Below are 113,517 nucleotides of genomic sequence, written 5' to 3' on the forward strand. Positions count from 1 at the left end.
CCTCGTAGAAGAAGTCGAAGACGTCGTCGTTCATCGCGACGGCCTTCTTGATGAAGTCCAGGCAGCGCAGCAGCCGGCTCAGGTAGTCGGTGAGCAGGGTCGGGGTCGCGACCGTGCCCACGCCGCCGGGGTAGATCGTGGAGGGGTGCACATGGCGGCCCTCCATCAGGCAGATCATCTCGCGCCCGATGCGGCTCATCTGCAGCGCCTCGCGGTACGTCTCGCCCGTGAACGGGTTGTACGAGCGCATGATGTCGGCGATCGTGCGGTAGCCGTGCGTGTCCACCCCGGGCGCCGCGGTGGACTCGGCGCGCGACATCAGCGAGGGGTTGGTCTCCTTGACCATCTGCTCGCAGAAGTCCACGAACACCAGGTTGTCCTGGAAGATGATGTGGTCGAAGATGTACTCGGCCGCCTCGCCGAGGTTGACGATCCACTCCGCCAGCGGCGGCGGCTTGACGCCGTAGGCCATCTGCTGCGCGTAGCACGAGCAGACCGCGTGGTTGTCGCCGCAGATGCCGCAGATGCGGCTCGTGATGAAATGGGCGTCGCGCGGGTCCTTGCCCTTCATGAACACGCTGTAGCCGCGGAACAGCGACGACGTGGCCTTGCAGCTGACCACGTCGCGGTTGTCGAAGTCGATCTTCGTGTAGATGCCGAGGTTGCCGACGATCCTGGTGATCGGATCCCAGGCCATGTCGACGACCTTGCCTGCCTCGGGCGTCACCCGTTCGCGCGTCGCCATCGCGGCCTCCTCTCTAGTTGCCCCAGCGCGGCTGGTAGCCGGTCGTGAGCTCTTCCCCGTCGTGGCGCCACTTGGGCTCCTTGTTGACCGTCCGGTTGGTCATCGACCGCAGCCGGCGGACGACCGCACCGTAGGAGCCGACCAGCGTCGACGACACGCCGCCGCCGGGCGGCGCGTCCATGAACGGCATGAACTTGTCGGGGAAGCCGGGCATCGTGCAGCCGATGCAGATGCCGCCGACGTTCGGGCAGCCGCCGATGCCGGCCATCCACCCGCGCTTGGGCACGTTGCAGTTGACCACCGGGCCCCAGCAGCCGACCTTCACGAGGCACTTGGGCGAGTTGTAGTCCTCCGCGAAGTCCCCCTGCTCGTAGTAGCCCGCGCGATCGCAGCCCTCGTGCACCGTCTTGCCGAACAGCCACTGGGGCCGCAGCTGCTCGTCGAGCGGGATCACCGGCGCAAGCCCGGCCGCCTGGTAGAGCAGCCACACGAGCGTCTCCATGAAGTTCTCCGGCTGGACCGGGCAGCCGGGGACGTTGACGATCGGCAGGTCGCCGGCGGAGCGGAAGTCCCAGCCGAGGTAGTCGGCGAGGCCCATGCAGCCGGTCGGGTTGCCGGCCATCGCGTGGATGCCGCCGTAGGTCGCGCAGGTGCCGATCGCGACGACGCCCCACGCCTTCGGGGCGAGCTGGTCGATCCACCAGTTGAGCGTCAGCGGCTCGCCGGTCGCCTCGTCGTTGCCGAACGACGTCCAGTAGCCGTCGCCGTTGATCCTCTCGTTCGGGATCGAGCCCTCGATCACGAGCACGAACGGCGCGTCGAGCTCGCCGCGCGCGGCGGCGCGGAACGGCGTCAGGAACTCCTCGCCGCCGAGCGTCGGGGAGAGCACCTTGTTGTGCAGGTGGACCTTCGGGATGCCGGGGATCGCGCCGAGCAGCACGTCCTCGATGCCCGGCTGGCCGGCGGCCGTGACAGAGACCGAGTCGCCGTCGCAGCTCATGCCCTCCGAGATCCAGAGGATGTGGACCTCTTCGACGGCGGGGGACTTCGGCTCAGTCGCCACGGCTCATCACTCCCATCTCTTCCAGCTCGAGGGAATCGACCAGCAGCTCCTCGCCCCTGAGGAGCTCGAGGTCTAGGCCTCCACAGCGCGCGCACGCCAGCGGGAACCCGTCCAGCTCGCTCTCGGCCCCGCAGCCGCGGCAGCGGCCGGCCGCGCGGACGTCCTCCAGCTCGAGCTCGGCGCCTTCGGCGGCCGTGCCCTGCGCCACCAGCTCGAACGCGAACGCCAGCGACTCGGGCACCACCTGCCGCAGGTGCCCGACCTTCAGCTCGACCTTGACCACGCGCCGGCCCGCCGCGTGCGCGCAGGCGATGCGCACGATCGAGTCGGCGATCGAGAGCTCGTGCATCAGCAGATCCGTGGGAGCGGGTCGCCGACGAGCTGATCCATCACGCGCTTGCCGCCGAAGCTCGTCTCCACGAGCACCATCCCCGGAGGCTCGGTCCGCACCTCGCCGACGTCGACGCCGTCCGGCATCGCCGCGAGTGCGGCCCCGGCGCCCTCCGGCGCCACGATCGCCACGAAGACGCCCTCGTTGGCGACGTGCATCGGGTCGATGCCGAGGAGCTCGCACGCGCCGGCGACCGCCGGCCGGACCGGCACGGCGGCCTCCCTGACCAGCATCGCCACGCCGGAGGCGCGCGCCAGCTCGTTGAGCACCGACGCGACGCCGCCCCGCGTGGCGTCGCGCATGCAACGCAGATGCGGGCCGGCGGCGCCGAGCAGCGCGTCCACGTCCGGCCACAGCGAGCGCGTGTCGGACTCGACCGCCGCGTCGAGCTCGAACTCGCCGCGCGCGAGCATGATCGCGGTCCCGTGCTCGCCGATCGCACCCGACAGCAGGACCCGGTCGCCGGGTCGCGCCGACGCGGGGGAGAGGGTGGCGCGCGGGTCGCGGCGCCCGATGCCGGTCGTCGTGACGTAGAGGCCGTCGGCGTGCCCGCGCTCGACGACCTTCGTGTCGCCCGCGACGATGGTGACGCATGCCTCGCGGGCGGCGGCGGCGATCGCCTCCACCTCCGCGGCCAGCGTCGCAGCGTCGAGCCCCTCCTCGAGGATCAGCGAGAGGCTGAGCGCGAGCGGCCGCGCGCCCGCGACCGCGAGGTCGTTGACGGTGCCGTTGACGGCGAGGTCGCCGATCGAGCCGCCGGGGAAGCGCAGTGGCTTGACGACGAAGGCGTCGGTGGTGATCGCGAGGTCGGTGTCGACGGCGCCGGCATCGTCGAGCGCCGTCATCCCGAAGGCCGGGGCGAGCAGGCCCTCGATCAACCGCGCCGTGGCCTTGCCGCCGGCGCCGTGGGCCATCGTGATGCGCTCGTCGCGGAACTTCGCGGGCTTCGACCGAGCGGTCTCGATGATGCCCAGGATGCGCGCCTCTCGCTGAGAAAGAGCGTTTGGGACGTTACTCACACCACCTCACGCTCCCGAGCGAACCGGCCGTAGTTGTAATAGGCGGCGCACGCGCCCTCGGACGACACCATGCACGTCCCGATCGGCCGCTCCGGCGTGCACGCGGTGCCGAAGACCTTGCACTCGAACGGCTTGATCACGCCCTTGAGCACCTCGCCGCACTGGCACGCCTTGGGATCGGCGACGCGGATGTTGGGCACCGGGAAGCGGTTCTCGGCGTCGAAGTCCGCGTAGGCCTCGCTCAGCTTCAGTCCGGAGTGGCTGATGAACCCGAGCCCGCGCCACTCGAAGTGCGGCCGCAGCTCGAACACCTCGGCCATCACCTCCAGCGCCCGCGCGTTGCCCTCGTAGGGCACCACGCGCGTGTACTGGTTCTCCACCTCGCAGCGGCCTTCGCGCAGCTGCGCGAGGATCATCCGCACCGCGTGCAGGATGTCCAGCGGCTCGAAGCCGGCGATGACGACCGGCTTGCCGTAGTCGGCGGGGATGAACTCGAACGGGCGCGCGCCGACGACCGTGCTCACGTGCCCCGGCCCGATGAAGCCGTCGAGCCGCAGGTCGGGCGACTCCAGCAGCGCCCGCAGCGGCGGCACGATCGTGACGTGGCTGCACGCGCAGGAGAAGTTCCGTAGGCCCTCGGCCTTGGCGCGCTTGAGCGTCAGCGCGGTCGACGGCGCCGTCGTCTCGAAGCCGATCGCGAAGAAGATCACCTCGCGGTCCGGGTTCGCGCGCGCGATCCGCAGCGCGTCCAGCGGCGAGTAGACCATCCGCACGTCGGCGCCCTCGGCCTTGGCGTCGAGCAGGCAGCCGTCGGAGCCGGGCACGCGCATCATGTCGCCGAAGCAGGTGAAGATCACGCCGGGCCGGCGCGCGAGCGCGATGCCGTCGTCGACGCGCCCCATCGGGATCACGCACACGGGGCAGCCCGGGCCGTGGACGAGCTCCACGTTCTCCGGCAGCAGGTCGTCGACGCCGTACTTGTAGATCGAGTGGGTGTGGCCGCCGCAGACCTCCATCACCTTGTAGTGGCGGCCCGGCTCGACCGCGGCGAGGATCTCGCCGGCGAGCGCACGGCCCAGCCCGGCGTCGCGGAACTCGTCGACGAACTTCACGCGACGGCCCTCAGGTTCACCAGCGCGACGCCGGCGTGCACGAGCACCTCGTCGCCGACCGCGGCGTCGACGAGCCCGACCTCCACCGTGTGGTGCTCGCCGTCGTCGTCGACGCACAGGGCGAGTGCGCGCGCCGCGTCGATCCGCAGCACGCGCATCGGGTCGCCGTCGTCACCGCACGTGATGCAGTGATCGGCGCCGCAGCTCATTCGATCACGCTCGCCTCGAGCTCCGAGAGCTCCTGCTCGTACGCGGCGCCCATCCGCTCGAGCAGCTCGCGCGTGGCCCTCGCCTCGTCCTCGTCGATCTGCGAGATCGCGAAGCCGACGTGGATCAGGACCCAGTCGCCGGGCCCGGCCTCATCGAGGAGGCCGATGTTCACCGTCCGGCGAACCCCCGCGACGTCCACCCTGGCGAGCCGGTTCGGCTCGTCGACGACCTCCATGATCTGGCCGGGGATGGCCAGGCACACGTCGACTGCTCTCCTCTCGGCCTCGGATGACCGCCGATACCGAGTTGTATCACTCCGGAGGGTGGTCCGTCAGGGGATGATCTTGCCCGGGTTGAAGAGGTTGTCGGGGTCGAGCGCGTGCTTGATCGCCCGCATCATCTCCAGCGCCGCAGGCCCGTGCTCGAGCTCGAGGAACGGCGCCTTGCCGTAGCCGACGCCGTGCTCGCCCGTGCATGTGCCGCCCAGATCGATCGCGCGGCGCACGAGCCGGTCGTTGAGCTCGACGGCGCGGCGCAGCTCGTCCGGATCGTCGGGGTCGACGAGGATCGCGAGGTGGAAGTTCCCGTCACCGACATGACCGACGATCGGGGCGATCAGCCCGGAGTCGTCGATGTCGCGCTTGGTCTCGGCGATGCACTCGGCGAGCTTGCTGATCGGCACGCAGGCGTCGGTCGTGAAGCCCCGCGCGCCAGGGCGCAGTGCCCGCGCGGCGTCGTAGGCGCCGTGGCGGGCGCGCCAGAGCCGGCGCCGCTCGCCCTCGTCGGACGCCCACGCGAAGTCGGGCCCGCCGTGCTCGGCGGCGATCTCGCGGACCTCCTCGGCCTGCGACTCGACCTCCTGCGGCGTGCCGTGGAACTCGAGGAAGAGCGTCGGCGCGACCGCGAGGTGCAGCTCGGCGTGGCGGTTGACGGCGTCGATCTGGACGTCGTCGAGCAGCTCGATGCGCGCGATCGGGATGCCGTGGGCGAGCACGGCGATCACGCAGTCGATGGCGCCCTCGAGCGTCTCGAACGCGCACGTCGCCGCGCTCATCGCCTCGGGCGTCGGCTGGAGGCGCAGCGTCGCCTCGATGATCAGTGCCAGCGTTCCCTCTGAGCCGATGAGCAGGCGCGTCAGGTCGTAGCCCGCCGACGACTTGCGCGCGCGCGAGCGGGTGACCACGACGTCGCCGTTCGCGTTGACGACCGTGAGCGAGAGGACGTTCTCGCGCATCGTCCCGTAACGGACGGAGGTCGTCCCCGAGGCGCCGGTGGCGATCATGCCGCCGAGGGTCGCGTCCGCGCCCGGGTCGACGGAGAAGAAGACGCCTTCAGGCCGCAGCCGCTCGTCGAGCTGCCGGCGCTTGACGCCGGCCTGGACGGTCACATCCATGTCCTCGACCGAGACGCGCAGGATCTTGTTCAGCTCGCGCATGTCGACCGAGATGCCGCCCTGCAGTGCCGCGATGTGGCCCTCGAGAGAGGTGCCGGCGCCGAACGGGACGATCGGGACGTGGTAGTCGCGACACGCCCGCACGATCGCGGCCGCGTCCTCGGTGTCGCGCGGGAGCACGACCGCGTCCGGCGTGGCGGGCGGATGCCAGGACTCGTCGGTGCCGTGCTGGCGAAGGACGTCGGTGCCGGTCAGCACGCGGTCGGCGCCCAGCTCCCGGGTCAGGTCCGCGACCGTGGCGCGGACGGCGTCCTCCTCGACCCGCAACATGGTCCCAACCCTAGTGCAAGCCTGTGGTGGTCAAGTGGGGAGATGTCGCTTTCGAGCCTCTTCGTGCTGGGCGCGGCGGCGGGCCTCACCGCGTGCGCGGCGCCATCGGACCAGGCCGCGGTGTCCGACGCGGGCCTGAACGCCTACGCGAGCGTCGCGCGCCGCGTGTACGCCGGCGAGCAGCGCGGGACGCCGGTGCACGCCTCGCTGCGGCGGATCTCGCGCGACGCCGCGGCGATGCGCGGAAACCGCGCCGAGCTGCTGCGCCAGCTGTTCCTGCCGCACTACCACGTCGTGCGGCTGCGGGTCGTGCGCGGCGGCCGCGTGGTCAATGACGTCGGCGGCCGGTTCGTCGTCGCCGGGCCGTCGCGGCGAGGGATGACGATCTCGATCCAGGATGCGATCGGCTACGTGAAGCTGGTGCACCGGCTGACGGGCGTGGGCATCGTCGTCCGCGGGCGCCCGGGCCACGTCGCCGCCTCTTCGCCCGCGCTGGCCAAGGCCTCGCTCCCGTCGAGCGGCGATGCGGCGGTCGCGGGCCGGCGGTACGCCGTGACGTCGTTCTCCGAGCCCGGCTTCGCGGGCGAGCGGCTGCGCGTCTGGATCGTCGGTCAGCCGGCATAGGCGCGGTCCGCGACACTTCCCGGATGGCCAAGCGCAGCGCCGGCATCCTCCTGCACCGCGACACCGGCGCCGGCGTCGAGGTCCTGCTCGTGCATCCGGGCGGCCCGTTCTGGGCCAAGAAGGACCTCGGCGCGTGGTCGATCCCGAAGGGCGAGCACGACGACGCCGAGGAGGCGCTCGCGTGCGCGCTGCGCGAGTTCGCCGAGGAGACCGGCACGGCGCTCTCGCCGGGCGAGCTGACCGACCTCGGCGCGATCCGCCAGCGCGGCGGAAAGACCGTGCAGGCCTGGGCGGCGGAGGGCGACCTCGACGCGGACGCGATCCGCTCGAACACGTTCACGGTCGAGTGGCCGCCCCGGTCAGGCCGGATGTGCGAGTACCCCGAGGTCGATCGCGCCGCCTGGTTCGCGCTGGACGAGGCGCGCGAGCGCATCAACCCGGCCCAGGCGGCGTTCCTCGACCGGCTCGCCGGCTGAGATCCCGCTCAGTGGTAGGCCAGCAGCTCCTGGAAGAGGTGCTGCACGAACCAGTCACGCGCCGCGCCGGAGGAGCGCTCGAAGTCCGCGACGTACGCGTCGAAGTGCCCGCCGGGCAGGAGCTCCAGCCGCTTGGGCTCGCGGGCCTGCTCGAACGCGCCGATCGCGAGGTCCGAGACCGTCAGGTGATCGCCCGCGGCGACGACCATCAGCAGTGGCGTCGGCGAGATCCACGGCAGGTAGGTCCCGGGCTCGTACTCCCAGAACATCTCCACGCTGCGCAGCGTGCACTCGTTCAGCCACGAAGGCGCGCGTTCCGCCCCGCTGGTGGTGAACCACTCATAGGAGTCGGCCGTCGGCAGCGCGCACGGCTCGCCCTCGGGGGCGACGACCGGCAGCATCGCCGGCGGCTCGCCGCGGTACCGCGCCTCGCGGTCGGCGTCGAACATCTCCCGCGTCGGCGCCAGCAGGTCGGCCCGCACCAGCCGGCGCGCGTTCTCGTGCCCGCTGATCAGCGGGACCTGCGCGACGACGCACTTCACGCGCCGGTCGATCGCGCCGACCACGAGCACATGCCCGCCGCTGTAGCTGGAGCCCCACACGCCGATGCGGTCGCGGTCGACCTCCGGGCGCGTGCCCGCGTAGGTGATCGCGTGCCGGTAGTCGCGCACCTGCGCCCATGGGTCGATCTCCTGTCGCGGCTCGCCGTCGCTCGCGCCCAGGCACCGGTTGTCGTAGACCAGCGCGCACATCCCCGCCTCGGCGAACACCTCCGCGAACGCGTCGAGGAAGAGCTCCTTCACGGCGGAGTAGCCATGCGACATCACCACCGTGGGCGCCGGGCCGTGCGCACCGTCGGGCACGTACAACCACCCCCTCAGGGTCGTTCCCTCGGCGTCGAGCTCGATGTCGTGCCGCATGGCTCGCCTCCTCTCAGGCGATCGCCGGGATGTTCTCGGGCAGCCGGTCCAGCGCCGCCTGCATCTCCTCCTCGGAGAAGTCGGGGTCCTCCAGCTCGCCGGCCAGGAACGCGTCGTAGGCCGCGAGGTCGAAGTTGCCGTGGCCGCAGAGCCCGAACAGGATCGTGCGCTCCTCACCGGCCTGCTTGGCGGCCTCGGCCTCCTCGATCACGGCGCGGATCGCGTGCGCCGGCTCGGGCGCCGGGATGATGCCCTCGGTCCGCGCGAAGCGCACGGCGGCCTCGAAGGTCTCGTTCTGGCGGTACGCGCGCGCTTCGACCATGCCCGCCTTCACCAGCCCGCAGAGCATCGGCGCGTCGCCGTGGTAGCGCAGGCCGCCGGCGTGGACGGGCGGCGGGACGAAGTCGTGGCCGAGCGTGTACATCGGCATCAGCGGCGTCAGCCCGGCCGTGTCGCCGTAGTCGTACGCGTACACGCCGCGCGTGAGCGTCGGGCACGCGGCCGGCTCGGCCGCGACGTAGCGGATCGAGTTCTCGCCGCGCAGCGTCCCGCGCAGGAACGGGAACGTCAGCCCGCCGAAGTTCGAGCCGCCGCCGACGCAGCCGACGATCACGTCCGGGAACGCCTCCGCCAGCTCGAGCTGCGCGATCGCCTCTTGCCCGATCACCGTCTGGTGCAGCAGGACGTGATTGAGCACCGAGCCGAGCGCGTAGTTGCACTCCGGGTCCTTGGCCGCGACCTCGACGGCCTCGGAGATCGCGATCCCGAGCGAGCCGGTGGTGTGCGCGGCCTGCGCCCGGCCCGAGCCGGTCAGGTCGGAGGGCGAGCGGTGCACCGTCGCGCCCCAGGTCTGCATCATCGAGCGCCGGTACGGCTTCTGGTCGTAGCTCGAGCCGACCATGAAGACCTCGCACTCAAGCCCGAACAGCGCGCAGGCGAACGCGAGCGAGGAGCCCCACTGCCCGGCGCCGGTCTCCGTCGCCAGCTTCTTGATCCCGGCCTGCGCGTTCTCGTACGCCTGCGGCACGGCCGTGTTGGGCTTGTGCGAGCCGGCCGGCGAGACGCCTTCGTACTTGTAGAAGATCTTGGCCGGCGTATCGAGCGCCGCCTCCAGCCGGCGCGCCCGGTAGAGCGGAGTCGGGCGCCAGAGCCGGTACGCGTCGCGCACGGCGTCGGGGATCGCGATCTCCGGCTCGGGCGAGACCTCCTGGAGGATCAGCCCCATCGGGAAGATCGGCGTCAGGTCGTCCGGGCCCGCGGGTTGCCCGGTCTGCGGGTTGAGCGGGGGCAGCGGCTCGCCCGGGAGGTCTCCCAGCAGGTTGACCCAGTGCGTCGGGATGGCGTCCTCGCCGAGCACATACTTGGTCTGGCTCATGGCGCGATCCTACGCCCGTCAGGCCATCGTGCGACCGTTTAAAAGGAACCGCCGCGCTGGTCAGGCGCGGCGGCTCAAAGGCTTCAGATCGGCGAGCGTCGGGGAGGAGGAGGGAGCGCCCTGGGATCTGAGCGAGGAGAGAAGTCGGCCCTTCCGTGGGCCCCGTCTAGTCCGTGATTGGGGAACGAGAGGAATAGTTCCACTCAGGCGGCGGGGCGCCATTACGGCAGGCCCGTGAACGTTGGTGTGGTCACCCGTACCCCGTTGCCGTTTACGCTGCGCGTGGTGACGATGAAGACGGCGCGCCGGGTCTCGGCATGGTGGTGGCTGGTCGCCGCGTGTGCCGTGACCCTGGTCGTCGTCGCCGTCGGGACGGCGATCTGGTGGGCCGCCTCGCGCGAGACGCGCACGACGTCCTACCGCGTGCTCGGCGACCTCTCCGGCATCCGGCTCGACCTCGGGGCCGCCGACGTCGAGATCGACGGGGGCGGCGGCGCCGTCGAGGTCCGGCGCGTGGACCGCTTCGCGTTCGGCCACCCCGCGGCCGAGCGCCGCTCGGTGGAGGCAGGACGCCTGGAGATCGTCTCCCGCTGCCCGCGCCAGGTGCTCGGCGACTGCCGCGCGAGCTACCGCGTGAGCGTGCCGGACAACGTCGCCGTCGAGGTGACGACCTCCAGCGGCGCGGTCCGCCTGGAGGGCGTGCGCGCGTCGGTCCAGGTCCAGACGCGCTCAGGCGGCGTCGCCGCCGGCGGCTTCTGCGGCTTCTCGCTGCGCGCCATTACCGAGGCCGGCGACGTCAGCGCCGCCGCCGACTGCTCGACCGAGCGGCTCGAGCTGCGCTCGCGCAGCGGCGACGTGCGCGCCGTCGTGCCGACCGGCCGCTACCGCGTCGACGCCGAGTCCGACGCGGGCCGCCGCCGCGTGCGCGGCGTCACCGCGGACGACGACGCGCCCTACCAGGTGCAGGCGCTGAGCACGACCGGCAACGTCACGGTGGAGGGCGCGTGACCGAGGTCGCGGTGGCGGTCGACACGACGACCCGCGGCCCGGCATCGGGCCGCTTCGGCATCGCCCGCCACCTGCGCGCCGCATGGCGCGCGCTCGTCTACCTCGTCGTCGGTCTCGGGCAGGGGATCACGTACCTGCTGCTGATCGGCGGCGGGCTGCTCGTGGGCCTCGCGCTGTCGCCGCTGTGGCGCGCGCCGCTCGACGGCGTCACCGGCCTGGTCTGGCGCTTCGCCGAGAGCGAGCGCCGCCAGGCCAACCGGATGCTCGCCACGCACCTTCCGGCGCTCCACGCCGAGGCGCGCGGGCGCGAGCTCTGGCGCGCGGTCGCGATGCTGCTGCTCAAGCTGCCGCTCGCGGTCGCGGGCCTCGCGGTCGCCGCAGCGCCGGTGCTGCTGGCGGCCGCCCTGCTCGTGCTCGGGCTCTCCGGCCTGACCGGCGGCGGCGAAGACCGGCTCGTCGGCCCGTGGGAGCTCGGGCCGGGCCTGGGCATCGTCCTCTGCCTGCTCGCGGCTCCCGCCGCCATCGTCGCGCTCGCCGTGCTGGAGGGCGACGGCGCACTCGCCCGGCTGCTCGCCGGGCGCCTTCTGCGCTCCCGCATGCCGGAAGGCGGGCCCGTGCGGGAGCTGCTGGCCGAGCGCCTCGGCGATCGCTCGCTCAACATCGCCTACTGGCTCCCGCAGCGCGAGATCTTCGTCGACGACCGCGGCCGTCCGGTGACGCTCCCGGAGCCCGGCTCCGGCCGCGCGTGGACCGCCGTCGAGCACGAGGGCACGCGCGTCGCCGCGATCGTCCACGACGCCGAGCTCGACGCCTCGCCCGAGCTCGTGTCCGCCGCCGCCGCGGCCGCCGCGCTGGCGATCGACAACGAGCGCCTGAAGGCGGAGCTGCGGGCGCGCGTGGAGGAGCTGCGTCTGTCGCGCGTGCGGATCGTCGAGGCGGCCGACGACGCGCGCCGGCGGATCGAGCGCGACCTGCACGACGGCGCCCAGCAGCAGCTCGTCAGCCTCGCGCTCGACCTGCGGATGCTCAAGGCGCGGCTCTCCGACAGCGGCCTGCAGTCGACCGTCGACCAGCTCGGGGACAAGCTCGCCGAGGCGCTCGCGGAGCTGCGCGAGTTCGCGCGCGGGATCCACCCAGCGATCCTGTCCGACCGCGGGCTCGGGCCGGCCGTCGAGGCGCTCGCGGACCGCGCGCCGCTGGAGGTCGAGCACGACGTCGCGCTGACCGAGCGGCTGCCCGCCGCCGTCGAGGCGGCGGCCTACTTCGTGATCGCCGAGGGGCTCACCAACGTCGTGCGCTACGCCGGCACGACGCGCGCGAGCGTCTTCGTCGAGCGCGACGGCGGCGAGGTGCACGTGGTCGTCGCCGACGACGGCATCGGCGGCGCGACGATCGAGGGCGGGACCGGCCTGCGCGGGCTGATCGACCGCCTGGCCGTGCTCGACGGCGAGCTGATGCTCGACAGTCCGCCGGGCGCCGGGACGCGACTGGAGGCCCGGATCCCGATCGATCCGGGCTCGCTCGCGGCTGAGGTGGCGGCGCAATGATCCGCGCGCTGCTCGCGCTCGCCGCGCTGCTCGCCCTTGCCGGCTGCGGCAGGACGACGAGCGTGCGCGAGCCGGACCTCGTCGTGCGCGGCGACCAGGCGGTCGCGGCGCGCCCGTCGCCCGACCAGCCGTCGCGCGGACTGCGCATCACCTCGACCCGCATCGCCGTGATCACGCACGGCCAGGCCTCCGACCCGATCTGGGCGGTCGTCAAGCGCGGGATCGAGGACGCGGGCCGCAGCCAGAACGTCGCGGTCTCCTACCGCGCGCCGGACACCTACGACATCGAGCGCATGCGCGAGCTGGTCGAGGAGGCGATCGCCGACCGGCCCGACGGGCTCGTCGTCTCGCTGCCCGACGCGAGCGCGCTCGGCTCGGCGATCCGCGACGCCGAGCGGGCGGGCATCCCCGTCGTGACGATCAACTCGGGCAGCGACGAGTTCAAGCAGCTCGGGGTGGAGATCCACGTCGGGCAGCCGGAGTACGAGGCGGGCGTCAAAGCGGGCGAGCGGATGGCGGCCGCGGGCGTGCGGCACGCGCTGTGCGTCAACCACGAGAGCGGCAACGACGGCCTGTCGGAGCGCTGCCTGGGCTTCGCCAAGGGGCTCGCCGGCCGCGGCGGGACCTCGGACACGCTGGCGATCGACCTCCAGGACACGATGGACGCGCAGCGCGCGATCGCGCAGGCGCTCTCCGGCGGCGACGTCGACGGGATCATGACCCTCGGCGCGGCGGCCGCCGCTCCCGCGCTCGCGGCGCTGCGCGCGAGCGGCTTCGAGCGCCGCGTCAAGCTCGCGACCTTCGACCTCTCCAACGACGTCCTGCGGGCGATCGAGGAGAAGCGGCTGCTGTTCGCGATCGACCAGCAGCCCTATCTCGAGGGCTACCTGCCGATCGTGCTGCTCGCCGAGCGCGCGCGCCACGGGATCTTCCCCCAGGCGGGAGGACTGATCCCGACCGGCCCGCGCTTCGTCACGAGCGCGAACGTCGCCGAGGCGATCCGCCTCAGCCGCCAAGGCGTGCGCTAACGGGCGATCGCGGCGGTCCTCGCGCGCGTGAGGCGCCGCAGGTCCTCCGGGGCCAGCTCGATCTCGAGCCCGCGCCGGCCGCCGCTGACGAAGACGGTGGGATGCGCGAGCGCGGACTCGTCGATCACCGTCGCGAGCGCCTTCTTCTGCCCGAGCGGGCTGATGCCGCCGGCGACGTATCCGGTCGCGCGCTCGGCGTCGGCGACCTTGGCCATCTCGGCGCGCTTGCCGCCGGCCGCGGCCGCGAGCGCCTTCAGATCGAGCTGGCGCGCGACGGGCACGATCGCGACGTGCAGGCGCCCGTCGACCTGGGCGACGAGCGTCTTGAAGACGCGGGCGGGATCGAGGCCGAGCGCCTCGGCCGCCTCGACGCCGTAGGACTCGGCCTTCGGGTCGTGCTCGTACGCGTGCGTGCGCGCCTCGAGGCCTGCGCGCTTGAGTGCGACGGTCGCGGGGGTGCTCATGTGCGGCTACGAGCGTAGGGCTCGTGGCGCGCCCCGGGATCGCGGTGCCGGACTAGCCGGCCGCGGGCGCGCGGCGCTCGCGGCTGAACAGCCGGTCTCGCGCCTCGCGCAGCGCCATCGCCAGCGCGCCCTCGAGCGCGGCGCGCTCGGCCAGGATGCTCGTCTCGATCCGCATCGGCAACGGCAGCAGGCGCCCGACGGTCGCCCGCACGGCCGGCAGCAGGTCCGGCGAGCCGCCGATGCGCCCGCCGAGCACGACCAGCTCGGGATCGATCACCGCGCAGACCGTCGCGATGGCCAGTCCGATGCGCTGCGCGGCGCTCTCCAGCACGCCGGACGCCACCTCGTCGCCGTCGCGCGCGGCCTCGACGACCTCGCGCGCGGAGGCGGCCTCGCCGCCGGCGGCGGTGTAAGCGGCGAGGATGCCGCCGGCGGCGATCTCGTCCTCCAGGCCGCCCAGCCGGCGGTGGTGCGCGTCGAACGGGTCGCGCGCGAGCGGCAGGTAGCCGATCTCCCCGGCCGCGCCGTGGAAGCCGCGGAAGAGGTCGTTCTCGATCACGAGGCCCATGCCGACGCCGGCGCCGATCGAGACGAACACGAACGTCGAGGCGCCGCCCGCGAGACCGTGCCACTTCTCGCCGACGGCGGCCATGTTGACGTCGTTGTCGACCAGGACCGGGACGCCGAAGCGGCTCTCGAGCGTCGCCAGCGAGTCGAACTCGCCGGTCGCGCTCAGATGCCAGGCGAGCGACGTCACGCGCCGCGTGGCGGGGTCCACGACGCCTGGCGTCGAGACGCCCATGGCGAGCAGCTCGCGGTGCGAGGCCGCGAGCTCGCGATCGATCTGGCGCACGGTGGCGGTGATCTGCTCCTCGACGGCGCGCGGCCCGCCCGTCGCGGTCTCCAGCTCCAGCTCGCGCAGCTTCTCGCCGTAGATGTCGACCGCCGCCACGCGCACGCGCGTCGATCCGATGTCGATGCCGACGACGAAGCCGGCGGCGGAGTTGACGGTGAACGCGAGCGGCGTGCGCCCGCGCCGCCCCGGGCGCTCGCCGGCGGGCTGCACGAGGTGCGCGTCGACCAGGCGGTCCACGACGGCGGACACCGTCGGCTTGGAGATGTGCGTCCGCTCGGCGATCTCGGGGCGCGTGATCGGCCCCTCGCGGAAGATCGTCTCGAGGATCGCCTGCTCGCTCAGCTCGCGAAGCAGGTTGGGGCGCGGGCTCTCCCCGCTCAGCGAATCCCGCAAATTCCCGCGCATCTAGGACAACAAGCCTACCTAAGCCGCCGGTCTTGACCAACCGGATCCGAGCCGGTAGCTTGGCAATTCGTTAGGAAAGGTACCTAAAAGGATGCGGAGAGGGGCGGAGGGAACACGTACGTGCACGCCGTGACGGTCATCGGCTGCGTCCAGGTCGACCTGGTGCTGACGCCGGTGGACGCGCTGCCGCCCGCGGGGGCGAGCGCGTTCGTCGACGAGATGAGCCTGCGCGTCGGCGGGGCGGGCGCCAACACGGCGCTGGCGCTGGCCGAGGTCGGGGTGGCGCCGCGCCTCGTGGGCGCCGTCGGCGACGATCACTTCGGCCGCTGGATCCTCGACCGCCTGGGGGAGTTCGACCTCGCCGACGACATCTACGTCGACCCGGCCCAGCCGACGGGCCTGACGGTCGCCGCCGAGGCGCCGCACCGCGAGCGCGCCTTCCTCACCTACCTCGGCGTGACCGGCACGGCCGGCGAGACGATCGTGCCGCCCGAGAGCCTGGCCGCCGAGCACGTGCTGCTATGCGACTACTTCTGCTCCCCCTCGCTGCGGGGGGAGCCCACGCGCCGCCTGCTCGCCGCGGCGCGCGAGCGCGGCGCGCGCACCTACTTCGACACCGCCTGGGATCCGGAGGGGTTCCCCCAGGCCGCGCGCGCCGAGCTGGACTCGATCCTGCCGCTGGTCGACGTCTTCCTTCCCAATGAGGCGGAGGCCTGCGCGCTGGCCGGAGTGGACGCGGTCCCGCGGGCCGGCCGGGCGCTCCAGCGGCGGTCGGGCGGCTGGGTCGTGATCAAGCTCGGCGCCGAGGGCTGCATCGCCTTCGGCCCAGGCGGGGGCCGGCTGACGAGCCCGGCGCCGGTCGTGGAGCCGAGGGACACGACCGGCGCCGGCGACGCCTTCAACGCGGGACTGCTGGCGGCGCTCGCCTCGGGCCGCGACTGGTCCGACGCCCTCGCAGCCGCGACAGGGCTCGCCTCGAGCCTCGTCGCGCGGCCGTCCAATCACCGCCACGCGGCGGCCAGCCCGGCCGCGCTCGGAGCCGAATTCGGAAAGGAGGCTGCCGAGTAGGGGCGCCGCTCCTACTTGGTATGGCTCTTGACCGACCGGCATTCGGAAAGTACCTTTACTTGAACTGGAGAGAGAGGAAAGGGGAACCTCGATGGGGATTCAGCGGAGGGGCTCGCTCGCGCTGATCGCGGTCTCGCTGGCCTGCGCCGTGGCCGCGTGCGGCAGTGATGACGACGGCTCCGGCACTGCCTCCGGCGGAGGAGCCAAGTCGTCGGGCGAGAAGAGCGGCACGATCGCGCTGCTGTTGCCCGAGACGAAGACGACGCGCTACGAGGAGCAGGACAAGCCGCGCTTCGAGGCCAAGGTCAAGGAGCTCTGCCCGGACTGCAAGATCATCTACTCGAACGCCAATCAGGACGCGTCGCGGCAGCAGCAGCAGGCGGAGGCCGCGATCACCAACGGCGCGAAGGTGCTCGTGCTCGACGCGGTCGACGCCGACGCCGCGCAGGCGACGGTGAACCGGGCCAAGCAGTCGAAGATCCCGGTGATCGCGTATGACCGCCTGATCTCGGGCGCGCCGATCGACTACTACGTGTCCTTCGACAACGTGAAGGTCGGCAAGATCCAGGCGCAGAGCCTGCTCGACAAGCTCGGCTCGGCCGGCGGCAAGCAGATCGTGATGCTCAACGGCTCGCCCACCGACCCCAGCTCCGGCGATTACAAGAAGGGCGCGCACGAGGTGCTGGACTCCTCGGGCGTGAAGATCGCGCGCGAGTACGACACGCCCGACTGGAGCCCGGACAAGGCCCAGCAGGAGACCGAGCAGGCGATCACCGCGATCGGCAAGGACAAGATCGCGGGCGTCTACTCCGCCAACGACGGCATGGTCGGCGGCGCGATCGCCGCGATGAAGTCGGCCGGATGGACGTCAAGAGCGTCGTGACCACCGGCCAGGACTCCGAGGTCGCGGCGATCCAGCGGATTCTCACCGACGAGCAGTACATGACGATCTACCTCGCGATCAAGAAGCAGGCCGAGTCGGCCGCCGAGCTCGCGGTCGACCTCGTGCGCGGCACCAAGCCCCAGGCCAGCCTGGTGAACTCCTCGGTCGACAACGGCGCGGGCGACGTCCCCACGGTGCTGCTGGACCCGACGCCGGTCACCAAGGACAACATCAAGGACACGATCATCGCGGACGAGTTCCACTCCGCGGCCGACATCTGCACGAGCAAGTACGCGAGCGCCTGCGCCGACGCGGGGATCCAGTGACGCCACTGCTGACCGTCACCGGCGCCTCCAAGCGCTACGGCGCGGTGGAGGCGCTGCGCGACGTCGACATCACGGTCGACGCCGGGGAGGTGGTCGCCCTCGCGGGTGACAACGGGGCGGGCAAGTCCACGCTCATCAAGGCGATCTCCGGCGTCGCGCCCGCCGACGAGGCGACGATCGCGTTCGAGGGGCGCGAGGTGCACATCCGCTCCCCGCACGACGCGTCCGACCTCGGGATCGCCGTCGTGTACCAGGACCTCGCGCTATGCGACAACCTCGACGTCGTGGCCAACCTCTACCTCGGGACGGAGGCGCGCGAGGGCGGCCTGAGGTTCATGGACGAGATCGCGATGGAGGGCAAGGCGAGCGAGCTGCTGCACTCGCTGTCGGTCAGGCTGCCGAGCGTGCGCGCGGAGGTCGGGACGCTCTCCGGCGGCCAGCGCCAGTCGGTCGCGATCTCGCGCGCGCTGCTCGGCGAGCCGAAGCTCGTCGTCCTCGACGAGCCGACCGCGGCGCTGGGCGTGTCGCAGACGGCGCAGGTGCTCGAGCTGGTCAAGCGGCTGCGCTCGCGCGGGCTGGGCGTGCTGATCGTCTCGCACAACCTCGCGGACGTGTTCGAGGTCGCCGACCGGATCGTCGTGCTGCGGCTCGGCCGCAACGCGGGCGAGTTCCCGGGCGACCCGGCGCGGCACGCGGACGTGGTCGGGGCGATCACGGGCGCGACGGTGGCGGTGGCCGGATGAGCATCCGCGAAGCGATGCTCGAAGCGAACGCCGGCCGGTCCCTCGCCGAGATCGGCGGTGCTCGCCGGTGAGCGCTCCGGCGACGACCGAGCGTGCGGCGGGCCTCGAGGTCAGCCCGCGCGCCGTGCTGCGGCGGCTCTCGCAGGGCGAGGCCGGGTCGCTGCGGGTGCTGATCACGCTGGCGATCATCTGGGCGATCTTCGCGATCGCGCACGACCGCTTCCTGACGCCGGTCAACCTGACCAACCTGGCGCTCCAGAGCGTCGCGGTGGGAACCGTGTCCGTCGGCGTGGTGCTCGTCCTGCTGCTTGGTGAGATCGACCTCTCGGTTGGCGCCGTGAGCGGCCTGTCGGCAGCGGTCACCGCGAGCCTGTCGGTGAAGGCCGGCTGGGGCGCCGTGCCGGCGCTGGCCGCCGGGCTCGCGGTCGGCGTCGCGATCGGCGCCTTCCAGGGCACGGTGGCGACGCGGCTGGCGATCCCGACCTTCGTGGTGACCCTCGCGGGCCTGCTGACCTGGCAGGGGGCGCAGCTGCGCGTGCTCGGCTCGACCGGCACGCTGAACGTGACCGACTCCACGATCACCGGCCTCACCTCGACCTTCTTCTCCGATCTCGTCGGCTGGCTGCTTGCTGTTGTGGGGGTCTCCGCTCTCGTCGCGTCGGCGCTTCGGCACCGGCGTCGACGGGAGCGGTCGGGGCTCGCGGCGGAGCCGCTGCTCGCGCTCGGCCTGCGAGTCGGCTGCGCGGCGGCGGCCGTGATCGTCGCGGTGGCGGTGCTGAACGCCGACCGCGGCGTGCCGCTGGCGCTGCTGATCCTCGTCGTGCTCGTGCTCGTGATGAACACGGTGCTGCTGCGGACGCCGTTCGGCCGCCACATCTACGCCATCGGCGGCAACGCCGAGGCCGCCCGGCGCGCCGGCATCCGCGTCGCGCGGATCCGCACGCTCGTGTTCGTGATCGCCTCGCTGATGGCGTCGGCGGGCGGGATCATGGCCGCGTCGCGCCTGCTCGCGGTCAACCAGTCCTCGGGCGGCGGGGACCTGCTCCTGATGTCGATCGCCGGGCCCGTGGTGGCCGGCGTGAGCCTGTTCGGCGGCCGCGGCTCGGTGTGGGGCGCGCTGCTGGGCGCGTTGGTGATCGTGTCGATCTCCAACGGGATGGACCTGCTCGCGTGGGACACCTCGGTGAAGTTCATGGTCACCGGCGGCGTGCTGCTCGCCGCGGTGGCGTCTGACGCCGTGACCCGGTCGCGCCGCCAGTCGGCCGGCCGGGCGTAAACACAGCCGGTCCACGCTGCTGCGCGTCGGGGGGGCGAACACGACGGTCAACCCGGGGACGCTGACCTTGACGGTCGGCAACGCCGGCGACGCGACGGACGGCGGCACGGTGACGGTGAGCGACGCGCTGCCGTATTCGACGACGCTCACCTGGACGTGGTCCACCACGACACCCTGACGCTGTGAGACACTGCGGCTCTCCGTACCGGGGAGCCGCAGTCATGGGCGACGAGGTCGCCGCGACCGTATTCACGCGCGAGGATCGCCAGCGCTACCGCGACAAGGTCAAGCGCAACCTCGACGTGTTCGCGCGGATGCTGCGCGAAGCGCGCTTCGATGCCGACAAGCGCTCGATCGGGCTGGAGATCGAGCTCAACCTCACCGAGGAGACGGGCGATCCCGCGCTCGCCAACACGCACGTGCTCGAGCTGATCGCCGACGAGGACTTCCAGACCGAGCTGGGACAGTTCAACGTCGAGATCAACATCCCGCCGCGGCACCTGGTGGACGGCGTGTTCAGCGACCTCGAGGAGTGCGTGCGCGCCGATCTCAACAACGCCGAGGCGGCGGCTCGCCAGGCCCACGTGCGGCTGCTGATGATCGGCATCCTGCCGACGCTGACGCCGGAGCTGCTCAACCGCGAGGCGCTGTCGGCCAACCCGCGCTACGCGCTGCTGAACGAGCAGATCTTCGCCGCGCGCGGCGAGGACCTGCACATCGCGATCGAGCACCTGGAGCGGCTGGCGGTGTACGCCGACTCGATCGCGCCCGAGGCGGCGTGCACCAGCGTCCAGCTCCACCAGCTGGTCGATCCGGCGGCGTTCGGGCCGCACTGGAACGCGGCGCAGGCGATCGCCGGGTTCCAGCTCGCGGTCGGCGCGAACTCGCCGTTCTTCTTCCAGCGCGAGCTGTGGCGCGAGACGCGGATCGCGCTGTTCGAGCAGGCGACCGACACGCGCCCGGAGGAGCTCAAGGCGCAGGGCGTGCGCCCGCGCGTCTGGTTCGGCGAGCGCTGGATCACCTCGATCTTCGACCTCTTCGAGGAGAACGTGCGCTACTTCCCGTCGCTGCTGCCGGTGTGCGAGGACGAGGATCCGATGGCGGTGCTCGAGTCCGGCGGCGCGCCGCGGCTGCAGGAGCTGCGGCTGCACAACGGGACGATCTACCGCTGGAACCGGCCGGTGTACGACGTCGTGCGCGGGCGCCCGCATCTGCGCGTCGAGAACCGCGTGCTGCCCGCGGGCCCGACGGTCGTCGACACCCTCGCCAACGCCGCCTTCTACTACGGCCTCGTCCGGGTGCTCGTCGACGACGAGCGGCCCGTGTGGACGCAGATGTCGTTCGCGGCGGCCGCGGACAACTTCCACGCGGGCGCCCGGCACGGGCTCGACGCGCGGATGTACTGGCCCGGCGTGGGCGAGGCGCCGGCGGCGGAGCTGGTGCTGCGCAAGCTGCTGCCGATGGCGCGCGAAGGGCTCGCGCGCTGGGGCGTGGACGCCGCCGACGCCGACCGGCTGCTCGGGATCGTCGAGCGGCGCTGCGTGACGGGCGTCAACGGCGCCGCCTGGCAGGCGGCGGCGTTCCACCGGCTCTACGAGCGGCTCGACCGGGCGGACGCGCTGCGCGAGATGGCGGTCCTATACCGCGAGCACATGCACTCCAACGAGCCGGTCCACACCTGGCCAACGCCTCAGAGTCTCTGAGGCTCTTCAGGTTCAGGGGCCGATGGGGCGGCGGGTCCCGTTGGGACCGACGAGGACGAGGCGGCCGTCGGCGAGCTGGTAGACCGTCCCGACGGCTTGTCCCCGGCCGCTGGCCGTGGGGCCCTGCGGCGTGGCGGTGGGGGCGGGGGGGCGCGGCTCGACGCGGCCGGACTTCGGGTCGCGCGTGAGACCGAGGCCTGCCACGAGGAACGCGATCGCGAGCACGATCCCGATGTCGAACAGGTTGACGAGGCCGTCGAGCGGGTCGCCAGCGTCTTCGCCGGACAGCCGGCCGTGGCGACCGAGCCCGGTGCGCCTCATGCGCCCGCCGCCCGCTCGAGCGCGGCGAGGTCCTCGGTGTAGAGGCGCGTCCGCGTGAGCGTGAGCGCGTAGGCGACGGTGCCGACGAGCAGGCCGATCACGGTCGCGCCGAACGCGCTGCGGAGGTCCTCGGCGAGCGCGGGGACGTCGCCGCGGCCGAGCGCGGCGAGGCCGGGCGCGAGCGGGATCAGCGTCCCCATGAGGCCGATCGCCGGACCCGCGCGGACGAGGATCCGCGTGCGGTCGAGCCGCCGCTGGACGGCGAGCTCGAAGTCGGCCAGCGCGTGCTCGGCGGCGGTGCGGTCGGCCGCCGACACGGCTCGCGCGACGCGCGCGGCGGCGGCGCCCGCGGCGCGCGTGGGCGCCTGGCCGCATAGCGGCTCGATCAGCCGCGGCTCCGCGATCCCGCGGGCGAGGATGCCGGCGAGCGCGCCGCGGCCGAGGCGAGCCCGCCGCCAGGCCTCGCCGGCGAAGCGCCCGAGCTCGAGCGCGCACGCGAGGAGGGCGAGAAGCGCGCCGATCATGACCGGGACGTGGAGGGCGGCGGCGATGCGGGCGAGCGCTTCGCCGAGGTCGAAGGCGCCGATCACGCGCGGGCCCCGCGGGGACGGAGCTCGACCGTGGCGCCGGCGAGGGCGGCGCAGCCGAGCGCGATCGCGATCGCGAGCGCGGCGGCGTCGCCCGCTCCGCCCGCGCCGGCGGCTCGCAGGCCCGGCGCCGCGGGGAGGGCGTGTGGCGCCGCCTTGCCGTTCGTGTCGACGAGCGTGCCGGTGACGGTCGCGTAACCGCCCGGCCCGCCCGGCCCGCCCGGTCCGGCGCCGTCGCCGGCGAGGCGCGTGCCGCGTGCCGCGCGCGTGGGCGTCGCGGTCGTGGCGCGGCGGGGCGGGGCGGGCGTCGCCGTGGCCGTGGCGAGGGGCACCGGTGTCGGCGCAGCCGGTGCGCGGCGCGCGCGGCGCGGATCGAGCTCGCGCGCGCCGCCCGCCGTCCGCCCGCGGCTCTGCGGCCGCGGCCGGCTGAACAGCGGCGCGCCCTCGCCGCCGCCGCCCGCGATCACGCCGCCGCTCTGCCGCCCGCCGAGGCCGCCCTGGCCCTCGCCGGCGGCCGGCGCTCCCGCCGGCGTCGCGGAGACCGTCGGGACCGGCTCGGGCGGCTTGGAGCGCGGCGCGGGCGACGGCGGGTTCGCCTGCCCGGCGAACGCCGGCGCGACCTGGGCGGTCATCCACAGCCGGTTGGAGTCGTCGCCGTCCATGTACCGGACCGAGCCGTCCGGCTGCTGCATGTGGGCCATGTAGTCGAGCGGGTCGCCGCCGGCGCGCTCCCACGTCCGCGGATCGATCCCGGCCGACCACATCGCCTGCACCGCCCACGCCGTCGAGGCGACGTTGGACGCCTTGACCCACGACGCCTGCGGAAAGCCGCCGTCGTCGTTCTGGAGCGAGCGCAGGTAGTCGAACCCGCGCCGTTCGGCCTCGGTCCCGCGCCGTCCGGCGGCGTCGAGCGCCTGGATCACGGCGCCGGTCATGTCGACGCCGACCGTCGCGCCTCCCGGCGTGTGGCCCCAGCCGCCGGTCTTGGGGTCCTGCACCGAGAGCAGCCAGTCCACCGCGCCGGGGATCGCGGCCTGCGCGGCGGGATCGGGGACGCGGCACAGGGAGAGCACCGCGAACGCGGTGTCGTTGACGCCGCCGGCCGTGCCGCCCGCGTCGTGCGGGAAGGAGCCGTCGGGCAGGCGGCGCTCGAGGATGCGCGCCACCAGGTCCGTCCCGCCGAAGTCGTGCGGCGGCGTGCCCGCGGCGATCGCGACGAGCAGCACGCGCTCCCAGTCGGTCGTGACCGACAGGCCGGCGGTCTCTTCAGCGAGGTAGGCGTACGCGTCGGTCCCGCCGGGCTTCGCCTGGTCCTGCGGGTTGATCCCCGCCGCGGCCAGCGCGTACGCGACCCACGCGCTGAAGTCGGCGTCCGACGGAGCGCCGACCGCCGAGCCGAAGCCGCCGTCGGGGTTCTGGGCGTTCTGGAGGTAGCGGACGGTCGCGTCGAGCCGGTCGCGGTTCTGCGCGTCGGGCGGCGCCGCCGCGGCCAGGCCGCAGAGCGCCGCGAAGAGCAGGACCGCGGCCGCCGCCGCGACGACGTCAGGGCGCCACCGCAACGCCGTCCACTCCCAGGCGCCCGGCGAGCACGCGCAGCTCGACGCGCCCGGCCGCCCGGCGGACGCCGGTGATCGTGCGGGTCGAGCCCGAGACGCGGTATGTACGCGACCCGAGCTTCACGCGCGTGCCCGCGCGCGAGGCGCGGACGCGGACGACCGGACGGCCGCCGGACAGCCGCACCGCGAGTGCGGCGCCACGGGCGCCGAATGAGAGCGTGCCGCGCCAGGCACGCGCCGACGACGCGTGGCGCCACGCGTGCCCCAGCCCGAGCGAGCGGTCGTCGAGCGGGACGAGCACCCGGCCGGCCGCGACGGTGGAGACGCGGCCGAGGACGTCGGTCGCGGTGAAGCGCAGGTCGTAGCCGCGGCCGGCAGGGAGGGGGAGACGCGCGGAGGATTTGCCGGCGCCGCCGGTGGCGCGCGTCGTCCACGTCTTCGTGCGCGCCGGCGCGGACTCGAGCGTCCAGCCGCGCAGCCCCGGGCCCGGATCGGCGATCTGCCACCGGACCTCGACCAGGCCGCGACGGTCGCCCGCCGTGGTGATCCGGGGCGCGGAGATGCGCAGCGGCGGCGCGGCGACGGGCTCCGGCGTCGCCGCGACCGCGACCGGCGTCGGCTCCGGCGAAGGCGACGGCGCCGGGGTCGGCGACGGCGCGGGGGTCGCCGACGGCGTCGGCGTCGCAACCGCCCGGACCAGCGTGTCGGCCGGCGCGGGGCCGCACTGGGCGACGCACACGTCGAGGCGGTTCGAGCGCACGAATCCGTCGCCTGCGGCCTTGATCCGATGCCAGCCGGCGGCGGCGAAGCTGAGCGTGGCCGTTCCGTCCGCGCCGGTCGTCGCGGCGTCGGTCGAGCCCGTGAGCACCGTCTGATCACCGGCCGCGTCGGTGCTCACCGGCGCGACGATCGCGCCCTGCACCGGCGTGCCGTCCGTGTCCTTGACGGTCACCGTGAACGGCGCGCCGGCGCCCGCCGCCGGCGGCCCGCTCAGCTTCAGGAACGGCCGCCCGCTGAAGGCGTCGTAGGCCCACAGCACGCGGTCGCCGTCCGCGACCCGGGACTGGCAGCCGCCGACCGTGGTGAAGACGTCGTCGACGAGAATGCCCCACCAGGCGTAGGCGTCGTCGTTCTCCGCGTCGGGGCCGAAGCGCGTGAGGAAGTAGTCGTCGAGGCCCGGATACCAGTCGGCGTCGAAGTCGCGCCCGGTGATCGTCATCGCGTCGACGCTCGCCGCCGTGGCCGTCGGGCCGGGTTCCGGGTTCGCGCCGTTGTTGGTGCCGTCGCAGTGATGGGCGGCCGTGTCCGACGCCGCGCGGACCGCGTGGCCGTCGGTCCGCACCGGGCCCTCGAACAGCGTGCGCGTCGCGCCCTCGATGCGGACGTCGACGACGGCCGGAGCCGCGACCGCCGGGGCCGCGGCCCCGAAGAAGAGCGCGACGGTCGTCGCGCGGATGATCCACCGCAAGATGCCTTGGCCCCTTTCCGCGAGGGCGTCCGACGTTGTGGACCGGAGGCAGGTCTCCTGGCTCCCGAGCTTCCCTTCCGCGCCTTCCCGAGCAGGACTCAGTGACGTGATGCGGAGGGCGTTCCTCGGTCACAGTGGCGGGCCCGCGCCGGCTTCTCACCGGACTTCCCTTGACCACCGGTCCCTTTCGGCCGCGGACTCTAGTACCTTCCCCGGCCCCACGGCGTCGGGGAACCCGGTGCGAGGCCGGGGCTGACGCGCAGCGGTATGGGTGACGAACGGGTCGCAGGTCCACTGAGCCGGCTCGGCTCGGGAAGGAGGCCCCGGAGGTTGAGCCCGAGCCCGAACACCCTGCCGTGGGACGTCATCCGTCTCGCGTCTAGGCGGCCGGCCCGGCCGCCGCTGCCATGCGCCGGCGCGTGTCGCCGCCTCCCGAAGGGAGCATCGACATGCACCGACTCAGAACCGCCCTCGCGGCAGGCATCGCCGCCGCCTGTCTCGCAGCACCGGCCCAGGCGGCCCCGCCCGGGCAGGTCCAGGCCGCGATCGCCAACGGCACGGCTTGGCTCCGGTCCAAGCAGGACGTCGCCACCGGCAACATCCCCGGCTACGGCGGCGACTGGTCGCTCTCCGCGCTCGCCGCCGCCGGCATCGACGCCAAGGACGTCCACGGCGCCGGCGGGCCGTCCGCCCAGGACTTCTTCAACACGACCTGGACCAGCGACGCCTGGATCGCGCCGACCGACGCCGCGACGTTCAAGAACGCCTCCGGCTACGTCGCGACCGACTTCGCCCGCGTCCTGCTCGCCGCCCACGCGGCCGGCCTGCAGCCGACGCGGCTGAGCGCGAGCTCGAACCTCGTCGCCCAGCTCGCGGGCCTCTACCAGCCGGGCGGCTACTACGGCAGCCCGAATCTGATCAACGGCCAGATCTTCTCGGTCCTCGCGCTCGCCCGCACCCACGTGCCGCGGTCGCTGCTCGCCCAGGGCGCGCAGGCGATCCGCGCGAACGCGCACAATGACGGCGGCTGGACGTTCGGCCCCGGCATCACGCCCGCGCAGAAGGCGAGCGCGAGCGACGTCGACATGACCGGCGCGGCGATCGCGGCCCTGTGCGACACGGGTGTGACGCCGGCCGATCCCGCGGTCGCCGCCGGCCTCGCGTTCCTGAAGGGCAAGCTGGACCCCGCGACGGGCGGCTTCAACGCGATCTTCGGCAAGAACGCGGACTCCAACTCGTGGGTCGTCTCCGGCCTCAACGCCTGCGGGATCGATCCCCAGTCGGCCGACTGGACGACCGCGCAGGGCAAGACGCCGGTGGACTTCCTGCTCTCGCTGCAGCGCGCGAACGGCTCGTTCAAGTACACGACCACCGAGTCCGAGGGCGCGAACCCGAACCTCTACGCGAGCCAGGATGCGGTCCGAGCGCTGGCGGGCGAGAGCTTCAGCGCCGAGCCGCTCAGCGTGCGCCCGGCGCCGGCGGTGGCGGACGGGACGAGCGTGCCCGTCGCGCTCGCGATCGACGACGGCCACGGCGGCGTCTCGTTCTGCCGCACCACCGCGCCCGCCGGCGCGCCGCTCACCGCCGTCCTCGCGGCCGCGAAGGCGTCGTCGATGCCCGCGGGCTGCGTGACGGAGCTGACGGTCAGCGCCGGCCGCGTGACGAGCCTGAACGGCAAGACGCCCGACGATCCCGCCGGCGGCTGGCTCGCCTCGCTCGACGGCGGCGCGGAGAAGCTCGCCGCCGGGCAGCCGGTGCCGTTCGGCGACGTGGCGGCGCTGCGGCTCCAGCACACGCCGCTGCCGCAGGGGACGCTGGCGGGCGAGGACGCCGGCTTCGGCAACCAGGCGGTCGGGACGATCGGCGCCGCCCGCGCCGTGACGTTCACCGCGAGCGAGTACCCGGTCCGCGGCGCGCACGCGATCGCCGGCGGGGACGACTTCCTGATCGCCTCCGACGGCTGTGCGGCCGTGGTGGAGCCCGGCGCGAGCTGCACGGTCCGGGTCCGGTTCGCGCCGGGCGAGAGCGGCCCGCGCGCTGGGACGCTGACGGTGCTCGGCGAGACGGTCGCGCTGACCGGCACGGGCACGGCGACGCCGGCCGCGCCGGGCGGGGTGAAGGGCGACGCCGGCGCGCCGGGAGCCGCGGGCGCGAACGGGGCGCCCGGTCCCGCCGGCCCGGCCGGCCCGCGCGGTCGCGCTGCGAAGGTCAGCTGCAAGATCACGGGCAAGGCGCGCCGCAAGGTCACGTGCACGGTGAGCGCCAAGGGCAGCGCGCGGCTGACGCGCCACGGGCACACGTACGCGCGCGGGACGGCGCACGCGCTGCGGGCGGCGAAGGCGCTCCCGCGCGGCCGCTACACGCTGCGCGCGGGCGGCGCGGCGATCGCGATCACGCTGCGCTGAGCCGACGCGACGCGGGCCGCGGGAGACCGCGGCCCGCGTGCCGGCGGCGACCCCGGCGATCCTCGTGGGGCGCCGCCGGCGGCGATCCGTCCGGGGCGTGGCATAGGTTCGTCGGCGTCGCACACAGATGCGGCGTGGATGCCAGCGAAGTCCGGTGCGATCCCGGCGCTGTCCCGCAACGGTGATGCCCCTCGCAGGGGCCGAGCCCGGTCGACTGCTCCGCGCCCGTTGGAACGTCCTCGGTAGAGGGACAGCCGACGTCGCGCACCGCGCGGGTCCTGAGGCCTCCTGAAACCGACCGCCAGGAGGCCCGCATTGCAGAGCACGTACACGATCGGATCGCGCACCTTCGTCCTCGACAAGGCGAAGGCCGAGGCGGCGCTGGCCGCCAAGCGAGTCGTCGGCGGCCGCGAGACGCTGAGCTTCAACCTGCTCCCGCTCCGCTACGGCTGGGCGTACGAGCTCTATCGCACGATGAAGGCCAACCACTGGGAGCCCGAGGACGTCCAGATGGCCAAGGACATCGAGCAGTGGCGCGACGACCGCGCGCTGAGCGAGATCGACCGCTGGATCGTGCGCATGGGCGTCGGCTACTTCTCGGCCGCCGAGGGGATCGTGGGCGACAACGTCATCCACGTCGTCCGCGAGCTCGTGACCGCCTCCGAGCTCAAGCTCGTGCTCGGCCGCCACGCGCACGAGGAGAACATCCACGCGGACTCGCTGCTGTACATGATCGCCTCGCTCGGCATCGACCCGCACGAGTGCGAGGCGATGTTCGACGACGTGCCCTCGATCGTCGCGAAGAACCGCTTCGTGACCGACGTCTCGCACGCCCTCCGGCGCGACCTCGACATGACCGACCCCGAGGCCGTGAGGCTCCTCGCCCGCAACATCTTCGTCTTCGGCCAGTGCATGGAGGGCACGCAGTTCTACGGCCTGTTCGGGATGATCCTGTCGCTCTACCGGCAGGGGAAGCTGCCCGGCATCGGCACGATGTTCCGCTACACGCTGCGGGACGAGTCCAACCACATCGAGCTCTTCCGCCGCCTGCTCTCAGAGCTCGCCGCCGAGAACCCCGGCATCTGGACGCCGGCCTTCAAGGACGAGCTGCGCGAGCTGATGCGCGAAGCCGTCGCGCTCGAGCAGCGCTTCATCGAGGACTGCCTGCCGGTCGAGGGCGTCGGCCTCAGCGCCGAGGACTTCACGCAGTACGTCGACTACATCGCCGACCGCCGCCTCGCGAGCGCCGGCCTGGACCCGCTCCACCACGTCGCGCTCGAGAACCCCCTGCCCTGGCTGGCCGAGCTGATGGACGTGCGCAAGGAGACGAACTTCTTCGAAGGGCGGGTGACCGAGTACCAGAAGGCCTCGTCGCTCGCGCTCGTCGCCGACGAGGAGCTCTAGCCATGGTCATCGAGTTCGCCGAGATCCTGCAGGACCTCGAGCTCAAGCGCGCGGCGTCGCTGCCCGGGGAGCCCGTCGCGCTGCCCGAGCTGCCCGGCGAGGCGCCCGCCGTGCGCCTCGTCGGCGAGGACGGCGGCGAGGCGCCGCTGACGCCCGAGCACCCCGCGCGGATGGTCGCCGACGCGCTGCGCGTGCTGGCGCTCGCCAACGGCGAGCGCGACGCCGCGGGCGCCGCCGAGCGCGCCATCGTCCGGGCCACCACCGCGGACGTGCTCGCGCGCCTGCAGGGCGCCGCGACCATCACGACGCACGACCTCTCGACGCTGGTCGAAGCGGCGCTGATCGACGCCGGCTACTTCGAGATCGCGAAGGCGCTCGTCCTGCGCCGCGCGCTCCCGACCACCTCCGCGCGCACGACCGTGCGCCTGATCCGCCGCTCCGGCGAGGTCGCGGGCTGGAACGCGGCCAAGATCGAGACGGCGATCCGCAAGGCGTTCCTCTCGCTCAACCTCGACTCCGGGCCGGCGACGTCGCTGGCGGCCCGCGTGAGCGAGCGCGCCCACGCGCTCGGGACCGCGTACGTCGCGATCGAGACGGTGCAGGACATCGTGCAGGAGGAGCTCGTGCTGGCCGGCCACATGCGGGTCGCCGAGCGCTACATCGTCTACCGCGCGGAGCGCGCGATGCTGCGCGCGCAGGAGCGCCGCGAGGCCGACGCGCCGCCGGCGATCCCGGTCGCCGAGGCCGACGGCGGCGAGACCGCGTGGACGGGCGAGGACCTGCGCGCGCGGATCGCCTTCGCGGCGATCGGCCTCGACCTGCCGCTCGACGCGCAGGCGCTCGAGCGCGAGCTGCGCCGCGCGATCCGCCCGGGCATCGCGCGCGCCGACCTCCAGAAGCTCGTGATCCTCAACGCCAAGGCGCTGGTCGAGCGCGACTCGGACTTCTCGCGCTTCGCCGGCCGGATCCTGCTCACGTACATCTACGAGGAGACGCTGGGCTGGGACGTCGTCCGCGACGGTGTCGGCGCGCTCAAGCCGGCCCACGAGCGGGCGCTCGCCAAGGCGCTGCGCCACGGCGCCGGCATCTCCCGCATCGACCCGCGCATGCTCGAGTACGACCTGCCGAGGCTGGCCCAGGCGCTCGACCCCACCGCCGACCTCGACTTCGACTTCCTCGGCCTGCAGACGCTCTACGACCGCTACCTGCTGGTCGACAAGACCGGCAAGCGGCCGCGCCGGATCGAGGCGCCGCAGCTGTTCTGGCTGCGCGTCGCGATGGGGGTGTGCCTGGGCGAGCCCGAAAGCCAGGACCGCGAGGCCCGCGTCCTCGACCTCTACGCGATGTACCGCCAGCGGCGCTTCTGCTCCTCGACGCCGACGCTCTTCAACGCCGGCACGCCCCACTCGCAGCTGTCCTCGTGCTTCGTCTACAAGGTCGAGGACACGCTGTCGTCGATCGTCGGCCGCGGCATCGCCGAGAACGCGATGTGCTCGAAGTGGGCCGGCGGCCTCGGCGGCTCGTGGACGGCGGTGCGCGGCACCGGCGCGCTGATCGAGTCGACCAACGGCGAGAGTCAGGGCGTCGTCCCGTTCCTCAAGCTCCACAACGACCAGCTCGTCGCCGTCAACCAGGGCGGCAAGCGCGCCGGCGCCGGCTGCGCCTACCTCGAGCTGTGGCACAACGACATCCGCGAGTTCCTCGAGCTGCGTCGCAACACCGGCGACGAGCGCCGCCGCACGCACGACATGAACACCGCCTGCTGGGTGCCGGACCTGTTCATGCAGCGCGTCGAGGCGCGCGCGGACTGGACCCTGTTCCGGGCCAACGACGTGCCCGACCTGCACGAGACCTACGGGCGCGAGTTCGCCGAGCGCTACGCCGCTTACGAGCGCCGCGCCGCCGCCGGCGAGCTCTACGCCGAGACGATCCCGGCGCTCGAGCTGTGGAAGCAGATGCTCAAGCTGCTGTTCGAGACGGGCCACCCCTGGATCACGTTCAAGGACCCGTGCAACGTGCGCTCCCCGCAGGATCACGCGGGCGTGATCCACTCGAGCAACCTCTGCACCGAGATCACGCTCAACACCGGTCCGGACGAGACCGCGGTGTGCAACCTCGGCTCGGTCGTGCTCGACCAGCACCTCACGGCCGAGGGGGAGCTCGACCACGCGAAGCTGCGCGAGACGGTCCGGATCGCCGTCCGCGCGCTGGACGACGTGATCGACATCAACCTCTATCCCACCGAGCCGACGCGCACCGCGAACTCCCGCCACCGACCGGTCGGCCTGGGCGTGATGGGGCTCCAGTACGCGCTCTACCGCAAGGGCCTGGCGTTCGGCTCCGAAGCGGCCGCCGAGTTCGGCGACCAGGCGCTGGAGGCGATCGCCTACTACGCGTACGAGGCGTCGAGCGACCTCGCCGCCGAGCGCGGCACCTACAGCTCCTACGCGGGCTCGAAGTGGGATCGCGGGCTGCTGCCGCAGGACACGCTCGAGCTGCTCGAGCACGAGCGCGGCGAGGCGGTCGAGGTGCCGCGCGGCGGCGTTCTGGACTGGGCGCCGCTGCGGGCGAAGATCGCGGCGAGCGGGATGCGCAACTCCAACGTGCTGGCGATCGCCCCGACCGCGACGATCGCGAACATCATGGGCACGTCGCCGTGCATCGAGCCGATGTACAAGAACCTGTTCGCCAAGTCCAACCTGTCCGGCGACTTCGTGATCCTCAACCCGTTCCTGGTACGCGACCTGAAGGCCGTGGGCCTGTGGAGCGCGGACCTGGCCGCCGAGCTGAAGGCCCGCGACGGCGACCTCAGCGAGATCCCGGCGATCCCCGCGGACCTGCAGGATCGCTACCGGACGGCGTTCCAGATCGAGCCCGAGTGGCTGATCGACGCGGCAGCGCGGCGCCAGAAGTGGATCGACCAGGCGCAGTCGCTGAACCTGTTCCTCGCCCGGCCGGACATGAAGGCGATGAGCCACATGTACCGGCGCGCCTGGCACGCCGGGCTCAAGACGACCTACTACCTGCGCACGCTGGGCGCCTCCTCGATCGAGAAGGCGACCGTCGCCGCGCCGGCGGCGGCCGCCCTCGCCTGCTCGATCGAGGCGATGCGAAACGGCGAGGAATGCGAGGCGTGTCAGTAACCGGCAGCGTGCGTTTCCACGCCAGGCGACGTGGGCACGCCTCCAGTGATGACGGCGATCGGGCACCTCGATCTGCTGCTGGCGGGCGAGCCCGGATCGGTGGCGCAGGCGCGGACGGAGATCGTCGCGGCGCTCGGTCCGCGCCTGGCGGAGGAGGACCTCGAGACCGTGCGGCTGCTGATCTCCGAGCTCGTGACGAACGCCGTCCGCCACGGCGGCGACGGTGAGCCGGTGGAGCTGCACGCGCAGTGGAACTCGCACCTGCGCGTGGAGGTGATGGACCATGGGCGGGGCTTCGCGCCCAAGCCCCGCTCCGGACCTGCGGACGAGCCCGGCGGGTACGGGCTCTTCCTCGTCGGCACGCTGGCGGACCGCTGGGGCGTCGACACCGACGACTGTACGACGGTCTGGTTCGAGCTCGAGGCGGTCTGACGGTCCAGTAGGCTCGCGACCGGGATGCCCTCCCGCCCGGTCTGGAAGCTCACCGAGGTCGCGCACCTCGACGGCGATCGCCTGTTGGTCCTGCAGGGCGAGCTCGACATCGCCACCGCGCCGGAGCTCGCGGCGACGCTCGCGCGCTTGCGCGCGTACCGCCACGCCGTCGTGCTGGATCTCGAGGGCGTGACGTTCATGGACTCGACCGGCCTCACGACGCTGATGGACGCGTGGCTGGAGACCCAGCGCGACGGCGGCGAGCTCTCCGTCCGGGCCGCCTCGCCCGCGGTTCGCCGCGTGATCCAGCTGGCCGGCGTCGAACGCCTCCTGGGCACCCCGTAGAGTGACCACGGGATGGAGAGCCACACCGTGCCATCGGACGCGACCCTCCGCGTCGACGCGCTGGAGACGTTCGTCGAGCTGCTGTCGCGGGTGGAGTCCGATCCCGCCGGCGACGCGTTCTATTCGCGCCTGTGCGAGGCGACGTGCCGGCTCGCCGCCATGGACCGCGCGGTCATCTTCCGCTACGACAGCGCGCGCCGCCGCGTCGGCGCCGCGGGCGCGTACGGCATCCCGCTCGAGGTCTTCGCCGACGCGCAGGTGACCGTCGAGACCGTCCCGATCGCCCGTCAGTGCCTGGAGGAGGATCGCGTCATCGAGGTCTCGCGCGACGTCGCGGCGATCGTCCCGCCCGAGTTCCACCCGCTGATCGAGCGCTCGACGCTCGTCTGCACGCCGATGGCCGCCGCCGGCCGCTGGCTCGGCGTGATCCTTTCCGACCGCGGTCCCGACCGCCCGCCGCTGCAGGACGCCGAGCGCTACGCGCTGTGGACGCTGGGCAAGATGGCGGGGCTGGCCGTGCTCGCGCGCGTGGCGACCAACAAGCAGGCCCAGGCGCGCCAGTTGCAGGAGCGGATGGATCTCGCGCGCGAGGTGCACGAGTCCGTCATCCAGCGGCTGTTCGGAATCCAGCTCGTGTTCTCCAGCCAGGCCGAGCTCAGCCGCGAGGCGCGCGAGCGCATCGGCGCCGAGCTGCAGGCCGCGCTGTTCGACCTGCGGCGCGCGCTCCAGCGCCCGCTCGGCCGCAGCGCGCCCGAGACGCACACCACGCTGCTCGAGGAGGTCGAGCGGCTGCGCCGCGAGCACCGCGACCTCGGGCTCGTGCTGCGGCCCGGCTCCGAGCGCGTCCAGGTCCCTCCCGAGCTGGAGCCGCTGGCGCAGTCGGTGCTCGCCGAGGCGGTCCGAAACGCGCACAAGCACGCCGCGCCGAGCCGCGTCGAGGTCGGGCTGGAGCGCAAGGACGGCGCACTGGTGCTCGACGTCGTCAACGACGGGGTGCGCGGGCGCGCCAAGCAGACCGGCATGGGGCTGCGACTGGCCGCGCTGGAGGCGCTGCAGGTCGGCGGCATCGTGGAGTTCGGCCAGCGCGAGCCGGGGACATGGAGAGTGAGACTGGCGGTGCCGCTTGACCGTGCATGACATGAACCCCTCCCGCATCGCCACCGGCTCGGGCGAGCGGCGCCTGCGGGTGCTCGTGGTCGACGACCACGAGGTCGTGCACTGGGGTCTGCGGCTGATGCTCGGTGAGCAGCCCTGGGTCGAGCGCTGCCTGTCGGCGCGCAACGCCGAGGAGGCGTTCGCGCTCGCGCTGCGCTACGACCCGCACGTCGCGCTCGTGGACCTATTCGTGGGTCAGGAGTCGGGCGCCGAGATCTGCGAGAAGCTGCGCGGGCAGCATCCGCGCTGCAACGTGCTGCTGATCTCGGGCGCGGGCCGCATCAGCCCGAACGCGGCGCGCGCCGCGGGCGCGGCGGGCTTCATCTCCAAGGACTGGCCGGCCGCCGACATCGCCAAGGCCGTGCGCGCGGTCGGGCTCGGGATGACCGTCTTCAAGCCGCACGAGGCGCCCGCCGGGCCGCCGCTGTCCGAGCGCGAGCGCGAGGTGCTCGAGGCGATCGCGTCGGGCGCGACCAACCGCGAGATCGCCGGCACGCTGTACCTCTCGCCGCACACGGTCAAGGAGCACACGTCGTCGCTGTATCGCAAGCTCGGGGTGCGCAACCGCGCCGAGGCGGTGCAGAAGGCGCAGCGCCTCGGGCTGATTTCGTAGGCCCGGAGCGCGACGGAAGCTCCCGTCGGACCCGGCGGGACGGGCGGCGCCGCGACGGAGCTCCCGAGACATCGCGCGCAGGGCGATGTCTCTGCCCCCCATCCGTCGGGTAGCCCTGGTCAGAAGGTGTGACGCAGGTCCGGCTTCGGTGATGGTGCACGTGTGAGCAACGCCACAGAACCCGCGGCGCTCTTCCCTGGGCAGGGGAGCCACACGCCCGAGATGCGCGATCTGGTCGCCCAGCGCGCACCCGAGCTGCTCGAGCGCGTCATCGAGCTGGTCGGCGAGGATCCCTTCCCGCGCGCCGGTGAGAACACCCGCTACGCCCAGCCCGCGATCTTCTGCGCGTCGATCGCCGGCTGGGACGCCCTGAACCTGCATCCGTCCGCCGCCGCCGGGCATTCGCTGGGCGAGCTCGCAGCGCTCGCCGCCGCCGGCGTGCTGAGCCGCGAGGACGCGCTCGAGCTCGTCGTGCTGCGCGGCCGCCTGATGGGCGAGGCGCGCAACGGCTCGATGCTCGCGCTCGTGGGCGCCTCGCTCGAGGACGCGAACGAGATCGCGCAGGCGGGCGGCGTCACGGTCGCCAACGACAACGCGCCCGGCCAGGTCGTGCTCTCCGGATCCGTCGACGCGCTCGACCGGACCGAGGAGATCGCCGGCGAGCGCGGCACGCGCGTCATCAGGCTCGACGTCGCCGGCGCGTTCCACTCGCCCGCGATGGAGCCGAGCGTCGCGCCGTTCCGCGCCGCGCTCGACGAGGTCTCGGTCTCCGAGCCCGCCTTCCCTGTCTTCTCCGGCGCCAGTGCCGCGCCGTTCAAGGACGTCCGCGAGGAGCTCGCGCAGGCGCTGATCAAGCCGGTCCGCTGGCGCGAGACCGTGATCGCGATCCACGAGGCCGGCTCGCCCTCGTTCGTCGAGGTCGGCCCGGGCAAGGTGCTCGCCCGCATGGGCAAGCGCATCCTCAAGGGCGTCCAGTTCGACACCCCCGCCGAAGGACTCGTGCATGCCTAGCGCAACGCTCCCCGCGGAGCTCTACCAGATCGCCCGCGACGCGGCGCGCAACGCGCGCCGCCCCTCGCCACCACGCACGGCGACGATCCTCGGCCTCGGCCACTACCTGCCGTCCGAGGTCGTCCCGAACGGCCCGATCGCCGAGCGCATCGGCGTCGACGACGAGTGGATCGTCAAGCGCACCGGCATCCACGCGCGCCGCAAGGTCGCGCCGAACGAGCGCACGAGCGACCTCGGGGTGTTCGCCGGCCGGCGGGCGCTGCAGGATGCGGGCGTGGCCCCGATGGACCTCGATCACGTGATCGTCGCGACGATGACGGCCGACGAGCTGACCCCGAACTGCGCGCCGCTCGTGGCCAACGCGCTCGGCGCCGCGCGCGCCGCGACCTACGACGTCGGCGCCGCCTGCACCGGCTTCCTCGCCGGCCTCAGCCAGGCCTCGGCGCTCGTGGAGGTCGGCCGCGCGGAGCGCATCCTGCTGATCGGGGCGGAGTCGCTCACGCGCCTCGCGGACCTCGACGACAAGAAGACCGCGATGCTGTGGGGCGACGGCGCCGGCGCCGCCGTGATCGGGCCGTCGGAGAACGGCGCCGGCATCGGCCGCGTCGACCTGCTCGCCGACGGCGGGCTCGGCGACACGATCGTCGCCACGCACGAGTACGGCAAGATCCGCATGGACGGCATCTCGACGTTCAAGATCGCCGTCAAGAACCTCTCGGAGTCGACCGTCTACACCGTGGCCGCCGCCGGGCTCGAGCTCGAGGACATCGACCTGTTCGTCTACCACCAGGCCAACGGGCGCATCCTGCGCGCGGTCGGCGAGCGGCTGGACCTCGATCCCGCCAAGGTCGCCGACTACATCGGCCAGCTCGGCAACACCTCGGCCGCCTCGGTCCCGCTGACGCTCTCGCTCAGCCGCGAGGACGGCCGCCTGCGGCCCGGCATGAAGGTCCTGCTCGGCGCGATCGGGGCGGGCTTCACCTGGGGCACCGGTGTGATGGAGTGGGGTCTCGCGTGAGCCGCCCGGAGAACGCCACCGCGCTGGTCACCGGCGCCTCGAAGGGCATCGGCGCCGCGATCGCCAAGGCGCTTGCCGCCGACGGCTGGAACGTCGGCGTCAACTACCGCTCCGACGAGGACGGCGCCAAGGCCACGGTCAAGGCGATCGAGGACGCCGGCGCCCGCGCGATCGCGCTGCACGCCGACGTCTCCAACGGCGACGGCAAGGCGCTGATCAAGCAGCTCGGGGACGAGCTCGGGCCGGTGCTCGCGCTCGTCAACAACGCGGGCGTCGCGCGCGACGGGCTCGCGATCCAGCTCTCCGACGATGACTGGGACACGGTCATCGCCACCAACCTCTCGCCCGCCTTCCGGCTCACGCGCGACGCGCTGCGGGGGATGGTCAAGGCGCGCTACGGGCGCATCGTGAACATCGCCTCGGTCGTCGGCCCGCGCGCCAACGCCGGACAGTCCAACTATGCCGCGGCCAAGGCCGGCCTGATCGGCATGACCAAGACGATCGCCGCGGAGGTCGCGCGGCGAGGCATCACCGTCAACGCGGTCGCCCCGGGCTTCATCGACACGGGCATGACCGCGGAGCTCGCCACGGACGAGATCGTCAAGGCGATCCCGGCGCGCCGTCAGGGCAAGCCGGAGGAGGTGGCCGCCGCCGTGCGGTTCCTCGCCTCCGACGAGGCCGGCTACATGACCGGCACGACGCTGTACGTCGACGGCGGCATGTCCGCCTGATCGAGAACCCCCACAGAGGAGCACGAGACATGGCTGCTGCCATCACTGAAGAGAACGTCCAGAAGACCGTCTTCGAGGCGCTTCCGCAGTTCGGCGTCGACGAGTCGCAGATCAGTCGCGACGCCACGTTCGAGGATCTCGACGTCGACTCGCTCGACCTCGCGGAGCTCTCGCAGATCATCGAGGACGAGTACGGCGTGGCGCTGAAGGGCGACGACGTCGGCAAGATCAAGACGGTGGGCGACGCGATCGATTTGGTGGTGAGCCGGGGTTGAGCAGAGAGGTCGTCATCACCGGCGTCGGCGCCGTCTCCCCGCTGGGAGTCGGCGCGCGGACGCTGCATGAGCGCTGGAGCGCCGGCGTCGTGGGCATCGCCGACGGCAAGGGGGCGGCGACCGAGTTCGAGCCGACCGAGCACCTGACGGTCAAGGAGACGCGCCGGGCGGACCGCTTCACGCAGTTCGCCGTCGTCGCCGGCGACGAGGCGCTCGCCGAGGCCGGCTGGAAGGAGGAGCTGCCCTACCCCGCCGAGCGCATCGCGTCGATCCTCGGCACCGGCATCGGCGGGATCGGCACGCTCGAGCGCGGCAAGGAGATCCTGATGGAGGACGGGGCCAAGAAGGTGCCGCCGCTCTCCGTGCCGCTGATGATGAGCAACGCCGCCGCCGCCGCGGTGTCGATGCGCTACAAGCTGCTCGGTCCCTGCCACGGGATCGTGTCCGCCTGCTCCGGCGGCGCGGACGCGATCGGCGCGGCGAAGATGATGATCGAGTCCGGGCTGGTCGACGCCGTCGTGACGGGCGGCTCGGAGGCGGCGCTGACGCCGCTCTCCAACGCGGCCTTCATGGCGCTCGACGCGCTGTCGCCCAGCGGCATCTCGCGCCCGTTCGACAAGCAGCGGGACGGCTTCGTGATGGGCGAGGGCGGCGCGATCATCGTGCTCGAGGCGTCCGACAAGGCCGCCGAGCGCGGCGCCAAGGTGCTCGGCAAGCTGCGCGGCTACGGCGCCAGCGCCGACGCCCACCACCTGACCGCGCCGGATCCGAGCGGCGGCGGTCCGGCCCGGGCGATGAGGGCGGCGATGAAGGACGCCGGCATCGAGCCGGGGGACGTCGTCTACGTCAACGCCCACGCGACGTCGACCAAGCTCAACGACGCCGCCGAGACGGAGGCGCTCAAGATCGCGCTCGGGGAGCGCGCGTACCAGATCCCCATCTCCTCGCTGAAGTCCTCGATCGGGCACCTGCTCGGCGCGGCCGGCGCGGTGGAGGCGGTGGCGACGATCCTCGCCCTGCGCGACCGGATCGCTCCGCCGACGCTGGGACTCGAGAACCCGGATGAAGGGCTGGACCTCGACTACGTGCCGGGGTCGGCGAAGCCGCTGGAGATCGACGGCAGGCCCGCGATCGCGCTGTCCAGCTCGTTCGGCTTCGGCGGCCACAACGCCGTGCTGTGCCTGGAGGCTGCGTGAAGACTCGCGCTGCGCGCTCGCTTCACGGGGGAGCGTTCGCCCAGGGCGCGAAGCTCCCGCGTGGGAGGCGACATGACGCTTGAGGTCACCGAGAAGCTCGACCGCCTGTCGCCGATCGAGCGGCTCGAGGCGCTGTGCGACCGCGAGTCCCTGACCCTGCTGCGGTCGAACGTGATCTCGCGCCGCATGGGCGAGCGTGCGGTGCCCGGCGACGGCGTGATCGCCGGCGCCGGGCGCGTCGACGGCCGTCCGGTCTTCTGCTACGCCCAGGATCCGTCGTACCTCGGCGGGTCGCTGGGCGAGCAGCATGCCGACTCGATCGTGCGCGTGCTCCGGCTCGCCGGCCGTGCCAACACGCCGGTCGTCGGCTTCATCGAGTCCGGCGGCGCGCGCATGCAGGAGGGCACCGCCGCCCTGGCGGGCTACGCGCGCATCTTCCGCGAGCACGTCGCGCTCTCGGGCCGCGTCCCGCAGATCAGCGTGGTCTGCGGCGCGTCGGCGGGCGGCGGCTCCTACTCGCCCGCACTGACCGACTTCGTCGTCATGACCGAGCGCGCGAACATGTTCCTCACGGGGCCCGCGGTCGTCCGCGAGGTGCTGGGGGAGGACGTGAGCGCCGCGCAACTCGGCGGCTACAAGGTCCATGAGAAGAACGGGGTGGCGCACTTCGTCGCCGCCGACGACAACGACGCCGCGCTGCTCGTGCGCGACCTGCTGGACCACCTGCCGTCGCACTCCGGCGAGCGCGCGCCGCGCTGGCGGCCCGCCGGCCCGCCCGGCTACACGCCCATCGGCCCCGTGCCGGACTCCGACCGCTCCGTCTACGACGTGCGCGACGTCGCGCGCGGGCTGCTCGACGGCGGCCGGCTGCTGGAGTTCGCGCCGCGCTGGGCGCGCAACGTCGTCTGCGGCTTCGGCCGCCTGGAAGGCCGCGCCGTCGGCGTCGTCGCCAACCAGCCCAAGTACCTCGGCGGCGTGCTCGACGCCGAGTCGGCCTCCAAGGCCGCGCGCTTCGTCCGCACCTGCAACGCGTTCGGCCTGCCGCTCGTCGTGCTGGTCGACACGCCGGGCTTCATGCCCGGGACCAAGCAGGAGGGCCTGGGGGTGATCCGCCACGGCGCCAAGCTCGTGCACGCGTTCGCCGAGGCGACCGTGCCGAAGGTCACCGTCGTCCTGCGCAAGGCGTTCGGCGGCGCGTTCATCGCCATGAACGCGCGCGACCTCGGCGCCGACTACGCGTTCGCCTGGCCGCAGGCGCAGCTCGGCGTGATGGGCGCCAAGCAGGCGGTCACGATCGTCAACCGGCGCGACATCGCCGCCGCCGACGATCCCGTCGCCGCGCGCGACGCTCATGCCGCGGACTACGCTGAAGCGCACCTGTCGGCGAGCATCGCGGCGGCGGAAGGGTACATCGACGAGGTGATCCTCCCCGACGACACGCGCCGCCGGCTCTGCGAGGCGCTGACGACGCTCGACGCGATCGCGCACCCTGCCCCCGGAGTGAGGAACATCCCGCTGTGAGTCTCGAAGGCAAGAAGCTCCTGATCACCGGCGTCATCAACCGCGAGTCGATCGCGTTCGAGGTCGCCAAGCAGGCCCAGGCGGCCGGCGCGGAGATCGTGCTGACCGGCTTCGGCCGCGCGAAGCGGATGACCGACCGCTCGGCCGGCCGGCTCGATCCGGCGCCCGACGTGCTCGAGCTCGACGTCAACAAGCCCGAGGACATCGAGGCCGTCGCCGCCGACCTGCGCGAGCGCTGGGGCCGCGTCGACGGCGTCCTGCACGCGATCGCGTTCGCGCCCGAGGACGCGCTGGGCGGCAACTTCCTCAACACGCCGCCGGAGAGCGCGGTGACCGCGTTCCAGACCTCGGCCTACTCGCTCAAGGCGCTGGCGGTCGGGCTTGCGGACCTGTACCCGCAGGAGGGCGCGGCGATCGTCGGGCTCGACTTCGACGCGCAGGTCGCCTGGCCGGTCTACGACTGGATGGGCGTCGCCAAGGCGGCGCTGGAGGCCACGGCGCGCTATCTGGCGCGCGACCTGGGCCCGCGCAAGGTGCGCGTGAACCTCGTCTCCGCCGGGCCGCTCGGCACGCTCGCCGCGCGCGGGATCCCGGGCTTCGGCGACCTCGCCGAGGCGTGGCAGCGCCAGGCGCCGCTCGGCTGGGACGTCGAGGATCCGGCGCCGGTGGCCGAGACGATCAACTTCCTGCTCTCCGACGCGGCGCGCGCGATCACCGCCGAGATCATCCACGTCGACGGCGGCTTCCACGCGATGGGCACCGCGCTCGCGCCGGTGCGCGAGGAGGGCGACGACTCGCGCAGAGCGCTCGCGTCGCAGGGGGCAATCGCCCAGGGGGCGAACCTCCCGGGTGAGGTTTCGGAGTGAGGCCGCCGGTCTTCCTGACGGGAGCCACGGGCTTCCTCGGGATGGAGGTGATGGCGCGCCTGCTCGAGAAGGGCGACCGAGAGGTGCTGGCGCTCGTGCGCGCGCCCGACCGGGTCGCCGCGCAGGAGCGGCTCGACGGCGTCCTGGCGAAGCTCTGGAAGGACCCGTCGCCGTACCGCGGGCTGGCGCGAGCGGTGCCGGGCGACGTGACGCAGCCCGGGCTCGGGATCCCCAACGGCGATCGCGCGGCGGTCGCCGAGGAGGCGGCCGCGGTGCTGCACTGCGCGGCCTCGATCAGCTTCGACCTGCCGCTCGAGGAGGCGCGGCAGATCAATGTGGAGGGGACGCGTGAGATCATCGGCTTCGCACGCGAGGCGAAGGCGCTCGGCCGCATGGACCGCTTCGTCCACGTATCGACGGCGTACGTCGCGGGCGCCTACGCGGGCACGTTCCGCGAGCGCCAGCTCGACGCCGGGCAGACGTTCCGCAACACCTACGAGCAGACCAAGTGGGAGGCGGAGCACGTCGTCAACGACGCCACCGACCTCTCGCCCGCGATCGCTCGCCCGAGCATCGTGATGGGGGAGTCCACGAGCGGCTGGACGCCGGCGTTCAACGTCCTCTACTGGCCGCTGCGCGCGTTCTCGCGCGGGCTCTTCAGCGAGGTGCCGGCCCATCCGGAGCGCCACGTGGACGTCGTGCCGGTCGACTACGTCGCGGACGCGCTCGTGCACCTGCTCGACGCCGACACGTCGGGCGTCGTGAACCTGGTGGCGGGGCGCGAGGCGGCGACCGTCGACGAGCTGATCGACCTGGGCGCGGCCGCCTTCGGCCGCGAGCGCCCGCCGGTCGTGCCACCCGGCAGCACGGGCACCGGCTCGGCGCACGCCGACGACCAGGGCGCCGTCTACTTCCCGTACTTCGACATGGAGGTCGTCTTCGACGACTCCCGCGCCCGCGGCCTGCTCGTCCCGGCCGGCATCCGCTGCCCGCGCCTGGCCGACTACTTCCCGGTGCTGATGGAGTATGCGGCGCGCGCCCGCTGGGGCAAGACGTCGTTCACCCGGGAGGAGGCGCAGGAGGCCGCGACGGCGCGGGCGTGAGCTCGCGGACGGCGGAGGCCACCGCCTCGGGGCGCTCTTCCGGGACGCGGTGGCCGGCGCCCTCCAGCAGGATCGTGCGGGCGTCGTCGCCGTGGCGCTCGAGCCCCTCGGCGAACGCGGTGCCCAGCGGGTCGCGGGTGCCGTAGAGCAGCCGGGTCGGGACGGTGAGCCGCCCGCGCACGCCGGGGAGCGCCTCGTGGAGCAGGAAGTCGCGGTACAGGCGGCTGGCGGCCTCGGCGCGCCGCGGCTCGCGGTAGGCGGCGATGAACACCTCGTCGCCGCCGGGGCGCGGGCCGTCGCCGGCCATCGAGCGCAGTGCGAGCGCCGCGAGCTGCGGCATCACGCGCGGGCTGATGAACGGCGCCGCGAGCAGCGGCTGGTAGGCGAGCCGGTACGCGTGGCGCAGCGCGCGCGTGCGCGGCTGCCACGGGTGCGGGACCGACGCGGCGACCAGCCCGGTCCAGCGCTCGGGCGCCTGCAGGGCGGCGAGGAAGCCCGCCCAGGCGCCCCAGTCGTGCCCGAGCAGGAGCGCGCGCTCGATGCCGAGCGCGTCGAGCAGCGCGACCGCGTCCTCGGCCATGCGCGCCTTGCGGAAGTCGCCGTCGTCAGGCCAGCCGGACCAGCCCAGCCCGCGCAGGTCGGCGGCGATGACGCGCCGCTCGCCCGCGAGCAGCGGGATGACGCTGCGCCACGCGTACCAGTGCTGCGGCCAGCCGTGCAGCGCGAGCACGGGCGGCGCGTCCTGCGGGCCCGCCTCGGCGATGTGTACGGTGACCGCCGTGCTGAGGTCGAGGAGCCGGTGGCGCACATCGGGAGCGTCGGGCATCGCGGCCGTCATGGCGGCAAGCCTATGCCTCAAGGGGCCGGCCGGGAGGCTCGCGTGGTCGATCGCGGGCGGACGACCGATGATCGAGCGCCCCGGGCTCGTCAGCTGCCGATATACAGGGGTGTGCGGCTGATCGTCGACACCCCGGGCGAGGTCTCGCCGCCCGTGGATCCAGAGTCTCGGCGCACCCGCCGCGAGCGCGCGGCCGCCGTCGCCGCGGTCGTCCCCGCGCTGCTGCCGGGCGCGCTCGTCGTGCTGCTGGCCTTCCAGGCCGGCGGCTTCTTCCCGCAGTCGTACTCGATCGCGGCGTCCGGCCTCGCCGTGCTGCTCGCGCTGGCCGCGACGGCGCTGCGGCGCCCGGCCGGCGGGCTCACGCCGCCCGCCGCGGCCGGCCTGGCCGCGCTGACGCTGTTCGCGGTCTGGATGCTCGTCTCGTCGCAGTGGTCGCACGCGCCCGGGCGGGCGCTGGTCGAGTACTGCCGCGCGCTGCTGTATGTGCTGGTGCTCGCGCTGTGCGCGCTGCCCGCGCCGCGTGAGACGAAGCTGAGCTGGGGGCTACGCGGGACGGCGGCGGGGATGGGCGTCGTGTGCGGCGCCGCGCTCATCAGCCGGCTCGCGCCGGACCTGATCGGCGACGGCTACCCGGGCCGGCTGTCCTGGCCGGTCACCTACTGGAACGGGCTCGGCTGCCTGGCCGCGGCCGCGATCGTGCTCACGCTGCACCTGGCGGCGTCGCCGCGCGAGCCCCGTACGGTGCGGGTGCTCGGCGCGGCGGCCCTGCCCGCGCTCGCCGCCACGCTGTATCTCACGCTCTCGCGCGGCGGGATCGCGGCGGCCGCGATCGGCCTGCTCGTCTACCTGCTGTGCGGGCGCCCGCGCGGCCTGCCGGGCGCGCTGATCGCCGCGGTTCCGGCGTGCGCGCTCGCCGTCGTTGTCGCGTACCGGTCGCCGGTCCTGGTGGACGCGTCGGCCACGGGCGCCCAGCTCGCGGCCGAGGGGCACCGCGTCGGCCGGATCGTCCTGGCCGCCATGGGCGGCGCCGCGGTGCTGCGCCTGCTCACGCTCCCGCTCGACGCCTGGCTCTCCCGGCTCACGTTCCGAATCCCGCGGATCGCCTTCGCGGCGCTCGCCGCCGCGGTCGTGGCGGCGGTTGTCGCCTCGCACGCGCCGGAGCACGCGCGGGTGCAGGTGAAGAAGTTCATGAACGGCAGCGGCGTGAGCGAGCGCGACCCGCGCCGGCGCCTGCTGTCGGTGTCGAACAACAACCGCACCGAGCACTGGCGCGTGGCGATGAAGGGCTATCGCGCGAGCCCGCTGCACGGGTCGGGCGCGGGCACCTACGAGAACGAGTGGAACCGCGAGCGCCGCCTGGACTTCCACGTGCTCGACGCGCACTCGCTCTACATCGAGACGCTCGGGGAGCTCGGCATCGTCGGGCTGGCGCTGCTGCTGGCGACGCTCGGGTCGCTCGCGGGCGGCATCGCCTGGCGGGCGCGCGGGCCGCGGCGCCCGGAGCTGATCGCCGTGCTCGCGGCCGCGGCCGTCTGGGCGGCGTCGGCGGGCGTCGACTGGGACTGGGAGCTGACGTCGGTCTCGGTCTGGGTCTTCGGGCTTGCGGGTCTCGCGCTGGCGGGCTCGGCCAAGCCGTCCCGCCTGCGCGCGGCCGTGCCGCATCCGGCGCTGCGCGTCCTCGTCGCGCTCGGCTGCCTGCTCCTCGCGCTCCAGCCGGCGCTGTTGTGGCGCTCGCAGGTGCGCGCCGTGGACGGCGTGAAGGCGCTGGCCGCCCTCGACTGCCCGGCGGCGATCGACGCCGCGCTGGACTCGATCGCAGCCGTCGGCTCGCGCGCCGAGCCGTGGGAGCTGCTCGCGTACTGCGACTCGCGCTCCGGGCGCGGCGACCTCGCGATCCGCGCCGCGCGGGCGGCGGTCGCACGCGATCCCGGCGACTGGGAGTACCACTACGCGCTGGCGCTCGTCCTGGCCGCCGGCGGGCGCGATCCGCGCCCCGAGGCGGCGACCGCGCTGCGGCTGAACCCGTTCGACCCGAGCGCCGCGCAGGCGGTCGAGCTGCTGCGCGGGAAGACGCCCCGGAGCTGGCGCCGGGGCGTCGCGACGCTGCCGCTGAGCGCCGGTTGATCGCCACGTTCCGCGCGCCGCGCGCCGAGCGCTATCCTTCGGTGCCGACCTCGCGCCGGCTGCGGGGTTTTCCTTTGTGACGAACCACGACTCTCGGAGCACGCCGTCATGGCTCGCGGAGACGTCCGGATCGCTGTGACCCTCGCCTGCGAGGATTGCAAGCGCCGGAACTACCAGACCAAGAAGTCCAAGCGCAACAACCCGGATCGCATCACGCTGCGCAAGTACTGCAAGTGGTGCCGCCGGCATACCGGTCATCGCGAGACGCGCTAGGGAGCGACCCGGGATGGCCAGCGATCGTCAGCGACAGCGCCGTCGGCGGCCCAAGCCCGCCTCGGACGACGTCGGCCTTCCCGCCGGCGACGTTCGCGACGCCGGGCTCGGCGAGCCGGACCCCGACGGGCCCCTCGGGCAGGCGCTGCCCGACGTGACGGAGGCGCGCATGGCCGAGGCCGGCGCCGAGCCGCCCGCCGTCGGCGGCCGCCACCACGAGCGCGCCGAGGAGCACGAGGTCGAGCACCGCGGCCCGCGCAAGGGCCTGTTCGGCCGCGCCGCGGACTTCCTGCGCGCCTCCTGGTCGGAGCTCAAGCGCGTGCAGTGGCCGGACCGCCGCCAGGTCGGGCAGGGCACCGCCGTCACGGTCGGGTTCGTGATCGTCGCCGGGGCGTACCTAGGCGCGCTGGACGCGATCTGGAATCCCATCATCCAAGCCATTCTCTGAGCTGAGAGCCCATGTTTCGCTGGTACGTCATCAACACCTACTCCGGGCACGAGAACAAGGTCAAGCAGAACCTCGAGCACCGGGTGTCCTCTCTGAACCAGGCGCGCGCCGTGCGCCAGGTCGTCGTCCCGACCGAGACGGTCCAGGAGATGAAGGACAACCAGAAGGTCACCGTCGAGAAGCGGACCATGCCCGGCTACGTGCTGGTCAACATGGACCTCAACGAGGACTCGTGGCAGGTCGTCAAGGGCACGCCGGGCGTGACCGGGTTCGTGGGTGCGTCCAACGAGCCGATCCCGCTCACCCAGGCCGAGGTCGATCGCCTGCTGCATCGCGAGGTCGCCGTCGCGCGCCCGACGAGGACTCAGTTCTCGATCGGCGAATCCGTCAAGGTGATCTCCGGCCCGCTGTCCGACTTCTCCGGCGAGATCTCCGAGATCAACGAGGACGCGAGCAAGCTCAAGGTCCTGGTCTCCATCTTCGGGCGCGAGACGCCCGTGGAGGTCGGGTACGACCAGGTGAAGAAGATTTAGATATGGCCAAGAAGGTTCTTACAACCATCAAGCTGCAGGCGCCGGGAGGCCAGGCTTCGCCGGCGCCGCCGGTCGGCCCTGCGCTCGGCCAGCACGGCATCAACATCATGGAGTTCGTCAAGGCGTTCAACGCCCAGACGGCCGGCGACATGGGGGTCACGATCCCCGTCGTCATCACGGTCTACGAGGACCGGTCCTTCACGTTCATCACCAAGACGCCGCCGGCCGCGGTGCTGATCCGGCAGGCGATCGGCATCGAGAAGGGCTCCGGCGAGCCGAACCGCACCAAGGTGGGGACGATCACGCAGGACCAGGTCCGCCAGATCGCCGAGAAGAAGCTGGGCGACCTGAACGCGCACGACGTGGACCAGGCGGCCAAGATCATCGCGGGCACGGCCCGCTCGATGGGCGTGGAGGTCGTGGCGTAATGGCGTCGCATGGCAAGACGTACCGGTCCGCGCGCGAGCAGGTCGATCGCACGAAGGAGTACACCCCGCACGAGGCTGTCAAGCTCGTGAAGGACCTCAAGCGCGCGAAGTTCGACGAGTCCGTCGAGGTCCACATCCGCACGGGCCTCAACGTCCGCCACGCCGACGAGCAGCTGCGCGGCACGATCGCGCTGCCGCACGGACTCGGCAAGGACGTCAAGGTCGCCGTGTTCGCCAAGGGCGACAAGGCGCGCGAGGCCGAGGAGGCCGGCGCGGACGTCGTCGGCGCCGAGGATCTCGCCCAGCGCGTGCAGGAAGGCTTCACCGACTTCGACGTCGCGATCGCGACGCCGGACATGATGCCGGTGGTCGGCCGCCTCGGCCGCATCCTCGGCCCGCAGGGCAAGATGCCGAACCCGAAGGTCGGCACGGTCACGATGGACGTCGGCAAGGCCGTCGAGGAGTCCAAGGCCGGCAAGGTCGAGTACCGCACCGACCGCACGGCGATCGTCCACATGACCGTCGGCAAGACGTCCTTCCCGGACGAGCACCTGCTGGAGAACTACCAGGCCGTGATCGAGGAGCTCAACCGCGCCAAGCCGTCCGCGGCCAAGGGCAAGTACATCCGCTCCGTCGTGATGGCGTCGACGATGGGCCCGGGCGTGAAGGTCGATCCTGCGCGCACCCGCGATCTTGTTGAGCAGGAGGCCGGCGCGGCCGCGTAAGCGGACCCTCAGCCCGGTCTCCTCCAAAGACTCCGGCCGCGCGCTGCGCGCGTAAGACCGGGATAGGAGGAAGCGCTTGAACCGAGACCAGAAGGCCGCGGTCATCGAAGAGGTGGCCGCGAACATCAACGAGTCGCAGGCCGTGTACGCGGTCGACTACCGCGGCATCTCCGTGCCGCAGGCCGCTGAGCTGCGCACCAAGCTGCGCGACGCCGACGCGACGTTCACGATCGTCAAGAACACGCTCGGCCTGCGCGCGGCCGACCAGGTGGGCGCCGAGGCGCTCAAGGAGCTGCTGCAGGGCCCGACGGCGATGACGTTCGTCCGCGGCGACGCGGCGGCCGCCGCCAAGGCGCTGCGCGACTTCCGCCGCTCGACCGGCGGCCAGCTGCTCGAGTTCAAGGGCGGCTGGATGAACGGCTCCGGGCTCACGCCCGAGGAGATCGACTCGATCGCCCAGCTGCCGAGCCGCGAGGTCCTCGAGGCCCGGCTCGTCGGCATGGTGGCCGCGCCGCTCACCGGCGTGGTCACGGCGCTGAACAACCTCATCGCCGGCTTCGCCCGCCAGCTGCAGCAGATCGCCGACCAGGGCCTCGTGGGCGGCGACGCCCCGGCGCCCGCTCCCGCCGCGGAGGCTGCCGCGGACGACACTTCCAGCACTGAGAACCAGGAGGACTAAAGAATGGCCACCAGCACCCAAGAGTGGATCGACGAGCTCAAGTCGATCTCCGTGCTCGAGCTCTCCGAGCGCATCAAGGCGCTCGAGGAGGCCTTCGGCGTCTCCGCGGCCGCGATGAGCGCGGCCCCTGCGCCGGGCGCCGGCGGCGGCGGCGACGCGGCCGAGCCCGAGGAGGAGCAGACGGCGTTCGACGTCATCCTCACCGGGGCGGGCGACAAGAAGATCCAGGTCATCAAGGTCGTGCGCGCCGCGACCGGCCTCGGCCTCAAGGAGGCCAAGGCGCTCGTCGACGAGGCCCCGAAGCCCGTCAAGGAGGGCGTCGACCGCGACGAGGCCGACAAGCTCAAGGGCGAGCTCGAAGAGGCCGGAGCGTCCGTCGAGATCAAGTAGCGAGAGGTAACGTCGACGGAGGTCGTAAGGCCCGGCCCGCGGCCGGCGCCCTCGACGGCCGTCGACCGGGAGGCGAAACCCCGTCTCCGCGCGAGGGGCCCCGGATGGGGCCCTTCGTCGTTCCGGGCCGCGCTCTGCGAGTCGCGCTACAGCGGCCTCGGGACACGGCGCTCTCCGCGGGCGCCCCGGCGGTCTCGGGACACGGCGCTCTCCGCTGGCGCCCCGGCGGTCTCGGGACACGGCGGGTTTCGCCTCCAGTCGCCGGCCGTCGAGACCCGGTTTCGTTCGCCGGGCCACGCGGGCCTTGCTCCTTGCGGCGACGTTACGCACACGAGGGCGGCCGATGCGGGTGGGGCCGCCCTCGTGTGCATGTTCCCTCCGGATCCCGCGAGCTCGGTATGACGGTGCCGGTCGGACCCGGCTGGGACAGGCCGGAGGTGGTGACGGGCCATCTCCGGGTGAGGCTCGGGGCGTTTCGGACAGCTGGAACTCTACGGTTCGCCCGGGGGAGCCGCCATCCCCGGAAGGGGGTAACCGGATTCCGGTGCGCCGCCGGCCCGGAACCGGCGCCGCGGCCCCGCCGGGCGCCCCGCGCGCCATTGCTCCGGGGTCTGGCTTGAAAGCCCCGCTAAACTACGGTGCGCTCGGCCAATAGTCGAAGCCGTCCACTGCGCCCTTCCCGCCACATACGGGAGTCGGGCCGGGCGGGGTCCGTGAGCGCCGGGAGCCCCTCGCCGGGGGGCCAGCTTCCCCCTGTGCTATCTTGGCTGGTCGCGCCTGTATGCCTCGCCTCGGCACGACCCGCGCTTCTCTCCGCTGTCCTCCGATCTCCCTGAGGAGTCGCCGTCTTGGCTTCCCTTGATGCTCCCCGCACGCGCCGGACGTTCGCGCGCCTGAACAAGGCGATCGACGTCCCCAACCTGATCGACATCCAGAAGAAGTCCTTCGCCTGGCTCGTGGATCCCGAAGGAGGTGGGCTGCGCGAGACGATCGACGACATCTCGCCGATCGAGGACTACACGGGCAATCTGGCCGTGCAGTTCGGGGAGTTCACCTTCGACGCGCCCGTCGCCTCGCTCGACGAGTGCCGCGAGAAGGACCTCACGTATGCGCGCCCGCTGACCGTCACGGTCGGCTTCATCAACCGCGAGACGGGTGAGATCCGCGAGCAGTCGGTCTTCATGGGCGACTTCCCGTGGATGACCGACCGCGGGACCTTCATCATCAACGGCACCGAGCGCGTCGTCGTCACGCAGCTCGTCCGCTCCCCGGGCGCATACCTGATGGAGCCCAAGGACCCGGAGAAGCAGGTCTTCGTCGCCAACCTGATGCCGGCCCGCGGCTCGTGGCTGGAGCTCGAGATCGACAAGAAGGGCCGCGTCTACGTCCGCATCGATCGCAAGCGCAAGCTGCCCGTCACGGTGCTGCTGCGCGCGATGGGCTACGCGACCGACGAGGAGATCCTCAAGCTCTTCAACGACAGCCTGTACATCCGCAACACGATCGACGCGGACACCGAGGTCACGCGCTCCGAGGAGGGCGCGCTGATCGAGCTGTTCAAGAAGCAGCGCCCGGGCGAGCCGCCGTCGGTCGACAACGCGCGCGCCCTGCTGCATCAGCTGTTCTTCGACCCGAAGCGCTACGACCTCACGCGCGTCGGCCGCTACAAGCTGAACTCGCGCCTGAGCCTGGACATCGACCTCGACGTCCGCACGCTCACGCACGACGACATCATCGCCCTGGTCAAGGAGCTCGTCCGGCTCCCGATGGTGCTCGGCATCTCCGAGGAGCTCGACGAGGACCTCAAGGACTACGCCGCGGAGGCGATGAGCCGGGCGCGCGAGGCCGTCGAGGAGCACCTGGACGAGTACGAGCACTTCGGCAACCGCCGCCTGCGCACCGTCGGCGAGCTGATCCAGGAGGCCTTCCGCATCGGCCTCTACCGGATGGAGCGCGTCGTGCGCGAGCGCCTCACCACCGAGGACGCCGACACGATCACGCCGCAGACGATCATCAACATCCGCCCGGTCGTGGCCGCGCTGAAGGAGTTCTTCGGCTCCTCGCAGCTGAGCCAGTTCATGGACCAGACGAACTCGCTCTCCGGGCTCACGCACCGCCGCCGCCTCAGCGCTCTCGGCGCGGGCGGCCTGACGCGTGAGCGGGCGCCGATCGAGGTCCGCGACGTCCACCCGACGCATTACGGCCGCATGTGCCCGATCGAGACGCCGGAGGGCCCGAACATCGGCCTGATCGGCTCGCTGTCGAGCTACGCCGAGGTGTCCGAGCACGGCTTCGTGACGACGCCCTATCGCGTCGTCAAGGACGGCAAGATCACCGAGGACATCGTCCGCCTCGACGCGACCGAGGAGCAGGAGCGCCTGATCGCGCAGGCCAACGAGCCGCTCGACGAGAACGGCGCGCTGACCAACGAGTCGATCCTCTGCCGCACGCTCGCCGGCCAGTACGTGTACGTCGAGCCGAACGAGGTCGACCTGATCGACGTCTCGCCCGAGCAGATCTGGTCGGTCGCGACGGCGATGATCCCGTTCCTCGAGCACGACGACGCCAACCGCGCCCTGATGGGCTCGAACATGCAGCGCCAGGCGGTGCCGCTGCTGAAGACCGACGCTCCGCTGGTCGGCACCGGCATGGAGCGCCGCGCGGCGCTCGACACCGGCGACGTCCTGCTCGCCGAGCACGACGGCGTGATCGACTTCGTCGACGCGACCCGCATCGTCGTCGCCACCGAGGACGGCGGCCGCGACGAGTACGACCTGCAGAAGTTCATGCGGTCCAACCAGGGCACGCTGATCCACCAGAAGCCGTTCATCAAGGCCGGCCAGCGCGTCCAGGCGGGCGACCTGCTCGCCGACGGCTCCTCGTCGGACAAGGGCGAGATGGCGCTGGGCAAGAACCTGATGGTCGCCTTCATGTCCTGGGAGGGTTACAACTTCGAGGACGCGATCATCCTCAGCCGCCGCCTGGTCAAGGACGACGAGCTCACCTCGATCCACATCGAGGAGTACGAGATCGACGCCCGCACGACCAAGCTGGGCGACGAGGAGATCACGCGCGACATCCCGAATCGCTCGGAGGAGTCGCTGCGCAACCTCGACGACCGCGGGATCGTCCGCATCGGCGCCGAGGTCCAGTCGGGCGACCTGCTGGTCGGCAAGGTCACGCCGAAGGGCGAGACCGAGCTGACGGCCGAGGAGAAGCTGATCCGCGCGATCTTCAAGGAGAAGGCGCGCGAGGTCCGCGACACCTCGCTCAAGGTCCCGCACGGCGAGGGCGGCGTCGTCATCGACGTCAAGACCTTCAGCCGCGCCGCCGGCGACGACCTGTCGCCGGGCGTCAACGACCTGGTGCGCGTGTTCGTGGCCAAGAAGCGCAAGATCGCCGAGGGCGACAAGCTCGCCGGCCGCCACGGCAACAAGGGCGTGATCTCCAAGATCGTGCCCGAGGAGGACATGCCGTTCCTCGAGGACGGCACGCCCGTGGACGTGATCCTCAACCCGCTGGGCGTGCCGAGCCGCATGAACATCGGCCAGATCCTGGAGACCCACCTCGGGTGGGCCGCCGCGCAGGGCTGGTACGACGACGGCACCGAGGCCTACAAGCGCGCGCACGCGGAGGACGACGGCCGCGTCTACGTCGCGACGCCCGTCTTCGACGGCGCGACCGTGGCCGACGTCGACCACGCGCTCGCCCAGTGGCAGCGCGAGCACAAGGGCGCGATCCGCATGGACGTCGACGAGAACCGCCGAGTGGGCGAGAAGGCCTCCGGCAAGCTGCAGCTGTTCAACGGCCGCACCGGCGAGCCGTTCGAGAAGCAGGTGACCGTCGGCTACATGTACATCCTGAAGCTGCTCCACCTGGTGGACGACAAGATCCACGCCCGTTCGACCGGCCCGTACTCGCTGGTCACCCAGCAGCCGCTGGGCGGCAAGGCGCAGTTCGGCGGCCAGCGCTTCGGCGAGATGGAGGTGTGGGCGCTGGAGGCCTACGGCGCCGCCTACACGCTGCAGGAGATGCTCACGATCAAGTCCGACGACACCGTCGGGCGCGTGAAGGCCTACGAGGCGATCGTCAAGGGCGAGAACATCGCCGAGCCCTCGATCCCGGAGTCCTTCAAGGTCCTGCTGAAGGAGATGCAGTCGCTGGCGCTCGACGTCAACGTGGTCTCCGACGACGGGGCGCGGGCCGAGATGGGCGATGAGGACGACGACCTGCTGCGCGCCGCCGAGGAGCTCGGCATCGACCTCTCGGGCGTGCGCGCGACCGACGGCCAGGCCGCCGACGAGACCGAGGACGCCGAGGTCGAAGAGGGCGGCGAGGGCATGACCGAAGACGAAGCAGAGACCGACGCCGGCTACATCGAGGCCGCCGTGGACGTCGAGGAGACTGAGTAACAACCGTGATCGACATCAATAATTTCGACGCGATCGAGATCGGCCTCGCGTCTTCGAAGCAGATCCGGAGCTGGAGCTCCGGTGAGGTCACGAAGCCGGAGACGATCAACTACCGCACGCTGAAGCCGGAGAAGGACGGCCTCTTCTGCGAGCGCATCTTCGGTCCGACCAAGGACTGGGAGTGCTACTGCGGCAAGTACAAGCGCGTCCGCTACAAGGGCATCGTCTGCGAGCGCTGCGGCGTCGAGGTCACGCGGTCCAAGGTGCGCCGTGAGCGCATGGGCCACATCGACCTCGCTGCCCCGGTGAGCCACATCTGGTTCTTCAAGGGCGTCCCGTCGCGCATCGGCTACCTGCTCGACATGGCTCCCAAGGAGCTCGAGAAGGTCCTGTACTTCGCGGCCTCGATGGTCACCTGGGTCGACGAGGACGCCCGCGCGGCGGACCTCGAGGAGCTGGGCGGCAAGGTCAACGAGGCGCTCGACGAGTACGCGGCCGAGAAGAACCTGCGCCTGCAGGAGATCGACGAGTCGCTCGAGCGGCGCGAGGAGTACCTGCGCTCCGGCTCCCAGTCGGGCTTCTCCGACGAGGACCATCTCTGGGCCGAGCACCTCGACCTCAACGTCAAGAAGCTCGAGGACGACGAGCGCGCGAAGCACATCAAGGACATGCGCAAGCTCCTGGAGTCCGATCGCTCGGACACCGAGGCCTACATCGAGGACGCGATGGAGCGCCTGCGCCAGGTCTGGGAGATCTTCCAGTCCATGGAGCCCAAGAACGTCGTCAACGACGAGACGCTCTTCCGCGAGCTCAAGGAGCGCTTCGGCTCCCCGTACGGCTGGGGCGAGTACTTCCGCGGCGGCATGGGCGCCGAGGCGGTCCGCGACCTGCTCGAGCAGGTCGACCTCGAGGCCGAGCGCATCGAGCTCGAGGAGCAGATCCGCACGGCCAAGGGCCAGAAGCAGCAGCGCGCGGTCAAGCGCCTGAAGGTCGTCTCGGCCTTCCTGAACTCCGGCAACAAGCCGGAGATGATGATCCTCGAGGCCGTTCCGGTCATCCCGCCGGAGCTGCGCCCGATGGTCCAGCTGGACGGCGGCCGCTTCGCGACCTCCGACCTCAACGACCTCTACCGCCGCGTCATCAACCGGAACAACCGCCTCAAGCGGCTGCTGGACCTCGGCGCGCCGGAGATCATCGTCAACAACGAGAAGCGGATGCTGCAGGAGGCCGTCGACGCGCTGTTCGACAACGGCCGCCGCGGCCGGCCCGTCACGGGCCCGGGCAACCGCGCCCTGAAGTCCCTGAGCGACATGCTCAAGGGCAAGCAGGGCCGCTTCCGGCAGAACCTGCTCGGCAAGCGCGTCGACTACTCGGGCCGCTCGGTCATCGTGGCCGGCCCGTCCCTGCGCCTGCACCAGTGCGGCCTGCCGAAGCTGATGGCGCTCGAGCTGTTCAAGCCGTTCATCATGGCCCGCCTCGTCGAGCGCAAGGCCGTCCAGAACATCAAGGCGGCCAAGAAGATGGTCGACTCGATGATCCCGGAGGTCTGGGACGTGCTCGAGGAGGTCATCCACGAGCACCCGGTGCTGCTCAACCGCGCGCCGACGCTCCACCGCCTGGGCATCCAGGCGTTCGAGCCGGTGCTGGTCGAGGGCAAGGCGATCCAGGTCCACCCGCTCGTCTGCCACGCGTTCAACGCCGACTTCGACGGCGACCAGATGGCGGTCCACCTGCCGCTGTCCGCCGAGGCCCAGGCCGAGGCGCGCGTGCTGATGCTCTCGTCGAACAACATCCTGTCCCCCGCGCACGGCGCGCCGCTGGCGACGCCGACGCAGGACATGATCCTCGGCACCTACTACCTCACGTACGGGCCCGAGGGCGACGAGCTGGCGGCGATCGACCCGGAGACGCACGAGCCGAAGGTGCACGTGTTCCGCTCCGCCCAGGAGGCCGAGCTCGCGTACGAGCACAAGATCGTCGGCCTGCACGACCCGGCGCACTACCGCGCCGAGTGGTTCGAGGGCGGCCACATCGCCACGACCGTCGGGCGCATCATCTTCAACGACAAGATCGAGCGCGCGCTGGAAGAGACGATGGGCGAGGAGTTCGACCGCTCCCAGTACACGTTCATCAACAAGTCCCTGCGCAAGCGCGACACGACGCAGTTCGTGGACACGCTGGTGCAGTCCTTCGGCGCCTCGGCGATCTCGCAGGTCCTGGACGCGTTCAAGGACCTCGGGTTCCGCTTCGCGACGCAGGCCGGCATCACGATCTCCAAGAACGACGTGGTGGTCCCGCCGTCCAAGCCGGAGATCCTCAAGAAGTACGAGGACCGCGTGGGCGCGATCCAGGAGCAGTACGAGGACGGCCTGATCACGCAGGAGGAGCGCCACCAGGCGGTCACCGACCAGTGGAACATGGCGACCGACGAGGTCGCGGACGCGATGATCGCGCACATCGAGACGACCGACGAGCTGAACTCCATCTACATGATGGCCAGCTCCGGCGCCCGAGGCTCGTTCAAGCAGATCCGCCAGCTCGCCGGCATGCGCGGCCTGATGGCCAACCCGAAGGGCGAGATCATCGAGCGGCCCGTGAAGGCGAACTTCATGGAGGGCCTCGACGTGATCGAGTACTTCACCTCCACGCACGGCGCCCGCAAGGGCCTCGCCGACACGGCGCTGCGCACGGCGGACTCGGGCTACCTGACCCGCCGCCTCGTGGACGTCGCGCAGGACGTGATCATCCGGATCCAGGACTGCGGCACCGAGGAGTACCTCGACCACCCGCTGTACAAGGCGACGGGTGAGCCCGAGGACATGCTCGTCGGCCGCGTCGCGGCGGCGGACATCACGGTCGGCAAGGAAGTCGTCGTGCCCAAGGGCGAGGAGATCGGCCGCGAGGCGCTCGCCACCCTGATCGCCGGCAACGGCGCCGTGGGCAGCACCCTCCCGGTCCGCTCCGTGCTCAAGTGCGAGGCGACGGTCGGCGTGTGCCAGAAGTGCTACGGCCGCTCGCTGGCCTCCGGCAAGACGGCGATGATCGGCGACGCGGTCGGCATCATCGCCGCCCAGTCGATCGGCGAGCCGGGCACGCAGCTGACCATGCGTACGTTCCACACCGGCGGCGTCGCCGGCGCGGACATCACGCACGGCCTCCCGCGTGTCGTGGAGCTGTTCGAGGCGCGCAAGCCGAAGGGCCTGGCGAAGATCGCCGAGGTCAGCGGCGTGGTCTCGATCGAGGACACCGACAAGGCCCGCACCGTCGTCATCACCGACGACGCCGGCGAGGAGCACCGCAACACGTTCCCGCGCCGCACACGCCTGCACGTGACCGAGGGCGACAAGATCGAGGCGGGCACGCAGCTCAACGAGGGCTCGCTGTACCCGCACGAGCTGCTCGACCTCCGCGGCCGCACCGCGACCGAGGTGTACCTCGTCAAGGAGGTGCAGGAGGTCTACAAGTCGCAGGGCGTGGACATCCACGACAAGCACATCGAGCTGATCGTGCGCCAGATGCTCAAGAAGGTGCGCGTCGAGCAGAAGGGCGACACGGACCTGCTCCCGGGCCAGTTCGTGGACCGTCACGAGTTCAAGCGGATCAACGACAAGGTGATCGCCGACGGCGGCGAGCCCGCGATCTCGGCGGAGATCATCCTCGGGATCACGAAGGCGTCGCTGGCGACCGACTCGTTCCTCTCGGCGGCCTCCTTCCAGGAGACCACGAAGGTGCTGACCGATGCGGCGCTCGAGGGCAAGATCGACCGGCTGGCGGGGCTGAAGGAGAACGTGATCATCGGGAAGCTGATCCCGGCGGCCACGGGCCTGAAGCGCTACCGCACGATCGAGATCGAGCCGGCGGAGCCGCTGCCCCGCGGCATCGACGACGTCGGGCTGCTCGAGGGCGACGATCTGGCGGCCGAGCTGGGGCTGGACGACGGCGAGGGCCTGCAGGGCTTCGGGCCGGCGTTCGACACGGCGGAGCTGGACGAGATCAACGCGGGCTTCGGGCCGGCGGGCGGCTCGTTCGACGACATCGGGGCGGACCTCGATGGCGGGTCCGACGAGGATCGCTAGCCGCTTCTAGCGTCTGATTCTTCGACGGCCTCGCTCCTGTTGGGAGCGGGGCCGTCGTCGTTAAACGACGGCGTGATGGGCGCTCGGCCGCGGGTCCTGCCCTCGTGGGACCCGGGTCGTCGGTCGACCCGAGACCGTCGGTGACGGGCGCGGTCGCCGTGCCCGGCCGACGCGCCGACCCCTGAACGCCCACGAGGCCACCCGCGGGTGGATCGGTCCCGGCTCAGGGCTCGCGCCGGGTGGCGCACGTCCGAAGCTGCTCCTGTGGACCTAACCGCGCGCGGGCGCAGCGGCGCCCAGCGACTCGTGAGGCGGTCTACCTGGTGTCCACCGCGCGGGCGATACGCGCCGACGAGCTTGAGGCCGTATGTCGCGAACGTTCAGGACCACCCCGGTGCGCGACAGTTCGAGGCAGCTGCGTTCCTGCCGCTGCGAGGCGCTCCGCCGGCGCATATCGCCGTGGCATGGCGCACCGGCGAGGACTCGGAGCTGGTCCGGACGATGGTCCGCATCGCGATCGAGGTCGGGCATGCCCCGACGATTGACAACCCCAGCCGGTGAACGGCGAGCGAAGCGATGTTTCTCGTGTCGGCCGGGCGGCCGCAGAGTTGCAGCCATGTCGACCATGACCGCAGACGCTCTCGAGCCCTACGTCAGCCAGCAGGACGATCCGTGGTGGTACAGCGACAGCCTGTTCGAGTTCCTGATCCCGAGCCATGCGACCGGCGGCCAGATCGCCGTCTTCCGCTCGACGATGCCGCAGGGGTTCAGCCCGCCCCGACACATCCACACGCGTGAGGACGAGGGTTCGTCGTCGAAGCCGGCGACGCGTGCTTCGAGATCGCCGGCCGCCGGGTGCCGGCCGGTCCCGGCACGAGCCGCCCATGGCCGGCTGACGGACCCAACGGGGCTGCCGGTCGTCGCGCATTGCGAGGAGTACGCTCTTTGGGATGGCGGCCGAGCCGGCGTACGTATCTCGCGTGAAGATCGAGCGGCTGGGCGGCCCGCAGCGGCTTGCGTACCTGCCCGCCGAGGATGAGCCGGTGGCGTTCGGGGTCCATTCCGAGGTCGCGGCGCACTACGGCGTCAGCCCCGGCAAGTATCCCCCGCACGCGACCACGCTCGACTACGTGGTGGCGGCCGCCGGCGGCTGACTGGCCGGCACCTTTGCCGGCGCGCTGGAGGCGCGTCACATCGACGTCGATCCGGAGGGCTACCAGGTCGAGGCGATCGGCGAGGTGATGCTCGAGGACAAGGTGCTCGTGATCCGGCGCATCACCGTTCACTACCGGCTCGCCGTTCCGGAGGACCGGCGCGAGGAGGTCGAGCGCGTGCACGGGTTCCACGCGCGCTTCTGCCCGGTCGCCCGCAGCCTGCAGGGCGGCATCGACGTGCGCACCGAGCTCGAGCTCGTCTGACGCGGCGCGCCACCGCGCCCGCGGTGTCCCCGGGCGCCGTCCTAGGGGACGGCTTGACAGGCAGCCGTGTGGCTGCGTATCATAGGCAGCCAGATGGCTGCCTATTCGCACATGGACGAGGTCTTCAGAGCGCTGGCCGATCCGAGCCGGCGGCTGCTGCTCGACAGCCTGAACGAGCGCAACGGTCAGACGCTGCGCGAGCTGGGCTCGAGACTGGACATGGCCCGCCAGTCGGTGAGCAAGCACCTTGCGGTGCTGGAGGCGGCCAATCTCGTCACGACCGTTCGCCGCGGTCGGGAGAAGCATCACCACCTCAACGCGGCGCCCATCAACGAGATCGCCGAACGCTGGATCACGCGATACGAGCAGGACCGCGTCCACGCGCTCGCCGATCTGAAAAGAGCACTGGAGGACACCCCCGTGGAGAAGCCCTCGTTCGTCTACACGACGTACATCCAGACCACGCCCGAACGGCTCTGGCAGGCGTTGACCGAGCCGGCGTTCACCGAGCGCTACTGGGCAATCACGTTCGACTCGGACTGGGCGCCCGGTTCGGCCATGACCTGGCACACGCGCGGCCTGACGATCGCCGACCCCGAGCAGGTCGTGGTCGAGTCCGAGCCCTATCGCCGGCTCTCGTACGCGTGGCACACGCTCACCCCCGAATGGGCCGAGTCGCTGGATCTCACCGACGAAGCCCGCGACCGCCTGGCCGCCGAGCCGCGCTCGAAGGTCACCTTCGAGATCGAGCCGCTCGGCGAGCAGGTCAAGCTGACCGTGATCCACGATGACCTCGAGCCCGGCGGCATGGCCGGCTCGCTCATGAGCCACGGCTGGCCGCGCGTCTTGGCCAACCTCAAGACCCTGCTCGAGACCGGCGAGACGCTCCCGGACCTCCAGCAGAACACGCCGGCCAGGCTCGGGCTGACGCACTGAGACGAGGAGACATCCACATGACCACCCACACCACCGCCAGTCGCGCGCAGTGGCTCGCTGCGCGCCTCGAGCTGCTCGAGGCCGAGAAGGAGCTGACCCGCCGCAGCGACGATGTGGCCCGCCGGCGCCGGCAGCTGCCCTGGGTTCGCGTCGAGAAGGACTATCGCTTCCACACCGAAGCCGGCGCCGCGTCGCTGGCCGACCTCTTCGGTGGGCGCTCGCAGCTCCTCGTCTACCACTTCATGTTCGGACCCGAGTACAAGGGCGGCTGCCCGTCGTGCTCGGCGATCGCCGATGGCTTCAACGGCTTCGCCGTCCACCTGGAGCACCACGACGTCGGGTTGATCGCGGTGTCGCGCGCCCCGATCGCCGCGCTGCAGGCCTACAAGCGCCGCATGGGGTGGACCTTCCCGTGGGCCTCGTCGCTGGACAGCGACTTCAACTTCGACTTCAACACCTCGTTCACCGAGGACCAGCAGCGCTCGGGCACCGTCGACTACAACTACCGCCCGACCGACACGACGTGGCTCCGGGAGGCCGGCGAAGAGGGCCGCGCTGCCGAGCACGCCGCGATGACCGGCACCGACGCGGCCACATACCTCCGCGAGCAGCCTGGCATGAGCGCCTTTGCCCTCGAGGACGGAGCCGTCTACCACACCTACTCGGCGTATGCGCGCGGCCTGGACTCGCTGTGGGGCATGTACCAGTGGCTGGACCGGGCGCCGAAGGGTCGCAACGACACCGGGGCGTGGTTCCGCCCGCGAGACGAGTACGAGCGGCCGCCGGGTCCGGCCGGCGTCTAGCGCGCGACGAGGGCCTCGAGATCCAGCCCGCCGATCCGGGCCGGGCCGGACAGGGCATCGATCGCCGTGATCCGGCCGTCGACGACCGTGAAGGCGAGCACCGCGACCGGCACGCCCGCCTCGGTGGCGACGAAGCCGGCCGCGCCGTCGACGATCACGGGATGCGCAACGCGCCTGGTCGAGAAGAACCGCGCGCGGCTCGCCACTGCCCGAGCGCCCTGGATGATCTGCAACGCGCCGCCACCGTCGTCGCCGCGTAGGACGACGTCGGGATCGAGCACGGCGAGCAGACCCTCGAAGTCGCCGCCGCGGGCGGCGGCCAGATACGCGTCGACGATCTGCCGGTCGGCGGTGGGCGCGTCGCGGTCCGCGCCCTGGACGCGGCGCCGCGCCCGTGACGCCAGCTGCCGCGCCGCGGCCGGCGATCGGTCGACGATCAGCGCGATGTCCTCGAACGGCACCGCGAACATGTCGTGGAGGACGAACGCCAGGCGCTCGGCAGGCTGCAGCGTCTCCAGCACGACGAGCAGCGCGGCGCCGATCGCGTCCGCGGCCAGCGCCTCCCCCTCCGGGTCTGGCGCGGTGTCGTCCGCCCGCGTGATCAGCGGGTCGGGCAGCCGCCCGGCCTCGAGCGCCTCCTCGCGCCGGCGCTTGCGCGCATCGATCATCGTGAGGCACACGCGCGAGACGACCGTCGTCAGCCAGCCGCCGATGTTGTCCACATCGCTGGTGTCGGCGCGGTTGATGCGCAGCCACGCCTCTTGGAGCGCGTCGTCGGCCTCGGCCCGCGAGCCGAGAATCCGGGTGGCCACGGCGTGCAGGTGAGGGCGATGTGCCTCGAATGCGTCCATCTCGTCACATCCTCGCGATTCGATCGGTCAAGGGGCCTGACCGACGTCAACCGACGGATGTGACACCGAGCAAGAGCCCATGTTGATGACCGCCCGCATGACCACCCCCGCCTTCGCCGTCGCCAGGGCGATGGACGCGCTCAACGCGCTGTCGAAGGCCGCCGGCCCGCGCGCCGATCAGCGCCGAGCTCGAGGCGCAGCTCGGCGCGCTCGTGCTGGACCTGGAACCGCCTGAACGTCGCCACCCAGCAGGTGGTCGGCGAGCGAACCGCGTGAGCCCTTCGCGCGGCCCCGTCAGCTCTGCACCTGCACTGTGTGGTCGAACGCGAGCGCGCCGTTCTTGATCCGGTAGACGCCGTACGGCGTGAGCGTGATGTCGCCGTTCTTGTCGATCGAGTACTTGCCGAAGACGCCTTCGCGGTTCTTGGTCGCCAAGAGCTGCTTGGCGACCGTGGCGCGGTCGTTGCCGGCGTCGCCCGCGCGCTTGATCGCGTCGAGCAGCAGGCTCATCGACTCGTACCCGTAGACCGCGTAGCGGTCCGGGTTCTTCTCGCCGTACTTCTGCTCGTACGACTTCAGGAACTCCTTGCCGGCGGGCGGGTACTCCTCGGGCGCGACGCCGGGGATCGTGATCAAGACCCGCTTGGCGACGCCCGTCGGAAGGCCACCGTCCTTGGGATCGAAGAAGCCGGACTCTCCCACGCCCTCGGGGCCGAACAGCGGCGCGTCGGGCAGCGCGGCCGCGATGTCCTTGAAGATCTGGACGGCGTTGTTGGCCGTGATCCCGCAGTAGATGAAGCACTGTGCGCCCGTAGCCTTGATCTTGGACGCGAGCGAACGGTAGTTGGCGGCGTTCTTGTCGATCCCCTCGTCGCCCTTGATCGCCAGGCCGGCGTTCTTGGCGGAGAGCTCGACGTTCTTGGCCAGGCCCGCGCCGTAGACCTCCTTGTCGTTGAGGATGTAGGCAGAGGCGCAGCCCTTCTCCTTCGCCAGCACCACGAGCGCTGCGCCCTGGTAGGTGTCCTTGGGCAGCACGCGCGCGTAGGTGCGAATGCCGGTCGGGTAGTACTTGTCGGGCTCGCCGGGCGAGGCGCCGGGGTCGTCCGAGGTGATGCCGACCGCCGTGTTGCCTGGGCTGACCTGCGCGATCTGCGCCTCGTTGAGGATCGGGAGCGAGACGGCCGTGGCGCCAGAGTTGAACTCGCCGATGTAGCCGATCGTCGACTTGTCCTGTGCGGCCTTGCGCGCGTTGGCCGAGGTCGCGTTGGGCTCCCAGCCCGCGGCCTGGGCGGTCGAGTCGTCGAGCGACGTGTACTTGATCGGGAACTTGCCGGCCTTGTTGCCGGCCTGCTCGAGCGCGAGCTTGGCGCCATTGACGGCGGCCACCGCCTGCGCCCTGGCAGCGCCCTGAAGCGGCAGGCTCGAGTAGATGGTCAGCTGCTCGCCAGCGCCGCCGCCGCCGGGCTTGCCGCCGCCGCCACCCTCGTCGCTGCCGCAGGCTCCGGCCGCGAGGGCCATCGTCAGCGCTGCGACGGCGAAGACGGCGCGAACGCGTCCACGCCTCGCGGCGCTTGCGCTTGAGGACCGTGTGTTCCACATCGTCGTTTCCTCTCTCTGCATGCGAGTCCCAGCCAATCCAGCTCGCGTGAGTAGCGCGCAGAGCACGTGCGTTGGGGCGCGTGTCCGCGCCGCGGGGGAGCCGGGTCGGCGGCCGCGCCGAATCCATCTCCGATCGTCTGCGCCCATGGTGCTCCTCGCGGGTTCCTCACGCAAGCATCACGTCAGAGACCAACGCACCACGGCGCGATCGGGTCGCGCGGGTGAGCGACAATCGCGTCATGTGGCCGCGATCGGCGCGCGATCTCATCGACGGGCAGGAGCGGCTTGCACGCGCGCAGCCGGCGCTCTGGCGGCCTAGATCCACGCCGCACGTCGTCGGCGCGTGCGTCGTGCGATTCCCGCGCGGCCAGATCGGGCCCGGCGCCCGCGGTGACCCAGGCTGGGCGGCGGCGGTCGCGATGGGCGGTCGCCGCGTCGTCGCCGAGGCGACCGTCACGGGCGCGGCGGCTGGGCCCTATGCCCCGGGTCTGCTCGCGATGCGAGAGGGCCCGCTGCTGGAGGCGGCCGTGCGCCGGCTCGCCGTCGTGCCCGAGGTCCTGCTGGTCGACGCCACCGGCCGCGACCACCCGCGCCGCGCGGGCCTTGCCCTGCAACTCGGCGCGGAGCTCGGGCTCGCAACCGTCGGCGTCACTCACCGGCCGCTGCTTGCCGATGGCGATTGGCCCGCCGACACGCGCGGCGCGACGGCGGCTCTGTTGCTCGGGGGCGAACGCGTCGCGGCCTGGCTGCGCTCGCGCGCGGGCACGCGGCCGGTGGTCGTGCACGCCGGCTGGCGCACCGACGTCGACGTGGCGGTCGATGTCGTCATGGCCACCGTGTGCGAGCACCGCACGCCCGAGCCGCTGCGCCATGCGAGATGGCTGGCGCGCATCGCGCGGGCGCACGGATAGCTCGCCCCGCGATGGTCGCGACCGAGGGACGCACCACCGGCGCGTGCTCGCCGGCTTGACGTCCTTCGACGCCATCTAGTCCATCAGGCGGGCGATCGCCGCGGCACCGAGCTCGGTCTTCGGCAGGAAGCCCGCCGCCGAGCTGTGCGCGAGCAGGTCGCCGACGTCGTCCTGCCCGTAGCTCGAGATCAGGACGACGCGGGTCGCCGGCGCCAGCGCGGCGAGCTGGTGGCTGAGCTCGATGCCATCGTCCTCACCGAGCTCGATGTCGACGAGCGCGACGTCGGGCGCGAGCGCGCCGACGAGCTCCAGCGCGCGGCCGCCGCTGGACGCGCACGCCACGACGTCCATTCCCTGGGACCGCAGCAGGCGCGACGCGGACGATAGGAACTCCATGCTGTTGTCGACGATCACGCAGCGCACCGGCAATGACCTAGCTTCCCTGCCGGGACCGCGCGCATGCAATGCGGGCGAGCGCCCGCCGACTCGTCAACCCGGCGTATCCGCCCGGCGCGGCGGCGCCGTCGACTCGCGCACGACGAGCCGCGTCGGCAGCTCGATATGCCGGATCTCGACGCGGTCGCCATCCAAGAGCCGGCTCAGCAGGCTGACCGCCGCGCGGCCCATCTCGGCCAGCGGCTGGCGGACCGTCGTGAGCGCCGGCGTGACGATCGTCGCGAGGCCGATGTCGTCGAAGCCGAGGATGGAGAGGTCCTCCGGCACGCGCACGCCCCGCTCGCGCGCGGCGCGGATCGCGCCGATCGCGAGCGCATCGTTGAAGGCGAAGATCGCGGTCGGCGGCTCGGGCAGGCCGAGCATCGTGCCGGCGGCCTCCGCGCCCGGTCCGAGCTCGAAGTCCGCCGCCGCCTGCAGCGCCGGGTCGGGCGGGATGCCGGCGGCGGCGAGCGCGGCGTGGTACCCGCGCCGGCGGTCCTCGGTCGCCAGCCAGCCCGGGGGCCCGGTGATCGCGCCGATCCGGCGGTGGCCGAGCGCGAGCAGGTGCTCCATCGCCTGGTCCGCGCCCGACCGGTGCGCGACCGCGACCGATGGGATGGAATCGTCGAGCGGCAGCAGCGGATCGGCGACCACGAACGGATACGAAGTCCTCAGCGTCCGCCCGAGCTCCTCGCTGGACTGCTCAGGCAGGACGATCACCGCGCCGTCGGTCGCGCCGTGCATGCGGTCGAGCAGCGAGGCCTCGCGCGCGCGCTCGTGCAGCGTCGTCGACAGCACGAGCCGCAGCTCCCGCTCGTAGGCGGCCTCCGCGGCGCCCGACAGGATCGGCGAGAAGTACGGGTCGTTGACGAGTGGCACGAGCACGGCGACGAACCCGCTGCGCGCGGGCGCGTTCAAGGTGCCGCCGGCGTCGCGATGGGCAGCTCGACCGAGATCCTGGTGCCGCGCCCGGGCGGGCTCTCGACCGAGATCCGCCCGCCGAGCGCGGCGACGCGGTCGCTCAGGCCGGTCAGTCCCGTCCCGGCCCCGGTCCCGGCCACGGCGCCGCCGACGCCGTCGTCGGCCACCGTCGCGCGCACCCTCGCCTCGTCGCGCGCGACGGTGACCGAGATCGCCGAGGCGCGCGAGTGCTTGATCGCGTTCGTGAGCGCCTCGGAGACGACGTAATAGACGCCCGTCTCGACCGGCGCCGGCGGCCGCTCCTCGATCTCGACGTCGACATCGACGCTGATCGGCGACTTGCCCGCGAGCGCCTTCAGCGACGGACGCAGGCCTCCGCGCGACAGCTGCGCCGGATGCAGGCCGCGCGAGACCTTCCGGACCTCCTCGAGCACCGACTCGAGATCCCGCTCGGCCTCCCCGAGACCGGCCTGCGCGGCCTGCGGGTCCTCCGCGATCGCCGCTCGGATGCGCTGCAGGTCGAGCCGCAGCGCGATCAGCCGCTGCTGCGTCCCGTCGTGGAGGTCCCGCTCGAAGCGCCGCCGGGCGTCGTCCCCCGCGGCGACGATGCGTGCGCGCGACGCGACCAGCTCGGCGCGCGCCGTCGCGTTGGACACCGCCGTCGCGACGAGCTCGGTGAACTGGCTCAGCCGGACGGCCGAGTGCTCGGGAATCGGCTCCGGCAGCGCCGACAGCGCGATGATCGCTCCCCAGGTGCGACCGCCGACGATCATCGGCGCGCCGATCGCCGACCGGAAGCCGGCGCCTCGGGTGATCTCGGCGATCGTGCCCCCGAGCTCGCCGTAGTCGTCGATGCGACCGGGCCGGCCCGTCCGGCGAACCAACGCCATGACGCTCGGACCGTCGAGCGCCCAGCGGCTGCCGACCGGGAACGGGGGGTCGCCCGAGGCGGCGACCACGGTGGCGGTGCCGTCGTCCTCGTAGCGCACCATCTCGATCCGCGGCAGCCCCAGGATCCGGGCGACCTCGTCGGCGACGGCGGCGAAGATGTCCTCCGGCGGCACCGTCCTTGCGACCAGCGTCGCCACCCGCCGCAGCGCCGCCTGCTCCTCCGCGAGCCGCCGCAGGTCGTCGTTGGCCTGGGCCTTCGAGAGCGCCGCCGCGGCGATCTCGGTGAACGCGGCAAGGCGCGCCTCGATGTCCTGCGTCGAAGCGGTCGAGAGCACGATCCGGCCGGTGTAGCTGCCGGCGAACACCGGCAGCGCCTCGCGCCGGCGCCGCCTCGTGACCGCGACGGCTCCCCAGACGTCGCCGTCGACGACGATCGGCACCGCCGCGCCGGACTCGAGCTGCGCCGGATGCCCGGTCTCGAACACCGCGGCGAAGCAGCCGGGCGGGGCGTCGAGCGGCCGGCGGCTGCCGACGGGGAGGTCCGGATCGTCGAGCGAGGCGACCACGACCCACTCGCGGCCGGGCTCGTAGCGGACGACCGTCACCGACGTGACGTCGAGGATGCGGGCGACCTCCTCGGCGACGGCCGCGAGCAGCTCGTCGGGCGCCGCGCCCTCGGCGGCCAGCGTGGCGACGCGACGCAGCGCGGCCTGCTGATCGGCGAGCCGGCGGCGGCGCTCGCGGGACTCGGCGTTCGAGACCGCGATCCCGACGAGCTCGGTGAACTCGCTCAGGCGCGCCTCGACGTCGGCGGGCGGCGGATCGTTCCCCCGCGCGCCCACGCAGAGCGCGCCCCACGCCTTGGCGTCGACGACGATCGGGACGCCGGCGCCCGAGCGCAAGCCGGTCTGGCGGACTGCGGCTGCGAGCGTCCCTGGCAGCTTCGCGTAGTCGTCGATCCGCGCCGGGCGCCCGGTCTCCAGGATCGTCGCCGAGAGGCTGGGACCGTCGAGCGGCCAGCGGCTGCCTACCGGGAACTCGGGACTGTTCAGCGATGCGACCACGGTTCCGGCGCCGTCCGGGTCATAGCGGAGCAGCGACACCGTCGGCACGCCGAGCACACGCACGATCTCCTGCGTGACCGCGGCGAACAGCTCGGCGGCCGGAGCGCCCTCGGCGACCAGCGTGGCGACCCGCCGCAGCGCGGCCTGGCGGTCGGCGAGCCCGCGCAGGCGGTCGCGGGACTCGGCACTCGCGATCGCGACCGCGATGAGCTCGGTGAACGCCTGCAGACGGACGTCGGTGTCGGCGGGCAGCCCCTCGACGTCCGTCGCGCCGGCACAGATCAGGCCCCAGACGGCGCCCTCGACCGTGATCGGGACGCCGACCATCGAGCCGGTCGCGCTGTCCGGCGCCGGGTCGTCGTCGCTGCGCGCGGCGCGGCCGGTGTCGACGATCCTCGCGGCGAGGCCCCGATGCTCCCGCGGCCAGCGGTCGCCGACCGCGAAGCCGGGCGCGTTGGAGGTGGCGAGCACCGTGACGGCGCCGCCGGGCTCGTAGCGCCCGAGCGCGACGGCCGCGACCGGGAGCGCGCGCGCGACCTCGTCGGCGACCGCCGCGAACAGCTCGGCCGGCGTCGCGCTCGTGGCGACGAGCGCGGCGACGCGCCGAAGCGCGTTTTGCTCGAGATCGGCACGCAGCGGGTCTTCGCTCTTCACCGTCGCCTCGCGTGGCTGGCCTACTCCCGCCATGATGACGCAGGCTTGCGGCCGGCTCCGGGGCGTGGCATCCCCTCCGTTCGCGCCGGAGCGCTCGACGTGTCAGGCTCCTCGGGCACACGGCGCCGGCAGCGCTCGGGCGAAGGGCGGAACTGATTGGGATGAACCTCGACGCGCTCTGGCACGACCTCGAGTGCGGCGCGTACCGCGAGGATCTGCAGCTGTGGCGAGCGCTGGCCGCCGAGACCGGCGGTCCTGTGCTCGATGTAGGGGCGGGCACTGGCCGCGTGACGCTCGATCTCGCCGCCCGCGGCATGGCGGTGGTCGCGGTGGACGTCGACGCGGCGCTGCTCGAAGCGCTCGAGCGCCGCGCCGCGAGGTTGCCTGTCGAGACCGTCGTCGCGGACGCGCGCCGGCTCGCCCTCGACCGGCGATTCCCGCTGGTGCTCGTGCCGATGCAGACGCTGCAACTGCTTGGGGGAGCCCCCGGGCGCGCGTCCTTCCTGCGCCGCGCGCTGGCTCATCTCGAGCCCGGCGGGCTGCTGGCCGCCGCAGTGGCCGACGCCATGGACTGCTTCGACGAGGAGCACGACGTGCCGCCGCCTCCCGACGCCTGCGAGATCGCCGGCGTGCGCTATGCGAGCCGGCTGCTGGCGGTCGTCGACGAGGGCGGCCGCGCGGCCATCCACCGCCGGCGGGAGATCATCGGACCAGGCGAGCGCGTCGAAGCCCACAGCGTGGTGGTCCGCCTGGACCGCGTGTCCGCCGATGAGATCGCGGCCGAAGGCTGCCGACTCGGCTTCCACGACGAACGCCGGCTGTACGTACCCCAGTCCGAGGAGTACCTCGGATCGACGGTGATCGCGCTCCGCGCACCGCGCCGATAGTGCTCCTCCTTCGCGGAGGGGTGTACGCATCCTTGCGCCGACTGCCGATGGCACTCAGCCTGAACGTGACGCGACCGCGGCGCGGCGCGCGCCAAGCGGGCGCCGCGAAGGAGTACGCATGGCACGACTACGGCGACATCACGACCTCGGCGGGACGCGCTACCGGATGCGCGAGAAGGTCTTCGCGATCGGCGACGACTTCTGGATCGACACCGAAGACGAGCGGCACGCGTTCAAGGTCAACGGCAAGGCTCTGCGGCTGCGAAGCACGTTCGTGCTCGAGACGCCTGCGGGCGACGAGCTGCTCACGATCCAGGAGAAGAAGCTGCGCGTCCGCGACACGATGGAATTGGAGCACGACGGACGGACGGTCGGCACGGTGAGGAAGGCCCTCATCTCGCCGTTGCGCGACCGCTTCACGATCGGGCTCGGCGACGGCCGCGAACTGACCGCCAAGGGCAACATCGTCGACCACGAGTACGAGATCGAACGCGACGGCCACGAGATCGCCGAGATCTCCAAGCGCTGGTTCCGGATCCGCGACACCTACGGGATCGAGATCGCGCCCGGCGAGGATGACGCCCTCATTCTCGCCGCGGCGGTCTGCATCGACGAGATGGCGCACGACTGAGGCCGATCGCGACCTCGCCGCCCCGGCTGGTCGCGCTCCCGCGATCAGCCGCGCGGTCTCGCGACGTGCCCTCGATGGGGCGGGACGAGCCCCGACGAGCGCCTGCCGGTGCGCGCCGTGGCGGACGCGGGCGGCCACCCGATGCTGGAGGACCCGCCCCTCCGGCGACGGCGGCGCGAGGACCGCGGCGGCGGCGCGTGCCCGCGATACCCCGCGGACGCGTCGCAGGATCGGCGAACTGCGCTGGTAAGGGATGCGGGTCAACCGGCCCGCAGGTGTCGAGCCGATCGCCTCGCGAACGGCAGGCCCGAGATACTGTCGGCGTGAGTGCACCACTGTCGACGCTCGCGCTGACTTCCTGCGAAGTCGAACTGCGCCGTGCCGGCCTAGAGGATCTACCCGCCATCGTCGGGCTGCTCGCTGCCGACCCGCTGGGCCGCTCCTTCCAGCTCTCCTTCATCCCTGGCCTGGCACGCCGGGGTGCACTGCGGGCGCAGATCGAGGCGGTGCGCGTACGCGAGGAGTACCGCCGTCAGGGCCTGGGTGCAGCGATGCTCGAGTGGGCGATCGGCGAGGCTCGCCGCCGCGGTTGCGCCTTGATGCAGCTCACGACGGACAAGACTCGTACCGATGCCCATCGCCTCTACGAGCGCCTGGGCTTTGTCGCCTCCCACGAGGGCCTGAAGCTCGCGCTCTGACCGACCCCAGGTCGCTCACGAGGCCATCCGCGCTCACCCATAAGGGCGCTCGGCGGGGCGTCAGGGGACGCACGCCGGCGCACGCCGGCCGGCTGTCGAAGGCGGCCTAGGAGCCGGCGACGCCACCGCGGGCTCGCGGTGCTCGGCGATCGGCGGCGGCCGTCTCCGCGTCGAGCCGGCGCTGGAGAGCCGCGGCGGAAGCGCCGTCGCCGGCGAGACGGCGGAGCGCGCGCAGCGCGCCGCCGGAACGCCTATAGATCGATGATCCGTCATTGATATTCGCGACACGCGATGATGGCGGAGCAAGGCGGTCACCCGCGGGCGCGCACGATCGTCGATCCTTCGCGATGAGTCGCCGAGGCCGATGTCGTTTCAATTCCCATGAGCTGCTTCCTCTTGATCCCCGGCGCCGGCGGCGCCGGCTGGTACTGGCATCGCGTCGTCGCCGAGCTGCGCCTCGCCGGGCATGTCGCGATCGCGCCGGACCTCCCCGGCGACGACCCGTCCGCCGGACCGCGCGAGTACGCGGATCTCGTGGTGGACGCGGCCGCCGGGCAGGACGACGTCGTGCTCGTCGCACAGTCGATGGGCGGGTTCACCGCGGTGCCCGCGTGCCGGCGCCTGCCGGTCCGGCGGCTCATCCTGCTCAACGCGATGATCCCCGCGCCCGGCGAGACGGCCGGCGACTGGGGGGAGCACACCGGCTCCGAGCCGGCGCGCGTGGCGGCGGCCCGGGCCGGCGGCTACCCGGAGGCGTTCGACGCGGAGACCTACTTCTTCCACGACGTGCCGCCGGAGGTCGTCGCCGCCGCCGAGGCGCTGAAGCGACCCGAGCTGGACGTCGCCTTCGAGCAGCCGTGCGACTTCGAGCGCTGGCCCGAGGTCGAGACGACGGTGCTGTGCGGACGCGACGACCGGTTGTTCCCGGCCGCGTTCCAGCGTCGCGTCGCGCGCGAGCGCCTGGGGCTCGACGCGCGCGAGATCCCGGGCGGCCATCTCGCCGCGCTGAGTCAGCCCCAGGCGGTGACGGCGGCGCTGCTCTGACCCGCGCCGGGGGCGGCCCGGACGGTATCGCGGTGCTCGCGCATCGTCCCCTCGCCGTCCAGTCCCTTCCTCAGCCACGAGCCCGAGAGCTCGATCACGTCGCCGTGGGAGCCGGTGACGCTGCATGGGCCGAGGCGGCGGACCAGCGCGAGCGCTCCGCGGTTGCTGCGGTACAGGGTCGCGCTGAAGCGGCGGATGCCGGCGCGCAGCGCCCGGTCGCGCAGCGCGAGCATGAGCGCCTCGCCGACGCCGCGGCGCTGCCACTCGTCGACCACGCTGACGGCGAGCTCGGCGAGCTCGAAGTCGCCGGTGCGCACGTAGCGCGCGACGCCGATCGGGGCGCGAGGGACCGGCGAGAAGGCGATCAGGGCGCCGTGGTGCCAGTGGTCGGGAGTGCTGAGGCGATCGAGCTCAGCCGGGTCCAACCGCCGCTTGACGGCGAGGAAGCGCTGGTAGCGCGACTGCTCGCCCAAGCGGCTGAAGATGAACGCCAGCGCCGCGCGATCCGAGGCGGCGAGGTCGCGGATCAGCAGCTCGCCGGGGTCCATGGCTCAGTCCGGCATCCAGGTCAGCAGCAGCGCGCGCGCCGCCTTGCGGCCGGCCGAGTAGAGGTGCGGGACGTCGGCGGGAAAGGCCATGTAGTCCCCGGTCCCGAGCTCCGTGCTGCGCTCGACGGGCCCGGCGATCACGGGTCCGTCGAGCACGTATAGGCTCGCCCGCGCGCCCTCAGGGTTCGGCTCGACCTCCTGCACCTGGCGGGCCTCGAGCGCGATCACCGCGACCTCGTGCCCGTCCGCCGCCTCCAGCAGCAGGTGGGCGAGGCCGTCGCGCTGCCCGAACCGCGCCCCGGCGGCGCGGACGACGCGCACGTCGCCGAGCGGAAGCTCGCCGAGCAGCTCGACGACGGAGATCCGCAGCGCCGATGCAAGCGCCGCGAGCGTCTCGACCGTGGGGTTGGCGCGGCCGTTCTCGATGCCGGACAGCGTCGCCTTGCTCATCGCGGTCGCCCGCGCGAGCTCGGAGAGGGAGAGATGGCGCGCGATCCGGAGCCGCCTGAGGTTCGCGGCAAGGACGTCCTGTACCTCGCGATCGGCTATCATGGGGAACGAGTCGTTCATTTTAGCGAACGCAGATGCCGGAAGTCAGCTTCTACTTCGATCTCGGATCGCCGTACGCGTACCTCGCCGCGGAGCGCCTGGGGAGGCTGATCCCCGAGCCCGTCGAGTGGCGGCCGGTGCTGCTCGGAGGGCTGTTCAGGCTCACCGGGCGGAGCTCGTGGGCGCTCGGCGACCACCGGCGCCGCCAGGCCGGCATGGCCGAGATCGAGGCGCGGACGCGAAGCTACGGGCTCCCGCCGATGCGCTGGCCCGACCCCTGGCCGACCGACTATCTGACGGCGATGCGCGCCGCGACGTACGCGTTCGCGGTGGGGCAGGGGCGCGAGTTCTGCTTGCAGGCGTTCCGCGACGCGTTCCAGCGCGGGGCCGAGCTGGGGCTGCTCGCCCACGTTCTCGAAGGCGCCCGCCGGGCCGGGCTCGACGCACGCGAGGTCGAGGCCGCGACACGCGACGAGGAGATCAAGGCGACGCTGCGCCACGCGACCGATGCCGCCTTCGAACTCGGGGTCATGGGCGTGCCGACGCTGGCCGTCGGCGGCGAGCTCTTCTGGGGCGACGACCGGCTGGAGGAGGCGGCGGCGCACCTTCGTGGCGTCACGGCCGCGTAGCCCGCGATCGGGCGGCGGCGCCACGCCGGGATCGCCTCGCCGCTGATCGACGTGTGCCGCTGAGACCTCCGGCGCGTCTGCTTGGATCTCGCCGCTGATGTCCGTCGACAAGCTGCAAGAAGCCGAAGAACACGTCGCGCAGATGCGCGAGGAGGCCGCGCGCGAAGAGCGGGCGGCGCGTGAAGCCGATCTGCGCCAGGAGCCCGTCGCCGGGACCGCCGGCAAGCCGCACCGGCCGATCACCGCTCCGCTCGCGCAGGTACGCGTGATGACCAACATGAGGACGGGCGCGCTGGAGGATCTGCACGAGCTCGCGGTCTCGATCCGGGAGACGGGGCTCCTGCACCCGCCGCTCGTGCGCGCCACGGATGACGCCGAGCAGCCGTACGAGCTGCTCGCCGGGCAGCGCCGGTTCGCCGCGATGCGGCTCGTCGACGAGGCCGAGGACGCGCCGCGCGAGTGGCGCTTCACGCTGATCGACGACATCTCGCGGCGCGAGGCGCTGACGATGCAGTTCGCCGAGAACTTCCATCAGAGCAAGCCCGAGCCGGTGCAGTTCGCGCGCGCCGCGCGGCTGATCATGGCCGAGGATCCGTCGCTGACCGCGGCCGAGGTCTCGCGCATCGTCGGCGCGCCGCCGGCGTGGACGCGCAAGGCGCTGCGCCTGCTGGAGCTGCCGGAGGCGATCGTCGAGCGCGTCGAGCAGGGCGACCTCTCGTTCACCGCCGCCGATCTCGTGCGGCGGGGCATCGCGCGCGGGAAGGTGACCCCCGACCGCGCCGAGGAGCTGGTCGAGGCCCACGCGGACGGGGGGCTGAGCGGCACCGAGTTGAAGTTCGGCGTCGGCTACGTCCCGCCGGCGCCGGAGAGCTACGCCGAGACGTCGGACCGGCTCGACGTGGCACGCCACGCCGCCGAGGCGCCGCCGCGCGAGCGGGTGGAGCGCGACGAGCCGGCCGAGCCCGCGCCGGCGCCGGCGCCGCGCGCGGCCGAGCCCGCGCGCCCGGGCGACGCCGAGCTCGACGGCTTCGTCCTCGGCGCCTTCCTCTTCCACGCCGCCACCCCGCGCAGCCGCAAGCTGCTGCGCATCACGAGCGAGGCCGACGCGCACGCCTACGCGCGCTCCCTGCACCCGCGCGAGCGGTTGCCCGCGCTGCGCTCTTTCGCGCGGGAGGCGCTCGACGCCTAGGAGTCTGTTGATCTTCGATCCGGCGCCGCGGGCGTGCCGCATCGCGCGGCGGGGAAAGTTCAACAGGCTCCTAGGTCATACACCTAGCCGAACCGCCTGCACCGGGCGCCGGAGGGCGCGGTAGCGTCCCGCCGACCGGTGACGGCTCCATGGCGCATCAGGCTCTGCGGCGAGCTGACGGTCGAGCTCGCCGGCGAACGGCGGGACGCGGCCCTGCGCGGGCGCCAGGGCCGGCTGCTGTTCGCGTACCTGGTCCTGCACCGCGCGCGGCCGGTGCGCCGCGACGAGCTGATCGAGGCGCTGTGGGCGCACGACGGAGCACCGCCGAGCGAGACGGCGCTCGCGCCGGTGCTCTCGCGTCTGCGGCGTGCCGTCGAGCCCGCGGCGGTCGAGGGGCGCGACACGCTGCAGCTCGTGTTCCCTCCGCAGGCATGGGTCGACGTCGAGGTGGTCGCCGGGCTGGTCGCGGCGGCGCGGAGCGCGCGCGGGAGGGAAGCGGTCGCGGCCGCGACTGAAGCGGCCGAGCTGGCCGCACCAGGGCTGCTGCCCGGCTTCGACGCGGCGTGGCTGGCCGGCCCGCGGGCGGATCTCGAGGAGCTGCGCGCGGAGGCGCTCGAGCTCGCCGCGCAGGCGGGCCTGCGGCTCGGCGGCGACGCGCTGCCGGGCGCCGAGCGCGCCGCCCGCGCGGCGGTCGCAGCGGCGCCGTTCCGCGAGTCGGCGCGTGCGGCGCTGATCGGCGTGCTCGCCGCCCGCGGCAACGTCGCCGAGGCGATCCGCGCGTTCGACGACATCCGCGTGCTGCTGCGGGAGGAGCTCGGCACCCTTCCTGGACCGGAGCTGATGGCGCTCAACGACCGCCTGCTCGCGCAGCCCGCTCCCGCCCCGGCCCGGTCGCGGGCCACGCCCGCCGACCTCGTGGAGCGCGAGGCGGAGCTGGATGCGATCGCCGCGGCGCTGGAGCGGCTGGCGTCCGGACACGGCGGCGTGCTCGCGTTCGAGGGCCCCGCCGGGATCGGCAAGACGCGCCTGCTGAGCACCCTGCGCGAACGCGCACTGGCCGCCGGCGCGACCGTGCTCGACGCGCGCGCGAGCCTGCTCGAGCGCGAGTTCGGCTTCGGCGTGGTGCGCCAGCTCTTCGAGTCAGCCGCCGAGGCGCCCACCGGGGCGGCGGCGTCCGCGGGCGCCGTGTTCGGCGACGGCGCGGCCGCCGCCGGCGACGGCCTGTTCTCGCTGCTCAACGCGCTCTTCCACTACACGGCCGCCTTGGCGGCCCGCGGCCCGCTGGTGCTGTGCGTCGACGACCTGCAGTGGAGCGACCCGGCGTCGCTGCGCTTCGTCGCCTACCTCGCCCGCCGCATCGCCGGGCTGCCGGTGCTCGTCGCCACCACCGTGCGCACGGGCGAGCCGGGCGTCGACGAGCTGCTGCTCGGCGAGATCGGCCAGGACGCCGCGACCGCGGCGATCCACCCGCGCCCGCTGACCGCCGAAGGCACGGCCGGGCTGGTCGGCGCGCACCTCGGCGGCGTCGCGGACCCCGCCTTCGCGTCCGCCTGCCTGGAGGTGACGGCCGGCAACCCGCTGCTGCTGCGTCAGCTGCTGACGGCGCTGGCCGCGGAGCGCGTCGCGCCGGTGGCCGAGCACGCCGCCTCGGTCCGCGCGATCGGGCCGCGGGCGGTCTCGCGCACTGTCCTGCTTCGCCTCGCCCGCCTGCCGGAGCCCGCGGCCGCCGTCGCGCGCGCCGTCGCGGTGCTGGGCGAGAACGCCGGCCTGACCGCCGCCGCCGGCCTCGCCGAGATCGAGGAGCACGAGGCGGCCGAGGCGATCGATGCGCTGGCGCGGGCGGAGATCCTGCGCGCCGAGGAGCCGCTCGGGTTCGTGCACCCGCTCGTCCGCGACGCCGTCTACAGCGAGCTGCCCGCCGCCCGGCGCGGGGTTGAGCACGCGCGTGCGGCGCGGCTGCTCGCCGGGCTTGGGGCGAGCCCGGAGCGGATCGCCGCGCAGCTCATGCTCGCGCCCGCCCGCAGCGACGCCTGGGTCGTGGAGCGGCTGCGCGAGGCCGCGCGGGTGGCGATCTCGCGCGGGGCGCCGGACGCCGCGCTGGCCCACCTCCAGCGCGCCCAGGAGGAGCCGCCGTGGCCCGACGTCCGCACGCCGCTGGCGCTCGAGCTCGGCGCGGCGGCCGAGTTCGTGCGCGGGCCGGCCGCGGTGGAGGCGCTGCGGCGCGCGTACGGGGGACTCACCGACCCGGTCGCGCGCGGCGAGGCGGCGATCATGCTCGCGCGCACGCTGCTGTTCATGGAGACGCCGGCGGAAGCGATCGCGGTGGTGGACGCGGCGCGCGACGAGCTCGGAGCCGAGCACGAGGATCTCCACCAGGCGCTGCACGCACTCCGGATCGTCGGCGTCTTCTTCGGCGTCGCCGACCCCTCCGACCTCGACTCGCTCGAGCCGGTGCGGGTGGGTCCGCGTGGGACGGGCCCGGGCGCGAAGACGCTGACCGCGATCACGGCGTACGCGCTCGCGCTGCAGAGCGGCGACGCGCTCGAGGCGGCCGCGCTGGCGCGCGAGGCGCTCGACGGCGACGAGATGCCCGCGTTCGACCGCGGCATCTTCACCGTCCTGCCGGCCGCCGCGCTGGCGCTCGCCGAGCCGGCCGCCGCGGAGCCCGAGTGGCGCCGGATCCGCGCGTTGGCGGGACGTCGCGGCTCGGTGCTCGACGCGATCGGCGCGGACCTCTGGGGCGGGCTGACGAGCATCTGGATGGGCGACCTGGCGACGGCGATCGAGCGGCTCGAGCGTGCGATGGAGGGCGAGGCGCTGTTCGGCAGCTCGGTGAGCGCGCATATGGGCTACACGCCCGCGTTCCTCGCGCTCGCCTGGCAGGAGCGCGGCGAGCGCGACCGCGCCTGGGCGGCGCTCGGACTGACCGGCGACCACACGGGCCCGTCAGACGGCGAGCGCTTCTGGCTCGCCAGCCGCGCCGAGCTGCTGCTGGCCGAAGGCGAGCACGCCGAGGTGCACGCGATCGCCGGCCAGCTGGCCGGCACCCGGCCGGAGGACACCCATCCGCTGTGGTCGCCATGGCGCAGCCTGCGCGCCCGTGCGGCCGCCGCGGCCGGGGATCGCGACACGGCCTCGCGCCTTGCGGCCGAAGAGCTGGCGCTCGCTCGCCGCGGCGGGGCACCGTGGGTCGTCGGGCGCGCGCTGCGCCTGGTGGGAGCGATCGCAGGCGAGGCCGCGCCGCTGCGGGAGGCGGTCGCGCTGCTCGACGGCACCTCGGCGCGCCTGGAGCGCGCCAAGGCGCACGCCGCGCTCGGCGACGTGCTCGGCGACGCGGCCTCGTGGCGCACCGCCCTGGAGCTCGCCGAGCGCTGCGGCGCCGACGGGCTCGCCGCGCGCATGCGCGCCTTGCTGGATGAGCAGGGCTAGAAGGCGCCCGCGCGCTCGAGCTGGGCGGCGAGCCGGAGCAGCACGGTCTCCCCGGGCGCCATCAGCTGGATGCCGATCGGGAGTCCGTCCGTCGTGGCCGCGAGTGGCAGCGAGATCGCGGCGAAGCCGGACACGTTCGCCATCGCCGTCCAGCCGGTGGTGGCGAACTCGACGCGGAAGAACTCCTGCGTGGACCCGCGCGGCTGGTTGAGGTGGTGCAGCGGCGGCGGGCCGTCGCTCAGCAGCGTCGGGACGAGCAGCGCGTCGTAGCCGTCGAGGCCCTCGGCGAAGCGGCGGCCCTGCGCGTGGACGGTCGCGATCGCGCCGGCGTAGCGCTCGCCCGTGACCGAGCGGCCCTCCTCGAGCATCTCCCACGCGGTCGGCTCGAGCTCGTCGCGCTCCGGCGGGCGGCCGAGCACGTGCTGCGCGAGCGCGTAGAGCTCGAGGTTCGAGACCTGGTGCAGGACGGCGACGGCGTCGACGACGGCCTCTGGATCGAACGCGGGCGCGCCGGGGGAGAGCTCGTGGCCCAGGCCGGCGAGCGTCGCGGCGGCCGCCTCGAGCGCCGCGCGCACGGCGGGCTGCGTCGTCGACGCGAACGGGCCGTCGGCCGTGTGCAGGATCCGCAGCGGCGGCGGATCGCGCTCGATCGCCGTCAGCCACGGCTCCGCGGGAGGCGGGGCGGCGTACGGATCGCCCGCGGCGGGGCCGGCGCTCGCGTCGAGCAGCGCCGCGCAGTCGCGCACAGTGCGCGTCAGCGCGTGCTCGTTCACCAGGCCCTCGAGCCCGTGGCCGGCGCCCGGCGCGAACGTCTTGCGCCCCCGCGCGGGCTTGAGCCCGATCACGCCGCAGCACGACGCCGGCACGCGGATCGACCCGGTCCCGTCGCCGCCGGACGCCGCCGGGACCAGGCCGGCCGCGACCGCGACGGCCGAGCCGCCGCTCGACCCGCCCGGCGAGCGGCCCGGCGCGCGCGGGTTCACGGTCGGGCCGGACAGGACCGGTTCGGTGGTGCAGTGGTTGCCCCACTCCGGCGTGTTCGTCTTGCCGGCGATGATCAGGCCGGCGGCCAGATAGCGCTCGACGACGACCGCGCTCTCCGCCGACACGTGGTCGCGCAGCGCGACCGATCCCATCCGCTCGGGCGTCCCCGCGAGCGGCCCGCCGAGGTCCTTGAGCAGGAACGGCGCACCGGCCAGCGGGCCCGCGGGCAGCGGTCCGGCCGCCTGGTCGCGCGCCCGCTCGAACAGGTCGCAGATCACCGCGTTGAGCTCGCGCGCGGCCTCGATGCGCCCGATCGCCGCGTCGAGCAGCTCGAGCGCCGTCGCCTCGCCGGAGCGCACGAGCTCGGCGTGGCCGATCAGATCCAGCGTCGCCAGGTCATGCATCGCCGCGACAGTCTCACCGGCGCCGCCGCCTGCCGCAAGCGGCCGCCGTCAGAAGCCGAGGCCGCCGTCGTAGCCATAGCCGCCGTCTCCGTACCCGTAGCCGTAGCCGCCGCCGTAGCCACCGCCGTCATGGCCCCCGCCGCCATAGCCGTAGCCCGGCCCGCCGTCGCCATAGCCGTAGGGCGAGCCGCCGTAGCCGCCGGTCTGGTCCTGGGCCTGGTCGGCCGCCTGCCAGGCGACGGAGAATCCGCCGCCGTCCGAGGAGACCGTGGACGGGATCGCGGACGCCGTGGACGTGCTCCCGGCGCTGTCCGTGCCGGATCCGAGCTCGCCGCCGGCGAGCCCGCCCGACGCGCCGGGCGAGAGCTGCATCGGCGTCGCGCCCCAGTCGGAGATCGAGCCGGTCTGGCCGTCGCCGGTCGCCGACGCTCCGGTGAAGGAGACCGTGCCGAAGTCGGCCAGCGGCAGCGTCTGGCAGCGGCCGGTCGCCGAGCCGGAGCATGCCGACGGCGCCTCGGCGATCCATTCCGCCGACGAGGTGTCCGGGTTGTCCATCGAGAGCGTCTTGTTGAAGCTCTTGCCGGTCGTCCGGTTCGTCATCGAGATCGAGACCTGGTTGCCGTCGACGCCGACCGCGGCCGAGACCGTGTCGCCGGGCTTGACCGGCAGGTCGACCGTCACCGGCGCGGCCGGGACGAGCTCGTACCAGGCGCTGTACTGCGGCGAGCCGCCTGAGCAGTCCACCTCGGTGCCGGTCTGCTCGAGCTCATTCGACTCGCCGGTCGCGCCGCCGATCCCGACCCAGAACGCGGCGTCGCCGCTGCCGCTGTCGCAGGTCGCGTCCGGCTGCACCCAGGTCCCCGACACCTTCGAGAACTGCGCGCCCGTCGCCGCGTAGCCGGCCCAGTTGGAGCTCGCCTGCGCATCCGTCGCGGTCGCCGCCGAGGCGGAGGTGGTCATCAACGCCGCCGCGGCGAGGGAGAGCCCGGCGGCCCCTAGCAATCGTCGTGTCATGAGAACCGAGGATGCGGGCACTCACTAACCGCGCGGTTGACCTGTGGTAAGCCCGCCCTCAACGGCGGTGAAGAAGCTCGATCCCGGGAAGGATCCGTGTCCATGCCGGACAGGAGATCGCCGAAGGACCTGCTCCGCGAGCTCGACGCGAAGCTGCCGGCCGTGCGACAGCTCCCGTCCGGCGACGGCGAGCCCGCGTGTGGGTCGAGCGGGAATGACTCCCATCCGGCGCTCATGATCCGCCCGTACGCTCGGGCGACATGGCGGAGGACTCGTTCGACCTCGACGCGGCCGGGCTGCGGGCCGGCGGCGCCGACGTGACGACCTACGTCGAGGTGCTCGCGCGCAAGCTCGAGGACGCGCTGCCGCAGCAGACCGAGGTGCGCCGGCGCTCGAAGGGCCTCCTGTCGCGGGAGAAGGTCGTCGACACGATCGAGGTCACGCTCGGCGAGCATCGCTACGCGCTCAATCGCGACGGCGAGGCCACGCGCGCGAAGGAGGTCCGCGGCGTCGTGATCAAGCGCGAGAGCGTCGGGCTCGACGAGTGGGTCGGCGGTCTGGCGGAGCAGCTGCGCGAGCTTGCGGCTACGAACGCGCAGGCGCGCGCCGCGCTCGACCGGCTGGTGGGCTGAAGTGGGCTTCCTCGACCGGCTGCTCGGCGGCGGCGACGGCGAGGACCCGGCGGCCCAGGAGGACGTCGCGCGCGTCGAGCGCGGCGGCATCCCGCTCGCCGCCGAGCGGCGCATCCGCGAGCTCGCGGGCGGCGACGCGGCGTTCACGTCGGGCCTCTCGATCGCCGACTTCGCGCTCTCGCGCCTCGACGGCGTGCGCCCGGTCTGCCAGGTGATGGGCAGCTCGGTCTACAAGGTGGGCTGGCAGAGCTACCCCTGGGGCTCCGGCTGGGGCGGCGGCTCGCTCACCGAGCTGCGGCCGATCACCGACGCGTGGAACCACGCACGCCGGCTCGCCCTCGGGCGGCTCGAGGAGGAGGCGCGCCTCGCCGGCTGCCACGCCGTCGTCGACGTCATGTTCAAGGGCAACCGGCACGAGTTCCTCTCGGGCGACATCGAGATCGTCGTCAACGGCACCGCCGTTCACCTCCCCGAGGGAGGCGACGCCCCTGTGCTGACCGATCTCTCGCTGCCCGACTACACGCTGCTGCGGCGCGCCGGGTACCGCCCGGTGGGCGTCGTCGCGAGCACGTCGGTCTTCTACATCGTCCCCGGGCGGCAGACGCGCCAGGCGACGACCGGCTGGCAGCGCTTCCAGCCCAACCAGGAGCTGCCCGACTTCACCCAGGGCGTCTACGCCGCGCGCGAGATGGCGCTGGCGCGCGCCACCGAGCAGGCGAGCCGGCTGCGCGCCGGCGGTCTGATCGGCGTCTCGATCGATCACGACATCGCGATCCGCGAGGTCGACAACGGCGGCAAGCGCGAGGACCTGATCGTGACGTTCCACATCGTCGGCACGGCGATCGCGCCGGCCGGCGAGCATCTCCCACTGGACCCGATGCCGATCCTTCGGCAAGGAGCGAAATGAGCGCCTACGACCCGACGTCGCTGGAAGGGGTGCCCGAGGCCGGGCGCGGCCGCCTCGAGCAGAACAAGCGCGGCCTGTTCACCTCCGACCTCTCCGTCGCCGAGTTCCTGCTCGTCAAGGAGGCGGGGTTCGACCCGCTCGGGCTGGTGGTCGGCTCCTCGATCTACCACATCGGCTTCCAGCAGTCCTCGTGGAAGCGCAGCCAGGAGATGACGGTCCTCTCCGAGGCGATGTACACGGCGCGCGAGCTCGCGATGACACGGATGGAGGAGGAGGCCGACCAGCTCGGCGCGGACGGCATCGTCGGCGTGCGCCTGGACATCGGGCGCTACGACTGGGGCCAGGACATGGCGGAGTTCATCGCCATCGGCACGGCGATCAAGCACCGCGGCGGCGAGCTGCATCGCGCGCCCAACGGCCGCCCGTTCACGAGCGACCTGTCGGGGCAGGACTTCTGGACGCTGCTGCGCACCGGGCACCGCCCCGTCGGGATGGTCATGGGCTCCTGCGTCTACCACGTCGCCCACCGCGGGATGCTGCAGTCGTTCCGGCAGATGGGCCAGAACGTCGAGCTGCCGAACTTCACGCAGGCGCTCTACGACGCGCGCGAGCTCGCGATGGCGCGCATGCAGGCGGAGGCCGAGGAGGTCAAGGCCGAGGGCATCGTCGGGGTGCAGCTGACCGAGCGCAACCACGGCTGGGGCTCGCACGTGATCGAGTTCTTCGCGCTCGGCACCGCGATCGTCCCCTACGACGAGCTGCGCGACATCCCCGCGCCGACGCCGGTGCTCGACCTCAGCTGAGCCGCCAGCCGCAGCGGCCGGCAAGCGCCTCGGCGGCCTCGGGGCCCCAGCTCCCGCGCGCGTAGGGCAGCGGCTCCGGCGGCGCCTGGAGGAGCGGTGCCGCGCGTTCCCACAGCAGCTCGACCTCGTCGGCGCGTGTGAACAGCAGATGGTCGCCGTGCATGACATCGATGAGCAGGCGCTCGTAGGCCTCCAGGCCATGCCCGCCGGTCGCGCGCTCGACGTCGAGCTCCATCGCCGCGCGCGTGGCGACGAGCGTCGGGCCGGGGCGCTTGACGCGCAGCTCGACGGCGATCCGCGGGTCGTCGGTGAGCTCGACCACGAGCTCGTCGGGGCGCTCGGCGCCGTCGCCGTCGGCCTCGAGCAGCAGCTGGGCCGGGTCGCGCAGCGCGACCGTGACCACGCGCCGGCCCGCGGCCATCGCCTTGCCGGTGCGCAGCAGGAACGGCACGCCGCGCCAGCGGTCGTTGTCGAGCTCCACGCGCAGCGCGGCGAAGGTCTCGGTGCGCGAGTCGGAGGCGACGCCGTCCTCGTCGCGGTAGCCCTCGAACTGGCCGTAGACGGCATGCTCGGGGCTGAACGGGCGCAGGTCCGCGAACGCCGCCGCCTTGGCGTCGCGCAGGTGGCCGGCGTCGAGCGTCTCGGGCGGCTCCATCGCGACGAAGCCGAGGATCTGGCTCAGGTGCGTGACGACCATGTCGCGGAACGCGCCGGTCTCCTCGTAGAACGAGCCGCGGCCCTCGAGCCCGAGGTCCTCGGGAATGTCGATCTGCACCGACGCGACGTGCTCGTTGTTCCAGATCGGCTCGAACAGCCCGTTGGCGAAGCGCAGGGCGAGGATGTCCTGCACCGGCTCCTTGCCGAGGAAGTGGTCGATGCGGAAGATCGCCCGCTCGTCGAAGTGCTCGTGCAGCGCCGCGTTGAGCGCCTTGGCGGACGCGAGGTCCGAGCCGAACGGCTTCTCCAGCACGATCCGCGTGCGCTCGTCGTCGAGGCCGGTGCGGCCGAGCATCCCGACCATCGGCTTCATCGCCGACGGCGGGACCGACAGGTACAGCAGCGTCCGCGACCGCTCCCCGAGCGCCTCGCGCGCCTCGCGCACGGCGCGGGCCAGATCCTCGCCGTCGTCCGCCGAGGAGGTGACGAAGGAGATGCGCTTCGTGAACGCCTCGTCGCCGAGCGCCTGGATGAAGCCGTCGTCCGGGGCATGCCGGCCGGAGCCGATGATGCGGTAGTCGTCCGGCATGAAGCCCGACTCGGCGAGGCGGCGCAGGCCTGGCCACAGCTTGCGCCGGGCGAGATCGCCGCGGGCGCCGAAGAGGACGAGGACGTGCGGGTCGGAAGTCGTCGTGAGCGGGGCCATGACCGACACCATGCCCGCTCGGCGGGCGCGTTAGCGCGCGACCGGGCGCGTGTGCGCACCGCCAGGTAGTCCCGCGAGCGCCGCCTCGACCATGGCGACCAGCGCCGCCTCGTCCGCGCCGCCCCGCCCGAGCGCCTCGGTGCCGCGGTGGATCCCCAGCAGCAGCAGCCCGAGCGCGCCGGGGTCCGCGCCCGCCGCCACGTCGCCCGCGCGCTGGGCGGCCTCGATGGCGGCGGCGTAGGCGCCGGCGAGCTCCTCGTGCGCCCGCCGGGCGCGCGACGCGACGTCGGGATCGCGGCCGGCCAGCTCGGCGGTCCCGCGCGCCAGCAGGCAGCCGCGCGGGTTCTGCGCCGATCCGCGCGCGTTGGCGAGCAGGTGCTCGCGCACCCGCGCGAGCGCTCCCTCGTCCGGACCCGCGAGCGCCTCATGAAACCCGCGCACCGCGGACTCGCAGTATTCCTCGAAGATCCGCATGTAGAGCGCGTGCTTGTCGCCGAACGCGCCGTACAGGCTCGCCTTGCCGAGCCCGGTCGCCTGCGTCAGGTCGCTCAGCGACGTGGCCGCGTAGCCCGCGTCCCAGAAGCGCTCCCGGGCCGCGGACACCGCGGTCTCCTCGTCGAACTCGCGCGGCCGTCCCACCGCGTTGACCCTACGCGGTCTCCCCGCCGTCGGCGACGAGGTTGGCTCCGGTGATGAAGGACGCCCGGTCGGAGACGAGGAAGCCGACGAGCTCGGCGATCTCGGTCGGGACGCCCGGGCGGCCGAGCGGGTTGCCTCCGGCGACCGCGTCGAGCGAGAGCGAGAAGCGGTCGGCGATCGCCTGGCGGATCTCGTCGGCGCCCGGCGTGATCACGTTGCCGGGCGTGACGGTGTTGACGCGGATGCCGAGCGGCGCCAGCTCGGTGGCGAGCCCGGCGCCGTAGGCGATCAGCGCCGCCTTGGCGGCGCCGTAGTGCAGCAGCGGCGCCGGGAGCGTCAGCGCCGCGCTGGACGAGATGTTCACGATCGACCCGGATCCGCGCTCGATCATCCCGGGCAGCAGGGCATTGGTGACGCGCACGGCGGAGAGGTAGTTGAGGTCGAGCGCGTCCTGCCATTCGTCGTCGTCGATCGCGGCGGTGCCCTCGAAGTGCGGTCGGGCGGCGGCCGCGTTGTTGACGACGATGTCGACGCCGCCGAGCGCCTCGACGGCCTGCACCGCGATCTCGCGCGCGCCTGCCGCGCTGCTCAGGTCGCCGGGGAGGAAGCGGGCGCCGGCCGGCGTCGTCGGGCGCGCGCTGCGGGCCGTGGTCACGACCTCGGCGCCGGCGTCGAGCAGCCGCTGGACGATCGCGGCGCCGATGCCGCGGGTGCCGCCGGTCACGAGCGCGCGGCGGCCTTCGAGGTCGCGCGGGGTGGTGAAGGTCGCGGGCGAGATGAGGGGGGTGGTTGCCATGGCAATCACCGTATCAAGGTTTTAGTCCGATCGGTCTAAAACTCGTCAGAGCCGGAAGGGCGCGGGTCCGAGCACTCCCGAGCCGAGCAGCTCGGTCGAGCGCTCGACGGTCCGCACCCACTCGTAGGCGAGCGCCTTGCAGTGGGTGAGGGAGGCGCCGGCGTCGCGCAGGCGGGTGAGGCCGCGCTCGTGCATCTCGCCGGGCGAGAACGTCGCGTCCTCGGCGACGATCGCGCGCAGCCCGGCGTCGAGCAGGCCGACGGCGGACTGCAGCACGCAGACGTCGGTCTCGAAGCCGACGAGGACGGCGGTGCCGCGGCCCGTGGCGCGGACTGCGTCCAGGATCGCCGGCGTGCCCGCCAGCCCGAACGTCGGCTTGGTCAGCACGGGCGTGTCGGGCGCGAGCCGCATGGCGATCGCCGGGTCGGTCCGCCCGTTGCGCTCGGGCTCCTCCTCGGTCACGACGATCGGCACGCCGAGCTCACGCGCGAGCGCCACGAGCCAGGCGGCGCGCTCGAGCGCCTGCGCGGCGAGCGCGCGGTCGCCGGCGGGCAGCTCGGCGGGATAGAAGCCGGGCTGCGCGTCGACGACGATCAGCAGGCAGTCCTCATGGGCGGTCAAGGGCATCGGGGTGCAAGCATGACGCGATGACCGAAGCCGACGCCCACGGCGCCGCTACCGGCGCTTCTAGCCGCGCGGGCGGTGCATCGTCAGCGGCAGGCCGCCGCCGGCGGGCATGGGCGGGAGCGGCTCGGTGAGGCGGTTGTGGAAGGCGCGCGCGACCCGCCCGGCGTGCGACTTCGCCAGCTCCGCGCGCGGCCCCGCGAAGAGCTCGTCGACGGTCTCGCGCCAGAGCACGAGCCAGCGCTCGAAGTGGGCCTGCCGCAGCCCAGCACGCGCGTGGAGCACGGCGTGCGGGCGGAACGCGCCGCCGCTGTAGGACTGGGCGCCGAGCAGGATCGTCTCCCAGAACGAGGTGATCTGCGGCACGTGCGCCTCGAGGTCGAGCTTGGCGACGTCGGTGAAGATCCAGCCGATCAGCGGATCCTCGAGCGCGCGCCCGTAGAAGGCGCGCACGAGCCGCTCGCAGTCGGCGCGATCCTCGATGTCGTGCAGCACGTCAAGAAGACTAGGACGGGTTCGAACACGGATCGATTGAGCACGTTCGGAGAAGCCGGACGCCGCTCGCTGCCGTAGTTTGGTCCTCATGAACGAGGGATCGAGCATGGCCTTCGCCGTGGAGGCCGAGGGATTGGTGAAGCACTACTCCGGCAGGGCCGGCCTGATCGAGGCCGTCCGCGGGGTGGACCTGCGGATCGAGCGGGGCGAGGTGTTCGGCTTCCTCGGACCGAACGGCGCCGGCAAGTCGACCACCGTCAAGATGCTCACGACGTTGCTCTCGATCACCGAGGGCACCGCGCGTGTCGCGGGCATCGACGTCGCACAGGACCCGGACGCGGCGCGGCGCCGGATGGGCGTCGCGTTGCAGGAGGCGGGCCTCGATCCGCGCCAGACGGGGCGTGAGCTGCTGGTCCTGCAAGGCCGTCTGTTCGGCATGTCGGCGCGCGACGCGGCGGCGCGCGCGGGCCGGCTGCTGGAGCTGGTCGAGCTCGAGGACGCCGCCGACCGGCGCATCAAGGGCTACTCCGGCGGCATGAAGCGCCGGCTGGACCTCGCGTCGGCACTCGTGCACGAGCCCGAGGTGCTGTTCCTCGACGAGCCGACGACCGGGCTGGATCCCGCAAGTCGCCTGACCGTGTGGGAGGAGGTGCGCCGGATCAACCGCGAGGGCACGACCGTCTTCCTCACCACGCAGTACCTCGAGGAGGCCGACCAGCTCTGCGACCGCCTGGCGATCATCGACGGCGGGCTGATCGTTCGCGCCGGGACGCCTGACGAGCTCAAGGCCGAGCTGCGCGATCGTCTCGGCCTCGACGCCGATCCGACACTCGACGACGTCTTCCTCGACGCGACCGGCCGCACGCGCCGCCGCGTCGCCGGCGACGTGCAGGAGGTGGGGGCATGAGCCAGTCCTGGGTGCTCGGGCAGCGCGCACTGCGCGAGTCGTGGCGCACGCCGGAGGCGATCGCGCCGACGCTGTTCATCCCGCTCTTCTTCCTCGTCGTCAACGTCGGCCAGGCGGCGAAGATCTTCCCGTCGGCGTCGACCGAGTTCCTCAAGGGCCAGGGCTACGGCGCGTTCCAGCTCCCGAGCTCGCTGCTGCTCGCGGCGTCGTTCGGCACCGCCGCGCTGTTTCTCGTCGAGGACATCGAGGGCGGCTACTTCGACAAGCTGCGTGCCGCGCCGGTGTCGCGGACCGCACTCGTGCTCGGGCGCCTGGTCGCCGAGTTCCTCAAGGCCCTGATGATCTCGACGGCCATCGTCCTGCTCGGCCTCGCGTTCGGCATCTCGATCGCCAGCGGCCCGCTCGGCTTCGTGCTGCTGATCCTGCTGACCGCGCTGTGGGCGTGCGTGTTCGTCGGCTTCATGCAGCTGATCGCGCTCAAGACGCGCAGCGCCGCCGCGACGAACTCGGGCGGGCTGATCTTCTTCCCGCTGCTGTTCCTCACGCCGAACTTCGTCCCGCGCGACATGCTCACGCGCCCGATGGAGATCGCCGCCTCGGTCAACCCGGTGACCTACCTGATGGAGGCGCTGCGCTCGCTGATCCTCGACGATCTCGACTGGGGCAAGATCGGTCCCGGCTACGGCGTCGTGATCGCGCTCGGCCTCGTGATGCTGGCCCTCAACGTCCGCCTCATCAACAACTACGACTGACGCGCGCTTCACGCCACTGCACCGCGGCGGCTCCGGGCCGCCGCTGGTGTGCCTGCACGGCTTCCTGGACACGTGGCGGGTGTGGGATCTGGTGCGGCCTGCGCTCGAGCGACGGCACGACGTCCTGGCCCTCACGCTCGCCGGCCACGCCGGCGGCCCGCCGCTGGGGGAGGTCTCCGCGCACGCGCTGACGGACGCCGTCGAGCGCGCGATGGACGAGGCCGGCTTCGAGCTCGCGCACCTCGTCGGGAACTCGCTCGGCGGGTTCGTCGCGCTGCAGATCGCCGCCCGCGGGCGGGCACGCTCGGTCGCGGCGTTCGCGCCCGCGGGCGGCTGGGCGCGCGGCGACGACTCCTACAAGCGGCTGCTGGCCGAGCAGCTCGAGCTGTACGAGCAGACGCGGCCGCTGGCGGCTCATGCCGAGGCCGTGGTCGCGACGCCGGAGGGACGCCGCCGCGCGACGCGGCTGCTGACCGAGCGCTCCGAGCACATCCCGGCCGAGCTGCTCGCCCACCAGCTGCGCGGCGTCGCCGCGTGCGACGCCGCGGCGCGGCTGATCGAGCACGGCATGGCCTCCGCGTGGACGCTCGAGCCGGAACGGATCCAATGCCCGGTGCGGATCGCGTGGGGGATGTCGGACCGCCTGCTCCCGTGGCCGCGGGCCGCCGAGCGGTTCCGCACCGACTGGCTCCCGCACGCCGACTGGGTCGAGCTCGACGGCGTCGGTCACTGCCCGCAGCTCGACGTCCCGCTCGAGGCCTCCCAGCTGATCCTCGGGCTCACGTCGCCGGCATGACGACCCCCTAAGCCTGGATCCAGGCTCAGCGGGCCCTGCGTGGGCGCGGCGCGCGGCGAGCGCGCCGCGCCCGTGGGGCTCAGCAGCGCCCGGGCTTGCCGCCCGGCGGCAGGCAGAGCGTCTGCGTGCGCGGCGTATGGCCGCGCCGGATCGTGAAGCGCACGACCCCCATACGGCCAGGTTTGCAGGGCGCCGAGCGCGAATCTTGAAGAAGGGTTTACGTCCGCCGCTAGTCTGGCGCGAACCCGTGGCTCAAGGGCTTCGGGCGGGGAACCGATGTAGAGGAGGACTCGCCGGGGTGGTCGGCCGACAGGCGGGCAGGCGAGCACTCTTCAACGAGCTGACGTTAGGACACTTGTGTCGCTGAACCTGGGCATCCTGCTCGCACTGGCGTGCGCCGTTGCGACGCAGCTTGGCTTTCTCTACAAGCACAAGGGCGCGAACGACGCCCCGCAGGTCGACATCTGTCATCCGTTGCGGTCCGCGAAGCAGCTGTACAGCTGCAAGTGGTTCGCGATCGGCATGGCCGTCGCCTCGGGCGCCTGGTTCTTCCATGTCGCCGCGCTGGCCTTCGCGCCGCTGTCGGTCGTCCAGGCCGTCCTCTCCACCGGCGTCGTGATCCTCGCGGTGCTCGCCGAGCGGATCTTCGGCTTCCAGGTCGGCATGCGGCAGTGGATCGGCGTCGGGATGACCGCGCTGGGCCTGATCCTGCTCGTGATCACCCTCCCGGCCACGCACGGCGCGCACTCGACCTACTCGCTCGTGGGCATGATCACGTTCGAGGGCGGGATGCTCGCGATCGGCGCGCTGCTGATCAGCGGCCCGCACATCGGCGCGCCCGACCATCACCACGGCGTGATGCTCGGCGCGGCGGCGGGCGTCCTCTTCGGCGTCTCCGACGTCGCGATCAAGGCCCTCACGGGACTCGGCGGCGCGTTGGAGATCCTCGGCTCGCCGTGGCTCGCCGTCACCGTGCTCGCCTCCGTCGTCGCGTTCTACGCTTCAGCCCGCGGGCTCCAGGACGGCGAGGCCGTCCCGGTGATCGCGGCGACCTCCACGGCCGCCAACGTCTCCTGCATCCTCGGCGGCATCGTCGTCTTCGGCGATCCGATGCCCGGCGACACGCTCGGCATCGCGATCCAGGCCTTCGCCTTCATCCTCGTGGTCTCCGCCGCGCTGGTCACGCCGCCGCCGGTCCGCGCGGCGCAGGCGAACGCGGTCTAAAGCCCCAGCAGCTTCTTCAGCAGCGCGTTGAGCTCGGCCTCGCCTGCCGGGCCGATCGGCTGCGACAGCGTGCGCGTGGCCTCCTCGAGCCGGCCCGTCGCCCGCTCGAGCGCAGCGCGCCCGGCGTCCGTGACCACCAGCGCGTTCGAGCGCCGGTCGGCGGGGTCGCGCCGGCGCTCCACCAGGCCGAGCGCCTCGAGCGCATCGACCATCTCGACCACGACCGGGCCGCTGATCCGCAGCCGGTCGGCGAGCTCGCGCTGCGACGGCACGCCGCCGGCGAGGGCGGTCAGCGCGCCGAAGTGGCGCACCTCGATGCCCAACGGCCCGAGGACCTCGTCCGCGCGTGTGCGGAAGCGGTGGTGCGCCTGCGCGACGAGGAACCCGAGCCGGTGCGAGACCGCCGACTCGGGCGGTGCCACGAGCGTGCGCAGCAGCTCGATCAGGCGCGCGCGCTCGGCGGCGGTCAGGTTGGCGGTCAGCGCGTCCTCGGCGCGTTCCATGTCCGGCGTCATCGCCGCCAGCGCCGTGCGGCCCTCGTCGGTTGGGTAGAGCGCGTAGGAGCGGCGGTCGTCGGGGTTGCGGCGGCGCTCGACCAGCCCGCGCGCCTCGAGCCCGTCGATCAGCTTGACCATCATGGTGCGATTGACGTGCAGGCTGTCGGAGAGCTCCTGCTGCGAGCAGGGCCCCATCGCCTGCAGCATCGACAGCACGCCGGCGTCGCGCGGGTGCGTCCCCGCCGGGAAGGTCTCCGCCGCCAGGCCGCTGGCGCGCAGGAAGGCGGTCCGGAGGAGGTAGCCCGTGTGGTCCGTCAGCTGTGCCATTGCCGTACGCGACTATATGTCGTCAGCATCATCATTAGGGTAGTTGACGATTAGGCGAATCGACAGTAAGGTGGTTTGCATGGAACGCAAGTGGTGGACATTGATCGCCGTCGTGACCGGCGTCTTCATGCTCTTGCTGGACGTCACGATCGTGAACGTGGCGCTGCCCGACATCGAGCGCTCGCTCGATGCGTCGCTGGCCGACCTGCAGTGGGTGATCGACGCCTACGCGCTCACGCTCGCCGCCCTGCTGCTGACCGCCGGCTCGCTCGCCGACCTCTACGGCCGCCGCCGCACGTTCGCGGTCGGCATCGTCGTCTTCACGCTCGGCTCGGCGCTCTGCGGCGCGGCCCAGAGCCCGCTGTTCCTCACGCTCTCGCGGGCGTTCCAGGGGGTCGGCGGCGCGATCATGTTCTCCACCAGCCTGGCGCTGCTCTCGAGCGCGTTCCGCGCGGGTGACCGCGGGACCGCGTTCGGGGTCTTCGGCGCGGTCACCGGCGTCGCCGTTGCGGTCGGCCCGGTGATCGGCGGCGCGCTGGTGAGCTGGCTCTCCTGGCGCTGGATCTTCTTCGTCAACATCCCGGTCGGCGTCGGCGCCCTGTTCCTGACGCTCACCAAGGTCGACGAGTCGCGCAACCCGCACGCCCGCCATGTCGACATCGTCGGGCTGGTCACCTTCAGCGCCGGGCTCGCCGGGCTCGTCTACGGGCTGATCCGCTCCAACGAGGTCGGCTGGGGCTCGGGCGAGGTCGTGTTCTCGTTCGTCGCGTCCGCCGTCCTGCTGGTCGCCTTCGTGATCGCCGAGACCCGCGTGCGCGAGCCGATGCTCGACCTCTCGCTACTGCGCAAGCCGACGTTCGTCGGCGGCCTGATCGCCGCGTTCGCGATCTCCGCCTCGCTGTTCGCCGCGTTCCCGTATCTGGTCCTGTACCTCCAGGGCATGCTCGGGTTGAGCGCGATCGAGGTCGGCGTGCGCTTCCTCGTCCTCAGCGGCCCGATCTTCGTCACGGCGGCGGTCGCCGGCCGGCTGTCCGACAAGGTCCCCACGAGCCTGCTGATCGGCCCCGGTTTCGCCTTCATCGGCGTCGCGCTGCTGCTGATGCGCGGGATCACGGTCACCGACGACTTCTCGCACCTCGTGCCGGGATTCATCCTGGCCGGCGTCGGCGCCGGCCTGGTCAACGTCCCGCTCGCCTCGACCGCCGTCGGCGTCGTCGAGCCCGCGCGCGCCGGCATGGCGTCGGGCATCAACTCGACGCTGCGGCAGGTCGGCATCGCGACCGGCGTCGCGGCGCTCGGTGCGATCTTCTCCCACCACGCCGATCCGTCCTCGCGCAACCCCCAGGGCTTCGTCGACGGGCTCAACGCGATCCTGCTGGTGGGGGCGACGCTCGCGCTCGTCGCGGCCGTGACCTCGCTCGTCCTCATCCGCCGCAGCGATTTCCACGTCGCGACCGCCGACGAGGGCGCCCCTGCCGGTACAGTTGTACGGAGCGGCGCATGAGCGTCGCCGGTATGGAGCAACGGAGGGGCTGGCACACCACGTGCTGCTGCTGCGCGAACTGCTGCGGGAGCTGGATGTCAAGGTCGTCGCCGGAGAGACCGGCCTCGGCCGTGCCGTGCGCTGGGTGCACATCTCCGAGCTCCCGGACCCGACGCCGTGGCTCTCGGGCGGCGAGCTGCTGCTCACGACGGGCCTGCAGCTCGGCGACGCCGATCAGCAGCGCGAGTACGTCGCACGGCTCTCCACGCATGGCCTGAGCGGCCTCGGCTTCGGCGCCGGCTTCTCGCACGAGCACGTGCCGCCGGCGCTCGAGGAGGCCGCCGCCGAGCACGGGTTCCCGCTCTTCGAGGTGCCGTACCACCTGCCGTTCATCGCGATCACCGAGAAGGCGTTCACGCAGCTGGTCAACGAGCAGTACGCCGTGCTGCAGCGCGCGCTCTCCGCGCACGAGCGGCTCGAGCGGATCGTGCTCTCCGAGCGCGGCCTGGACGGCGTGGCGAGCGCGCTCGCGGCGATGGTGGGCGGCCCCGCCCTGATCTTCGACGCGCGCGGGCACGTGCTCGCGCGGCGCGCCGGCCGGACGGCGCTCGCCGACGGCGTGACGGAGGCGCTGGCCGCCGAGCTGCGCGAGCGCACGCGCGCCGGCGCCCGGCGCGGCTACGCGCCCTCGATGGAGGCGCTCCCGCGCGCGCTCGCGCTGCCGGTGGCGCGCACCGGCGTCCGCGAGGGCGGCGGGGAAGGGCCGGTGCCCGAGGCGTGGCTGATCGCCGCCAAGGACGCGGGCCCGCTGACCGAGCTGGACCGGCTGACGCTGCACCAGGCGGTCACGATCGTCGCGCTGGAGCTGCTGCGCCGGCGCGTCGCCGACGACACCGAGCGCCGGCTCGCGGGCGACGTGCTGACGGCGCTCGTCGCGGGCGAGCTGGGCGGCCACGACCTGGCGCGGCGGCTCGAGCCGTTCGGGCTGCACGAGCGGGCCGGGGCGCTCGTGATCGACCCGCCGCGCAGCGTCCGCTCGACCGTCGAGGACGCGCTGGCGCGGGCCGTGCGCGAGGAGGCGGGCGGCGGGCTCGTCGCCCCGGCTGGGCGCTTCCTGTGCGCGCTGCTGCCCGCGGGCGCCGACGACGAGCTGTTCGACCTGGCCGAGCGCCTGCGCGCCCGCGTCTCGCGCGAAGCGGGCGTCGAGCTCTCGGCCGGCGCCGGGCGCAGCGTCGCGCCGTCGGAGCTGCGCCGCGGGTTCCACGAGGCGCGCTGCGCGCTCGAGGCGCGCGAGCTCGCGCTCAACGGCGACGTCGACGGGCGCGGCGCACTGGCCACGTACCGCGACCTCGGCTCCTTCCAGCTGCTGCTGTCACTCCAGGATGACGACGCGCTGCGGCTCTTCTGCGATTCCATCCTGGCACCGATCGAGGATTCCGAAGGCACGTACGGCGGCGAGCTGATGCGCTCGCTCGAAGCCTTCATAGAGTGCAACGGGCAATGGGAGCGTGCGGCGCGGGCGCTCTACTGTCACCGTCACACGCTGCGGTATCGCATCCGCCGCGTCGAGGAGCTCACGGGACGTTCCCTGGACTCCGCACGCGATCGCATCGACTTCTGGCTCGCCCTCAGGGGCAGAGAGATTGTAAAACCATTTCGCCCTCCGTCCTCTCAAGTTCGGACCTCGGGCGACGTTACAGAGAGGAACTTCCAGTGAAGGTCGGCGTCCCAACCGAGATCAAGACGGACGAGTACCGGGTCGCACTCACGCCCGCGGGCGTCCGCGAGCTGGTCGAGCACGGCCATGAGGTCGTGATCCAGTCGGGCGCCGGCGATGGCTCCGCGATCGCCGACGAGGAGTACACGTCGCAGGGCGCGAGCATCCTGCCCGACTCCGACGCGGTGTTCGCCGAGGCGGACATGATCGTCAAGGTCAAGGAGCCCCAGCCCTCGGAGGTGGCGCTGCTGCAGCCGCGCCACACGCTCTTCACCTACCTGCACCTCGCGCCGGACGCCGAGCTCACGCGCGGGCTCGTGGACTCGGGCGCCACGTGCGTCGCCTACGAGACCGTCGAGGACACGCGCGGGCGCCTGCCGCTGCTGGCGCCGATGAGCGAGGTCGCGGGCAAGATCGCGACGCAGGCCGGCGCGTTCATGCTCGAGAAGCCGCTCGGCGGCCGCGGGATCCTGCTCGGCGGCGTGCCGGGCGTGGCGGCCGCGAAGGTGATGATCATCGGCGGCGGCGTGGTCGGCATGAACGCGGCCTTCATCGCGCTCGGGATGGAGGCGACCGTCTACGTCTACGACCGCAACATCGACCGCCTTCGCGAGCTCGACATCGCGTTCAGCGGGCGCGCCGACACGTGCTACGCGTCGACGCTGGACATCGAGCAGCGGCTGCCCGAGGTCGACCTCGTGATCGGCGCCGTGCTCGTCCACGGCGCCAAGGCACCGTACGTCATCAAGCGCGAGCAGCTGTCGTTGATGAAGCGCAACGCCGTGCTCGTGGACGTCTCGATCGACCAGGGCGGCTGCTTCGAGACCTCGCGGCCGACGACGCACACCGACCCGGTCTACGAGGTCGACGGCATCACGCACTACTGCGTCGCGAACATGCCCGGCGCCGTGCCGATCACGTCGACGCGCGCGCTGACCAACGCCACGCTGCCGTACGTCCTGCACGTCGCCGACAAGGGCGTCGCGGCCGCCGCGCGCGAGAACCCAGGCCTGGCGAAGGGCGTCAACGTGGTCGACGGCAAGGTCACGTACCAGCCGGTGGCCGAGGCGACCGGCCTCCCCTACGCCGACCTCTTCGAGGCATTGTCATCTCCTACGACGCCGTGATCGTCGGCGGCGGCCACAACGGGCTCGTGGCCGCCGCCTACCTCGCCCGTGCCGGGCGATCCGTGCTGCTGCTCGAGCGGCGCGAGCACATCGGCGGCGCCGCCGTGTCCGAGCGCCCGTGGGCGGGCGTCGACGCGCGCCTGTCGCGCTACTCCTACCTGGTCTCGCTGCTGCCGCACGCGATCGTCGAGGAGCTCGGGCTGCCGATCGAGCTGCGCCGCCGCAGCGTCTCGTCCTACACTCCGCGGCCGGACGGCAGCGGCCTGCTCGTGCACTCCCACAGCGCGCCGCACCGGCGCTGGCGCGACTTCTACGCGATGACCTCGCGCGTCGGGCAGGCGGTGTTCCCGACGCTCACCGAGCCGCTGCTCTCGCGCGAGCAGCTGCGCGCGCGGGTGGGCGACGACGAGGCGTGGGAGGCGCTGATCGAGCGGCCGCTGGGCGAGACGGTCGAGCAGTGGTTCGACGACGACCTCGAGCGCGGGATCGTGCTCACCGACGGGCTGATCGGCACCTTCGCCCGCGCGGACGAGGCGACGCTGCGGCAGAACCGCTGCTTCCTCTACCACGTGATCGGCAACGGCACGGGCATGTGGGACGTGCCGGTCGGCGGGATGGGCGCCGTCACCGATGCGTTGGCCGCGACCGCGTGGGCCGCGGGCGCCGAGCAGCGCACGGGCGTCGAGGTGACGGGGATCGAGACCGACGGCGAGCGCGCGCTGGTGACCTGGGACGGCGGCTTCGCCGAGGCCGACCACGTGCTCGCAAACGTCGCGCCGGCGGTGCTGGCCCGGCTGCTCGGCGAGTCGCCGCCGCGGCCCGAGCCGGAGGGCGCGCAGCTGAAGCTGAACTTCCTCCTGTCACGGCTGCCGCGGCTGCGCGACGCGGCCGTTGACCCGCGCGAGGCGTTCGCGGGCACGTTCCACGTCAACGAGTCCTACGCGCAGCTGGCGGCGGCGTACGAGCAGGCCGAGTCCGGGCGCGTGCCCGAGCTCGCGCCGTGCGAGATCTACTGCCACTCGCTGACCGACCCGTCGATCCTCGGGCCCGAGCTGCGCCAGGCGGGCGCCCAGACGCTGACCTGCTTCTCGCTGCACATGCCGGCGCGCCTGTTCCGCGCGAACCCGGAGGCGGCCAAGGCCGAGGCGATCGGCTCCACCCTGCGCTCGCTCGACAGCGTGCTGGCCGAGCCGATCGAGGACTGCCTCTGGATCTCGCCGTCCGGCGAGCCCTGCATCGAGGCCCGCACGCCGGTCGAGCTCGAGGCCGAGCTGAGGATGCCCGGAGGGAACATCTTCCACCGCGACCTCGCCTGGCCGTTCACGGACGACGAGGCCGAGGTGGGGACGTGGGGCGTCGAGACCGCCCATCCGAACGTGCTCCTCTGCGGCGCGGGCGCCCGCCGCGGTGGCGGCGTCTCCGGCATCCCGGGGCACAACGCCGCGATGGCGGTGCTCAACCGCGTCCCGAGCTAGCGGCGGCGCGGTCAGGCCTTATGGGCGACCACGAAGGTGCGTAGGAATCCGAACACGGTGCCGTAGGGCCGCGCCGGGTACGCGGCGCGCAGGAGCGCGGCGTACTCGGCGTTGAACTCGGCGGCCTCGTCTTCGCCGAGCACCTCCAGGACCGGGCGCAGCCCCGTCCCGCGGACCCATTCGAGCACAGGATCCGGGCCCTGGAGCACGTGCTGGTACTCGGTCTGCCATGCGTCGACCGCGAGCCCCTCGCGCGTGAGCAGGTCGAGGTAGTCCGCGGGCCTGTCGACGGTCTCGGCGCCGCGCAGTACGCCGCGCAGCCGCTCGCGCCAGCGCGGGGAGGCGGCCAGCTCGCGCATCAGGCGGTGCGACGGCGCGTCGAAGTTCGACGGGACCTGGAACGCGAGCCAGCCGTCGTGGTTGAGCCGGCGCGCCCACTGCGGCAGCAGCCGGCGGTGATCCGGGACCCACTGCAGCGTCGCGTTGCTGATCAGGACGTCGACCCCGGTGGCGTCGAACTCCTCCGCCGTGCCGACGGAGAACGCCACGCGCGTGCCGGCCGGCGCGGCGCCGATCATCTCCCGCGACGCGTCGATGCCGCGGACCGCCGCCTGCGGCCAGCGCTCCACGAGCGTCAGCGTGAGATCGCCGGGGCCGCAGCCGAGATCGACGACCGTCGCCGGCGCGACGGCGCCGACCTGCGTCACGAGATCGAAGAACGGGCGCCCGCGCTGGGCCGAGAAGCGTCCGTATTGCGCTGGGTCCCAGCGCATCGGCGGCTACGCGCGCACGTCGGGGGCCGCGAGGCGCTCGAGGTCCGCCGCGCGGTCGTCGGCCTGCTCCTGCGAGCGCCGCTCGGCGGCGACGCGGCCGTGGTAGCGCTCGACCTCCCGGGCCACGTCGGCCTCGCTCCAGCCGAGCACGTCGGCCATCAGCCGGGCGGCCGGCTCCGCGGCGGCCAGCCCGCGGTCGAACGTCTCGATCGAGATGCGCGTGCGGCGGGTGAGCACGTCCTCGAGGTGCAGCGCTCCCTCGTGCGAGGCGGCGTAGCGGACCTCGACGGCGAGGTAGTCGTCGGCGCCCGGGAGCGGACGGCCGAGCTCCGGATCGGCCTCCACGAGCTCCAGCAGGTCGTGGATGCGCGAGCCGAAGCGGCCCAGCAGGTGCTCGATCCGCGCCACGTGCAGGCCGCTCGCGGCGGCGAGCCGCTCGCGCCCGTTCCACAGCGCGCGGAAGCCCTCCGCGCCGACCAGCTCGGTCACGTGCGTCGCGCTCGGCGGCACCGAGCGGTCCAGCCCGCGCGCGACGGCGTCGATCGCGTCACGCGCCATCACGCGGTAGGTCGTGTACTTGCCGCCCGCGACGGCGACCAGACCGGGCACCGGGGCGGCGACCGTGTGCTCGCGGCTCAGCTTGCTGGTGTTCTCGGACTCGCCGGTCAGCAGCGGCCGCAGCCCGGCGTAGACGCCCTCGACGTCCTCGCGCGTCAGCGGCTGCTCGAGCACCGCGTTGACGTGCTCGAGCACGTAGCCGATGTCGCGCGCGCTGGCCGCGGGATGCGCCTTGTCGAGGTTCCAATCGGTGTCGGTCGTGCCGACGATCCAGTGCCGCCCCCATGGGATCACGAACAGCACGCTCTTCTCGGTGCGCAGGATCAGCCCCGTGTCGAGCTGGATCCGGTCGCGCGGGACGACGAGGTGGATGCCCTTGGAGGCGCGGACCTGGAACTTCCCTCGCTCGCCGACGAGGTGCTGCAGGTCGTCGGTCCAGACGCCGGTCGCGTTGACGACCATGCGCGCCCGCACCGCGATCTCCTCGCCGGACTGCTCGTCGCGCACGCGCACGCCGGCGACGCGCGCGCCCTCGCGCAGGAACCCGACCACGCGCGCGGCGGACGCCACCGCGGCGCCGTAGTTGGCCGCCGTCCGCGCGACGGTGAGCGTGTGGCGCGCGTCGTCGACCTTCCCGTCGTAGTACTGGATCGCTCCCACCAGCACGTCCGGCTTGAGCGCGGGCGCGAGCCGGAGCGCTCCGCGCTTGGTGAGGTGGCGGTGGCGCGGCAGGCCCTGGTGGCCGCCGAGCGAGTCGTAGAGCATCATGCCGGCGCCGATGTAGGCGCGTTCCCAGTGCTCGTGAAGCGGAAACAGGAACGGCACCGGGCGCACGAGGTGCGGCGCCAGCGTGTTGAGCAGCAGCGAGCGCTCGCGCAGCGCCTCGCGCACGAGCGCGAAGTCCTTCTGCTCGAGATAGCGCAGGCCGCCGTGGATCAGCTTGCTGGAGCGGCTCGACGTGCCGGCCGCGAAGTCGCGCGCCTCCACGAGCGCCGTCGAGAGCCCGCGCGTGACGGCGTCCAGCGCGCTTCCCGAGCCCGTCGCGCCGGCGCCGATGACGACCACGTCGAAGACCTCGGACGCCATGCGCTCCAGAGCGGCGGTGCGCTGCTGAAGACCTAGACGCGACGGATCCGTCATGTCAGTGGAGAGTACCCGCGTCGAACCGGGTATGAGCATGGCCATGAGACGCTGGGCTTGGCAGCGGACGACCTGGGGGGAGCTCGTCTCGGAGTTCCTCGGAACCTCGATCATCATCGCGTTCGGCGACGGGGTGGTGGCGATGACGGTCGCTGCGCTCAATCAATCGGGACGCGGCTCGACTGGCCTCGCGTCGGCCGGCGACTGGCTGCTGATCGCGTGGGGCTGGGGCTTCGCGGTCTGCTTCGCGGTCTACGTCGCAGGCGGCGTCAGCGGGGCGCACCTGAATCCTGCGGTCACGCTGGCGCTGGCGCTGCGGCGCGGATTCGAGTGGCGCAAGGTCCCGTCCTACTGGGCCGCGCAGGTGCTTGGCGCGTTCGCCGGCGCCGCGCTGGTGTACTTCAACTACCGCTACGCGATCGCCGGCTTCGAGCACGCGCAGAAGATCGTCCGCGGAACGCCGGACTCGGTACCGACATTCAGCATCTTCGCCACCTTCCCGGCGGGCTACTTCGACTCGTGGTTCGGCCCGTTCGCCGACCAGGTGATCGGTACCGGCTTCCTGGTCATGTTCATCTTCGCGGTCACCGACGAGTACAACCAGCCGGTGAAGTCCAACCTTGCGCCGCTGATCGTCGGGTTCATCGTCGTGGCGATCGGCATCTCCTACGGCGCCAACGCCGGCTACGCGATCAACCCGGCGCGCGACTTCGGCCCGCGCATGCTCGCCTGGCTGGAGGGCTGGAAGAAGATCGCGATGCCCGGCGACTACGGGAACGTCAACACCTACTTCTGGATACCGATCATCGGGCCCATGCTCGGCGCGGCGATCGGCGCACTGCTGTATGACGGTCTGATCCGCAACGTCCTGCAGGCCCGTGGCGTGACGCCGGAGGTGGACGTCGCCGAGAAGGGCCGCACCGCCGTCGACTGAGGGGGAGAGCACGTTGGCCGACTACATCGGCGCCATCGACCAGGGGACCACGAGCACGCGCTTCATGGTGTTCGACCGCGACGGCCGGATCGTCACGTCCGACCAGCGCGAGCACGAGCAGATCAACCCGAGGGCGGGCTGGGTCGAGCACGACGCGAACGAGATCTGGACGCGCACGCGCGAGGTCATCGGCGGCGCGCTCGCCAACTCGAACCTGGAGGCCGGCGACCTCGCGGCGATCGGCATCACCAACCAGCGCGAGACGACGGTCGTCTGGGATCGCGAGACCGGCGATCCGGTCTACAACGCGATCGTCTGGCAGGACACGCGCACCGACGAGATCGTGCGCGAGCTGGCCGGCGACGGGGGCGTCGATCGCCTGCGCGAGCGCGTCGGCCTGCCGCTGTCGACCTACTTCGCCGGGCCCAAGGTCAAGTGGATCCTCGACAATGTCGAGGGGACGCGGGAGCGCGCGGAGGCGGGAGAGCTGGCGTTCGGGACGATCGACAGCTGGCTGCTGTGGAACCTCACGGGCCAGCACCTGACCGACGTGACCAACGCGAGCCGCACGCTGCTGATGGACCTCGAGACGCTCGACTGGCACGAGCCGGCGCTCGAGCTGATGGGCATCCCGCGCTCGATGCTGCCGGAGATCCGCTCTTCGAGCGAGCCGTACGGCGAGGCGAGCGGGACCGCGATCGGCGGGCGCCCGGTGGCCGGCGTGCTCGGCGACCAGCAGGCCGCCCTGTTCGGGCAGACGTGCTTCGACCGCGGCGACGCCAAGAACACCTACGGCACGGGCAGCTTCCTGCTCGTCAACACCGGCGCGGAGGTCGTGCACTCCGGCGCGCTGCTCACCAGCGTGGGCTACAAGCTCGGCGACGGCAAGGCCACGTACGTGCTCGAGGGCTCGATCGCGGTCACCGGCGCGCTCATCCAATGGCTGCGCGACCGGCTGCAGATCATCGGCACGGCGCCCGAGGTGGAGGAGCTCGCGCGCACCGTCGACGACAACGGCGGCGTCTACTTCGTCCCGGCGTTCTCCGGCCTGTTCGCGCCGCACTGGCGCGACGACGCGCGCGGCGTGCTCATCGGCCTGACCGCGTACGCCGGCCGCGGGCACATCGCGCGCGCTGCGCTGGAGGCGACGGCGTGGCAGAGCCGCGAGGTCGTCGACGCCGCCAACGCGGTGGCCGACGTCCCGTTCACCGACCTGCGCGTCGACGGCGGCATGACCGGCAACGAGCTGCTGATGCAGTTCCAGGCCGACGTGCTCGGCGTGCCGGTCATCCGGCCCGAGATCACCGAGACGACCGCGCTCGGCGCCGCCTACGCGGCGGGCCTCGCGGTCGGCTTCTGGGAGAACCAGGACGAGCTCCGCGAGCGCTGGTCGGAGGACAAGCGCTGGGAGCCGAACATGGACGAGGACGTGCGCGAGCGCGAGTACGCCCGCTGGAAGAAGGCGGTCGAGCGGTCGCTCGGCTGGCTGTAGCGCGGTCAGGCGCGGCGTCGGGCCGCTCTCATCGAGAACCTGACGCTGACGTTAGAATCCGATTCCATGGCCGTCGAACAAACCGCGGCCCCGCGTCGCCGCCTCGGCGTCGAAGCGGGGCACGCGCACTACAAGTGGTGGGCGCTGTCGTGCACGAGCCTCGGCATGCTGCTCGCCACGATCAACTCGGGAACGCTGATCATCGCGCTGCCGGATCTGGCGCGTGAGCTGCACACGAGCATCCTCTCGCTCGTCTGGGTGATCCTCAGCTACATGATCTCCTCGACCGTGCTCGTCCTGTTCGCGGGCCGGCTGAGCGACCTGTTCGGGCGCAAGCAGGCCTACGTCGGCGGCTTCGTGCTCTTCGGCCTCGCGTCGCTCGGCGCCGGCTTCTCGCCCGACGGGACGGTGCTGATCCTGTGGCGCATCCTGCAGGGCATCGGCGGCGCGTTCCTGTTCGCCAACTCGGCGGCGGTGGTGACCGACGCGTTCCCGCGCGAGCAGCTCGGGCTGGCGATGGGCACGAACACGATGGTCGCCGCGGTCGGCCTGGTGATCGGCCCGGTTCTCGGCGGCGCGCTGGTGTCGATCTCGTGGCACTGGGTGTTCTGGTTCAACGTGCCGGTGGCGCTGATCGGCTCCCTGTGGGCGGGGTCGATCCTGCGCGAGCTGGCCAGGCCGGACCGCATCCGCGGGTTCGACATGCCCGGCGTGACGGTGTTCGTGGCGGGGCTGACGGGGCTCGTGTACGGGCTCTCGCGCGGCGGGCTGGATGGCTGGAGCGACACGATGACGATCGCCGGCCTGGCGGTCGGCGTCGTGCTGCTGCCGATCTTCGTCGTGATCGAGCGCCACCACCGGGCGCCGATGCTGGACCTCTCGATCTTCGAGAACCGCCTGTTCGCCGCCGCGACCGCCGCCGCGTTCATCAACGGCCTGTCGCGCTTCGCGCTGATGTTCCTGTTCGTCTTCTACTTCCAGGGCGTCAAGGGCGACGACCCGATCAAGGCGGGCATCGAGCTCGCGCCGATGGCGGTCGGCATGCTGATCGCCTCCCCGCTCGCCGGCATCTGGGCCGACCGCCGCGGCTCGCGCACGCTCGCCGCGCTCGGGATGGTCGTCGGCGGCCTCGCTCTGGCCGGGATGACGACGCTCGGCGTCAACACGCCGTACGTCTGGTCCGCCGTCTGGCTGTTCGTCGTCGGCGTCGGCTCGGGCATGTTCAACAGCCCGAACACGGCGGCCATGATGGGCACCGTTCCCACGTTCCGGCGCGGGATCGCCGCGGGCGCGCGCACGATGCTGCAGAACACGGGCGCCGTCGTCTCGATCGCGTTCGTGCTCGCGATCGTCACGTCCGCGGTGCCGAAGGACACGCTGTTCGCGATCTTCTCCGGCGTCGCGACCGGCCTGTCGGACAAGGCGCTGGACCCGTTCGTCTCCAACATGCACACCGCACTGTGGGTGCTCGCGGCGACGTCGATGGCAGGCGCGGTCGTCTCGCTGATGCGTCCGAAGGAAACATGAGCGCGCCGGTCGAGTCCCGCCCGCTGCGGATCGGCGAGCTCGCCCGGCTCGCCGGCACGACGCCGCGCACGGTCCGCTACTACGAGGAGCTGGGACTGCTCGCGGCGGAGAAGGAGCGCGGCGCGGGCGAGCACCGCACCTACGGCGAGGACACGCTCGCGCGCCTGCGCGAGCTGCTGCGGCTGAAGTCCCTGCTCGGCCTGTCGCTCGACGAGCTGCGCGAGGTGATGGCCGGCGAGGACGCCCGCACCGCCCGCCGGCACGCGTGGGCCGTGACCGACGACCCGGACGAGCGCCGCCGCATGCTCGCGGACGCCACCGCGCACGTGGAGTCGCTGCTCGAGCACGTGCGCCGTCACAAGCGTGACGTCGAGGAGTACGAGGCCGAGCTGCTCGTCCGCCGCGACCGCCTGAAGGAGGTGGCGCCGTGAACGCCGTCGAGGCCGAGGGCCTCGTCGTCCGCTTCGGGGCGCTGACCGCCGTCGACGGCGTCTCGCTCTCAGTCGCGCCCGCCGAGGTGTTCGGGCTCCTCGGCCCCAACGGCGCGGGCAAGACGACGACGCTGCGGGTCCTCACGACGCTGCTGGCGCCGACCGCCGGCAGCGCGCGCGTCGCCGGCTACGACGTCGGCACCCAGAGCCTCTACGTGCGCGCCTCGATCGGCTACGTGCCGCAGGCGCTGTCGGCCGACGGCGCGCTGACGGCGAAGGAGAACCTCGAGTTCTACGCCCACGTCACCGGCGTGCCGCGGCGCGAGCGGCGCGCCCGCATCGCCGCCGCCGTCGAGGCGATGGGGCTGGAGCCGATGCTCGACCGGCTCGCCAAGACGTTCTCCGGCGGGATGCTGCGGCGGCTGGAGATCGCCACCGCGCTGCTCAACCGCCCGCAGGTGCTCTTCCTCGACGAGCCGACCGTCGGCCTGGACCCGACGGCGCGCACGCTCGTGTGGCTGCCTGTCGATGACATCGCCTCGCTCGTCGAGGAGCGCGAGCGCTTCATGGGCATCGGCCAGCTCGTGATGATGCCGCTGTTCTTCGCCTCCAGCGCGCTCTACCCGCTGTCGGTCATGCCGGGCTGGCTGCACGTGATCGCGCGCGTGAACCCGCTGACCTACGAGGTCGGAGGGCCTGCGCGGCTTCCTGCTCGGCGGCGGGCACCCGGGCGTCGACCTCCTGGTCACGCTCGGCTGGCTCATCGTCCTCGCCGCGGCGGCGACGCGCGCGTATCCGAAGGCGATCCTCTAAGCGCTGCTAGCATCTCGCGCCGTATGCCGACGACGTCCCAGCTGGTCCGCAAGGGCCGCAACCCGAAGACGAAGAAGCTGGCCACTCCGGGCCTCAAGTCCGGCAAGGGCCGCAAGAAGAAGGTTGCCGCTCCGCAGCGCCGCGGCGTGTGCACGCGCGTCTACACCACCACGCCCAAGAAGCCGAACTCGGCTCTGCGCAAGGTGGCCCGCGTGCGGCTGACGAACTCGATGGAGGTCACGGTGTACATCCCCGGCGAGGGCCACAACCTGCAGGAGCACTCGGTCGTGCTCGTGCGCGGTGGCCGCGTCAAGGACCTTCCGGGCGTGCGCTACAAGGTCGTCCGCGGCACCCTGGATGCCGCCGGCGTCTCGGATCGCAAGAAGGCCCGTTCCCAGTACGGAGTCAAGGCCAAGTAATGCCGCGTAGAGCTGCCGCCACCATCCGGCCGATCGAGCCGGATCCCGTCCACCGCTCCAAGCTCGTCCAGCAGGTCATCAACAAGGTGATGCTGGACGGCAAGAAGTCGACCGCCGAGGCGATCGTCTATGACGCGCTGGCGATCCTCTCCGAGCGCACGGGAAAGGATGCCGTGGAGGCGCTCGAGACGTCGATCAAGTCGCTTACGCCGGTCCTCGAGGTCCGCTCCCGCCGCGTCGGCGGCGCCACCTACCAGGTGCCCGTCGAGGTGCCGGCCCGCCGCGCCCGCACGCTCGCCGTCCGCTGGCTGGTCGAGTTCGCGCGTAACCGGCGCGAGAAGACGATGGCGCAGCGGCTCGCCAACGAGCTGCTGGACGCGCAGTCCCAGCAGGGCGGCGCGTACAAGCGCAAGGACGACATCTTCCGCATGGCGCAGGCCAACAAGGCCTTCGCCCACTATCGCTGGTAGCGCCGACCGCGCGCCATCGCCGTGCACGCGCCGCCCCTCGGGCGGCGCTTTGCGTTTCCGGACCGTTCCCCGCGGATAATCGAGGCACGATGCGGGCCATCGCGGTCAACGAGTGGGGCGGCAGGGACAAGCTCGAGCTGATGGAGCTCGACCCGCCCCCGCTGGCGCCGGACGGCGTCCTGCTGCGCGTCAAGGCGGCGGCGCTGAACCCGGTCGACGTCGGGATCCGCGAAGGGCGGATGGCGAACGCGTTCCCGCACCACTTCCCCGTCATCCTCGGGTGGGACGCGGCCGGCGTGGTGGAGGCGGTCGGCGCCGCCGTCACGTGGTTCAAGCCGGGCGACCGCGCCTACGGCTACTGCCGCCGGCACGAGCTCGAGTACGGCACCTTCGCGGACTTCACCACCGTGCCCGAGGGCTACCTCGCGCACATGCCCGAGGACCTCACGTTCGAGCAGGCGGCGGCGCTCCCGCTCGCGGGGCTGACCGCGCACCAGGGCCTGGAGATCGTCGGCCTGCGCGGCGGCGAGTACCTGTTCGTCACCGGCGGCGCCGGCGGCGTCGGCCACATGGTGGTGCAGCTCGGCGTCGCCCGCGGCGCGCGCGTCGCGGCCACCGCCTCACCGGCCAACCACGCATTCCTGCGCGAGCTCGGCGCCGAGCCGTTCGACTACCACGACCCGGACCTGCTGGAGCGCTGGCGTGAGTGGACAGGGGGCGCGGGCGCGGACGCCGCGTTCGACGCCTACGGCGGCGAGAGCCAGGAGCAGGCCTTCTCGGTCATGCGAAAGGGCGGCAGGCTGGTCTCGATCCGCACGCCGCCCGAGCCGCGCGCGGGCGTCGAGACCCGCTACGAGTTCGTGCGTCCCAGCGGCTACGACCTCGGCGAGCACATCACGCCGCTGATCGCCGAGGGCGGCCTGGCGCCGCACATCCAGCAGACCTGGCCGCTGGAGGCCGCGGCCGAGGCGATGGAGGTCCTCGAGGGCGGCCACGTGCGCGGCAAGCTGGTCCTCACGCTCTGAGGGCGGCGGGCGCCGCGTCGATCGGCAGGCGCGTGTGCTCGCGCGCGCCGCCGCCGCCGTCGGCGCGGTCTCGTCCGGCGGCCCGTGTGTCCCGGCGAACGTCAACTGCACGGTAAGGGCGTGAGTCCGATCGCGCCCGGTCACCGTGAGGCCGGCTCCTCGATCGCGATCGATCGTCGCGCGCGGTGGTACCCGGGGGTGACCTGCAAACCTTCGAATCGTTCGAAGGAACGTCGCGCACCCCCTCGCACGCCGTGATCGTTTGCGCACGGGCTCGCCCCTGCCTCCCCGTCACTCGTGGCCGTTGACGCTCGCCCGCGCAATCGGGCGCAACGGGGTCCCTCGCCGTCGTAGAGCACCACGACGCGGTCATCGCTGAACAGCCTGGTTGGATTCAACGAGCACTGAATCGCTGAATCTCGTCGTAGCTCGGGCCTCCTGGTGGGAAGGTGCCGCCGTCGCGGATCCGCGCGGCGGCGTCGACCGCGGCGCCGAGCGCGTGGCGGAAGAGGGCGCTGCCGGTCGAGACGCGGGCGACGCCGAGCTCGGCCAGGCGGGGGAGGGTGTGGGCGAAGAGGACGTTCAGCGGCGCGCCGGCGGCCTGCGCGAGCTCCGCGATCCGGCGCTCGTCCGCCAGGCCGGGCGCGAAGACGCCGTCGGCGCCCGCGGCGACGTAGGTCTGGAGGCGCTCGAGCGTGGTGTCCTGCTCGCGCCCGAGCCAGTGCGTGTCGGTGCGCGCGTTGACGAAGAGGTCCGCGACGCGCGCCTTGACCGCCGCGACCTTGCGCGCGTGCAGGCTCGCGTCGCGGGCCTGGTCCTCGAGGTTGATGCCGGCGGCGCCGAGCTCGTGCAGCCGCGCGGCCAGCTCCGCCACGGCGGCGGCATCGTCGCTGTAGCCGTCCTCCAGGTCGACGGTGATGTAGGCGTCGACGTGGGCGATGAGGCGGACGAGCTCGATCGTCTCGCCCAGCGTCTCGCCCTCGCCGTCCGGCTTCCCGGCCGCGGCGGCCACGCCGAGGCTCGTCGTCCCGATCGCGGGAAAGCCGGCGTCGGCGAGCGCGGCCGCGGAGGCATGGTCCCAGGCGTTCGGGAGCAGCAGCGGGTCGCCCGGGCGGTGGAGGTCCTTGAACGTCATCGAGACTCCAGTACCCCCTGCGCCAGCGCCAGCGCATGCTCGGCGCCTGGACAGGCGCGCGGGCCGGCGCCGAAGGGGTGCGGCGCGAGGTCGACGGTCACGACGCTGCCGTCAGGAGCGATCCGCCGCGTCGCGGGGACCGGCGGCGGGTCGAGCGCACCGCCGTTGGCGATCAGCGCCGCCGTCGCGGCACACGCCTGAACGAGGATCGCGATGTCCTGCGCCACGCGCTCGGGCTCGGCCGGGGGGAGAAGCGTGAGCAGCGCGGCGACGGCCGCGTCGGGCGCCCCGGCCGCGGGCGGGCCGGCGGCCGTCGCGTCGGCGGCCGTCCCATGCGCGTCGGCGGCCATCCCATGCGCGTCGGCGGCCATCCCCTGCGGGTCGGCGGACGTCCCCTGCGCGTCGGCGGCCGTCCCCTGCGGGTCGGCGAGCACCCCGGCCGCGGGAGGCTCGGCCGGCTTCCCCGGCCGGTCGCCGCCGGGCGCCGGGTTGTAGTGCGGGGCGATCTCGGCGACAGCCGCGGCGGCCGCGGCGGCATCGCTCGCGCCGAGCGCCTCGGCGAGCGCGACGACGTGGTCGCCCGTCTCCCGCGCGCGCTCCGACAGCCACGCCGGCTCGATCGCCGCCAGCCGCTCGAGGATCAGTGCGCGGCGGCGGGCGTGGTCAGCGCCCGCCGAGAACCGCGACACCGTGGCGCGAAGCCACGTCAGCGTGCCCACGGGTCCCGCCGGCGGGGGCGGCGGGACCACGTAGGCGGGGTCACAGAGCATCGTCACGGCCCAACGGTAGGGCCACGACGCTTCGCTCCCGGCCGAAACGAAGTCGCGGGCGGCTACTGCTCGACGGTCACCGTCGGGGTCCGGTCCGGGGTCTTCGTCGCCTCGGGCGCCGGACGTGTCTCGGGCTTGCCGGCGGAGGCGCCCCCGTCGCCGCAGCCCGGCTTGTCCGGGGCGCCGGCGCACGTCTTGACCGCGTCGGAGCCGAGGTGCGCGCCGATCCACTGCTTGAGCCCGAACGCGTCGAGGTTCGCGGGGACGTCGGCCCCGTTGGAGCGCAGGCACTTCGCGAGATCCTCGGGCGCAGGCCCCGTGTCCCGCGGGTTCGGGTTGAAGTTGCACGCCTTGAACGCGTCCTGGGCGTTCGCGTCGTCGCGGTGCTGCGACATCCACTGCTTGAGCGCGCCGTTCTCGGTCGGGACGTCGAGGCCGTGCGAGCGCAGGCAGGACACGAGCTCCTCGGGGGCGGCCTGGTCGGTCTTGGCGTTGCACGCGTCGAGCGCGGCGTTGACGGCGTTGTCCTGCTCGTGCGCGATCAGCCACTGCTTGATCGCCACGCCGCGGGTGTCGGCGGGGATGTCGGCGCCGTGGGTGCGCAGGCAGTCGACGAACGCCGCGTCGGCACTCGATTCGCCGGTCTGGTCGGCGCCGGCCGGGATGGTCATGGCAGCGGCGACCGCCGCAGCGGCGGCGGTCGCGGCGATGACGGCAAGAAAGCGGTTCATGGATGCCAGTGGACCGCGCCGCTCTGACGCGGCTGGGAACCGCTGATGAACAAACGTGGAAAACGCGTCGCGTCGGCCCCGTCTCGCGAGAGACTTAGGCGGCGTGTCCACCGTGCTGCTGGTCGAGGACGACCCTGAGATCGTCGGGCTGCTCACCGACTTCCTGGCCGACGAAGGCTTCGGCATCACGTCGGCGGCTGATCCCGCCGGCGCGCTCGACGCGCTCGGGACGCACGAGATCGCGTGCGTGGTACTGGACGTGATGCTCCCCGGAGGCTCCGGATTCGACGTGTGCCGTCGCATCCGCGAGCATTCCGACGTGCCGCTGCTGTTCCTCAGCGCGCGCGGCGAGGACGAGGACAAGCTGCGCGGGCTCGCGCTCGGGGCCGACGACTACATCGTCAAGTCCGCCACGCCCGCCGAGGTCGTCGCCCGCGTGAAGGCGGTGCTGCGGCGCAGCGAGCCGCGCGGCCGCCGCGTCTACGGCCGCTTCACGCTCGACCGCGCAGCCCACGAGGTGACCGCCGACGGCGAGCCCGTCGCGCTGACGGCGCGCGAGTTCGAGCTGCTGGCGCTGTTCGCCGACCACCCGCGCCAAGTGCTCACGCGCGAGCAGATCTTCGAGCGCGTGTGGGGCGACTGGGGCGATCGCAGCGCGGTCGCGGTCTACGTCCGCCGCCTGCGCGAGAAGCTCGACCCCGCGCTGTTCGCGACGGTGTGGGGCGTCGGCTACCGCTTCGACCCGCCCGCGCCATGACGCTCTCGCTGCGCACCTGGCTCGCGCTCGGCCTCGCCCTCGCCCTCGCCGTGCCGGCCGCCGCGAGCGCCGGCGCGTGGCTGGCCGCGGGCAACTGGCAGGCCGGGCGCGAGCACGCGCGGCGCGACGAGGCCGTGTCGGTGATCGCCGCGGGCTCGCTCGCCACCGAGCCGGATGCCCGCGCGCTGCTGCGCCGGCTCAGCGGGCTCGGCGTCGAGGCACAGCTGAAGCCCACCGGCAGCGAGACCGCGTTCCCGGTCGACAAGGCGAAGGCGATGGCCGACAAGAAAGCCGCCATGGCACGCGACCAGCTGAAGGTGGATGCGATAAGAGGTGACCTCGCGACGCCGGGCGCCGACCCCATGCTCATGACCGCGGAAGGCAAGGCGCGGCTGAACAGCGACTACACGGCCACGGAGGTGAGCGTCCCGGGCATCGCGGGGCAGCTGTTCCTGCCCAAGCAGAGCGCCGCGCCGCGCTGGGCGATCACGATCGGCGCCGCCGCGCTCGGGCTCGCGGCGGCGATCGCGCTCGCGGTCGCGCTCCTGAGCCGCTGGGTCCTGCGTCCGCTCGCGCGGCTCGCCGGCGACGCGGACCGGATCGCGGGGGGAGAGCTGCCGGACGGCACCGGCGTGCGCTCGCCGGCGCGCGAGGTGGCGCAGGTCGGCGAGGCGCTGCACGGCATGGCGGGAGCGCTCGGCTCGGCGCTCGGCGCCTCGGCGGCGGCCGAGCGCGAGCGGCGCTTCCTGATCAGCGCGATCGCCCACGACCTGCGCACGCCGCTGTTCACGCTGCGCGGCTCGCTGGAGGCGATCGAGCGCGGCATCGGCGACGGCGACGCGCTCGGCCGCGCGCAGCGCAAGGCCGATCACCTGGACCGGCTCGTCGGCGAGCTGTTCGCCTTCGCGCGCGCGGAGTACGCCGAGCACGCGCCCGAGCCGGTCGACCTCGGCGCGATCGCCCGGCGGGCGGTCGAGACCGTCGAGCCCGGCGCGATCCGCGTCGAGGTCAGCGGGGACGGGCGGATCCACGGCGATCCCGTCGCACTCCAGCGGGTGCTGACCAACCTGCTGGACAACGCGGTCCGTCACGCCCGCTCGCGCGTGGACGTGACCGTGTCGCCGGGGCGCGTCGACGTCGCCGACGACGGCCCGGGCTTCGCCGACGCGGACCTCCCGTACGTCTTCGAGCCGCTCTTCCGCGGCGACCGCGCGCGCGGGGGAGGCGGTGCCGGCCTGGGGCTGGCGATCGCCCGGCGGCTCGTCCGTGCTCACGGCGGGGAGGTCGGCGCCGCCAACGCCGCGGCCGGCGGCGCCTGCGTCACCGTGACGCTGCCCTGACCGCCCGCGCCTGGCCGGCGTCCATCCACATCTCCCAGCGGCCGGACGCCGACCGCCGCTCGTCGAGGAAGCGGTACGGGCGGCGGCCGCCGAACTCGGTCATGCGCAGGTGCGCGGCGCCGCCGAGCACCGAGGCGATCCGCCGCCGCGGCCAGCCGATCGAATCCTCGATCTGGGGGAAGGTGCGCAGCTGGTCGGGCGCCTCCGACAGCCCGTTCAGCAGCTCCCGCATCAGGTCGCTGCAGCGGTCGTGGAAGCGCGCGATCTCGCCGGGGTCCTCCATCGCGTTGTGCGGCGCGTGCTGCTGGATCACGCGAGCGCCTCGCGCAACCGCTCCAGCCTCCCCCGCCGCTGCGCCCGGGCGTCCAGCGCCTCCTCCAGGGTGACCGGCACGAAGCGCGTCTTCGCGCCCGGCGCCGACTGCGCGACGGTGTCCATGTCGGCGCTGATCACCGTCGCGATCATGGCGTACCCGCCGCCGGACACCGCGTCGCGGTGAAGCACGATCGGCTCCACGCCGCCCGGGATCTGGATCGACCCGATCGGGTACGGCGCGTCGACGATGTTCGACGGGTCGCTGCCGGCGCCGAACGGCTGCTCGCGCTCGCGCAGCTCGAGCTTCGGCCCCTTGTAGCGGAAGCCGACGCGGTCGGCGACCGGCGTGAGGACCCACGTGGCCTCGGTGAACGTCCCGTCCGCGAGCAGGTGGTCGTAGAGGCCCATGACGACGCGGATCTCGAGCTCGGTGCCGAACGCCGGCCGCAGCGCCTGCGGCACGGCGGCGCCCGCCGCCCGCCCGGTCTCGCCGCCGACCGCGAGCGTGTCGCCCGCGGCGAGCGCCCGCCCCTCGAGCCCGCCGAGCGAGCCCAGCGTGTAGGTCGAGCGGGAGCCGAGCACCTCCGGCACGTCGATCCCACCGGCGACCGCCAGATACGCCCGCGCGCCGCCGCGCAGGTGCGCGAACGAGAGCAGCGCGCCGGCGGGGACCTCGAACGCCTCCCACAGCGGCATCTCGGCGCCGTCCACGCGCGGCGCGAGCTCCGCGCCGGCCACCGCGACCACGGCGGCGTCCCCGAACCGCAGCTCGGGTCCCATGTAGGCGCATTCCAGCGCAGACGCGCCCTCGGGGTTGCCGACGAGCAGGTTCGCGGCGGCGAGCGAGAACTGGTCGAGCGCGCCCGACGGCGGGATGCCGACGTGGTAGTGGCCTTCGCGGCCCGCGTCCTGCACCGTCGTCGAAAGCCCCGGCTTGACGACCTCGATCATCCGAGCACCTCCAGCAGGCGGCGGTTGTAGGCGTCCGGATCGGCCTCGAACTCGTCGAGGTCGAAGCTCACCGGCGCCGACCGCAGCGAACCGTCCTCGCGCAGGGCGTCATAGCGCTCGCGGTCGATCGGCGTGAACTTCACGATGTCCCCGGCGCCGAAGTACACCTCGCCGTGCGACGGGTCGTAGATCGACAGCGGCGTGATCCCGAACATCTGGTAGCCGCCCGCGCCGCGCACCGAGTAGATGCACCCGAAGCAGCCGCCGTGGCCGATCGTCAGCGCCGGCGTGTCGGTGCGCGGGCGCACGTACTTGGGCACCTCCAGCTGCCGCTCGCGCGGGACCATCTGGTACAGGAACGGCAGCCCCGCGACGAAGCCGACCATCGAGGCGAACCACGGCGCGCCCGCGTGCGCCGCGATGAACTCGTCCTTGCCGGCGAACCCGTTGATCCGGGCCGCGTACTCGAGGTCGGTCGCCTCCGGATCCTGATGACGGTCGCGGAAGCGGCCCTGCGTCTCGTTCGTCCACGGGTCGTCGTAGAGCACCGGCACCTCGACGATCCGGGTGTCCAGCGTGAAGCCGTGCGCTTCGCCCACCTCCTCGTCGACCTCGCGCAGCAGCGCCTCCATGTCCCGCGGCGCGAGCCGGTCGGGGTCGAAGCGCACCTGATAGGACGCGTTGGCGGGGCAGATGTCGAGCAGCCCGTCGGGCCGCCGCTCGCGCAGCACGGTCGCGATCGCCATCGCGCGGAAGTTCGCGCGCAGGCTCATCTCCTCGGCGAGCTCGACGAACAGGTGCTCGTCGGCGCCCCAGCTGTACCGGCTCATGTAAGCCACGCCTCCAAGGTCGTGGTGTGGAAGTCGCCGCGGGCGAACCACTCCTCGCCGAGCAGCTCGGCCAGCATCGGCGCGGTCGTCGCGACGCCGTCGACCGACAGCTCGCGCAAGGCGCGGCGGGCCCGCGCCAGGCACGCCGGCCGGTCGGGACCCCAGACGATCAGCTTCGCGAGCAGCGCGTCGTAGAACGGCGGGACCTCGACGCCGGGCTCGAGCCAGGTGTCGACGCGCACCCACGGTCCGGCCGGCCACCTCACGGCCGACACCGTGCCCGGCGACGGCATGAACCCGCGCGCGGGATCCTCGGCCGTCAGCCGCAGCTCGAGCGCGTGCCCGCGGCGCTCGAACGGCGGCAGCTCGCCCGTCAGCTGCGCCGCGATCAGGTCGACGCCGGTGACCAGCTCGGTCACGGGGTGCTCGACCTGGATGCGCGTGTTCATCTCGATGAAGAAGTACTCGCCGGACTCGTCGTCGACGAGGAACTCGATCGTCCCGGCGCCTCTGTACCCGATCTCGCGCGCGAGCGACGCGGCGGCCTCGCACAGTGCGGTCGCGTCGTAGGTCGCCGCCGGCGACTCCTCGACGACCTTCTGGCGCCGCCGCTGCAGCGAGCACTCGCGCTCGCCGAGGTGGACGTCGCCGAACACCTGGACCTCGATGTGCCGCGCCCGCTCGACGAACCGCTCCACGTACAGCCGGCCGTCGCCGAAGGCGCCGTGCGCCTCGCGCGCCGCGGCGCCGAACTCCTTGCGCAGCGACGGCTCGTCGCGGGCGATCCGGATCCCGCGGCCGCCGCCGCCCGCCGCGGCCTTGATCGCCGCCGGGTACTCGGCGGCCGTCACGGCCGCCTCCACATCGGCGACCGCGCCGGAGGACCCCGGCAGCACGGGCACGCCGGCGCGCTCGGCGGCGGCGCGCGCCGCCGCCTTGTCGCCCATCAGCTCGATCTGCTCGGGGCGCGGGCCGAGGAAGCGGAGCCCGCGCGCCTCGACGGCGCGCGCGA

The 113,517-nt window shown here is 72.8% G+C and carries 109 protein-coding genes, 1 pseudogene and 2 riboswitches (2 of these 112 only partly in view); of the genes and pseudogenes, 69 read left to right on the top strand and 41 right to left on the bottom strand.

The window, feature by feature from the left end:
- The 8 genes from H958_RS0116050 to H958_RS0116085 form a co-directional block, all read right to left on the bottom strand.
- Window positions 1-745: the start of a nickel-dependent hydrogenase large subunit gene (locus H958_RS0116050; RefSeq protein ID WP_051324351.1), read on the bottom strand. It extends 1,043 nt beyond the left edge of the window; the window shows 745 of its 1,788 coding nt (coding positions 1-745); the start codon lies at window positions 743-745; the stop codon falls past the left edge of the window.
- A 13-nt stretch (window positions 746-758) separates the two neighbouring features.
- On the bottom strand, window positions 759-1,745 hold the full coding sequence (locus H958_RS0116055; RefSeq protein ID WP_081685974.1) for an NADH-quinone oxidoreductase subunit B family protein: 987 nt from the start codon (window positions 1,743-1,745) through the stop codon (window positions 759-761).
- A gap of 52 nt (window positions 1,746-1,797) precedes the next feature.
- Window positions 1,798-2,157: a hydrogenase maturation nickel metallochaperone HypA/HybF gene (locus tag H958_RS0116060; protein ID WP_028059417.1), complete on the bottom strand. Its 360-nt coding sequence runs from the start codon at window positions 2,155-2,157 to the stop codon at window positions 1,798-1,800.
- Window positions 2,157-3,218 (bottom strand): hydrogenase expression/formation protein HypE, encoded by a 1,062-nt coding sequence (hypE, locus tag H958_RS0116065; protein WP_231379265.1) that lies wholly within the window; start codon window positions 3,216-3,218, stop codon window positions 2,157-2,159. Before hypE ends, H958_RS0116060 begins: the two co-directional genes overlap by 1 nt.
- A complete protein-coding gene (gene hypD / locus H958_RS0116070; protein ID WP_028059419.1) occupies window positions 3,215-4,330 on the bottom strand; it encodes a hydrogenase formation protein HypD in 1,116 nt (371 codons plus the stop codon). Before hypD ends, hypE begins: the two co-directional genes overlap by 4 nt.
- A complete protein-coding gene (locus H958_RS0116075) occupies window positions 4,327-4,539 on the bottom strand; it encodes a HypC/HybG/HupF family hydrogenase formation chaperone (RefSeq protein WP_028059420.1) in 213 nt (70 codons plus the stop codon). The genes hypD and H958_RS0116075 overlap by 4 nt, the downstream gene beginning before the upstream one ends.
- Complete coding sequence (locus H958_RS0116080) at window positions 4,536-4,802, bottom strand: HypC/HybG/HupF family hydrogenase formation chaperone (protein WP_028059421.1); 267 nt, start codon at window positions 4,800-4,802, stop codon at window positions 4,536-4,538. The genes H958_RS0116075 and H958_RS0116080 overlap by 4 nt, the downstream gene beginning before the upstream one ends.
- 69 nt (window positions 4,803-4,871) lie before the next feature.
- A complete protein-coding gene (locus H958_RS0116085; protein WP_051324353.1) occupies window positions 4,872-6,263 on the bottom strand; it encodes an FAD-binding oxidoreductase in 1,392 nt (463 codons plus the stop codon).
- A gap of 42 nt (window positions 6,264-6,305) precedes the next feature.
- Between H958_RS0116085 and H958_RS0116090 the strand changes: the two genes are divergently transcribed.
- Entirely contained in the window at window positions 6,306-6,887 is a 582-nt protein-coding gene (locus tag H958_RS0116090) for a hypothetical protein (protein ID WP_028059423.1), read from the top strand.
- A 23-nt stretch (window positions 6,888-6,910) separates the two neighbouring features.
- Complete coding sequence (locus H958_RS0116095) at window positions 6,911-7,363, top strand: NUDIX domain-containing protein (protein ID WP_028059424.1); 453 nt, start codon at window positions 6,911-6,913, stop codon at window positions 7,361-7,363.
- A gap of 8 nt (window positions 7,364-7,371) precedes the next feature.
- Here H958_RS0116095 and H958_RS0116100 read toward each other — a convergent pair whose 3' ends face one another.
- Entirely contained in the window at window positions 7,372-8,283 is a 912-nt protein-coding gene (locus tag H958_RS0116100; RefSeq protein WP_028059425.1) for an alpha/beta hydrolase, read from the bottom strand.
- Window positions 8,284-8,296: 13 nt separating this feature from the next.
- The gene (locus H958_RS0116105) at window positions 8,297-9,658 is read right to left on the bottom strand and encodes a TrpB-like pyridoxal phosphate-dependent enzyme (protein WP_028059426.1); all 1,362 of its coding nucleotides are present in this window, start codon (window positions 9,656-9,658) and stop codon (window positions 8,297-8,299) included.
- 291 nt (window positions 9,659-9,949) lie between these two features.
- Between H958_RS0116105 and H958_RS0116110 the strand changes: the two genes are divergently transcribed.
- Genes H958_RS0116110 through H958_RS0116120 form a run of 3 tightly spaced genes read left to right on the top strand, consistent with a single transcriptional unit; the run spans window position 9,950 to window position 13,241 of the window.
- Complete coding sequence (locus H958_RS0116110) at window positions 9,950-10,666, top strand: DUF4097 family beta strand repeat-containing protein (protein WP_231379276.1); 717 nt, start codon at window positions 9,950-9,952, stop codon at window positions 10,664-10,666.
- Window positions 10,663-12,213 (top strand): sensor histidine kinase, encoded by a 1,551-nt coding sequence (locus H958_RS43480; RefSeq protein WP_051324354.1) that lies wholly within the window; start codon window positions 10,663-10,665, stop codon window positions 12,211-12,213. The genes H958_RS0116110 and H958_RS43480 overlap by 4 nt, the downstream gene beginning before the upstream one ends.
- Window positions 12,210-13,241 (top strand): sugar ABC transporter substrate-binding protein, encoded by a 1,032-nt coding sequence (locus tag H958_RS0116120; protein WP_028059428.1) that lies wholly within the window; start codon window positions 12,210-12,212, stop codon window positions 13,239-13,241. The genes H958_RS43480 and H958_RS0116120 overlap by 4 nt, the downstream gene beginning before the upstream one ends.
- Here H958_RS0116120 and ybaK read toward each other — a convergent pair.
- Window positions 13,238-13,705, bottom strand: coding sequence for a Cys-tRNA(Pro) deacylase (ybaK, locus tag H958_RS0116125; RefSeq protein ID WP_028059429.1), 468 nt, complete (start codon window positions 13,703-13,705; stop codon window positions 13,238-13,240). The two genes, H958_RS0116120 and ybaK, sit on opposite strands and share 4 nt — an antisense overlap.
- Window positions 13,706-13,757: 52 nt before the next feature.
- Window positions 13,758-14,954 (bottom strand): ROK family transcriptional regulator, encoded by a 1,197-nt coding sequence (locus H958_RS0116130; protein WP_028059430.1) that lies wholly within the window; start codon window positions 14,952-14,954, stop codon window positions 13,758-13,760.
- A gap of 141 nt (window positions 14,955-15,095) precedes the next feature.
- On the opposite strand from H958_RS0116130, the gene H958_RS0116135 reads away from it, so the two are divergent.
- From H958_RS0116135 to H958_RS0116160, 6 genes are all read left to right on the top strand, one after another.
- Entirely contained in the window at window positions 15,096-16,034 is a 939-nt protein-coding gene (locus tag H958_RS0116135; protein WP_051324355.1) for a carbohydrate kinase family protein, read from the top strand.
- Window positions 16,035-16,125: 91 nt separating this feature from the next.
- On the top strand, window positions 16,126-16,917 hold the full coding sequence (locus H958_RS37805; protein WP_231379266.1) for a substrate-binding domain-containing protein: 792 nt from the start codon (window positions 16,126-16,128) through the stop codon (window positions 16,915-16,917).
- The gene (locus H958_RS48215) at window positions 16,896-17,243 is read left to right on the top strand and encodes a substrate-binding domain-containing protein (RefSeq protein WP_231379267.1); all 348 of its coding nucleotides are present in this window, start codon (window positions 16,896-16,898) and stop codon (window positions 17,241-17,243) included. The genes H958_RS37805 and H958_RS48215 overlap by 22 nt, the downstream gene beginning before the upstream one ends.
- Before the next feature lie 5 nt (window positions 17,244-17,248).
- Window positions 17,249-17,986, top strand: a complete 738-nt coding sequence (locus tag H958_RS0116145) for an ATP-binding cassette domain-containing protein (RefSeq protein ID WP_028059432.1) — start codon at window positions 17,249-17,251, stop codon at window positions 17,984-17,986.
- A 67-nt stretch (window positions 17,987-18,053) separates the two neighbouring features.
- On the top strand, window positions 18,054-19,262 hold the full coding sequence (locus H958_RS0116150) for a sugar ABC transporter permease (protein ID WP_028059433.1): 1,209 nt from the start codon (window positions 18,054-18,056) through the stop codon (window positions 19,260-19,262).
- Between the two features lie 221 nt (window positions 19,263-19,483).
- Window positions 19,484-20,965 (top strand): glutamate--cysteine ligase family protein, encoded by a 1,482-nt coding sequence (locus H958_RS0116160; RefSeq protein WP_028059434.1) that lies wholly within the window; start codon window positions 19,484-19,486, stop codon window positions 20,963-20,965.
- Between the two features lie 12 nt (window positions 20,966-20,977).
- Here H958_RS0116160 and H958_RS37810 read toward each other — a convergent pair whose 3' ends face one another.
- The 4 genes from H958_RS37810 to H958_RS48880 are packed head-to-tail and all read right to left on the bottom strand — an operon-like array spanning window position 20,978 to window position 24,897.
- On the bottom strand, window positions 20,978-21,286 hold the full coding sequence (locus H958_RS37810; RefSeq protein WP_051324356.1) for a DUF2149 domain-containing protein: 309 nt from the start codon (window positions 21,284-21,286) through the stop codon (window positions 20,978-20,980).
- Window positions 21,283-21,876, bottom strand: a complete 594-nt coding sequence (locus H958_RS37815) for a MotA/TolQ/ExbB proton channel family protein (RefSeq protein WP_051324357.1) — start codon at window positions 21,874-21,876, stop codon at window positions 21,283-21,285. Before H958_RS37815 ends, H958_RS37810 begins: the two co-directional genes overlap by 4 nt.
- Window positions 21,873-23,432, bottom strand: a complete 1,560-nt coding sequence (locus H958_RS0116175) for a prenyltransferase/squalene oxidase repeat-containing protein (RefSeq protein ID WP_028059436.1) — start codon at window positions 23,430-23,432, stop codon at window positions 21,873-21,875. Before H958_RS0116175 ends, H958_RS37815 begins: the two co-directional genes overlap by 4 nt.
- Window positions 23,416-24,897 carry a carboxypeptidase-like regulatory domain-containing protein gene (locus H958_RS48880; protein WP_051324358.1) on the bottom strand — a complete coding sequence of 494 codons (1,482 nt, stop codon included), beginning with the start codon at window positions 24,895-24,897 and terminating at the stop codon, window positions 23,416-23,418. The genes H958_RS0116175 and H958_RS48880 overlap by 17 nt, the downstream gene beginning before the upstream one ends.
- 30 nt (window positions 24,898-24,927) lie before the next feature.
- A riboswitch (cobalamin riboswitch) is annotated at window positions 24,928-25,091 on the bottom strand.
- Window positions 25,092-25,093: 2 nt separating this feature from the next.
- Window positions 25,094-25,270: riboswitch (cobalamin riboswitch) on the top strand.
- 76 nt (window positions 25,271-25,346) lie between these two features.
- Here H958_RS48880 and H958_RS37825 point away from each other — a divergent pair.
- The 15 genes from H958_RS37825 to H958_RS43490 all read left to right on the top strand — a co-directional run bounded on the left by H958_RS37825 (window position 25,347) and on the right by H958_RS43490 (window position 42,115).
- On the top strand, window positions 25,347-27,302 hold the full coding sequence (locus tag H958_RS37825; protein ID WP_051324359.1) for a hypothetical protein: 1,956 nt from the start codon (window positions 25,347-25,349) through the stop codon (window positions 27,300-27,302).
- A gap of 315 nt (window positions 27,303-27,617) precedes the next feature.
- Complete coding sequence (locus H958_RS0116190; RefSeq protein WP_028059437.1) at window positions 27,618-28,706, top strand: ribonucleotide-diphosphate reductase subunit beta; 1,089 nt, start codon at window positions 27,618-27,620, stop codon at window positions 28,704-28,706.
- A 2-nt stretch (window positions 28,707-28,708) separates the two neighbouring features.
- The gene (locus H958_RS0116195; protein WP_028059438.1) at window positions 28,709-31,849 is read left to right on the top strand and encodes a ribonucleoside-diphosphate reductase subunit alpha; all 3,141 of its coding nucleotides are present in this window, start codon (window positions 28,709-28,711) and stop codon (window positions 31,847-31,849) included.
- A gap of 30 nt (window positions 31,850-31,879) precedes the next feature.
- The gene (locus H958_RS0116200) at window positions 31,880-32,281 is read left to right on the top strand and encodes an ATP-binding protein (protein ID WP_196807389.1); all 402 of its coding nucleotides are present in this window, start codon (window positions 31,880-31,882) and stop codon (window positions 32,279-32,281) included.
- 24 nt (window positions 32,282-32,305) lie between these two features.
- Window positions 32,306-32,626: an STAS domain-containing protein gene (locus H958_RS37830; protein WP_051324361.1), complete on the top strand. Its 321-nt coding sequence runs from the start codon at window positions 32,306-32,308 to the stop codon at window positions 32,624-32,626.
- Between the two features lie 12 nt (window positions 32,627-32,638).
- The gene (locus tag H958_RS0116210; RefSeq protein WP_028059440.1) at window positions 32,639-33,763 is read left to right on the top strand and encodes a GAF domain-containing sensor histidine kinase; all 1,125 of its coding nucleotides are present in this window, start codon (window positions 32,639-32,641) and stop codon (window positions 33,761-33,763) included.
- Between the two features lies 1 nt (window position 33,764).
- Window positions 33,765-34,394, top strand: coding sequence for a response regulator transcription factor (locus H958_RS0116215; RefSeq protein WP_051324362.1), 630 nt, complete (start codon window positions 33,765-33,767; stop codon window positions 34,392-34,394).
- 162 nt (window positions 34,395-34,556) lie between these two features.
- Window positions 34,557-35,405: an ACP S-malonyltransferase gene (locus H958_RS0116220; protein ID WP_028059442.1), complete on the top strand. Its 849-nt coding sequence runs from the start codon at window positions 34,557-34,559 to the stop codon at window positions 35,403-35,405.
- Window positions 35,398-36,423, top strand: coding sequence for a 3-oxoacyl-ACP synthase III family protein (locus H958_RS0116225; RefSeq protein WP_051324364.1), 1,026 nt, complete (start codon window positions 35,398-35,400; stop codon window positions 36,421-36,423). The genes H958_RS0116220 and H958_RS0116225 overlap by 8 nt, the downstream gene beginning before the upstream one ends.
- Window positions 36,420-37,154, top strand: coding sequence for a 3-oxoacyl-ACP reductase FabG (gene fabG / locus H958_RS0116230; RefSeq protein ID WP_028059444.1), 735 nt, complete (start codon window positions 36,420-36,422; stop codon window positions 37,152-37,154). The genes H958_RS0116225 and fabG overlap by 4 nt, the downstream gene beginning before the upstream one ends.
- A gap of 29 nt (window positions 37,155-37,183) precedes the next feature.
- Window positions 37,184-37,429, top strand: a complete 246-nt coding sequence (locus H958_RS0116235; RefSeq protein WP_028059445.1) for an acyl carrier protein — start codon at window positions 37,184-37,186, stop codon at window positions 37,427-37,429.
- Window positions 37,426-38,625, top strand: a complete 1,200-nt coding sequence (locus tag H958_RS0116240) for a beta-ketoacyl-[acyl-carrier-protein] synthase family protein (RefSeq protein ID WP_028059446.1) — start codon at window positions 37,426-37,428, stop codon at window positions 38,623-38,625. Before H958_RS0116235 ends, H958_RS0116240 begins: the two co-directional genes overlap by 4 nt.
- A gap of 72 nt (window positions 38,626-38,697) precedes the next feature.
- The gene (locus H958_RS37835) at window positions 38,698-40,146 is read left to right on the top strand and encodes an acyl-CoA carboxylase subunit beta (protein ID WP_081685949.1); all 1,449 of its coding nucleotides are present in this window, start codon (window positions 38,698-38,700) and stop codon (window positions 40,144-40,146) included.
- Entirely contained in the window at window positions 40,143-41,012 is an 870-nt protein-coding gene (gene fabI, locus H958_RS37840) for an enoyl-ACP reductase FabI (protein WP_051324365.1), read from the top strand. The genes H958_RS37835 and fabI overlap by 4 nt, the downstream gene beginning before the upstream one ends.
- Entirely contained in the window at window positions 41,009-42,115 is a 1,107-nt protein-coding gene (locus H958_RS43490; protein ID WP_051324366.1) for an SDR family oxidoreductase, read from the top strand. Before fabI ends, H958_RS43490 begins: the two co-directional genes overlap by 4 nt.
- Here H958_RS43490 and H958_RS37850 read toward each other — a convergent pair.
- Entirely contained in the window at window positions 42,072-42,953 is an 882-nt protein-coding gene (locus tag H958_RS37850) for an alpha/beta fold hydrolase (protein WP_051324367.1), read from the bottom strand. The two genes, H958_RS43490 and H958_RS37850, sit on opposite strands and share 44 nt — an antisense overlap.
- A 153-nt stretch (window positions 42,954-43,106) precedes the next feature.
- Here H958_RS37850 and H958_RS0116265 point away from each other — a divergent pair, with 153 nt between their 5' ends.
- The 14 genes from H958_RS0116265 to H958_RS0116340 all read left to right on the top strand — a co-directional run bounded on the left by H958_RS0116265 (window position 43,107) and on the right by H958_RS0116340 (window position 60,198).
- Entirely contained in the window at window positions 43,107-45,077 is a 1,971-nt protein-coding gene (locus tag H958_RS0116265; RefSeq protein ID WP_156028023.1) for an O-antigen ligase family protein, read from the top strand.
- A 108-nt stretch (window positions 45,078-45,185) separates the two neighbouring features.
- Window positions 45,186-45,350: a 50S ribosomal protein L33 gene (rpmG, locus tag H958_RS0116270; RefSeq protein WP_028059448.1), complete on the top strand. Its 165-nt coding sequence runs from the start codon at window positions 45,186-45,188 to the stop codon at window positions 45,348-45,350.
- Window positions 45,351-45,363: 13 nt separating this feature from the next.
- Window positions 45,364-45,798, top strand: a complete 435-nt coding sequence (gene secE, locus H958_RS43495; protein WP_051324368.1) for a preprotein translocase subunit SecE — start codon at window positions 45,364-45,366, stop codon at window positions 45,796-45,798.
- 11 nt (window positions 45,799-45,809) lie between these two features.
- Window positions 45,810-46,331: a transcription termination/antitermination protein NusG gene (gene nusG, locus H958_RS0116280; RefSeq protein WP_028059450.1), complete on the top strand. Its 522-nt coding sequence runs from the start codon at window positions 45,810-45,812 to the stop codon at window positions 46,329-46,331.
- A 2-nt stretch (window positions 46,332-46,333) separates the two neighbouring features.
- Complete coding sequence (gene rplK / locus H958_RS0116285; protein ID WP_028059451.1) at window positions 46,334-46,759, top strand: 50S ribosomal protein L11; 426 nt, start codon at window positions 46,334-46,336, stop codon at window positions 46,757-46,759.
- Window positions 46,759-47,484: a 50S ribosomal protein L1 gene (rplA, locus tag H958_RS0116290; protein ID WP_028059452.1), complete on the top strand. Its 726-nt coding sequence runs from the start codon at window positions 46,759-46,761 to the stop codon at window positions 47,482-47,484. The genes rplK and rplA overlap by 1 nt, the downstream gene beginning before the upstream one ends.
- Window positions 47,485-47,560: 76 nt before the next feature.
- Window positions 47,561-48,163: a 50S ribosomal protein L10 gene (gene rplJ, locus H958_RS37855; protein ID WP_037410340.1), complete on the top strand. Its 603-nt coding sequence runs from the start codon at window positions 47,561-47,563 to the stop codon at window positions 48,161-48,163.
- Between the two features lie 3 nt (window positions 48,164-48,166).
- Window positions 48,167-48,553 carry a 50S ribosomal protein L7/L12 gene (gene rplL / locus H958_RS0116300; protein WP_028059453.1) on the top strand — a complete coding sequence of 129 codons (387 nt, stop codon included), beginning with the start codon at window positions 48,167-48,169 and terminating at the stop codon, window positions 48,551-48,553.
- An 848-nt stretch (window positions 48,554-49,401) separates the two neighbouring features.
- Window positions 49,402-52,965, top strand: a complete 3,564-nt coding sequence (rpoB, locus tag H958_RS37860) for a DNA-directed RNA polymerase subunit beta (RefSeq protein WP_037410343.1) — start codon at window positions 49,402-49,404, stop codon at window positions 52,963-52,965.
- A 5-nt stretch (window positions 52,966-52,970) separates the two neighbouring features.
- Window positions 52,971-57,041: a DNA-directed RNA polymerase subunit beta' gene (locus H958_RS37865; protein ID WP_037410345.1), complete on the top strand. Its 4,071-nt coding sequence runs from the start codon at window positions 52,971-52,973 to the stop codon at window positions 57,039-57,041.
- Between the two features lie 950 nt (window positions 57,042-57,991).
- Window positions 57,992-58,195 (top strand): hypothetical protein, encoded by a 204-nt coding sequence (locus H958_RS0116325; RefSeq protein ID WP_028059454.1) that lies wholly within the window; start codon window positions 57,992-57,994, stop codon window positions 58,193-58,195.
- A complete protein-coding gene (locus H958_RS0116330; protein ID WP_081685950.1) occupies window positions 58,196-58,459 on the top strand; it encodes an OsmC family protein in 264 nt (87 codons plus the stop codon).
- 111 nt (window positions 58,460-58,570) lie between these two features.
- Window positions 58,571-59,395 (top strand): ArsR/SmtB family transcription factor, encoded by an 825-nt coding sequence (locus H958_RS0116335; RefSeq protein WP_028059456.1) that lies wholly within the window; start codon window positions 58,571-58,573, stop codon window positions 59,393-59,395.
- Window positions 59,396-59,412: 17 nt separating this feature from the next.
- On the top strand, window positions 59,413-60,198 hold the full coding sequence (locus H958_RS0116340; RefSeq protein ID WP_028059457.1) for a DUF899 domain-containing protein: 786 nt from the start codon (window positions 59,413-59,415) through the stop codon (window positions 60,196-60,198).
- Here the strand turns inward: H958_RS0116340 and H958_RS0116345 are convergent.
- Both H958_RS0116345 and H958_RS37870 read right to left on the bottom strand, forming a co-directional pair.
- On the bottom strand, window positions 60,195-61,049 hold the full coding sequence (locus H958_RS0116345; protein WP_037410347.1) for a sigma-70 family RNA polymerase sigma factor: 855 nt from the start codon (window positions 61,047-61,049) through the stop codon (window positions 60,195-60,197). The two genes, H958_RS0116340 and H958_RS0116345, sit on opposite strands and share 4 nt — an antisense overlap.
- A 294-nt stretch (window positions 61,050-61,343) precedes the next feature.
- On the bottom strand, window positions 61,344-62,567 hold the full coding sequence (locus H958_RS37870) for a branched-chain amino acid ABC transporter substrate-binding protein (protein WP_051324369.1): 1,224 nt from the start codon (window positions 62,565-62,567) through the stop codon (window positions 61,344-61,346).
- Window positions 62,568-62,869: 302 nt separating this feature from the next.
- Here H958_RS37870 and H958_RS0116360 point away from each other — a divergent pair, with 302 nt between their 5' ends.
- The gene (locus H958_RS0116360) at window positions 62,870-63,559 is read left to right on the top strand and encodes an endonuclease V (protein WP_028059459.1); all 690 of its coding nucleotides are present in this window, start codon (window positions 62,870-62,872) and stop codon (window positions 63,557-63,559) included.
- A 75-nt stretch (window positions 63,560-63,634) separates the two neighbouring features.
- Here the strand turns inward: H958_RS0116360 and H958_RS0116365 are convergent, their stop codons facing one another.
- From H958_RS0116365 to H958_RS43500, 3 genes are all read right to left on the bottom strand, one after another.
- Window positions 63,635-63,982, bottom strand: a complete 348-nt coding sequence (locus H958_RS0116365; protein WP_028059460.1) for a response regulator — start codon at window positions 63,980-63,982, stop codon at window positions 63,635-63,637.
- Between the two features lie 66 nt (window positions 63,983-64,048).
- Complete coding sequence (locus tag H958_RS37875; protein ID WP_051324370.1) at window positions 64,049-64,912, bottom strand: LacI family DNA-binding transcriptional regulator; 864 nt, start codon at window positions 64,910-64,912, stop codon at window positions 64,049-64,051.
- The gene (locus H958_RS43500; RefSeq protein WP_051324371.1) at window positions 64,909-67,524 is read right to left on the bottom strand and encodes a sensor histidine kinase; all 2,616 of its coding nucleotides are present in this window, start codon (window positions 67,522-67,524) and stop codon (window positions 64,909-64,911) included. The genes H958_RS37875 and H958_RS43500 overlap by 4 nt, the downstream gene beginning before the upstream one ends.
- Before the next feature lie 161 nt (window positions 67,525-67,685).
- Here H958_RS43500 and H958_RS43505 point away from each other — a divergent pair, with 161 nt between their 5' ends.
- The 4 genes from H958_RS43505 (at window position 67,686) to H958_RS0116395 (ending at window position 70,784) form a co-directional block, all read left to right on the top strand.
- Window positions 67,686-68,411: a class I SAM-dependent methyltransferase gene (locus H958_RS43505; protein ID WP_051324372.1), complete on the top strand. Its 726-nt coding sequence runs from the start codon at window positions 67,686-67,688 to the stop codon at window positions 68,409-68,411.
- 118 nt (window positions 68,412-68,529) lie between these two features.
- Window positions 68,530-69,042: an LURP-one-related/scramblase family protein gene (locus tag H958_RS0116385; protein ID WP_028059461.1), complete on the top strand. Its 513-nt coding sequence runs from the start codon at window positions 68,530-68,532 to the stop codon at window positions 69,040-69,042.
- Window positions 69,043-69,365: 323 nt separating this feature from the next.
- Entirely contained in the window at window positions 69,366-69,740 is a 375-nt protein-coding gene (locus tag H958_RS48225) for a GNAT family N-acetyltransferase (RefSeq protein ID WP_051324373.1), read from the top strand.
- 381 nt (window positions 69,741-70,121) lie between these two features.
- The gene (locus H958_RS0116395) at window positions 70,122-70,784 is read left to right on the top strand and encodes an alpha/beta fold hydrolase (RefSeq protein WP_028059463.1); all 663 of its coding nucleotides are present in this window, start codon (window positions 70,122-70,124) and stop codon (window positions 70,782-70,784) included.
- On the opposite strand, the gene H958_RS43510 is transcribed toward H958_RS0116395, so the two are convergent.
- Window positions 70,751-71,332 (bottom strand): GNAT family N-acetyltransferase, encoded by a 582-nt coding sequence (locus tag H958_RS43510; RefSeq protein ID WP_051324374.1) that lies wholly within the window; start codon window positions 71,330-71,332, stop codon window positions 70,751-70,753. The two genes, H958_RS0116395 and H958_RS43510, sit on opposite strands and share 34 nt — an antisense overlap.
- 3 nt (window positions 71,333-71,335) lie before the next feature.
- Window positions 71,336-71,884: an XRE family transcriptional regulator gene (locus tag H958_RS0116405; RefSeq protein ID WP_028059464.1), complete on the bottom strand. Its 549-nt coding sequence runs from the start codon at window positions 71,882-71,884 to the stop codon at window positions 71,336-71,338.
- 32 nt (window positions 71,885-71,916) lie between these two features.
- On the opposite strand from H958_RS0116405, the gene H958_RS0116410 reads away from it, so the two are divergent.
- From H958_RS0116410 to H958_RS0116420, 3 genes are all read left to right on the top strand, one after another.
- Window positions 71,917-72,510 (top strand): 2-hydroxychromene-2-carboxylate isomerase, encoded by a 594-nt coding sequence (locus tag H958_RS0116410; RefSeq protein WP_028059465.1) that lies wholly within the window; start codon window positions 71,917-71,919, stop codon window positions 72,508-72,510.
- 97 nt (window positions 72,511-72,607) lie between these two features.
- The gene (locus H958_RS43515; RefSeq protein ID WP_051324376.1) at window positions 72,608-73,699 is read left to right on the top strand and encodes a ParB/RepB/Spo0J family partition protein; all 1,092 of its coding nucleotides are present in this window, start codon (window positions 72,608-72,610) and stop codon (window positions 73,697-73,699) included.
- 138 nt (window positions 73,700-73,837) lie between these two features.
- Window positions 73,838-77,128 carry an ATP-binding protein gene (locus tag H958_RS0116420; protein ID WP_028059466.1) on the top strand — a complete coding sequence of 1,097 codons (3,291 nt, stop codon included), beginning with the start codon at window positions 73,838-73,840 and terminating at the stop codon, window positions 77,126-77,128.
- Here the strand turns inward: H958_RS0116420 and H958_RS0116425 are convergent.
- Window positions 77,125-78,516 (bottom strand): amidase, encoded by a 1,392-nt coding sequence (locus tag H958_RS0116425; RefSeq protein WP_028059467.1) that lies wholly within the window; start codon window positions 78,514-78,516, stop codon window positions 77,125-77,127. The two genes, H958_RS0116420 and H958_RS0116425, sit on opposite strands and share 4 nt — an antisense overlap.
- Before the next feature lie 48 nt (window positions 78,517-78,564).
- Window positions 78,565-79,530: a G1 family glutamic endopeptidase gene (locus H958_RS0116430; protein WP_081685953.1), complete on the bottom strand. Its 966-nt coding sequence runs from the start codon at window positions 79,528-79,530 to the stop codon at window positions 78,565-78,567.
- A gap of 260 nt (window positions 79,531-79,790) precedes the next feature.
- On the opposite strand from H958_RS0116430, the gene H958_RS0116435 reads away from it, so the two are divergent.
- From H958_RS0116435 to H958_RS0116445, 3 genes are read left to right on the top strand one after another with little or no spacing between them, the layout of a single operon-like run.
- Window positions 79,791-80,162, top strand: coding sequence for a hypothetical protein (locus H958_RS0116435; RefSeq protein ID WP_028059469.1), 372 nt, complete (start codon window positions 79,791-79,793; stop codon window positions 80,160-80,162).
- A gap of 1 nt (window position 80,163) precedes the next feature.
- Entirely contained in the window at window positions 80,164-81,069 is a 906-nt protein-coding gene (locus H958_RS0116440) for a heavy metal-binding domain-containing protein (protein WP_028059470.1), read from the top strand.
- Window positions 81,066-81,872, top strand: a complete 807-nt coding sequence (locus H958_RS0116445) for a heavy metal-binding domain-containing protein (protein WP_028059471.1) — start codon at window positions 81,066-81,068, stop codon at window positions 81,870-81,872. Before H958_RS0116440 ends, H958_RS0116445 begins: the two co-directional genes overlap by 4 nt.
- Here the strand turns inward: H958_RS0116445 and zwf are convergent.
- The 5 genes from zwf to H958_RS0116470 are packed head-to-tail and all read right to left on the bottom strand — an operon-like array spanning window position 81,865 to window position 85,789.
- Window positions 81,865-83,235 (bottom strand): glucose-6-phosphate dehydrogenase, encoded by a 1,371-nt coding sequence (zwf, locus tag H958_RS0116450; protein ID WP_028059472.1) that lies wholly within the window; start codon window positions 83,233-83,235, stop codon window positions 81,865-81,867. The genes H958_RS0116445 and zwf overlap by 8 nt on opposite strands.
- 30 nt (window positions 83,236-83,265) lie before the next feature.
- Window positions 83,266-83,874 carry a TetR/AcrR family transcriptional regulator gene (locus H958_RS0116455; protein ID WP_028059473.1) on the bottom strand — a complete coding sequence of 203 codons (609 nt, stop codon included), beginning with the start codon at window positions 83,872-83,874 and terminating at the stop codon, window positions 83,266-83,268.
- A gap of 10 nt (window positions 83,875-83,884) precedes the next feature.
- Window positions 83,885-84,670: an SDR family oxidoreductase gene (locus H958_RS0116460; RefSeq protein ID WP_051324377.1), complete on the bottom strand. Its 786-nt coding sequence runs from the start codon at window positions 84,668-84,670 to the stop codon at window positions 83,885-83,887.
- Between the two features lie 45 nt (window positions 84,671-84,715).
- Window positions 84,716-85,297 (bottom strand): isochorismatase family protein, encoded by a 582-nt coding sequence (locus tag H958_RS37900; protein ID WP_051324378.1) that lies wholly within the window; start codon window positions 85,295-85,297, stop codon window positions 84,716-84,718.
- Window positions 85,298-85,357: 60 nt separating this feature from the next.
- Entirely contained in the window at window positions 85,358-85,789 is a 432-nt protein-coding gene (locus H958_RS0116470) for a group III truncated hemoglobin (protein ID WP_028059475.1), read from the bottom strand.
- 88 nt (window positions 85,790-85,877) lie between these two features.
- Here H958_RS0116470 and H958_RS37905 point away from each other — a divergent pair, with 88 nt between their 5' ends.
- The 4 genes from H958_RS37905 to H958_RS0116495 all read left to right on the top strand — a co-directional run bounded on the left by H958_RS37905 (window position 85,878) and on the right by H958_RS0116495 (window position 89,468).
- Complete coding sequence (locus tag H958_RS37905; protein WP_231379270.1) at window positions 85,878-86,696, top strand: ABC transporter ATP-binding protein; 819 nt, start codon at window positions 85,878-85,880, stop codon at window positions 86,694-86,696.
- A complete protein-coding gene (locus H958_RS37910; RefSeq protein WP_051324379.1) occupies window positions 86,693-87,448 on the top strand; it encodes an ABC transporter permease in 756 nt (251 codons plus the stop codon). Before H958_RS37905 ends, H958_RS37910 begins: the two co-directional genes overlap by 4 nt.
- A 46-nt stretch (window positions 87,449-87,494) precedes the next feature.
- Window positions 87,495-88,244, top strand: a complete 750-nt coding sequence (locus H958_RS0116485) for an alpha/beta fold hydrolase (RefSeq protein WP_231379271.1) — start codon at window positions 87,495-87,497, stop codon at window positions 88,242-88,244.
- Window positions 88,245-88,601: 357 nt separating this feature from the next.
- On the top strand, window positions 88,602-89,468 hold the full coding sequence (locus H958_RS0116495; protein ID WP_028059477.1) for a membrane protein: 867 nt from the start codon (window positions 88,602-88,604) through the stop codon (window positions 89,466-89,468).
- On the opposite strand, the gene H958_RS37915 is transcribed toward H958_RS0116495, so the two are convergent.
- Window positions 89,465-90,292, bottom strand: coding sequence for a MarR family winged helix-turn-helix transcriptional regulator (locus H958_RS37915; RefSeq protein WP_037410355.1), 828 nt, complete (start codon window positions 90,290-90,292; stop codon window positions 89,465-89,467). The two genes, H958_RS0116495 and H958_RS37915, sit on opposite strands and share 4 nt — an antisense overlap.
- 79 nt (window positions 90,293-90,371) lie before the next feature.
- Here H958_RS37915 and H958_RS37920 point away from each other — a divergent pair, with 79 nt between their 5' ends.
- From H958_RS37920 to H958_RS0116520, 4 genes are read left to right on the top strand one after another with little or no spacing between them, the layout of a single operon-like run.
- On the top strand, window positions 90,372-91,796 hold the full coding sequence (locus H958_RS37920; RefSeq protein WP_037410357.1) for an MFS transporter: 1,425 nt from the start codon (window positions 90,372-90,374) through the stop codon (window positions 91,794-91,796).
- A 40-nt stretch (window positions 91,797-91,836) separates the two neighbouring features.
- Window positions 91,837-93,492, top strand: a complete 1,656-nt coding sequence (locus H958_RS0116510) for a PucR family transcriptional regulator (protein WP_028059478.1) — start codon at window positions 91,837-91,839, stop codon at window positions 93,490-93,492.
- A complete protein-coding gene (ald, locus tag H958_RS0116515; RefSeq protein WP_028059479.1) occupies window positions 93,489-94,619 on the top strand; it encodes an alanine dehydrogenase in 1,131 nt (376 codons plus the stop codon). The genes H958_RS0116510 and ald overlap by 4 nt, the downstream gene beginning before the upstream one ends.
- Window positions 94,616-96,094: a phytoene desaturase family protein gene (locus tag H958_RS0116520; protein ID WP_196807392.1), complete on the top strand. Its 1,479-nt coding sequence runs from the start codon at window positions 94,616-94,618 to the stop codon at window positions 96,092-96,094. Before ald ends, H958_RS0116520 begins: the two co-directional genes overlap by 4 nt.
- 11 nt (window positions 96,095-96,105) lie before the next feature.
- Here the strand turns inward: H958_RS0116520 and H958_RS0116525 are convergent, their stop codons facing one another.
- A complete protein-coding gene (locus H958_RS0116525) occupies window positions 96,106-96,867 on the bottom strand; it encodes a methyltransferase domain-containing protein (protein WP_028059481.1) in 762 nt (253 codons plus the stop codon).
- Window positions 96,868-96,873: 6 nt separating this feature from the next.
- Window positions 96,874-98,565 (bottom strand): glycerol-3-phosphate dehydrogenase/oxidase, encoded by a 1,692-nt coding sequence (locus tag H958_RS0116530; RefSeq protein ID WP_028059482.1) that lies wholly within the window; start codon window positions 98,563-98,565, stop codon window positions 96,874-96,876.
- Window positions 98,566-98,608: 43 nt separating this feature from the next.
- Here H958_RS0116530 and H958_RS37925 point away from each other — a divergent pair, with 43 nt between their 5' ends.
- From H958_RS37925 to H958_RS0116570, 8 genes and pseudogenes are all read left to right on the top strand, one after another.
- Window positions 98,609-99,499 (top strand): MIP/aquaporin family protein, encoded by an 891-nt coding sequence (locus tag H958_RS37925; RefSeq protein WP_037410360.1) that lies wholly within the window; start codon window positions 98,609-98,611, stop codon window positions 99,497-99,499.
- 13 nt (window positions 99,500-99,512) lie between these two features.
- Window positions 99,513-100,991, top strand: coding sequence for a glycerol kinase GlpK (glpK, locus tag H958_RS0116540; RefSeq protein ID WP_028059483.1), 1,479 nt, complete (start codon window positions 99,513-99,515; stop codon window positions 100,989-100,991).
- 66 nt (window positions 100,992-101,057) lie between these two features.
- A complete protein-coding gene (locus H958_RS0116545; RefSeq protein WP_081685955.1) occupies window positions 101,058-102,518 on the top strand; it encodes an MFS transporter in 1,461 nt (486 codons plus the stop codon).
- Window positions 102,515-102,949 carry a MerR family transcriptional regulator gene (locus tag H958_RS43520; protein WP_051324381.1) on the top strand — a complete coding sequence of 145 codons (435 nt, stop codon included), beginning with the start codon at window positions 102,515-102,517 and terminating at the stop codon, window positions 102,947-102,949. The genes H958_RS0116545 and H958_RS43520 overlap by 4 nt, the downstream gene beginning before the upstream one ends.
- Window positions 102,946-103,620 (top strand): annotated as a pseudogene (locus H958_RS48230) (ATP-binding cassette domain-containing protein); the annotation flags it as partial. The gene H958_RS43520 and the pseudogene H958_RS48230, both read left to right, overlap by 4 nt.
- Window positions 103,621-103,785: 165 nt before the next feature.
- Complete coding sequence (rpsL, locus tag H958_RS48235) at window positions 103,786-104,181, top strand: 30S ribosomal protein S12 (RefSeq protein WP_028059562.1); 396 nt, start codon at window positions 103,786-103,788, stop codon at window positions 104,179-104,181.
- Entirely contained in the window at window positions 104,181-104,651 is a 471-nt protein-coding gene (gene rpsG / locus H958_RS0116565) for a 30S ribosomal protein S7 (protein WP_028059485.1), read from the top strand. Before rpsL ends, rpsG begins: the two co-directional genes overlap by 1 nt.
- 89 nt (window positions 104,652-104,740) lie before the next feature.
- Complete coding sequence (locus H958_RS0116570) at window positions 104,741-105,676, top strand: NADP-dependent oxidoreductase (protein WP_028059486.1); 936 nt, start codon at window positions 104,741-104,743, stop codon at window positions 105,674-105,676.
- A gap of 394 nt (window positions 105,677-106,070) precedes the next feature.
- Here the strand turns inward: H958_RS0116570 and H958_RS46350 are convergent, their stop codons facing one another.
- Genes H958_RS46350 through H958_RS0116585 form a run of 3 tightly spaced genes read right to left on the bottom strand, consistent with a single transcriptional unit; the run spans window position 106,071 to window position 108,312 of the window.
- Entirely contained in the window at window positions 106,071-106,811 is a 741-nt protein-coding gene (locus H958_RS46350; protein ID WP_028059487.1) for an isocitrate lyase/PEP mutase family protein, read from the bottom strand.
- Window positions 106,808-107,587 (bottom strand): hypothetical protein, encoded by a 780-nt coding sequence (locus tag H958_RS46355; protein ID WP_156028024.1) that lies wholly within the window; start codon window positions 107,585-107,587, stop codon window positions 106,808-106,810. The genes H958_RS46350 and H958_RS46355 overlap by 4 nt, the downstream gene beginning before the upstream one ends.
- 56 nt (window positions 107,588-107,643) lie before the next feature.
- Window positions 107,644-108,312: a hypothetical protein gene (locus H958_RS0116585; RefSeq protein ID WP_028059489.1), complete on the bottom strand. Its 669-nt coding sequence runs from the start codon at window positions 108,310-108,312 to the stop codon at window positions 107,644-107,646.
- A 103-nt stretch (window positions 108,313-108,415) separates the two neighbouring features.
- Between H958_RS0116585 and H958_RS0116590 the strand changes: the two genes are divergently transcribed.
- Together H958_RS0116590 and H958_RS37940 are read left to right on the top strand one after the other, a co-directional pair.
- Complete coding sequence (locus H958_RS0116590; RefSeq protein WP_028059490.1) at window positions 108,416-109,069, top strand: response regulator transcription factor; 654 nt, start codon at window positions 108,416-108,418, stop codon at window positions 109,067-109,069.
- Window positions 109,066-110,409, top strand: coding sequence for a sensor histidine kinase (locus tag H958_RS37940; protein ID WP_051324382.1), 1,344 nt, complete (start codon window positions 109,066-109,068; stop codon window positions 110,407-110,409). The genes H958_RS0116590 and H958_RS37940 overlap by 4 nt, the downstream gene beginning before the upstream one ends.
- Here H958_RS37940 and H958_RS0116600 read toward each other — a convergent pair.
- The 4 genes in view from H958_RS0116600 to H958_RS0116615 are tightly spaced (each overlapping or abutting the next) and all read right to left on the bottom strand, a layout consistent with a single transcriptional unit that may run on beyond the window.
- On the bottom strand, window positions 110,390-110,722 hold the full coding sequence (locus H958_RS0116600) for a hypothetical protein (protein ID WP_028059491.1): 333 nt from the start codon (window positions 110,720-110,722) through the stop codon (window positions 110,390-110,392). The genes H958_RS37940 and H958_RS0116600 overlap by 20 nt on opposite strands.
- Window positions 110,719-111,675, bottom strand: coding sequence for a 5-oxoprolinase subunit C family protein (locus tag H958_RS0116605; protein WP_028059492.1), 957 nt, complete (start codon window positions 111,673-111,675; stop codon window positions 110,719-110,721). Before H958_RS0116605 ends, H958_RS0116600 begins: the two co-directional genes overlap by 4 nt.
- A complete protein-coding gene (locus H958_RS0116610; RefSeq protein ID WP_037410362.1) occupies window positions 111,672-112,505 on the bottom strand; it encodes a 5-oxoprolinase subunit B family protein in 834 nt (277 codons plus the stop codon). The genes H958_RS0116605 and H958_RS0116610 overlap by 4 nt, the downstream gene beginning before the upstream one ends.
- Window positions 112,502-113,517, bottom strand: the 3' portion of a protein-coding gene (locus H958_RS0116615) for an acetyl-CoA carboxylase biotin carboxylase subunit (protein ID WP_028059494.1). It continues 250 nt past the right edge of the window; only the last 1,016 of its 1,266 coding nucleotides appear in the window; its start codon lies off the right edge, out of view — the gene reads right to left on this strand; its stop codon occupies window positions 112,502-112,504. Before H958_RS0116615 ends, H958_RS0116610 begins: the two co-directional genes overlap by 4 nt.

Origin of the sequence: Candidatus Solirubrobacter pratensis (assembly GCF_000425945.1) — a bacterium.
Lineage (GTDB): Bacteria > Actinomycetota > Thermoleophilia > Solirubrobacterales > Solirubrobacteraceae > Solirubrobacter > Solirubrobacter pratensis.

Bases quoted from the DNA above. Each gene is read 5' to 3' on its own strand.
- H958_RS0116210 (WP_028059440.1), top strand. From the start codon at position 32,639: ATGGAGAGCCACACCGTGCCATCGGACGCGACCCTCCGCGTCGACGCG.
- nusG (WP_028059450.1), top strand. From the start codon at position 45,810: ATGTTTCGCTGGTACGTCATCAACACCTACTCCGGGCACGAGAACAAG.
- H958_RS37870 (WP_051324369.1), bottom strand. From the start codon at position 62,567: ATGGCCCTCGCGGCCGGAGCCTGCGGCAGCGACGAGGGTGGCGGCGGC.
- H958_RS37805 (WP_231379266.1), top strand. From the start codon at position 16,126: ATGGGGATTCAGCGGAGGGGCTCGCTCGCGCTGATCGCGGTCTCGCTG.
- rplA (WP_028059452.1), top strand. From the start codon at position 46,759: ATGGCGTCGCATGGCAAGACGTACCGGTCCGCGCGCGAGCAGGTCGAT.
- H958_RS0116605 (WP_028059492.1), bottom strand. From the start codon at position 111,675: ATGATCGAGGTCGTCAAGCCGGGGCTTTCGACGACGGTGCAGGACGCG.
- H958_RS0116055 (WP_081685974.1), bottom strand. From the start codon at position 1,745: ATGAGCTGCGACGGCGACTCGGTCTCTGTCACGGCCGCCGGCCAGCCG.
- H958_RS37900 (WP_051324378.1), bottom strand. From the start codon at position 85,297: ATGCCCTTGACCGCCCATGAGGACTGCCTGCTGATCGTCGTCGACGCG.
- H958_RS0116410 (WP_028059465.1), top strand. From the start codon at position 71,917: ATGCCGGAAGTCAGCTTCTACTTCGATCTCGGATCGCCGTACGCGTAC.
- H958_RS0116345 (WP_037410347.1), bottom strand. From the start codon at position 61,049: ATGGACGCATTCGAGGCACATCGCCCTCACCTGCACGCCGTGGCCACC.
- zwf (WP_028059472.1), bottom strand. From the start codon at position 83,235: ATGGCCCCGCTCACGACGACTTCCGACCCGCACGTCCTCGTCCTCTTC.
- H958_RS48215 (WP_231379267.1), top strand. From the start codon at position 16,896: ATGGACGTCAAGAGCGTCGTGACCACCGGCCAGGACTCCGAGGTCGCG.
- H958_RS37825 (WP_051324359.1), top strand. From the start codon at position 25,347: ATGCACCGACTCAGAACCGCCCTCGCGGCAGGCATCGCCGCCGCCTGT.
- H958_RS0116120 (WP_028059428.1), top strand. From the start codon at position 12,210: ATGATCCGCGCGCTGCTCGCGCTCGCCGCGCTGCTCGCCCTTGCCGGC.
- H958_RS37925 (WP_037410360.1), top strand. From the start codon at position 98,609: ATGAGACGCTGGGCTTGGCAGCGGACGACCTGGGGGGAGCTCGTCTCG.
- H958_RS43520 (WP_051324381.1), top strand. From the start codon at position 102,515: ATGAGCGCGCCGGTCGAGTCCCGCCCGCTGCGGATCGGCGAGCTCGCC.
- H958_RS0116525 (WP_028059481.1), bottom strand. From the start codon at position 96,867: ATGCGCTGGGACCCAGCGCAATACGGACGCTTCTCGGCCCAGCGCGGG.
- H958_RS0116405 (WP_028059464.1), bottom strand. From the start codon at position 71,884: ATGATAGCCGATCGCGAGGTACAGGACGTCCTTGCCGCGAACCTCAGG.
- H958_RS43510 (WP_051324374.1), bottom strand. From the start codon at position 71,332: ATGGACCCCGGCGAGCTGCTGATCCGCGACCTCGCCGCCTCGGATCGC.
- H958_RS0116075 (WP_028059420.1), bottom strand. From the start codon at position 4,539: ATGAGCTGCGGCGCCGATCACTGCATCACGTGCGGTGACGACGGCGAC.
- H958_RS0116460 (WP_051324377.1), bottom strand. From the start codon at position 84,670: ATGGCAACCACCCCCCTCATCTCGCCCGCGACCTTCACCACCCCGCGC.
- H958_RS0116335 (WP_028059456.1), top strand. From the start codon at position 58,571: ATGGACGAGGTCTTCAGAGCGCTGGCCGATCCGAGCCGGCGGCTGCTG.
- H958_RS37830 (WP_051324361.1), top strand. From the start codon at position 32,306: ATGCCCTCCCGCCCGGTCTGGAAGCTCACCGAGGTCGCGCACCTCGAC.
- H958_RS0116105 (WP_028059426.1), bottom strand. From the start codon at position 9,658: ATGAGCCAGACCAAGTATGTGCTCGGCGAGGACGCCATCCCGACGCAC.
- rpmG (WP_028059448.1), top strand. From the start codon at position 45,186: ATGGCTCGCGGAGACGTCCGGATCGCTGTGACCCTCGCCTGCGAGGAT.
- H958_RS0116545 (WP_081685955.1), top strand. From the start codon at position 101,058: ATGGCCGTCGAACAAACCGCGGCCCCGCGTCGCCGCCTCGGCGTCGAA.
- H958_RS43515 (WP_051324376.1), top strand. From the start codon at position 72,608: ATGTCCGTCGACAAGCTGCAAGAAGCCGAAGAACACGTCGCGCAGATG.
- H958_RS37910 (WP_051324379.1), top strand. From the start codon at position 86,693: ATGAGCCAGTCCTGGGTGCTCGGGCAGCGCGCACTGCGCGAGTCGTGG.
- H958_RS0116385 (WP_028059461.1), top strand. From the start codon at position 68,530: ATGGCACGACTACGGCGACATCACGACCTCGGCGGGACGCGCTACCGG.
- H958_RS0116060 (WP_028059417.1), bottom strand. From the start codon at position 2,157: ATGCACGAGCTCTCGATCGCCGACTCGATCGTGCGCATCGCCTGCGCG.
- H958_RS0116425 (WP_028059467.1), bottom strand. From the start codon at position 78,516: ATGCATGACCTGGCGACGCTGGATCTGATCGGCCACGCCGAGCTCGTG.
- H958_RS0116570 (WP_028059486.1), top strand. From the start codon at position 104,741: ATGCGGGCCATCGCGGTCAACGAGTGGGGCGGCAGGGACAAGCTCGAG.
- H958_RS37915 (WP_037410355.1), bottom strand. From the start codon at position 90,292: ATGGCACAGCTGACGGACCACACGGGCTACCTCCTCCGGACCGCCTTC.
- H958_RS37850 (WP_051324367.1), bottom strand. From the start codon at position 42,953: ATGACGGCCGCGATGCCCGACGCTCCCGATGTGCGCCACCGGCTCCTC.
- H958_RS46350 (WP_028059487.1), bottom strand. From the start codon at position 106,811: ATGACGTTCAAGGACCTCCACCGCCCGGGCGACCCGCTGCTGCTCCCG.
- H958_RS0116325 (WP_028059454.1), top strand. From the start codon at position 57,992: ATGGCGGCCGAGCCGGCGTACGTATCTCGCGTGAAGATCGAGCGGCTG.
- ybaK (WP_028059429.1), bottom strand. From the start codon at position 13,705: ATGAGCACCCCCGCGACCGTCGCACTCAAGCGCGCAGGCCTCGAGGCG.
- rpsG (WP_028059485.1), top strand. From the start codon at position 104,181: ATGCCGCGTAGAGCTGCCGCCACCATCCGGCCGATCGAGCCGGATCCC.
- H958_RS0116100 (WP_028059425.1), bottom strand. From the start codon at position 8,283: ATGCGGCACGACATCGAGCTCGACGCCGAGGGAACGACCCTGAGGGGG.
- H958_RS0116235 (WP_028059445.1), top strand. From the start codon at position 37,184: ATGGCTGCTGCCATCACTGAAGAGAACGTCCAGAAGACCGTCTTCGAG.
- H958_RS0116195 (WP_028059438.1), top strand. From the start codon at position 28,709: ATGGTCATCGAGTTCGCCGAGATCCTGCAGGACCTCGAGCTCAAGCGC.
- H958_RS0116340 (WP_028059457.1), top strand. From the start codon at position 59,413: ATGACCACCCACACCACCGCCAGTCGCGCGCAGTGGCTCGCTGCGCGC.
- H958_RS0116110 (WP_231379276.1), top strand. From the start codon at position 9,950: ATGAAGACGGCGCGCCGGGTCTCGGCATGGTGGTGGCTGGTCGCCGCG.
- H958_RS37810 (WP_051324356.1), bottom strand. From the start codon at position 21,286: ATGAGGCGCACCGGGCTCGGTCGCCACGGCCGGCTGTCCGGCGAAGAC.
- secE (WP_051324368.1), top strand. From the start codon at position 45,364: ATGGCCAGCGATCGTCAGCGACAGCGCCGTCGGCGGCCCAAGCCCGCC.
- H958_RS43505 (WP_051324372.1), top strand. From the start codon at position 67,686: ATGAACCTCGACGCGCTCTGGCACGACCTCGAGTGCGGCGCGTACCGC.
- H958_RS0116530 (WP_028059482.1), bottom strand. From the start codon at position 98,565: ATGACGGATCCGTCGCGTCTAGGTCTTCAGCAGCGCACCGCCGCTCTG.
- rplL (WP_028059453.1), top strand. From the start codon at position 48,167: ATGGCCACCAGCACCCAAGAGTGGATCGACGAGCTCAAGTCGATCTCC.
- H958_RS0116160 (WP_028059434.1), top strand. From the start codon at position 19,484: ATGGGCGACGAGGTCGCCGCGACCGTATTCACGCGCGAGGATCGCCAG.
- H958_RS37905 (WP_231379270.1), top strand. From the start codon at position 85,878: ATGAACGAGGGATCGAGCATGGCCTTCGCCGTGGAGGCCGAGGGATTG.
- H958_RS0116085 (WP_051324353.1), bottom strand. From the start codon at position 6,263: ATGTTGCGGGTCGAGGAGGACGCCGTCCGCGCCACGGTCGCGGACCTG.
- H958_RS0116395 (WP_028059463.1), top strand. From the start codon at position 70,122: ATGAGCTGCTTCCTCTTGATCCCCGGCGCCGGCGGCGCCGGCTGGTAC.
- H958_RS0116445 (WP_028059471.1), top strand. From the start codon at position 81,066: ATGAGCGCCTACGACCCGACGTCGCTGGAAGGGGTGCCCGAGGCCGGG.
- H958_RS0116435 (WP_028059469.1), top strand. From the start codon at position 79,791: ATGGCGGAGGACTCGTTCGACCTCGACGCGGCCGGGCTGCGGGCCGGC.
- H958_RS37835 (WP_081685949.1), top strand. From the start codon at position 38,698: ATGACGCTTGAGGTCACCGAGAAGCTCGACCGCCTGTCGCCGATCGAG.
- H958_RS0116095 (WP_028059424.1), top strand. From the start codon at position 6,911: ATGGCCAAGCGCAGCGCCGGCATCCTCCTGCACCGCGACACCGGCGCC.
- H958_RS0116225 (WP_051324364.1), top strand. From the start codon at position 35,398: ATGCCTAGCGCAACGCTCCCCGCGGAGCTCTACCAGATCGCCCGCGAC.
- H958_RS37940 (WP_051324382.1), top strand. From the start codon at position 109,066: ATGACGCTCTCGCTGCGCACCTGGCTCGCGCTCGGCCTCGCCCTCGCC.
- rplK (WP_028059451.1), top strand. From the start codon at position 46,334: ATGGCCAAGAAGGTTCTTACAACCATCAAGCTGCAGGCGCCGGGAGGC.
- H958_RS0116610 (WP_037410362.1), bottom strand. From the start codon at position 112,505: ATGAGCCGGTACAGCTGGGGCGCCGACGAGCACCTGTTCGTCGAGCTC.
- H958_RS0116585 (WP_028059489.1), bottom strand. From the start codon at position 108,312: ATGAACCGCTTTCTTGCCGTCATCGCCGCGACCGCCGCCGCTGCGGCG.
- H958_RS0116215 (WP_051324362.1), top strand. From the start codon at position 33,765: ATGAACCCCTCCCGCATCGCCACCGGCTCGGGCGAGCGGCGCCTGCGG.
- H958_RS0116430 (WP_081685953.1), bottom strand. From the start codon at position 79,530: ATGACACGACGATTGCTAGGGGCCGCCGGGCTCTCCCTCGCCGCGGCG.
- H958_RS0116090 (WP_028059423.1), top strand. From the start codon at position 6,306: ATGTCGCTTTCGAGCCTCTTCGTGCTGGGCGCGGCGGCGGGCCTCACC.
- rpsL (WP_028059562.1), top strand. From the start codon at position 103,786: ATGCCGACGACGTCCCAGCTGGTCCGCAAGGGCCGCAACCCGAAGACG.
- H958_RS37920 (WP_037410357.1), top strand. From the start codon at position 90,372: ATGGAACGCAAGTGGTGGACATTGATCGCCGTCGTGACCGGCGTCTTC.